Below are 113,189 nucleotides of genomic sequence, written 5' to 3'. Positions count from 1 at the left end.
AGGGGCGTGACTTTGGACTTGCCGATGCTGATCCCGAGCGGCACGCGGGGTTTGCCCTGCGCGGCGAGGCGGCGGGCGAGGGCTTCGGCGCCGTCGTTGTTGAAGCCCATCCGGTTGATCACGGCGTCGCTCTCGGGGAGGCTGAACAGCCGCGGCTTCGGGTTGCCCGGCTGCGCGTGCCGCGTGACGGTGCCGACCTCGACGAACCCGAACCCCAGCGCCGGCCACGCCGTGAGCGCGCGGCCGTTCTTGTCCATGCCCGCGGCCAGCCCGACGCGGTTCGGGAAGCGCAGCCCCAGCACGGTGACGGGGTCGTCGATGCCGTAGATCCGCGCGAGCGGCCCGAGCGCGGGTCCCACGCGGCTCAGCAGCCGCACGGTGCGCTCGTGCACCAGCTCGGGGTCGTGGTAGGCCAGCCGGTACAGCCCGGGGCGGGCGATCTTCTCGAAGAGCACGCGCCCATGCTGCCTCATCGGCTCCGCGGCGGCCTTCGGAACCCGGGCCGCTTGTGGCGCCGGTCGCCGTGCGCGGGCGCCGCTCAGCCGGCGACGGTTTCCTTCCACTCGTCTTCGAGCATCGCGTAGACCAGTTCGTCGGTCCACTCGCCCTTGACGATCTCGTTCTCCTTCAGGTGTGCTTCCTTGCGCATCCCGAGGCGTTCCATCAACGCGCTCGACGCGCTGTTGCGCCCGTCGCAGCGCCCGACGATGCGGTGCAGGCCCAGATCTTCGAACCCGAGACGCAGCAGCTCTTTCGTCGCCTCCAGCGCGAGGCCGCGGCCGTGGTGGTCGGGGTGGAAGACGAACCCGATCTCGCCCTGGCGGTGCTCGGAGCTGAGGTACTCGAGGTTGAGGTCGCCGATCAGCTGCCCGGTTTCGGCGAGCTCCACCGCGACGGCGAGGAACTGGCCCTCCTGCGTCAGCGTGGAGCTGTGCACGCGCTTCGCGAGCGCGGCGGCGGATTCGGCCCGGCTGCGTGGTCCCCAGTAGAGGTAGCGGGCGACGTCGGCCCGGGACTGGAAGGAGTTCAGCGCGTCGAGGTCCGCGAGCGTGAACGGGCGCAGGAGCAACCGTTCCGTCGTGATCGGGTAATCGGGCCTCAGCATGCCGTTCAGGCTAGCCACATACGGCCGTTCGGGGTATCTGCCCGGGCCGATTGATCGGCGAAAAAGGGGGATCGATCGCCGGACGGTCGCCCAGCGGGGCCCGACGGCGAGATCTCGTATATGAAGGGGTGCTCCCGGGGCGCCTCTCGGACGCCGTCAAACGTCCGAGTCCAAGCCGGACCGGTGCTCGAAAGCCCCGGGAGCCCGGTGACTGCCTGGTATTCGCTATCAGGCAAACACGCGAAGCAGGCGATGAGCCGAAGGTGGCTCAGGTTGTATCGCTGCTCAAAGTCCCTACGCGTGCCATCCGCTAGCGGACAGCCACCTCACGAGTCCTGTGAGAATACAACTTAGGACCACCTCCTCTCTCGTGTAAGACCACGCTAACCGCGAATGCCGGTGCGCGGCAACATCATTTGGGCGAACTCACGGTTGCCTGCCTGGGATGTCCGAATCCGTTCGCCCGACGCGAACAGGGGGCGCCGAACCGGGGCCCGCGGGCACGCCGTCGCCCAGCCCTCGGCGGTTCAGTCCACCGGGTGCGGACCGGGCTGGCAGCGCGGGCAGAACCACGTGGGCCGCCGGTAGACGCCTTCGCCCTGGTCGTGGACTTCGACCCGGCCGCCGCAGCGGAAACAGCCCTGGCGCGTGCGCTCGTAGACCCAGTTGCGCCGGCCGCGCGCGAGGTCGCCGGTGGTCACCTGCTCGTGGCGCCACGCGTTGGCCACCAGCAGCTTCCGGGCCAGTGCCACGGCCTTCCGGGTGTCCACTTCGGACACCGGCGTCCACGGCGACACCCTGAGCAGGTGGCAGATCTCGACCTTGTACAGGTTGCCGACACCGGCCAGCACGCGCTGGTCGAGCAGCGCGTCACCCAGTTCCCGATCCGGCTGCGCGGCCAGCGCGGTCGCGGCCCGGTCCGCGTGCTCGTCGCTCCACTGTGGATCGAGCAGGTCGGGACCGAGGTGTGCGACGAGGTCGTGTTCCCCTGCCGTGGGCACGAGTTTCAGGTCGTGGAGACGGAAACCGATCGCCTGCACGTCGGCGGTCGCCAGGATCACCCGCGCGTGGTGGGCGGGGGTGCGCCAGCGGCCGCCGGCGGGGTAGATGTCCCAGCTGCCGTCCATGCGCAGGTGGCTGTGGAGCGTGAGGTCGCCGGAGAAGCGCGTGAACAGGTGCTTGCCGACCGTGCCGACCCCGAGCACGTCACGGCCGGAAAGGTCCACAGTGGCCAGTGCGGGGTGGCGGAACTCCCCGCGTACCAGCGTCTTCCCGGCCAGCGCCTTGTCGAGCAGCTTGCCGGCCAGGAAGACGGTGTCGCCCTCGGGCACGGCTCAGCCCGCGGCGTCGGACACGGTCGCCGGCGATTCGGCGGTGGTCTCGGCGGTCTCAAGGGCCTCGTCCTCGTCGCCGCGCACGCGGTGGCGCCCGGCGCGGTTGGACCGCAGGATCTTCGCCAGCACCATGTTGAACGTCAGCGCGATCTCCTGGGCGCCGGGGGAGTGCCACTCGTGGATCGGGCTGCACGCGCCCTGCGCCTGCTGCACGGCCAGCCGGTCGGGGATCGCCGTGGGCATCACCAGCGAGCCGAAGTTCTCGCGCAGCTCGGCGACGCGGAACTGGTGCTCGTAGGAGCGCACGCGCAGCTTGTTGACCAGCACGCCGATCGGGCGCAGGCCCGGGTTGCTCTCCTCGCGGATGCGCTCGATGGCCTCCAGCGCGCGCTGGGCGCCCGCCACGGCGTACATCGTGGGTTCGGTGACGATCAGTGCGCTGTCGGCCGCCACCAGCGCCGACTTCGTCAGCCGGCCGAGTGACGGCGGGCAGTCGATGACCACGAGCTCGTACGGCTCTTCGCGCAACGGGTTCTGGTGCAGCTCGTCGAGGGCACGCGAGAGGTTCTCCAGGCGCCGGCCGTCGGAGTCGGGCTCGTTGAGCAGCTCCAGCTCCTCGGCGCCGACCAGCACGTCGACCTCGTCGCTCCACACGCTGGGCGCGATCGCGCGTTCGAGGACGGCCCGCGCGGGGGTCTCGAGGACGTCGGCGAGCGTCGCGTCGGTGTACGGCGGGTCGAGCGAGGTCGTGGCGTTGCCCTGCGGGTCGAGGTCGGCCACGAGTGTGCGGGTACCCCTACGCAGAGCGGCCGACGCGATACCGAGCGCGACCGTCGTTTTACCGACGCCACCCTTGAGGCTGAGAACGGCGACCGTGTGCACTCGGCACAGCCTACGGGCCGCGGGTGGGCCGGGTCGCGAGGAAGGTGCCGAACACCTCTTCCGGGCAGGCCCGGGTGACGGCGGGTGACCGGTGGGCGGGCACTACCCTGTCCGACTATGAAGACGGACACCGTGGCCGCCCGAGGTTCGGGCGCCGTTCGCCGGGCGCTCGAAGCGGAGCTGCGGGCTGCCCGCGCCCGTGGCGTGGAGCAGCCCTCCGTCGTCGACGTCGGCGGCGGCAGTGGCGGCTGGGCGGTGCCGTTCGCTTCGGCGGGCTGCCTCGTGACGGTGGTCGAGCCCAATCCCAACGCTCTGGCGACGCTGCGGCGCCGGGCTGAGGAGGAGGGTGTCTCGCACCGGATCACGGTGATCGCGGACGACTCCGACGCCCTCGGCGCCCACGTCGAGGCCGGCTCGGCCGATCTCGTGCTCGCCCACGGCCTGCTGGAGGTCGTCGACGACCCGGCGGTGGCACTCGCCGCGCTGGCCGCGGCCGTCGCCCCCGGCGGGGCGCTGTCCGTGCTCGTGGCCAACCGCAACGCGGCCGTGCTGCACCGCGCGCTGGCCGGCCGGATCGCCGAGGCCCAGCGGCTGCTCGACGGCGCCGACGGCGTGGTGCCCGGCGGGCGCGACACCGTGCTGCGCCGCTTCGACAGCGCCGGCCTGACCGAGCTGCTGGTGGCCGCGGGCCTCGAGGTGACGCTGCTGCAGGGCGACCGCGTGATCGCCGACGTCGTGCCCGGCGAGGTGCGTGAGGACGAGCTGGCGGACTTCGAGCTGGCGGCGGCCACGGTGCCGGCGTTGCGCGACGTGGCCGGGCGGCTGCACGCGATGGCGCGGCCCGCGCAGGTCTGAACCTGCGCTCCTGCGGCGCTGAGCCGGGCTTGCCCGGAATTGTCGGGGGTCCCCGGTAGCGTCGGTCCCCGTGGGGAGCAGAAACGCCGAACTGCCCAGCGGCATGGCCCGCTACCGCGTCACCACGGGTGCCGGGACGCTGCCGGACGACACCGGCTGCGGGATCCTGCACGTGGACATGGACGCGTTCTTCGTGTCGTGCGAGCTGCGGACGCGGCCCGAGCTGGTGGACAAACCCGTCGTCGTGTCCGGCGGCGGGCCGCGGTCGGTGGTGTCCGCGGCGAACTACCCGGCGCGCAAGTACGGCGTGCACTCCGCGATGCCGTTCTCCACGGCGAAACGGCTGTGTCCGCACCTGATCTGCATCACCCCCACCTCGGGGCTCTACGGCGAGGTCTCGCGGCAGGTGATGGACATCTTCCGCGAGCTCACACCGCTCGTGGAGCCGCTGAGCCTCGACGAGGCCTTCCTGGACGTGAGGGGGGCGCTGCGGCGGCTGGGGGCCACGCCCGCGCAGCTGGGCGCGCGGATCCGTTCGCGCGTGGAGGCGGAGCACGGGATCACGTGCTCGGTGGGCGTGGCGAAGGTCAAGTTCGTCGCGAAGCTCGCGTCGGGGATGGCGAAGCCCGACGGGATGGTCGTGGTGCCGGCGGCCGAGACGCTGGCGTTCCTGCACCCGTTGCCGGTCTCGGCGCTGTGGGGCGTGGGGAAGCGCACGGAGGAGCAGCTGCGGGGGCAGGCGCTGCACACGATCGCCGACGTGGCCGCGGCGCCGCCCGCGCGGTTGCGGCGATCGCTGGGCAACGCGATGGGCGACCACCTGTGGGCGCTCGCCAACGGGCACGACGACCGAGCCGTGGTCCCCGAGACGGCGGAGAAGTCGATCGGGGCGGAGCGGACGTTCGAGATCGACCTGCACAGCCGCGCCGAGCTCGGGCTCGAGCTGCTGCGGCTGTCCGAACGGGTCGGCGCGACCCTGCGGGCCCGCGGGCTGCGCGGGCGCACGGTGTCGATCAAGGTCCGCTTCGCCGACTTCACCACGATCACCCGGGCGCGCACGCTGTACACGGCGACGGACGTCGCGCGCGACATCCACCGGACCGCCGTCGAGCTGCTGGCCGAGCACGCGCCCACCGGGGCCGTGCGGCTGATCGGCGTGCGCGTGGAGGGCCTGGACACGGGCGAGGGCGGTGAGCAGCTCCAGTTCGCCTCCGCCGAGCCGCGCTGGCGCGACGCGGAAGTGGCGGCCGACGTGGCGCGGTCGAAATTCGGGTCGGCCGCAGTGCGCCCGGCGTCGTTGCTGACGCCCCGGGAGACGTGAGCTGTGTCGCCCATTGTGTCGTCCGTTGTACCGTCACCGGGCCGTCGTGACCCACTGTCAACCCACGTCAGTCGTGATTTCCCCCAATTCGATCCCTTCTGGATGCGGGATCGGGTAGTCGGACGCGCGCGGGGCTCGTATCCTGGACAGTGCCGCCCCGCCTGGGGCCGGCAGTTGGGTCCAGAACGTTGCGCGGCCCGGCGCCCGCGACAGCTGTGCCGGAGGAGGAAAGATGCCACTCTCCGAGCATGAGCAGCGGCTGCTCGATCAGATCGAGCGCGAGCTCTATGCCGAGGACCCCAAGTTCGCATCCACGGTGCGTGGCACCCGGTTGCGCCGCCCCGCCCGTCGACGGCGCATCCAAGGGATCGCGCTGTTCGTGGTGGGGGTAGCGCTCCTGGTGCTCGGCGTGGTGGTGCCCGTCCTGCGGGTCGCCGACATCCCGTTGATCAGCGTGCTGGGGTTCCTCGTGATGTTCTTCGGGGTCATGATGGCGGTCACGTCGATACGCCACGGCGACAGCGGCGGAGGCGGCAAAGACTCCGGCCGCGGCGGCGGTGGCAAGGGATCGGGCGGCAAGAGCTCGTTCACGCAACGCATGGAAGAGCGCTTCCGCCAGCGCTTCGAGGAGCAGTAGCTCCCTTCGGTCACATCGTGGGATCCGCGCTTCACCCGGTAGGGGTGGAGCGCGGATTCTCGTGTGCTCAGGTCCGGTCGCCCCTTCGCAGCCCGGCGCGGCCGTTGCCCAGGCCCGCCCGATCGTGACTCTTCGGTCCCGGCTGCCTCGATCGTGATTCTCTTCGGGCCCCGCCGCGCGTGCTGCGGCCCGGTTCGTCCGGCCCCGGCCGACCCACCCAGGACAAGCGCCGGCCCCGGTCGCCAGAGCGAGCCGGGGCCGGGGAACCACGTGGGTCAGGAGCGGCGCCGCAGGATCGACTTCGGGAACAGCCGCCCGCGCAAGGACAGCGGGGCCGTGGTGCGCAGGCTGTGGCGGAGGCGGTCGAAGGCCGGGGCCAGCTCCGGATCAGCCGTGGTCGCGCCGCTGTACCAGGTGCGCTCGACGGCGCCGATCACCGTGCGCAGGCTGTCGCGGCCGGAGTCGTCGAGGTGGTGGCGCTCGGCGATCTTCTGGCCGGCCACGCGGACCGTGTCGCTGTCGGCCAGGGGCAGGCCACGGTCGGCGCACTCGGCCTTGAGCTCGCGCCACGCCGCGTCGGCGGAGCCGGGGGCGTGGGTGACGATCGCCTGGAGCCGCCGGCGGCGGGCGAAGTCGCGCAGCGCGGCCGGGCCGCCGAGCCCGACCAGGAGCAGCACGACGATCACGGCGAACCACCAAGCCACGAGGCCGGCCAGGAATCCCAGCGCCGCAACGAGGAGCACGCCGCCCGCCAGCGGCAGCCACAGGGCGGCCTGGCTGGTCCGCGCGGCCGGGGGAGCGGGCGCGTGGACGAGGACGTCGCCGTCGGGTACGGCCCCGGGCGGCAGATCCGGAGTCGCCGCACCCGGGGCTGGCGGCCGCCGCCGCAGGACGTACGCCGTGACCACCGCCGCGGCGCCCAGGACCGCGAGCACGGCGGCGAGGATCGCGAGCCAGCCGTCGTGCGATTCGGGCGTGGCCGTGGTGGCCGGGGTGGCCTCGTTCTGGCCCTTGTCGAGCGGCGAGTCCGCCGTCGGGGCGCTGGAGTGCGGCGCGGTGGGCAGGTCGTCGGTGGCGTCGGGCTGCTGGGCGTTGGAGTTCTTCTGCTGCAGGTACGACGGGACGATGCCGCGGCCGTCGGCGAGCGGCGTCGGGTCGAAGCTGACCCAGCCCTTGTCGCCGAAGTACGCCTCGACCCACGCGTGCGCGTCCTGCGAGCTGATCGACTGGTAGTCGCCCTTCGGCACGCCCGGCGTGAAGCCGATGGCCACCCGCGCGGGGATGTGGGCGACGCGCAGCATCACGGCCATCGCCGACGCGTACTGCTCGCAGTAGCCGCGCTTGCCGTTGAGGATGAAGTCGGCCAGCGCGTCGGCGTCGGTGGCGTCCGCGGTCTTCGTGTCGTACACGAAACCGTTCTGCGCGCTGAAGAACTGCCACAGCGCGGTGGCCTTGTCGAAGTTGTCGGTCTTGCCGGCGATGAGCTGGTTCGTCTTCGCGACCACCCGCGGGTCCACGCGGCCGATCTGCGAGTAGAACGCCGGGACCTCGTCGGACTTCGGGTCGGCCGCCCGCAGCTCGGCGGCCGTCGGTTCCTTCAGCGACGCGACCTCGGTGTACGTCGGCGCGGACTCGCTCTTCGTGGTGAACACGGCGCCACTGACCCGGTCGTAGAGCCACTGCGGCGAAAGCCCGCGCAGCGCGCGCGGCGCACCGTAGACGGGCAGCCAGTTGTCCACCCACTGCGTGGGCTGGATCTGGATCTGCCGCGACACGCCGGTGCCGTCGTCGCCGGGCGCGGCGGGCAGGGTGCTGTTGGCGAGCACGCCCGTCTGCGCCTGGCCGCCGCCGCGCAGGCCCCAGCCCTGGTTCGGTGTGTACGTGTCGAGCGTGAACGCCCGCAGGTACCGGCGGTCGTTGCCGAGGCCGCGGACCTGGAACAGCTCGGTGTTCTGACCCTGGTCGAGCAGGCCGCGCAGCTGCGTGAACGGCGCGACGCCGAACCCGCCGCTGCCGTCGCCGCCCGCTCCGGAGCCGGCGCCGAACGGGATCTTCCCGACGGTGCCCACCCACGTGATCCCGCCGCCGAGCAGACCGAGCACGATCGCCGCGCTGACCACGGCCACGGGCGCCTGCATCACTCGCGCGCGCCCGCCCGACCCCGGCGCCTCACGGTTGCGCCAGCGCCGGTGCCGGTGGTTGCCGTCGAGGGCGAGCAGGCACGCGAACGCGGCCGCACCGAGCAGGAACGTCCACCACGGCAGCATTTCGTCGGACAGCGCCGCCGGCACCGCGTACACGCACAGCAGGACCAGACCAGTCGCCGCCGGCGCCGCGGCGGCCACCGCGAGCGTGTCGACGAGCACCGCGACCAGCCCGATCGCGATCGTCACCAGGCACAGGATCGGCTGCGTGCCCTCGACCGGCGGCAGCCCGGTGCGGATCTGCTCGGCCGACGCCGCGAGCGTCGCCTGCAGCTCGCCGAACGCCGTGGGGCCGGGGATGATCTTGAGGATGCCTTGCGTGGTGAACGCGCCTGTGACCAGGAACAGCAGCACCAGGAGCTGGCCCAGACCGACGAGCACCGTCGGCGCGCGCAGGGAGCGCAGCGCCAGGCCGGTCGACGCGATCAGGATGACCGCCACGAACAGGTAGCCGAACCACGCCCACCCGGAGACCACGCCGGTCAGCGACGTGGCCGCGCACAGCGTCGCGATGCCGGCGGCGACGGGCGGCAGGATTCCGCTCGACCACACCGGCGGCTGGGCGGCCGGCTGCGGGGTCGGCGTGTGGGGGATCGGTGGGGGAGCCTGGGAAACGGGCGGACGGGGTGCCGTCGTGGTCATCGCGCACCGCCGATCAGGGCGCCGCGGTGGGCACCCGTGCGGCACAGCTCGGCCCACGCCTGCGGCATCGGCGTCTGCGGGCCGGCGACCACGACGCCCCAGCCGTTCGCGCGCAGCAGCTCGGCGGCGTCCTTCGTGGCCGCGGCCCGTTGGTCGGACGAACCGGACCCGGCCCAGCTCGGCGTGTCCAGCAGCACCGCGAGGCTGCGGACGCCGCGCGGGCGGTAGCGGGCCAGCTCGTGCACCGACTCCGCGCTGACCGTGCCGAGCACCGCGATGAGCTCCTGTCCTTCGGCCGGGTCGTGCCCGAGCGTCACGTCGCGCTGGTGCGCGGGCTGCAGCCCGGCCAGCGCGTCGAGCACCACGTTGTCGTAGCCTTCGCCGCCTTCACCCGGGGTGTCGGCGAGCGTGATGCCGTGTTCGGTGACCAGTCGGACGCGGTGGCCGGAGCGGCGCAGGTGCAGCGCCACGGAAGCGGCGAACGACACCGCCCACTCGAGGCTCGCCGTGGGACCCGTGCCGTGGTGGGCGGCGGCGCGGTGGTCGACCAGCACGGTCGTGCCGCCCCGCCACGGCCGTTCCTCGACGCGCACCATGACCTCGTCGCGGCGCGCGGTGGAGCGCCAGTGGACCTTCCGCATGTCGTCGCCGGTGCGGTAGTGGCGCACGATCACATCGGGCTCACCCTGCCCGGCGTGCAGGCGCACGGTGCCGTCGTCGCCCGCGCCAACCCCGGCGCCGCCGGGCAGCCCCCACAGGCCGACGACGCGGGGCACCACCACCAGCCGCGAGTGCCCGATCAGCTCGCGTTCGAACTCGCACAGCCCGAACGGGTCGGTGATCGTCGCGCGCAGCGGCCCCACCTGCTGGATCCCGCGCAGCAACGGCTGCAGCGGGTAGCGCAGCAACACCCGGCGGTCGTGCGGCAGCCGCTCGACCACGAACCGCGGCTTCGAGCCCAGCGCGTACGGCACGCCGTCTTCGAGCAGCACCTCGCCGCCCGGGAGCCGGCCGCTGCGCCACAGCTCGAGGTGCACTTCGCCGCTCGCGCCGACGGCCACGCGCTCCGGCCGCAGCGCCCGCGTGGCACCGAGTCGGAGCCGGGTCGCCGAGATGAACGCGGCGACCAGCAGCGGCAGCGCCACCACGAAGATGGCGACGCGCAGCAGGTCACGCTCGTTGAGCACCAGCGAGCACACGGCCGCGGCGATCCCCGCGGCCAGGAGGCAGCGGCCGCGGGTGGTGAGGCCGGAGAGTGCGCGCAGCATGCGGTTCTCGGATTCGCGTAAGGGGATCGCCGGTCAGCGGGTGCCGGTGGAGCCCTGGGGGACGGGGACGCGGTGCAGAACAGCGCGGACCACGTCGGTCGCCGAGCGGCGGGCGGCGTGCGCCTCGGTGGTGAGCACGAGCCGGTGCGCCAGCACGGGCACGGCGACCGTGTGCAGGTCGTCCGGCACCACGTACTCGCGGCCCGACAGCGCCGCCTGCGCCCGCGCGGCACGGACCAGGTGCAGCGTCGCGCGCGGGGAGGCGCCCAGCCGGATCTCCGGCACCTGCCGGGTCGCCGACACCAGGTCCACGGCGTAGCGCCGGACCTCCGGCGCGATGTGCACCGCGCGCACGGTCTCGATGAGGCGCTGCACGGTCGCGCCGTCGGACACCGCCGAAAGCTCGGCCAGCGGGTTGTGGCCTGCGTGCTCGTCGACCATGGCCAGCTCGGCCTGCTGGTCGGGGTAGCCGATCGACACCCGCGCGGTGAAGCGGTCGCGCTGGGCCTCGGGCAGGGCGTAGGTGCCCTCCATCTCGATCGGGTTCTGCGTGGCGATCACCATGAACGGCGCGCCGAGCAGGTAGGTGCTCGTGTCGACCGTGACCTGGTGCTCTTCCATGCACTCGAGCAGCGCCGACTGAGTCTTCGGCGAGGCGCGGTTGATCTCGTCGCCCACCACGATGTTCGCGAACACCGGGCCGGGCCGGAACTCGAACTCGCCGGTCTGGCGGTTGTAGATCGACACGCCGGTGACGTCGCTCGGCAGCAGGTCGGGGGTGAACTGCACGCGGCTCACGGTGCAGTCGATCGACCGCGCGAGCGCCTTGGCCAGCGAGGTCTTGCCGACGCCCGGCACGTCCTCCACGAGCAGGTGACCCTCGGCGAGGAGGGTCACCAGCGCGATCCGGATGACGTCGGGCTTCCCGACCAGCACGCGTTCGACGTTGGCGGCGATCCGGCGGGCCGTGTCGTGCAGCTCGTCGAGGGACACTCTCGGGGCGTACCCGTTGCCTCGCCCGTTCGGGGCATCCGCCGAGGGGTAGGGCGGCTGCCCGGCCCCGCCGCCCTGCGGTCCGGCAGGGGTGGCGGACTGGATTCTCGACGTCACTCGTCCTCCTGGTGGCGCATGCCTGTGCGGCTTTCACCGGCTCCGCCGGGTCGCTCGCTGTCCGCGCAGCGATCAGCGTTCCATCCAGTGTGTCAAACTCGGGCGAACTCGGCGCCGGAACCCCGCGAACGGCCGCCGATGACTCTCCGGTAATGCCCTCGGTCCGCCGTTCGGGTGTACGGAGCCGCGTTTTCGGGTGCTCCCGCTGACGGAGGGCTCTCACGTATGCTCCGAAACCGAGGTCGCTCGACTACGGAGAGGCGTAACCGCTCATGAGCGAGGTGGGGGCCGCACCGCTGCCCGACGTGCCGGGCCTGACGAGCTCGGGATCCGGCTCCGGCCGGTTCGCGGTGGCGCCGGAGCTGGCGACGGCCACCTACACGAAGCTCGGCGAGCTGCAGGACGTGGTGGGCGAGATGGTCCGCGAAGCCAACGTGCTGGGCCGCTCGGTGCCGCTGGGCAGCGGGTACGCCGGCGAGGTCGGCGCGTTCATGGCGCAGTACGGCTTCGGCCGCGACGGGTCGGCGGTCGCGCAGCTGACCGCGTTCGGCAAGCAGATCGAAGATCTCAAGGAACGCATCGAGAGCGCGCTGAAAAAGTACCGGCGTGAAGACGACGCCGCGGCCGACGGCGTGGACTGTGCCGGTGGCTGAGCCCGTGCGCAAGCTCCTGCTGCTGGTCCCTGCCCTCCTCGTGCTCGCCGCGTGCGGGCGCCCCGTGACCCCGAAGGCGGTCGCGGCCGACGGCGGACCGGAACCCGCGCCGTCGAGCTCGGCCCGTCCGGCGCTGGCCGATCTGGATCCGTGCGCGCTGCTCTCGCCGAGCGACCGCTCGAGCGCCGGGCTCACCGAGCTGGGCAAGCCGAAGACGATCGGCGAGGCGCGCGCGTGCGACTGGACGGTGCCCTCGACGTTCGGTGTCACAGTCACGCTCGACGAGACCGCCGGGCTCGCCAACCTCGACGTCTCCCACGGCACGCGCACCAAGAAGAAGGTGGGCGCGCACCAGGCGCTGCAGGTGGCGGACAAGAAGGCCGCGGCCGGCACGTGCGCCATGCTGCTGGGGGTCGGCGACTCCGCGAGCGTGCAGGTGGACGTGAGCAACGCGAGCTTCTCCGACACCACGCTTGCGTGCTCCCGCGCGACGACCGTCGCCGGGCTGGTGGAGCCGAAGCTGCCCTGAGCTTTCCCGATCCCGTTTACCGGAAGGTGTGCCGTGTCCGCAGCCGTGCCCGAGCCGACGGCCCGTTACGAGTCCTTCAGCCACGAAGCGCTGGCCGCGCAGGTCGAACAGGACAACGACCCCGTCGCCGCCGGCCAGGCCGGGGCGCGCTGGACCGAGCTCGCGCGCAAGTTCGAGGATTCGACCGCGTCGCTGGCCGCGCTGTCGGCGGCCAGCCAGGAGACGTGGGAAGGCGAAGCGGGCGACGCGATGCGCGCGGTGCTCGCGCGGGCGGCCGGCTGGCTGGGGGAGTCCGCGGCGGTGTCCACTGTGGTCGGTGACGCCGTGGCGGGGCAGGCCGACGTGGCGGCGCGGGCGCGGGCCGAGATGCCGCCGCCGGTCGAGTTCGACCCGGCGGCGATGATCCGCTCGGCCGCCGCGAGCGGCAACGTCCTGGAGCTCGCCGGGCTGTCGTTCGCGATGGACGCGCGCCGCGCGGAAGCCGAAGCGGCGCGGCAGAAGGCGATCGACGTCGTACGAACCCGCGACACCGCGCTGCACGGGCTGGTGCCGGGCGTCGCGTTCCCGGACACCCCGGCCCTCGGCGCGGGGCCGGCTTGATCCGGCTCTCCGCGTCGGCCTTCGACGTGGTGTGGCACGACCTCGGGCTCGGCCCCGTTCCGGTGCCCCTGGCGGTGCCCAGCGTCGGCGCGACCGAGGCCGAACGCGCGGCCGTGCGCGCCGAGGTCTACCGCGGCCTCACCGGCCGCGGCCTCTTCGACGGACGGCTCGCCCCCGAGCTGGAGAACCGGCTGCGGCTGCTCGACAGCGGCTCGCGCTACGTCGCGTGCGAAGCCCTGGTGGACATGACTGCCGACACGCCGTTCCGCGCCGTGACCGCCGTGCGCGGCCGCAGCGGGGTGCTCGCGGTTCAGCCCGAACGGACGGTGGGACTCAGCGGAATCCGCGAGGGCGAGCTCGTTTCGGCGCTCGTCGAGGTGCTGCCGCGGCTGTCGCCGGGCCCCGGGTTCGGCGTCAGCCTGCCTGCCTCGGGGTGGGACTCGACTTCGGCCGCGGCTTCCGCTTCGACGGCCCGCCAGGCCGAGGAGATCGCCGCGATCCAGGCCCGGCCGGTCTTCGCCGCGGGCCAGTTCGGCGCCTACACCCGCACCAGCAGCGGCCGCATCGACCGCCGCGGTGGCCTGACCTGGTTCGACACCGACGCGGGCGCCTACTCCGCCGGCGTGTCCGCCGGCCGCGGCGGGCAGGACTGGGTGACCGTCGCCCCGGTCGACGGGCCGCGGCTGGTCGAGCGGGTTCTGGCGCTGTTCGGCTGAGCTGCCGGCTTAGGCGGGGTCGAGCAGGGCGGTCGCGCTGACGTCGAGCCGGGCGGCTGTGCATTCGCCGGCCCGAGGTGTTCGATCGGTGCGCGTTCGAGCTGGGGCCACGTGCAATGCACTGCAGTGATGCTGGAGCTGGTCACCGGTCCCGGGCCGCGGTTGGTAGAGCGGGCCCTGGCGTTGTTCGGCTGAGCGCCGACAGCTCACGCGGATTCAGCGGGCCGGTCGCGCTGACATCGAGTCGGGCGGCTGCAGCCGCCGGCCGAGGCGTTGGACCGCTGCGCGGCCATGGTTCGTTCGAGCTGGGTCAGGTGCTGTGGGCCCGGCGGAAGCTGTGCCGGGCGGCTCAGGCGAGGTCGAGCAGGCCGGTCGCGCTGACGTCGAGTTCGTGGAGCACCAGGCGGCTGCGCAGCTCGCGGACGCCGTGTTCGCGTTTGAGGCGGTCGACGACCGTTTCGAACTCCGCGGGGTCCAGGCAGGCGAGGCGGAGCTGGTAGTCGTACTCGCCGGTCATGCGGGCGCCGGACACGACCTGCGGGACTCGGTGCAGTTCGCGTTCGAAGTGGGTGCGGTCGACGTCTTCGCGCAGGCGCACGTCGCTGACCATGGTCAGGCCGCGGCCGAGGGCGGCGGGGTCCAGGTCGGCGCGGAAGCCGCGGATGACGCCGGCGGCGCGGAGGCGGCGCACGCGGTCCGCGACGGTGTTGGCGGAAAGGCGCACCTGGGCGCTGAGCTCGTTGTAGGTGCGGCGGCCGTCCTCTTCGAGGAGCCGGACGAGTGAGCGGTCGATGGCGTCCACAGGCGTGATTGTGCAGAACTCGGCGAGGTCGGGCAAGTGCCAAGGAAAACTCGGTGAATAGCCGACGCAGCCCGTGATTTCCGAGCCACCTTCGGCGGACATCCTGGAACCGTTCCGGGCATGGATGTCCTGCTACCGCCCCTGTTGCCCGTGTTCAGCGTCCTGCTCGTGACCGTCGTCCAGCGCCGCTACGGGCCGCGGCTCGGCGGCCGGCTCGCGGGCTTCCCGACGACGACCTTTCCGTTCCTGCTCGTCCTCCTGGCGCGTGACGGTGCCGCCACCGTGGCCGACGCGGCGCGCGGGATGATCGCCGGCCAGCTGGTGGTGGCGGCTTTCTGCCTCGGCTATGGCCGGGTCGCCCGCCGGGTGCGGCGCCCGGCCGTCGCGGCCACGGTGGCGCTGGCCGTCGCCGCCGGGGCGTTGTCGCTGGTGGCCGAGGTGGGGTCGCCGTGGGTCGCGGCGGCGGTGACCGGCGCCGTCGTGCTCACCGGGCTGGTGACCTGGCCGCCGGCGCCGCCGATCGACGTCGTCGGCCCGGCTCCACGCTGGGAGCTGCCCGTGCGCGTCGCGGCCGCTGCGGCCGTCGTGACGGCGCTGGCCGTCCTGTCGAGGATGCTCGGCCCGCACCTGGCCGGCGTGCTCGCCTGCACTCCGGTCGTCCTGGCGATCCTCACCCCGACCACCCACGGCGGGTCCGGCTTCGCCGCCGCCGAAACCCTGGTGCGTTCCGCTTTGCGCTCGCTGCCCGGGACGCTGGTGTTCGCCGTGGTCACCGCGTGGTGCGTGGTGCCGCTCGGGCCGGTGGCGGCGTTCGCTCTGGCGGGGGCCGGGCTGGTGGCGGCCGACCACCTCGTCGGCCGGTTGCCGGCCGCACGGCAGCCGGTCGGGGCCGGTCAATCCCGCTGACCCCCATTCGTGGCGTGATACTTCACGCCGCGGTGGGCGGAATGCTCGGCCGCACACTGGGGTTGTCGCCATTGAGAAACAGTGTGGGAGGAGGCCGGCGTGACGAGCCTCGAGATGGCGGACACGGAGTCCGGAGCGGTCGAGCACCGCGCGGCGGCGCGCCGTCGGCTGCCCTGGCGGCCGGTGCTCCACTGGGCCGTCGTGGCCGCCGCGCTCGGGTACCTCGTGTGGCGTGTGCCCGAGCTGGCCAGGGAGTTCGCACAGCTCGACCGCATCCAGTGGGGCTGGGTCGTGGCGGCCGGGCTCGCCGGGCTCGCGGCGCTGGCCGTCTACGGCGAAGTGCACCGCCAGCTGCTGCTGGTCGGGGGAGCGCACGTGCCGCCTTCGGCCGTGCAGGGCATCACCTTCGCGCAGAACGCCGTCTCGACCACGGTGCCCGTGGTGGGCGGGGCCGGCTCGCTCGCGTACGCGATCAACCAGCTGCGCCGACGCGGCGTCGACAGTGCCCTGTCGGCCTGGGCGGTCCTGCTCGCCGGCGTGATCACCACTGTGCTGCTCATCGTCCTCGGCTTTCTCGCCCTGGCCTGGGCCGGCCGGGTGCCGTTCCGGCTGGCCGTGCCCGCAGCCATCGTGGTCGCGGCGGGCTCCGCGGGGGTGTGGGCGCTGCTGACGCACCCGACCGTCCTGCAACGCGGGCTCACCTCACTGCTGCGGGTCTTCGGCCGCACCCCGGGCACGTGCACCACCTGCCGCAAGACCTGGCTCGAGAAAGCCGACGCCGCCGCGCTCCAGCTCTCGGAACGCGTCGCACGGCTGCGCCCCGGCGGCACCCGCTGGAGCGTCCTGCTGGTCCTCGCGCTCGCCAGCTGGGGGTTCGACTTCTTCGCCCTCATCGCCAGCGCCGAAGGCACGGGCACCCACATCCGCTGGGACGTCCTCGCCGTGGGCTTCCTGGTCGTCCAGGCCAGCATCGCCCTCCAGATCCTCCCCGGCGGCGCCGGCCTCGCCGAAGCCGGACTGCTCGGCGTGCTCGTCGCCGCGGGCGTCCCCGCCGCCCCGGCCGCTGCCACCGTGCTGATCTACCGCGCGATCAGCTGGGCGGGCCTCTCCCTCGTCGGCTGGGTCGTCTACGCCCTCCAACCTCACGCGACACCGGCCCACGGCCACGAGCGCACCGCCGCTGCGGCACTGCCGCAGGCCTGATCGGCTCGGAGGCCCGGGTGCGGTGGTTGGGCCGCCTCGCGATCGGGCGCCGCGGCGAGGGCCCACGGCCATGACTGGACGGCGGCGGCTGCTCTGTCGCGGACCTGATCGGCTCGATGTCTAGGTCCGGCGGCCGGCTCCGTGATGGGGTGAGCGCCTCGTGGCCGTGGTCCTGCTCCGGCCTGTTCGGCTTGCGCGGCCGTGTCCCGCGGCTGGCGCCTCGTGGCCGGGCGCGCGCGACGCCGCCCACGGGTACGACCCGAGCGCGGCTGCCGCTCTGCGCCAGGCCTGATCCTCGCGCCCGTTCCCTGGTGATCGGGTCGACTCGTGGCCGGGTGCTCAGGCGCCAGACCGCGGCTGCCCCCCGGCCGCAGGCCTGATCGGCTAGCACCCCGCGGTTGGGCGCCTCGTGGCTGAGCACCCACCGCGTCTGCGAATGGGAACAAGTCGACAGCGGCTGCCGCCGCGCCCCAGGTTCTGATCCGCCCCTACCTCAGTGCCCGATGACTGCGGGTGCCCGACGACCAGACGTTCCCCCGATTCCCCACGACGCGCCACCGTCGGCCCCACCGGTCTCCCCACCACACCCCACGCGCGGCACCACCGTTCCCCACCAGCGCCCCCACCTCACCCCACCGCGATCCCCACCGGCCCCCACCTGGGTTCCCCACCGGGCCCCACCCAGGGGGTTCCTGGTCTTCATGCTGCCGTTCAGCGGACGTTCGGCAGCCGGTCCGGGTTGCTCCGGGACCCCGGCGCGGGGGATCTTGACCACGGCCCCCCACGCGGCCCCCACCAGGCCCCACAGCGCTGACCTGCGTAAACGCGTGACACGACGGAGTTAACGGGGAGCAAGTCGCGTTGACTGTGGTGAAAAGTGGGGTACGGTGGTGACCAGTGGGGCGGAAGGGAGCCCCGTGGCCGGAGCCGGGTGGTTCGCCAGCCGGGGCCGGTAGGGAGGTGGGGGCCGGTGTTCCTCGGCACTCACACCCCGAAGTTGGACGACAAAGGGCGGCTCGCGCTGCCCGCGAAGTTCCGCGACGCCTTGGCCGGCGGGCTGATGGTCACCAAGGGGCAGGACCACTGCCTCTTCGTCTTCCCCCGCGCCGAGTTCGAGCAGATGGCACGGAAGGTCGCCGAAGCCCCGTTCACGAACGAGGCGGTTCGGGCCTACCAGCGTTACCTGTTCGCCGGAACGGACGAACAACGCCCGGACGGGCAGGGGCGCATCACCATCGCGTCCGAGCTCCGGCGCTACGCCGGGCTGAACAAGGAGTGCGTGGTGATCGGCGCGATCACCAGGCTGGAGATCTGGGACGCCCAGGCGTGGCAGGGCTACCTGGACGAACACGAGGACAGCTACGCGAAGGCTCGAGAGGAAGTTCTACCGGGCGTCTTCTAGGGGACACGGGCACCGGAGCACCTGCGTCGTCGGGGGACGCGGGTCCGCCGGGATCGTGGAACCGGAAACGTCCCCGCGGATGCCGTGAGGCCTCTGTCCGCTCTTTGGCCCTGGCGCACCTTCCCCGGTGCCAGGTCGGACCGCGGGCGGGCAGGGACCTGACGGCATCCGCCGCATCTTCCCCGGGAGTACGGAGCGCGGAAGGGGGAGGGGCATGGCGACCGAGCACGAGCACGTTCCGGTGCTGCTGGACCGCATCGTCGAACTGTTCACCCCCGCCTTCGCCGACCGCGACGCGGTGCTGGTCGACGCGACCGTCGGCCTCGGCGGCCACTCCGACGCACTGCTCGAAGCCTTCCCGCGCCTGCGGCTCGTCGCGCTGGACCGCGACCCCGCCGCGCTCGAGCGCTCGGCCGAGCGGCTCGCGCGGCACGGTGACCGCGTCGACCTCGTCCACACCGTCTACGACGGACTCCCCGAAGCCATCGAGAGCCTCGGACTGTCCCGTGTGGACGGCATCCTCTTCGACCTCGGCGTGTCCTCGATGCAGCTGGACCGCGCCGAACGCGGCTTCGCGTACTCGAAGGACTCCCCGCTCGACATGCGGATGGACCCGACCACCGGCTTCACCGCCGCCGACGTGCTCAACACCTACGCGCCGGGCGAGCTGATCCGGATCCTGCGCGACTACGGCGAAGAGCGCTTCGCGCAGCGGATCGTCAAAGCCGTTGTCGCCGCGCGCGAGAAGGAACCGTTCACGCGCAGCGCGCGGCTCGTCGAACTGCTCTACGACGCCGTGCCCGCCGCGAGCCGCCGCACCGGCGGGCACCCGGCCAAGCGCACGTTCCAGGCACTGCGGATCGAGGTCAACGGCGAGCTGGAAGTGCTGCGACGGGCGATGCCGGCCGCGCTCTCGGCGCTCGCCATGGACGGCCGCATCGTCGTGGAGTCCTACCAGTCGCTCGAAGACCGCCTGGTGAAGCAGGCGTTCGCGGAGCTCGCGAAGTCGCGGACCCCGGAGGGGCTCCCGGTCGAACTGCCCGGGCACGGCCCCGAGCTGAAACTCCTGACCCGAGGAGCCGAGAAGGCAGGCGAAGGCGAGATCGAGCACAACCCCAGGGCCGCCTCCGTGCGGCTGCGGGCAGCACAGAGGATCGGAGAGCCGCGATGACCGCACCCACGAAGTCCCGCCGCCGCTCCGGCGCGCCGGCGACGCGCCGGAGCGCGCAAGCGGGGACCACGGTCGAGCAGGAACCGCAGACCACCGGCCGCACCACCGCGCAGCCGGAAACCACGCCGCGCCGGTCCTCGCGCGGCCGCACCACGGCCGCCGAGCGGGCGTACGCGCGCCGCGCGCAGCGGGCCGACCTGCTGCAGCAGCGCGAGCCGAAGAAGCCCCAGCTTCAACGCACCGAGACCGAGGCCAAGCCGAAGCAGAAGCGCCTGCTGCTGCGCTGGCCGCGTTCGCGCGCCTCGTTCGTGCTGGTCATGATGGGGCTGCTGGCCGTCGGCGTCGCCTCGACGCTGTGGCTGACCACCCAGGCCATCGCCGACTCCTACCGCCTCGAGCAGCTGCGCACGACCAACGCGAGCCTGGCCGAGGCGAAGGACCGGCTCGAGCGTGACGTCGCGAAGGCGCAGTCGCCCGCGTCGCTGGCGCCGGCCGCGAAGCAGCTGGGCATGGTGCCCGGCGGCGACCCGGCCCGCATCGTCGTGGGGCCGGACGGCAAGACCACCGTCGTCGGCGAGCCGACGAAGGCCCAGCCCGCCGCCGGCTCGACGGCCGAGACGCCGCCGCAGCAGCCGGGCGCGCCCGCCGGGCAGCCCGCCTCCGGTCAGCAGGAGGGCGGCATCGAGGGCGACCTGCCGGCCACCCCGGCGGGGCAGTGATGGTGGCTTCGGGGGCGAGCCGGGCGCGCGCCGCGGGCAGCGCCCGGCGCACGTACGCCGCGGGCACGCGCCGCGCGGTGGCCAAGCGCGGCAACGGCGGGCAGCGCAGCCGCTTCTCGGCCGTGCGCATCCTGCTGGTGGCGCTCATGGTCATCGCGGGCGTGAAGCTCGTGCAGGTGCAGTGGTTCGAAGCGCCCACGCTCTCGGCCGCGGCCGAGCGGCAGCGCAGCCTCACCATCGACATCCCCGCGCAGCGCGGGTCCATTGTGGACCGCAATGGCAACAAGCTCGCCTTCAGCGTGGAAACCCGCACGCTGTCGGTGAACCTGCGCGTGCTGCACAAGACGATGGACGACTACGCGAAGAAGAACCCCGCCAAGGGCGTCACCTTCGAATCCGAGGTCACCCGCGCGGCCAAGTACATCGCCGCGAAGGTGCCCAACCTGACGACCGAGCAGGAACTGCTGACGAAGCTGAACAAGCCGCAGTCGTTCACCTACCTCGTGGACAACGTCGAGCCCTCCGTGGCCGCCGACATCGTCAAGCAGTTCGCGTGGATCGGCGTCGAGAACCGCGCCATGCGCGAGTACCCGGGCGACACGCTCGCGTCGAACATCGTCGGCCTCGCCAACTGGCGCATGGAGGACCCCGACGTGTCCAAGCACAACCTCCACGGCGTGGTCGGGCTGGAGCAGTCGCGCGACAACGACCTGGCGGGCACGCCGGGCCGCGAGATCGTGAACACCCAGAACGGCAACGACAACCTGTACCTGCCGGGCTCCGAGCACGTGCTGCAGGCGGCGATCCCCGGTTCGGACCTCGAACTGACCATCGACTCGGATCTGCAGTACGAGCTGCAGCGGCAGCTGAGTGACTACGTCGCGCAGTCGCACGCCAAGGGCGGCCAGGCCGTGATCATGGACTCGCGGACCGGCGAGATCTACGCGCTGGCCGACGACAAGACGTTCAACCCGAACGACCAGTCGACCTTCCAGGACGAACTGCTCAACGACCGCGCGGTGACCACACCGTACGAACCGGGCTCGGTGAACAAGATCGTCACCGCCACCGCGGCCATCGACGAGGGCATCGCCACGCCGCAGTCGACGATCGCGGTCCCGGGCGAGATCAAGATCGCCGACCGCACGGTGCACGACGCTTGGGTGCACGGCACGCAGAACTTCACCACCACCGGCATCTTCGCCAAGTCCTCCAACGTCGGCACGCTGGAGCTGGCGCAGAAGATCGGCCCGGACCGCTACTCGGACCTGCTGAAGAAGTTCGGCATCGGCCAGCGCACCGGCCTCGGCCTGCCCGGTGAGAGCCCGGGTTACGTGCCGCCGCGCAGCCAGTGGTCGGCCAGTACGTTCGGCAACCTGCCGATCGGCCAGGGCCTGTCGATGACTGTGGTCCAGATGGCCGGGATGTACCAGGCGATCGCCAACAACGGCCTGCGCGTGCCGCCGCGGATCGTGAAGGCGAAGAAGAACCCGGACGGCACGGTCGTGCCCGAGCCGGCGCCGAAGCCGGTGCAGGTGGTCAGCCCGCAGACCGCGACGACGGTGCGCGACATGCTGCGCGCGGTGGTGCAGAACGCCAAGAGCCCCAACGCGGGCACGGCGCCGTCGGCCGCGCTGGAGGGCTACCAGATCTCGGGCAAGACGGGCACCGGCCAGCAGGTCGACCCGCGCACGAAGGCCTACAGCCAGAGCCTGGCCAACATCACCTTCGCCGGGATCCTGCCCGCCGACCACCCGCGGTTCGTCGTCGGCATCCGCCTCGACGCGCCCGACACCACGCTGCCGGCCGGGCATTCGGCGGGCCCGCTGTTCCACTCCATCGCCTCGTACCTGACGCAGCGCTACCAGATTCCGCTGTCCGACGGTCCGTCGCCGGAGGTCCCGCTCATCATCCCGTGACGCGCCCGCGACGTTCCCGGGACACGACCGGAACGTCTTTGCAACACTCGGCCGAGGGCCGCTTCGCGTCTCGCGAGGCGGCCCTTTCCCGTGTGTTTCCGCCTGCGATAGTCCACATCGGCTGGTGGCGGCGGGCGGAAACGCTTGCCCCGCAACGACGTTTCGCGCGCCGCATAGCACACCCGGTGCACGCCGGCGCGTTCGCCGTACCGCCTTGGGTCACCCGATCGCGCTCTCGGTAACCTCTCGGGCGTGTCCGTGTCCTCGTCCAAGCCCCAGAGCGGGCCGGCTGCGTCGTCGCTGCCGGAAAGCCCGGTGAAGGCGGTCGCCGCCCCGCCCCGCCCGGCCCGGATCGACCCGGTCCCGCTGGCCACCCTCCTCGCCCGCGCGGGCGCCCGGCTGATCGCCGAGAGCCCCGAGGCCGCCGACCTCACCGTCACCGGGACCACGTTGCGTGCGCAGCACGTGCTGCCGGGCGACCTGTTCGCCGGCCTGCCCGGTGCGCGCGCCCACGGCGCCGACTTCAGCGACCAGGCCGTGGCCGCCGGCGCGGCGGCGGTGCTCACCGACGCCGAGGGCGCCGAGCGCCCCGCGTTGCGCGACGCCGGCATCCCGATCCTCGTGCACCCCGACCCGCGTGCCGCGCTCGGCGAGATGGCCGCGTGGATTTACGGGGAGCCGTCGCTGCACCTGTCCGTGCTGGGGGTCACCGGCACGTCGGGCAAGACCACCACCTCCTACCTCGTCGACTCCGGGCTGCGCGCCGCCGGCCTCACCACGGGCCTGATCGGCACGGTCGAGACGCGCATCGCGGGCGAACGCCTGGTCAGCGGCTTCACCACGCCGGAGGCGCCGGACCTGCAGGCGCTGCTCGCGGTGATGCTGGAGCGCGGCGTGACCCACGTGCCGATGGAGGTCTCGAGCCACGCGCTGTCGCTCGGCCGCGTCAACGGCACGCGCTTCGCGGTCGGCGCGTTCACGAACCTCTCGCAGGACCACCTCGACTTCCACCACGACATGGAGGAGTACTTCGCCGCCAAGTCGCTGCTGTTCGACGGCCGCTCGACCACCGAGGTCGTGGTCGTGGACACCGCGTGGGGGCGGGCTCTGCTCACGCCGCAGACGGTGACCGTGTCGATCGAGCAGGGCGTCGACGCCGCGTGGCGCGCCTCCGACATCGAGCCCACGGCGGCGGGGGAGCAGACCTTCACCCTGCACGGCCCGGACGGGCTCACGCTCGCCGCGAAGATCCCGCTGCCGGGCACGTTCAACGTGGCCAACGCCGTGCTCGCCGCCGCGATCCTGGGCAGCGCCGGCGTGGACCCGGCGGCCATCGTCGCGGGTCTCGGCGCCGTGGAGGTGCCGGGCCGGATGGAGCGCGTGTACCTGGGCCAGGACTTCACCGCCGTCGTCGACTACGCGCACAAGCCAGCGGCCGTCGCGCAGGGGCTCGACGCGCTGCGCGCCCGCACCGACGGCCGCATCATCACGGTGCTCGGCTGCGGCGGCGACCGCGACACGGCCAAGCGCCCGATGATGGGCGAGGAAGCCGTGCGCCGCAGCGACGTGCTGATCGTGACCGACGACAACCCGCGGTCCGAGGACCCGGCCCTGATCCGCGCCGCGATGCTCGCCGGCGCGCGGGGCGTCGGGCCGTCCCACGGCGGCGAGATCGTGGAGATCGGCGACCGCCGCGAGGCCATCACCCACGCCGTGTCGCTCGCCCGCACGGGCGACATCGTCTTCATCGCCGGCAAGGGCCACGAGACCGGCCAGGAGGTTCAGGGTGTCGTGCACCCGTTCTCCGACCGCGACGAGCTCGAGGCCGCCATTCGCAAGCATCTCGAGGTGAGTGCGTGATCGAGCTCAGCCTGGCCGAGATCGCCGACGTGGTCGGCGGCCGGCTGCACGGAGCCGACGGCTCGTCGGCCGTCACGGGGAGTGTCGAGTTCGACACGCGCAAGATCGGTCCCGGCGGCCTCTTCGTCGCCCTGCCCGGCGAGCGCGTGGACGGGCACGACTTCGCCGCGAAGGCGGTGGCGGCCGGTGCTGTCGCGGTGCTGGCCGGCCGCGAGGTCGACGCGCCCGCGATCGTGGTGCCGCCGCTGCCCGAGGGCCAGGCCCACGAGCGTTCGGTCGCGCTGGCCGGCGACACCGACGGCTCCGGCGCCGCCGTGCTGGCCGCGCTCGCGAAGCTGGCCGGCCACGTCGTCGGCCGGCTCGCCGCCGAAGGCCTCACGGTCGTGGCGCTGACCGGCTCGTCGGGCAAGACCTCGACCAAGGACGTCATCGCGCAGCTGCTGGAGCCGATGGGCCCCACGGTCGCGCCGCCCGGGTCGTTCAACAGCGAGCTCGGCCACCCGTGGACCGCGCTGCGTGCCGACCACGCCACGAAGTACCTGGTGCTGGAGATGTCCGCGCGCGGGACGGGGCACATCGCCGACGCGGCCGCGATCACGCCGCCGCGCATCGGCGCCGTGCTCAACGTCGGCAGCGCGCACGTCGGCGAGTTCGGCTCGCGCGAAGCCATCGCGAAGGCCAAGGGCGAGCTCGTGGAGGCGCTGCCGAGTGCCGAAGCGGGCGGCGTCGCCGTGCTGAACCTCGACGACCCGCTGGTGGCCGCCATGGCGAGCCGCACCAGCGCCCGCGTGGTCGGCGTCGGCGAGACCGCGTCCGCGCAGGTCCGTGCGGCCGACATCACGCTCGACGCCGAGGCCCGTGCGTCGTTCCGGCTGATCACCCCCGACGGCGAGGCGCCGGTGACGCTGCCGCTGCACGGCGAGCACCACGTCGGCAACGCGCTCTCGGCCGCCGCGATCGCGCTGGAGCTCGGCGCGACGCCGGCCGAGGTCGCGCAGCGGCTGTCCGCCCTCGAACGCCGCTCGGCCCACCGCATGGCGGTGACCACGCGCGCCGACGGCGTCACCGTCCTCAACGACGCGTACAACGCCAACCCCGAATCAGTGCGAGCCGCGCTGAAGGCCCTCGCGTCGATGCGCCGGACCGGCCGTCGCGCGTGGGCGGTGCTCGGCGTGATGGGCGAGCTCGGCGCCGACTCCGTGACCGAGCACGACTCCATCGGCCGCCTCGTGGTGCGCCTCAACATCGACAAGCTCGTGGTCGTCGGTGACGAGGCCGCGCCGATGCACCAGGGGGCCTCGCAGGAGGGCTCCTGGAACGAGGAGTCGGTGCTGGTACCCGATGGCGACGCCGCCGTGGCCCTGCTGCATGATCAGCTCCGTCCCGGAGACGTGGTGCTGGTCAAGGCCTCCAACGCCGCCGGCCTGTGGCACGTGGCCGAGGCGTTGCTCGCCCCCTCGGAAGACTCGAAAGACTCCGAGAACTCCGAAGACTCCGAAGACGCTGCACAATCCGTTTCCCCCTCCCCGTCCTCTGAACGCTCGAACGGTGGTCACGCGTGATCAACATCCTGATCGCGGCCGCGGCGGGTCTGCTGGTCTCCATCCTGCTCACGCCCTACCTGATCCGGGTCTTCTCCCGGCAGGGCTTCGGGCAGGAGATCCGCGAAGAAGGGCCCCAGGGCCACAAGTCGAAGCGCGGCACCCCGACGATGGGTGGCGTCGCGATCATCATCGCGATGGTCGTCGGCTACTTCGTCGCACACCTGATCAGCTGGCTCGGCAACTCCCACAGCTCGGCGCCCTCGGCGTCCGGCCTGCTGGTGCTCATGCTGGCCGTGGGGCTCGGCATCGTCGGGTTCCTCGACGACTTCATCAAGATCCGCAAGCAGCGCAACCTCGGCCTGAACAAGACCGCGAAGCTGGTCGGCCAGCTCGTGGTCACGATCCTGTTCGCGGTGCTGTCGCTGCAGTTCGCCGACGAGCACGGCCTCACGCCCGCGTCGCAGAGCCTCTCCTACGTGCGTGACCTGGCGCTGATCACGTTCCCGTGGATCGTGTTCGTGATCTTCTGTTACGTGGTCATCTCCGGCTGGTCGAACGCGGTGAACTTCACCGACGGCCTCGACGGCCTGGCCGGCGGCGCCGCCGCGATGGTGCTGGCCACCTACGTGGTCATCTCCTTCTGGCAGGCCCGCCTCTCGTGCGCCGACGGGCCCACGACCGCCTGCTACGACGTGCGCGACCCGCTGGACCTCGCGGTGGTCGCCGCGGCGGCGACCGGCGCGTGCGTCGGCTTCCTGTGGTGGAACGCCGCGCCCGCCAAGATCTTCATGGGCGACACCGGTTCGCTGGCGCTCGGCGGGCTCGTGGCCGGTTTGTCGATGACCACCCGCACGGAGCTGCTCGCGATCGTGATCGGCGGCCTGTTCATGGTCGAGATGATCTCGGTGGTCACCCAGATCGCGGTCTTCCGCACGACCCGGCGAAGGCTGTTCCGGATGGCGCCCTTCCACCACCACTTCGAGCTCGCCGGGTGGGCGGAAACCACGGTGATCATCCGGTTCTGGCTGCTCTCGGCCATCTGCTGCATGTTCGGACTGGGGCTGTTCTACAGCGAACAGCTGGGCGTCGGGAGCTAGGTCTTGACCGACAGGGAGCTCCTGCTCGAAGGCAAGAACGTGCTCGTGGCGGGCGCCGGCGTCACCGGGAAGTCGGTGGTGCCGGTCCTGCGGGAGCTGGGCGCTCACGTGACGGTCACCGACGGGAACGCCGAGCGGCTCGAAGAGCTGGCCGGCCTCGGCGCCGAGCTGGTGCCGGGTCTGAGCGAACCGCCGCCGGGCACCGTGCTCGTGGTGACGAGCCCGGGCTGGCGGCCCACGTCGCCGCTGCTGGCCGCCGCGGCCGCGGCCGGTGTCGAGGTGATCGGCGACGTCGAGCTGGCCTGGCGCATCGGGCAGCTGCGTGAGCGGCCGCCGTCGTGGCTGGTGATCACCGGCACGAACGGCAAGACCACCACCGTCGGCATGCTCGAGTCGATGCTGCGTGCGGGCGGGGTCGACGCCGTGGCCTGTGGGAACGTCGGTTACGCGGTGCTCGACGCCGTGCGGGCCGGTCACGCCGTGCTCGCCGTGGAGCTCTCCAGCTTCCAGCTGCACTGGTCCTCGACGCTCGCGCCCGACGCGTCGGTGGTGCTCAACCTCGCCGAGGACCACATCGACTGGCACGGCTCGATGGCGGAGTACGGCGCCGCGAAGGGCCGGGCCCACGAACGCTCGCGCGTGGTCGTGCACAACGCCGACGACGAGTGGTCCACCCGTCTCGCCGAGGAGCACGCGCCCGAGAGCGCCCGCCGCGTCGGATTCCGCCTGGACACGCCGCACGCAGGCGAGCTGGGCCTGGTCGAGGACCTGCTGGTGGACCGTGCGTTCGTCGCCGATCCCGCCACGAGCGCGGAAGAGCTGGCGACGATCGCCGACGTCCGCCCGGCGGGACCGCACAACGTCGCCAACGCACTGGCGGCCGCCGCGCTCGCGCGCGCCCACGGCGTGTCGACCGAGGCCGTGCTCAAGGGCCTGCGCGAGTACCAGCCGGCGCCGCACCGCGCGCAGGAGGTCGCCGAGATCGGCGGCGTGCGCTACGTGAACGACTCGAAGGCCACCAACCCGCACGCCGCGAGCGGCTCGCTGCGGGCCCACGAGAGCATCGTGTGGATCGCCGGGGGCCAGCTCAAGGGCGCCGCGGTCGACGAACTCGTGGCCTCGATCGCTGGCCGGCTGCGCGGAGTTGTGCTACTCGGCGTGGATTCACCCGTGATCGCAGCCGCTGTTGCGCGACACGCGCCGGATGTCCCGGTGAACCGCCTCCGTCCGGGTGACCATGAACCCATGACTGCGGCGGTGGATGCGGCCAGCGCGATGGCTCACCCTGGTGACGTGGTGCTGCTCGCGCCCGCCGCCGCCTCGTTGGACATGTTCCGCAACTACGGCGAGCGCGGCGACGCGTTCATCGCGGCGGTGCGTGTCCTCGCGGGCGGTGCGGCGGGGGCGGCGAATGACGGTAGTTGACGAGAAGCGGACCCAGGATCGGCCCGAGCGGCCACGGCGGGAGCGCAAGGTAAGCCCGTTCGTGGCGTTCCGGACGGCGCTCACGGCGTGGCTCTCGCGGCCACTGGCGTCGTTCCACCTGGTGCTGGCCCTGACCGGGGTGCTCACCGTGATCGGTGTCGTCATGGTGCTGTCCGCGTCGTCGGTCGCCTCCTACGACCCGAGCACCGGCAGCAGCGTGTACTCGCTGTTCTACCGGCAGGTCCTGTTCGTGGCGATCGGCTCGGTCGTGTTCTGGGTCGGCCTGCGGATCAAGCTCGAACGCATCCGGCGCATGTCGGCGACCATGGTCGTGATCTGCCTCGGCCTGCTGATGCTGGTACTCACGCCGCTGGGCTCGACGGTGAACGGCTCGCAGGGCTGGTTCAAGCTGGGCGTGTTCACGTTCCAGCCGGTTGAGGCCGCGAAGGTCGCGCTGGCGTTCTGGGGCGCGCACATCCTGGTGATCAAGTACAACGTGATCCACCAGTGGCGCCACCTGCTCGTGCCGGTCGTGCCGGTCGCGCTCGTGATGTTCGCCCTGGTCATGCTGCAGCCCGACCTGGGCGGCACGATCACGCTCGCCGTGGTGCTGCTGGCGCTGCTGTGGTTCGCCGGCGCGCCGAAGCGGCTGTTCGGAGTGATCCTGGCGGGTGGTCTCGCCGGTGTCCTGGTGCTGGCGATCATCGCGCCGTACCGGCTCACCCGGGTGCTGTCGTTCCTTTCACCGGACACCGATCTCAGCTCGGCCGGCTACCAGGCCAACCAGGCCAAGCTCGCGCTCGCCGACGGCGGCCTGTTCGGCAAGGGTCTCGGCCAGGGTGCCTCCAACTGGGGCTACCTGCCGAACGTGCAGAACGACTTCATCTTCGCCCTCGTCGGCGAGGAGCTCGGCTTCGTGGGCTGCGCCGTGGTGCTCGCCCTGTTCGCTCTTGTGGCGGTGGTGGGGCTGCGGATCGCGACGCGCAACATCGACCCGTGGATCCGGATCGTGGCCGGCACGCTCACGATGTTCCTGGTCGCGCAGGCCGCCATCAACATCGGCTACGTCGTGGGCCTGCTGCCCGTAACCGGTGTCACGCTGCCGCTGATCTCGTACGGCGGCACGTCGCTGCTCATCACGATGCTCATCATGGGGGTGCTCGCCAACGCCGCCCGGCACGAACCGGAGGCGGTGGCCGCACTGCGTTCGCAGGGCCCGGGTAAATTCGGACGCCTGCTGAGGCTGCCCGCGCCCGACCCGTACCGCCCGCCCACGACCACCCGCAGGGGACTGGCCGGGCGGGGGACCGGTTCGGGGGCCAAGGCGGCCCGGCCGGCGCCACGCGCGGCCCGGCCCGCACCGGCGCAGGAGCGCCGCAGGTCGGTCCGGCAGCCGACGCGGCGCAGCACTGCCGCACGGACGAACGCGGCGCGGACAACAGCGAACCGCGGTGCCAGGGGTACCGCGAACCGGAGAGGTCATTGGTGAGTAACCCCGTCAAGGGAGCCGAGCGATCCCCCTCGGGCAAGGTGCCCGTGGTGGTCGTCGCCGGAGGTGGCACCGCAGGACACATCGAACCCGCCCTCGCCCTGGCCGACGCCGTCATGCGGCTGCGCCCCGACGCGAAGGTGATCGCGCTGGGCACGGCGCGCGGCCTGGAGAACAAGCTCGTACCGGCTCGCGGTTACCCGCTGGAGCTGATCCCGCCGGTGCCGTTGCCGCGCAAGCCGACCCCGGAGCTGCTGCGGCTCCCGCTGAAGGTCCGCGACTCCGTGCGCCGGACCCGCGACGTGCTGGAGCGCGTCGGCGCCGACGTGGTGGTGGGTTTCGGCGGCTACGTCGCGCTGCCCGCGTACCTCGCCGCGCGGGGCCGCACGCCGATCGTGGTCCACGAGGCCAACAAGTCGCCGGGCCTGGCCAACAAGGTGGGCGCCCGCTTCGCCGCGCGCGTCGCCGTGGCCGTGCCGGGCACGCCGCTGCCGAAGGCCGAGGTCGTCGGGATCCCGCTGCGCCGGTCAATCACGTCGCTCGACCGCGCCGCGCTGCGCGCCGAGGCCCGCAAGTTCTTCGACCTCGACCCGGACGCCCCGACGCTGCTGGTGTTCGGCGGCTCCCAGGGCGCGCAGTCGATCAACAGCGCCGTGTCCGGTGCCGCGAAGGAGCTGGCCGAGGCCGGCGTCGGCGTGCTGCACGCCCACGGCCCGAAGAACACCCTGGTGGTGCAGGAGTTCCCGGGCAAGCCGGCGTACGTGCCGGTGCCCTACCTGGAGCGCATGGACCTCGCCTACGCCGCCGCCGACGTGGTGCTGTGCCGTTCAGGCGCGATGACGGCGGCCGAGGTGTCGGCCGTCGGGCTGCCGGCGGTGTTCGTGCCGCTGCCGCACGGCAACGGCGAGCAGGCCGTGAACGCCCAGCCCGCCGTCGACGCGGGTGCCGCCTTCCTGGTGCCCGACGGGGAGCTCACCCCGGCCAAAGTGGCCGAGCTGGTGGTGCCGCTGGTCACCGACGCCGCGCGCGTCGCGAAGATGAGCGAGGCCGCCGTGGGGATGGGACACCGCGAGGCCGACGAGACGCTCGCCAAGATCGTGCTGGAGGCCGCAGGTGCCTGAGTTGCCCGAAGAACTGCGCCGCGCGCACCTGATCGGCATCGGCGGGGCCGGCATGTCCGGCATCGCCCGGATCCTGCTCGCCCGCGGGGCGGCCGTGTCCGGTTCGGACGCCAAGGAGTCGCGCGCGCTGCTGTCGCTGCGCGCCCAGGGCGCCGAGCTGTTCGTGGGCCAGCGTGCGGAGAACCTCGACGCGCTCGCCGAAGCCCCGTCGGCCGTCGTGGTGTCCACGGCGATCAAGGAGTCCAACCCGGAGCTGGCCGCGGCCCGTGCGCGCAACATCCCCGTGCTGCACCGCGCGCAGGCGCTCGCCGGGCTGATGGAGGGCCACCGCGTGGCCTGCATCGCCGGCACGCACGGCAAGACCTCGACCACGTCGATGCTCACCGTGGCGCTGCAGCACTGCCGGCTCGACCCGTCGTTCGCGATCGGCGGCGACCTCAACGAGTCGGGTGCCAACGCGCACCACGGCGAGGGCGGCGTTTTCATCGCGGAGGCCGACGAGAGCGACGGCTCGTTCCTCACGTACTCGCCGTCGGTCGCCGTGGTCACCAACGTCGAGCCCGACCACCTGGACCACCACGGCACCGCCGAGGCCTACGTGAAGGTGTTCACGGAGTTCGTCGGGCGCCTGCAGCCGGGCGGCCTGCTCGTGGTGTGCGCCGACGACCCGGGTGCCGCGAAGCTGGGCGACGAGGCGGCCGCCGAGGGCGTGCGCGTGCGCCGCTACGGCCGCACCGCCACCGGCGAGGGCGACGTGCGCGTGCTCGACTACAAGCCCGCCCCGGACGGCGGCCAGGTGCGCCTGGCGCTCGACGGCGAGGAGCTCGACCTGCGCGTGGCCGTGCCGGGCGAGCACATGGCGCTCAACGCGGTCGCGGCCCTGCTGGCCGGGCTCGAGCTGGGCGCGCCCGTCGCCGGCCTGGCCGAGGGACTCGCCGCGTTCGGCGGGGTGCGCCGCCGCTTCGAGTTCAAGGGCCGCTCCGGCGACGTCCGCGTCTACGACGACTACGCCCACCACCCGACCGAGGTGGCCGCGCAGCTCAAGGCCGTGCGCACGGCGGCGGGGCTCGGCCGGGTGCTGGTGGTGTTCCAGCCGCACCTGTACTCGCGCACGCAGACGTTCGCGGCGGAGTTCGCCGAAGCGCTCTCGCTGGCCGACGAGGTCGTGGTGCTCGACGTGTACGGCGCTCGCGAGGAGCCGGTGCCGGGTGTGACGGGTGCGCTGATCGCCGACCGCGTGACGAGCCCGGTGCACTACCAGCCCGCGTTCGACGTCGCGGCGAAGCTGGTGGCCGACCTCGTGAAGCCGGGTGACCTCGTGGTGACCATGGGCGCGGGTGACGTGACGCAGCTGGGCCCGGAGATCCTGGCCGAGCTCGACCGGAGGACCGCGGGCGCATGACGTCGACCAGGGAGCGCCGCAATCCGTCCTCGTCCGAAGAGGACGAGCGGGATCGCGCTGCCCTGGCCCGCGCCCGGCGGGGGCGGCGCTCGGAAGAGGAGCGCCGCCGCACCCGCTCGAGCCGCTCGTCGGCGCCACGCTCGGGCCGGGCGGCTCGCGCGGAGAGCCTGCGTGCGCGTCCGACGCGGAAGGAGGAGATCCGGCGCCGCTGGGTCGCGCTGCTCGTGGTCGTCACGCTCGTCGCGCTGGGGTACCTGGTGTTCTTCAGCTCGATGCTCGGGGTGAAGGACGTGACGGTGCAGGGTGCGAAAACGGTGTCGGCGGAGCAGATCCGGGCCATCGCCGCCGTGCCGGTCGACAAACCGATGGTGCTCGTCGACGTCGACGGGATCCGGGACCGCGTGGCGGAGATGCCGGGCGTCGCGACCGTGGACGTGTCGCGTTCGTGGCCCAACACCGTGGAGATCTCGGTGACCGAGCGCACGGCCATCGCGTTCTTCGACAGCGGCCCGGGCGGCGACGGGGTGCACCTCGTCGACGGCGGCGGGGTCGTGTTCAAGACCGTGAAGGCCCGTCCGGCGGGCCTGCCGGAGCTGAAGCTGCCCAAGGTCTCGGCCGACGACCCGGTGACGCGTGCGGTGACCGCGGTGCTCGGCGTGATCCCGCAGGCGCTGCTCAAGCAGGTCACCACCGCCACGGCGCAGACCCCGGCCAGTGTCCAGTTCACCCTCACCGACGGCAAGACGGTCCGCTGGGGCGACGCCGGCAAGACCGACCGCAAGGCGAAGGTCCTCGCCGCCCTGCTCACGCAGAAGGGCAAGGTCTACGACGTCTCGGCGCCCGAGCTGCCGACCATCACGTCCTGACCTCGTCTTTTTCACTGACACCCCCTTCTCCGTATGCTGTACGCTGTTTTATTCCGTACGGCATACGAGGGAAGTGGGGAACCATGCCGATCTTGGTGACGGGTGCCACCGGAAACGTCGGGCGGCTCGTGGTCGACGAACTCCTGGCCCGCGGCGCGGCGGTGCGCGCGTTGACGAAGGACCCCGCGCAGGCGGCGTTGCCGGCCGGCGTCGAGGTGGTCGTGGGGTCGCTCGCGCGGCCGTCGACGCTGCCGCCGGCGCTGGAGGGGGTCGAAGATGTGTACCTCGCGCCGATGGCGCGCACCGTCACGCGGTTCTGCGAGCTCGCCGCCGAGGCCGGCGTGCGGCGGGTGGTCGCGCTGTCGGGCAGCAGCGTCGGGGACGAGCAGGCCGGGTCGAGCGGGCCGGAGTTCGCGGCGGTGGAGGCGGCGGTGACGAAGGCCGGGTTCGCCCGGACGTTCCTGCGGCCGGGGGTGTTCATGGCGAACTCGCTCGGCTGGGCGCATTCCGTGCACACGCACGGGGAAATCCGCACCGCGTATGCGGAAGCGACGCAGACGCCGATCGACCTGGCCGACATCGCGGCCGTCGCCGCGCACGTGCTCACCACCGAGGGCCACGACGGGCGGACGTATGTCCTCAGTGGACCGGAGGCGCTGACGTTGCGGGAAATGGCCGGGAAAATCGCCGTGGCCATGGGGCGTGACGTGCCGTTCGTGGAGCTGACGCGGGAGCAGCAGTACGCCGAGTGGGTCGGGCTGGGGATCCCGGGGGAGATCGCCGACTGGCTGCTCGACGGCTTCGCCGCCGTGGTGGCGCGGCCGCAGGTGCCGACCGGGGTGGTCGAGGAGCTGCTGGACCGCCGAGGGGTGACCTACGCGGAGTGGGCCGCGCGCCACGCCGGCGCGTTCTCCTAGTTGTCCGCAGCGCGTGGTTCGGTCGTCCACCAGGCCAGCGCGATCAGCGGGATGACGGCGCCGAAGATCGACACGGCCGTCCAGCCGCCCAGGTGGTAGAGGACCGAGCCGATCTCCGACCCGATCGCCCCGCCCACGAAGAACGTGGCCAGGTAGATGCTGTTCACGCGGGCGCGGGCGTTCGGGTCGAGCTGGTAGATCACGTGCTGGCCCGAAACCATCGTGGTCTGCACGGCCATGTCGAGGGCGATTGCCGCCACGGCGAGCAGGATCACGCTGTGCGCGCCGAAGCCGCCGACGCCGAACGCCACCGCGCAGAGCAGGAAGGACGCGCCGGTGGCCACGCGGCCGTGGCCGTGGTCCGCCCAGCGCCCGGCCAGCGGCGCGATCGCGGCTCCGGCCGCGCCGACGAGCGCGAACAGCCCGACGCCCAGCTGCGTGTAGTGGAACGGCGCGGAGGTGAGCACGAACGCGATCGTGGTCCAGAAGGCGCTGAACACCGAGTAGAGCGCCGCCTGGTACAGCGCGCGGCGGCGCAGCGCCGGGTGGTCGCGGGCGAGCCGCAGCGTCGAGCGCAGCAGCTCTCCATAGTGGACGGACGTCTTCGGCGCGCGCCGCGGCAGGCTGAAGCGCAGCGCCACGGCGAGGATCGCCATCAGCCCGGCCGAGATGAGGAACACGACCCGCCAGGTCGTGACCTCGGCCAGCAGGCTCGCGGCGACGCGGGAGAGCAGAATGCCGAACAGCAGCCCGCTCATCACGCGCCCGACGATGCGCCCGCGTACGGCGTCGGGCGTGAGGTCGGCCGTGAGCGGGATCAGGATCTGCACCACCACCGACGTCGAGCCGGCGATGAGCGACGCGATCAGCAACACGGAGAACTGCGGCGCGAGGCCGGTCGCCACGAGCGCGGCGCACGCGATGGCCAGCAGCAGTGACACCAGGCTGCGGTTCTCCACGCGGTCGCCGAGCGGGACGATCAGCAGCATGCCCGCCGCGTAGCCGATCTGGGTGGCGGTGACCACACCGCCGGCCGCGGCCTCGCCGACGCCGAACGTGGTCCGCAGCTCGTTGAGCAACGGCTGCGCGTAGTAGAGGTTCGCGACCGTCAGTCCACAAGAGACGGCGAGCAGCAGGACGAGCCACGAGGGTGGCGCCTGCCGGGGCGCCGCGGGGGACGTGGTCTCGGCTTCGGGCTGGGCCACGGGCACCTCGTTCTCGACAACCGGAACAACCGGTTCCCGAGTCTAACAGCCGGTAACCGGCCCCCCAGGGTGATCTTCGCGACCCGGAAGCGCTTGCGGGCCGCCGGTTTCCGCCCGGCGTGTCCGGGTTACCCGGAGCCCGCTCCGGCCACTGTGGACGGTGGCCGGAGGGGGCCGACCACTGTGGCTGCGCGCAGATGCGGGTACCGCGGTGGGGCGAGTCGCCGGTGGCCTGCGGGCTGCCGCGCCGCCTGCGAGCCGGCGCTGGGTTGCCGGGTGAATCGAGCCGGCGTGGGGCGAGTCGTCGTGCCTTCCTGAAGAGAGAGGGCGAAACCCGGCCGACCTGGCGTCAAGCGAACCGGTCCGCGCCTCCTCGACCGGACAGCGCGGTGAAAGCCCCTCCGGCCGGAGGGGCTTTCACCGCGTGGTGAATCAGGCGAGCGCCGCGTCCATCGTGATCGTGGTGCCGGCGAGGGCCTTGGTGACCGGGCAGGTCTTCTCGGCGGTCTCGGCCAGTTCCGCGAACTGTTCCGGCGTCACGCCGTCGAGCTTGGCGCGCAGGGTGATGGCGATGCCGCTGATCTCGAAGCCGCCGCCCTGGGCCGGGCCGAGGGTGACCTCGGCGGAGACGTCGATGGACTCCGCCTCGAGCTTCTGGGACTCCAGCACGCCCGACAGGTTCATCGCGAGGCACGAGGAGTGCGCGGCGGCGATGAGCTCTTCGGGGCTGGTCTGGCCGTCGGGGTTGCCCGCACGGGTGGGGAACGACACCTCGAACGTGCCGGCGTTGGACGAGTCGAGCGTGACCTCGCCCTTGCCCTTCTGCAATCCGCCGGTCCAGTGGGTCGTCGCGTCGCGGCTGGGCACAGCTGCCTCCTCGGTGCCGGATCCCCCGGGGCGGGGGATCGCTGTTGTTCGTCTGTCATGAACATAGTGCGCAATCAGATTGCGCGCAACCTATCTGGCGAAAAAAGATTGCCCGGTGCGGAAGGCTGCACCTCGTGACCACGCCTCCGGAACGCCCCGATCCGCCCCTGGACGCCGACGAACGCACCCAGCTCACCGGTTTCCTCGACTTCCTGCGCGCGAGCGTCGTGTGGAAGACCGGCGGGCTCACCGACGAGCAGGCCCGCCGCCGCCACCTGCCCAGCGAGCTGACCACCATCGCCGGCCTGCTCGGGCACCTCACGCTCGTGGAGAACTACTGGTTCCGGGTGGTGCTCGACGGTCAGCCCGACGAGTGGGAGGCGGCCCTGGAGCTCGACCGCGACGCCGAGTTCCGTGCGGCGCTGACGACCCCGATCGAGCAGCTCGTGGCCGGGTACGAAGCCGAGGTCGCGCGCTGCCGCGCGGTCGTGGCGGCGCGCGAGTTCACCGACACCGCGCCGTACAAGGGAGACCGCCGGGTCAGCGTGCGCTGGGTCGTGACGCACATGATCGAGGAGACCGCTCGCCACCTCGGCCACCTCGACCTGCTGCGCGAACTGACCGACGGCCTCACCGGCGAGTGAGCTTCTTCGGCGGCAACGGGACGAACCCGCTGGTGCGCTCCACGTACGTCGCGTAGCCCGGCCGTGTGCGCGCCAGGCTCTTCTCCAGCATCGGTTTCCCGGTGCCGCGCGCGAGGGTGAACGTCATGGCGATCGGCGAGAGGATCGTCGCCGCGCCGGGCCACGTCGAGCACGCCAGCAGGTACAGGCCCCACCACACGCAGGCGTCGCCGAAGTAGTTCGGGTGCCGCGTGTAGCGCCACAGCCCGGTGTCGAGCACCTTGCCGCGGTTGCCGGGGTCCGCGCGGAACCGGCTCAGCTGGGCGTCGCCGACGGACTCGAAGGCGAAGCCGAGCACCCACACCGCGACCCCGATCCAGCCGAGCACGCCGAGGCCGGTGCCGTACATCGCGAACTGCACCGGCAGGGAGACGAACCACAGGATCACGGCCTGCACGAGGTACACCCGGACGAAGATCCGCGCGCCCGGGTTGTCGCCGGCGCGCTCGACCATCCGCTGGTAGCGCGGGTCCTCGGGCCCGCCGCGGTTGCGCAGGTGCAGGTGGACGGCGAGCCGCACACCCCAGATCACCGTGAGCGCCGCCGTGACCAGCCGCAGCACGAGCGGCCCGCTGCCCAGGGGGAACGCGACCAGCGCGACGAGCGCGAAACCGAGCCCCCAGAACGTGTCGATGGTGTCGTAGCGGCCGCGCAGCCGGGCGATCCCGAACGTGACGGTCACCGCCACCAGCACCACGCCGGCGGTGATCGCGACGAGCGGGGCGGCGCCGATCACGCCCACTCCCGCGTGGCCGGCATCCCGGAGTCGCCGGTGTCCAGGGGCCGCACGGCCAGGACCTGGTCCACGCCCATGCGGTTCTCCTCGAACGCCAGCGCGCCGCCCACGAGGTAGAGCCGCCACACACGGGCCTCGGCCTCGCCGACCAGCGCGACGGCCTCGGCCCAGTGGAACTCCAGCGTCTCGGCCCACTCGCGCACGGTCGTCACGTAGTGCTCGCGCAGTGCGTGCACGTCGCGGATCTCGAACCCGGCCGTCTCGAGGTGCCCGAGCGTGCGGCTCAGCGGCCGCATCGTCATGTCCGGCGCGATGTAGCGCTCGATGAACGCGCCGCCGCCGGGCGCGGTGTCCCCGGCGCGCCCACGCGACATCTGCTGCAGCACGAGCCGCCCGGCCGGGTTGAGCATGCGGAACAGCGTATTCGCGTAAGTCGGATAGTTCTCCTCGCCGACGTGCTCGCCCATCTCGACGGACGCGACGGCGTCGAACGGCGCGTCGGTCAGCTCCCGGTAGTCCTGCTGCCGCACTTCGACGCGGTCTTCGAGGTCGTGCTGCTTCAGGCGCCCCCGCACGTGCTGCACCTGCTGGGCCGAGAGCGTCACGCCCACCGCGTGCACGCCGTGGTGCTTGGCCGCGTGCACCAGCAGCGAACCCCAGCCGCAGCCGACGTCGAGCAGCCGCATGCCGGGGCGCAGGCCGAGCTTGCGGCAGATCAGCTCCAGCTTGTCGTGCTGTGCCTGCGCCAGGCCGTAACCGGGCTCGTCCGAGGTCCAGTAGCCCGACGAGTAGGCCATCGAGTCGTCGAGCAGCAGCTGGTAGAAGGCGTTGGACAGGTCGTAGTGGTGGGCGATGGCCGACCGGTCGCGCCGCAGGCTGTGCAGCACGCCGGTCAGCCTCGCCTCCTCCGCCGGCGGTTTCGGCGGCAGGCCCAGCACGCCCAGGCGCGCGGCGAGCCCGGCCGCGCCGGCCCAGTCCCGCGGGGCGAGCTGCACCCTCCTCAGCTCGCCCGAGCGGGTCAGGGCCCAGATCCGCCGGAACCCCTCGGCGAGGTCTCCCTCCACGTCGAGGTCGCCCGACACGTACGCGCGCGCCAGGCCCAGCTCGCCCGGTGCGTAGAGCAGCCGGCGCAGCGCCCGGCGGTTCTTCAGGACGACGGTCGGGCCCTCGGGGCCCACGCGCTCGCCGTCCCACGCGCGGACGGCGAGCGGCAGCGGAGCGCCGAGGCGACGTTCGACGAAGGTGGCCAAGCGGTTCGCGATGCTGTTCGGCATACCCGGGGTTCGGAGCCCCCGGCGGCGCGGATGGGTCCCGGTTTTCGATCCGCCCGCCACCAATCCAAGACGGCACCGGTCCCGAATCCCTGTCGTGCACCAGACCACGGGACACCCCACAGGACACCGGATCGCCGTCATCGGCAGCGGAGTCGCCGGCCTCACGGCCGCCTACCTGCTGCAGCGCCGTCACGAGGTGCTGCTGTTCGAAGCCGACCCCCGGCTCGGCGGGCACGCCCACACCCACGACGTGCCCAGCGCCCACGGCGGCACGATCGGCGTCGACTCGGGCTTCATCGTCCACAACGAACGCACCTACCCGACGCTGCTGCGCCTGTTCGGCGAGCTCGGCGTGCGCACCCGCGAGACCGAGATGTCGATGAGCATCCGCTGCGACGGCTGCGGCCTCGAGTACGCCGGCGCCAAGGGCGTGCGCGGCCTGTTCGCGCGGCGGCGCAACGCCACCGACCACCGCTACCTGCGCATGCTCACCGAGGTCAAGCGCTTCCACCGGCACGCGGCCCGGCTGCTGCAGCGCGAGGACGCCGGCGACGTGGGCCTCGGCGCGTTCCTCGCGATCGGCGGGTACTCGCGCTACTTCGTGGACCACTTCGTGCTGCCGCTCGTGTCCACCGTCTGGTCGGCCGACCGCGCCGACACGCTGAAGTACCCGGCGCGCTACCTGTTCGAGTTCCTGCGCAACCACGGGATGCTCACGGTGAAGAACTCGCCGACGTGGCGGACGGTCGAGGGCGGCTCGCGCGAGTACGTGGAGCTGGCCGCGAAGCAGCTCACCGCCGTGCACCTGTCCACGCCGGTGCGCTCGGTGCGGCGGACCGCGCGCGGCATCGAGATCCGCGACGACGCCGACACCCGCCACCGCGTCGACCGCGTCGTGGTCGCCACCCACGCCGACCAGGCGCTGCGGCTGCTGGCCGACCCGACGCCCGCCGAGCGCGAGGTGCTCGGCGCGTTCCGCTACTCCCGCAACGACGCCTGGCTGCACACCGACACGAGCGTGCTGCCGAACGCCGCGGCCGCGCGGTCGGGCTGGAACTACCGCACGCCCGGGTGCGGCGCCGGCAGCGACGCCGTGCAGGTGAGCTACGACATGAACCGCCTGATGCGCCTCGACGAACCCACCGGCTACGTCGTCACGCTCAACCCTCGTGACGAGCCCGACGCTTCGTCGGTCGTCGCGAAGATGACCTACGAACATCCCGTCTACACGCCCGAATCGGTTGCCGCGCAACGAAAGCTCGCGACGCTGAACGACGGGGTCGTCGCGTACGCCGGCGCCTACCACGGCTGGGGGTTCCACGAGGACGGCTGCTCGTCGGGTGTCCGCGCGGCCGAGAGCTTCGGGGCGGGCTGGTGACCGCCGCGCTGTACGACGCCACGGTCGGCCACGTGCGCCGCGCCGACCCGCCGCACGCCTTCGTGCACAAGCTGTACCTGTGGCTGACCGACCTCGGCTCGCCGCCGCGGCTGCCGTGGTGGCTGCGGCCGTTCGCGTCCTTCGACGGCCGCGACCACTTCGAGCCCGGCGACGCGGGCGACATCCGGTCCAAACTGGACCGCTGGCTCGCCCACCGCGGCGTGGACCTGCGCGGCGGGCCGGTGACGATGCTCGCGTCGGCGCGCGTGCTGGGGTACGTGTTCAACCCGATCACCGTCTACTGGTGCCACACGCCGGACGGAGCGCTCGAGTGCGTCGTCGCCGAGGTCCACAACACCTACGGCGGGCGGCACGCCTACCTGCTGCGTCCCGACGCGGCGGGCGAGTCCCGCGCGGAGAAGGAGTTCTACGTGTCGCCGTTCCAGGAGATGACGGGGGAGTACCGCATGCGCCTGCCGCGGCCCGACGCGCTGCTCGACCTCACGGTCGCGTTGCACCAGGGCGCGAAGACACCGTTGCTCGCTACGCTGCGAGGAGTCCGGAGACCGGCCGGCGCGCGTTCGCTCGCGCGGCTCGTGCTCGGCCGGCCCCTGCAGCCGCAGCGCGTGGCCGCACTGATCCGCCGCCACGGCGTCGCGCTGTGGCTGCGCAAGGCCCCGGTGGCCACCCGGACCCCGCAGAACTCGTCAGGAGCGCGCCATGGATGAGACCGCCCGCCCGCGCCCGGTCGCGGCCGTGCCGGCGGGCGACGAGCAGGCCGCGCCCACGGCCGAGGACCTCATGGCCCAGGTCGCCAAGGGCGACGAGCGCGCGTTCGAGCTGCTCTACGACCGGCTCGCGGGGCCGGTCTTCGGCCTCGTGCGGCGGATCGTGCGCGACTCCGCGCAGTCGGAGGAGGTGACGCAGGAGGTGCTCGTCGAGCTCTGGAAGACCGCCACGCGCTACTCGCCCGAGAAGGGCAGCGCGCTCAACTGGGCGATGACCCTGGCGCACCGCCGCGCCGTCGACCGGGTGCGCTCCGCGCGGGCCGGCACCGAACGCGAGCAGAAGGCGACGTTCGAGGCCGCGCGCGGGCGGCCGTTCGACGAGGTGGCCGAGTCGGTCACCGCCCGGCTGGAGCGCTCGCAGGTGCGCCGCTGCCTCAAGTCGCTCACGGAGCTGCAGCGCGAGTCGGTGCTGCTGGCCTACTACCAGGGCTACACCTACCGGGAGGTCGCCGACGTGCTGGCGACCCCGCAGGGGACGATCAAGACGAGGGTGCGCGACGGGCTGATCCGGCTGCGCGACTGCCTGGGGGTGACCGCGTGAACTCGCCGGAGATGCACACGTTGACCGGTGCGTACGCGCTCGACGCCCTGTCCGACACCGAGCGCGCCCTGTTCCGCCGGCACCTCGAGCAGTGCGAGGCCTGCGCGCAGGAGGTCCGCGAGCTGCGGGCCACCGCGGGCCGGCTCGGCTCGGCGATGGCCGAGGAGCCGCCCGCGTCGCTGAAGCAGCGAGTGCTCGCCGAGATGCGCTCGACGCCGCAGCTGCCGCCGCTGTCCGGACCCGAGCCGGGGGAGCGCTCGCGCGGGCGGCGCCGCTGGCCGCTGATCCTGGCCACGGCGGCCGCGGTGGTGGGCCTCGCGCTCGCCGGCGTGTTCGGCGGACTCGCCGCGACCACGCAGGGGCGCCTCGACGCCGCGCAGTCGCAGCTGGACCAGGCGCGCGTGCGCTACCAGCCCGTCGCGGAGATCCTGGCCGCCCCGGACGCGCAGGCGATCCACGGCACCGCGCCCGGCGGGGGAGGCGGCACGGTCGTCGTGTCGAAGCAGCTCGACCGCATGATGTTCATGGAGTCCGACCTGCCGCCGTATCCCGCGGGGCACGTCTACCAGGCGTGGCTGATGGGCCCGAACCTCGCGCCGCGCCCGGCCGGGCTGCTGCCCGGCGGGCCCGCGGGTTCGCTGGTGGTGGCCGACGGGCTGGCCGGTGCGGACCAGTTCGCGATCAGCGTGGAGCCGGCCGGCGGCTCGCCGACCGGAAAGCCCTCGTCCGACGTGGTTCTCGTGATGTCGATGCCGGCCTGATCCCGGGCCGAAGCTGCGGTGATTCCGTCGTGAGCGGCGGTACCGGTTTCCCGCCGGTGCCGCCGCTCTGGCGTTTTCCCGGTGCCATAGCAGACGAGTGGATCACGGGGTGATCGGGTTCCCGGCCTTGCGCCGTCGTTCGCGTTGTGGCAAAACACCTTTGCCGCACACGGCGTGGCTACTGGATTAGAGCCTGCCCGGTGCCTACCGTCCTGCTCTAACGCCGGTGGTTGACATAACTCTCATTCTCGGGTTGAGGGTGAGGGTTGCGGCCCCGGTGGGCAGCACGAGCACATCACGATCAGGAAGGCGGCCACGATGACGCCCCCGCACAACTACCTTGCGGTGATCAAGGTCGTCGGCATCGGCGGCGGCGGCGTGAACGCCGTGAACCGGATGATCGAGGTCGGCCTCAAGGGTGTCGAGTTCATCGCGGTGAACACCGACGCGCAAGCACTGCTCATGTCCGACGCCGACGTCAAGCTCGACATCGGCCGGGAACTGACCCGCGGCCTCGGTGCCGGCGCCGCCCCCGAGGTGGGGCAGAAGGCTGCCGAGGACCACCGCGAGGAGATCGAAGAGGTCATCAAGGGCGCCGACATGGTGTTCGTGACCGCCGGCGAAGGTGGTGGCACCGGCACCGGCGGCGCGCCCGTCGTCGCGCAGATCGCCCGCAAGCTGGGCGCGCTGACCATCGGCGTGGTGACCCGCCCGTTCACCTTCGAGGGCAAGCGCCGCGGCAAGCAGGCCGAGGACGGCATCCAGTCGCTGCGCAACGAGTGCGACACGCTGATCGTCATCCCGAACGACCGGCTGCTGCAGCTCGGCGACATCGGCGTGTCCCTCATGGACGCGTTCCGCTCCGCCGACGAGGTGCTGCTGTCCGGTGTCCAGGGCATCACCGATCTGATCACCACGCCCGGTCTGATCAACCTCGACTTCGCCGACGTGAAGAGCGTGATGTCCGGCGCGGGCTCCGCGCTCATGGGCATAGGGTCCGCTCGCGGTGAGGGCCGCGCCATCCAGGCGGCGGAGAAGGCGATCAACTCGCCGCTGCTGGAGGCGTCGATGGACGGCGCCCACGGCGCGCTGCTGTCGATCGCGGGCGGCTCCGACCTGGGCCTGTTCGAGATCAACGAGGCCGCGTCGCTGGTGCAGGAGTCGGCGCACCCCGACGCCAACATCATCTTCGGCACGATCATCGACGACTCCCTCGGCGACGAGGTCCGCGTCACGGTGATCGCGGCCGGTTTCGACGCCGGCGCCCCCACGCACAAGAAGCTCGACCCGCCGGCGTTCGGCTCGCGCTCGGGCGGCACCACGGCGTCGGCCTCGGCCGGGCACGTCGGCGGCTCCCAGGCGCCCGCGCCGTCGGGTGGCGCTACGCCGGTGCCGCCGGCGAGCAGCTCCGGCTACCCGGTGGCGCCGCCGCGCACGCAGCCGCCGCTGCCGCAGCCCGGCACCCCGCCGGGCGGCCTGCCCCAGCCGGGCGGCGGCTCGCGGGGCTACTCGCCGATCGGCTCCGGGCCGACGTCCGGCAGCCTGCCGAGCCGTCCGGCCACGGTGCACGACGACCCGTCGGACGACGAGGTCGACGTGCCGCCGTTCATGCGCCGCTAGGGATCCCGTTCACGCCGAAGGCCACCTCGACCCGACGTCGAGGTGGCCTTCGGCGTGTTCCGGCGCGTTTTGGAAGGATGGACCGGGTGCGAGTACGACGAGTCGTGACGACCAGGGCGGGCGGGGCTTCCCGGCCGCCGTACGACAGCTTCAACCTCGGTGACCACGTCGGGGACGAAGAGGGCAACGTGTTCGCGAACCGCGAGCGGCTGGCTTCCGAGCTGGGCCTGGCGCCGGAGCGGCTGGCGTGGATGGAGCAGGTGCACGGCCGCACGGCGACCGTGGTGGACGGCACCGAGGCCCGCGCCGCGGAGGCCACCGACGCGCTGGTGACGGACAAGCCCGGCGTGGCGCTGGTGGTCCTCGTCGCCGACTGCGTGCCGCTGCTGCTGGCCGACCCCGAGGCGGGCGTCGTCGCGGCGGTGCACGCCGGACGCGTGGGCGCGCGCATCGGCGTGGTCCCGGCGGCGGTGGCGGCCATGCGCGGCCTCGGCGCCGAACCGTCCCGCATCGAGGCGCTGCTCGGCCCCGCGATCTGCGGCGCGTGTTACGAGGTGCCCGCCGACATGGCGGCCGACGTCGAGAAGCACGTGCCCGGCAGCGCCTGCAAGACCCGTCAGGGCACGCCGGGGCTCGACCTGCGGGCCGGGCTGTGGCGCCAGCTGGCCGGGCTGGGCGTCGGGCGCATCGGCGTGGATCCGCGGTGCACGGCGGAGGACAAGACGCTCTTCAGCTACCGCCGCGACGGGACCACCGGCCGGATCGCCGGGATCACATGGCTGGAGGCGGCATGAGCACCTGGCTCGCTCGGGCTGCACGTGGAACCCGGGAGGCGGCGTGACGGAGGCCGGGCGGCGCGCCGAGCTCGCGGCCTCGCTGGCCGCGATCGAGGACCGGATCGCCGCGGCGTGCGCGGCCGCGGGACGCGCGCGTGACGAGGTGCGGTTGCTGGGGGTGACGAAGACCTTCCCGGCGTCCGACGCGGCGCTCCTCGTGGATCTGGGGCTGCGGAACCTGGCCGAGAACCGCGACCAGGAGGCGGGCCCGAAGGCCGCCGAGGTCGGGGAGCTGCGCCCGGAAGCCGCGCCGCGGTGGCACATGGTCGGCAGCCTGCAGCGCAACAAGGCGCGTTCGGTCGTGCGCTGGGCGGCGGAGGTCCAGTCGGTCGACTCGGCGCGGCTGGCCGATGCGCTGGGCCGCGCGGCCGGCAACGCGCGGGAGGCGGGGGAGCGGTCCGATCCGCTCGACGTGCTGATCCAGGTGAGCCTCGACGGCGACCCGGCGCGGGGTGGCACGCTCTTGTCCGACCTCGGCGCGCTGGCCGATCACATCACTCACGTGGGTGAGCTCAGGTTGCGTGGCGTGATGGCTGTCGCACCCCGGGAAGAGGATCCGGGCAGGGCCTTTGCCCTGCTTGCCCAGGTCTCGGAGCGACTTCGCAAAGATCACCCGAATGCCGCAGAAGTCTCCGCCGGGATGAGCCATGATCTCGAACAGGCGATCACGCACGGCTCGACGTGTGTGCGTGTCGGAACCGCGCTGCTCGGTGGGCGCGGTTTAGCCTCGCCGTAGGGAGTCCGCGTGGCCGTCACGTTTCGTGATCGGTCGGGTGGGGTAGCACGGTGCGGGAGCGGTTAGGGCTAGGGAGAGGCATGAGCGCGCTGCAGAAGCTGAAGGCCTACTTCGGGATGGTGCCCGCGGACGAGGACGGCTACGACGTCGAGGACGAGGATTACCGGCGTGACTACGACGACGAGTACGACTCCTACGACGAGCCGCCGGCGCGATCGCGCTCACGGTACCGCGAGGCCGATGACACGTACGACGAGCCCGCTCCGCGGACTCGCTCACGGTCGGTCACCGCTGCGGAACCGACCACGCACGGCGCTCTCGCCGTGGACCGCCAGCCCGAGCCCGTCGCCCGGCTGCGGCCGGTCACCGAGCCCGTGCGCGCACCCGTCCGCGATCCGTTGAGCCGCATCACCACGCTGCACCCGACGAGCTACGTCGAGGCGCGCGCGATCGGCGAGCACTACCGCGAGGGCATCCCCGTGATCATCAACCTCACGGAGATGGAGAACGCGGACGCCAAGCGGCTCGTCGACTTCGCCGCGGGGCTCGCGTTCGCGCTCCGGGGGTCGATGGACAAGGTCACCAACAAGGTGTTCCTTCTCTCACCGCCGGATGTCGACGTGACCGCGGAGGACCGCCGGCGGATCGCCGAGGGCGGGCTTTTCCTGCGCGGGTGAAGTGCGGCTGAAGTCCGGCGGACCGCTGGGCGCAGCCAGACGTGATTTTGTCGACTCGGCGCCACGCCGGGGCCGCTGGCTGCGACTTCCCCCGGCGTCCCCCGCTAGAGTGGTCGAGTGAATGCTGTGTGGCTGGTGGTCTGGTACGTGCTGTTCGCCTTCTGGCTTCTGTTGACGGCGCGTATCGTGATCGAGCTCGTGCGGACCTTCGCACGAGAGTGGCGTCCCGCCGGAGGGGTTGCGGTCACGCTCGAGACCATCTACACAGTGACCGACCCGCCGGTTCGTCTGTTCAGGCGAATGATCCCGATGGTTCGGATCGGCGGGATGGGACTGGACTTATCGATTATGGTGCTGCTGTTGGTTGTGTTCTTCGCGATGCAACTGGCAACTCCCAGGTGATCGGGGAAACTTGGGTGGACCCTGCAGGCCATGGAGTGCGTGAGGTGATCTGATGTCGTTGACCCCCGCTGACGTGCATAACGTCGCGTTCAGCAAGCCGCCCATCGGCAAGAGGGGCTACAACGAGGACGAGGTGGACGCGTTCCTCGACCTGGTGGAGACCGAGCTTGCCCGGTTGATCGAGGACAACAACGAGCTGCGCCAGCAGGTCGAACAGCTCGACAACGAGCTGGAGTCGACCCGCAGCGAGCTCGAGAACGCGAAGGTGAGCGGTCCTCCGCCGGTGCGGGACGAGCCGTCCCGCCGCCTGGCGCCCGTGCCGCCGCCGGCCTCGGCGATGGAGCAGACGCAGGCGCACTCGATGGTCGGTGACAGTGGCGAGCCGAACGTTCAGGCCGCCAAGGTCCTCGGCCTCGCCCAGGAGATGGCCGACCGGCTCACCGCCGAGGCGAAGACCGAGTCCGACGGCATGCTGGCGGAGGCGCGGACCAAGTCCGAGCAGCTGCTTTCCGACGCCAGGGCGAAGTCCGACTCGATGGTCAACGAGGCGCGCACCCGCGCCGAGACCATGCTGAACGACGCGCGCACGCGCGCCGAGACGCTCGAGCGCCAGGCGCGCGACAAGGCGACCACCATGGAACGCGAGTCGCAGCGCAAGTACACCGAGACGATGAACAACCTGAACGCCGAGAAGGGCTCGCTGGGCAAGAAGATCGAAGAGCTGCGCACCATCGAGCGCGAGTACCGCACTCGCCTGCGCGGCTTCCTCGAGTCCCAGCTGCGCGAACTCGACGATCGCGGCTCCGCGGCCCCGGCCTCGGCGTCGTCGAACTCGGGCCAGTCCTCCGGCTCCAGCAGCGGCCAGGGCTACTCGTTCGGCCCCCGCGCCGAAGCCGGCTGAGGTTCCTCGCTCGTCTGACGTTGGCTGACGCCCCGCCTGATCCGGGTTTCCGGGATCAGGCGGGGCTTCGTCATGCGCCTCGAAGGGCCGAGCGTCCTGCGGTTTCCCCATTTTCGGTAGTCGGCCGGTGGCAATTCGTGATCGGCCGTTTTGGTGACCCAGAAATGCCCCTGCGCATTCGGTGATGGAATGCGCACGGAATGTCGCGGTGGTGAATTCCGGGGTGGGCTTTTCGGGCCGGGAAACTGCCCGTTCGGGCTGACCTTGATCACCAGTTTCTCCGGGTGGCCTGGCGATTTTCCGGTGGTATTTAGGGGTCGTGCGCACGGAGCGCGCTGGACCGCTCGCGCTGTGCGAGACCGGGGCGCGAACGGTTGGTTCTGCGGGTCGGCGACGCGCCCGGGGTCCGGATCGACTTTCGGTGACTTGAGCCTCGCCGGCCGGATCACCGCGAGTGGGCCGACTCGGCGAGTAGCGACCCACGGCCGGCAAGTGTTCCCCGAAGGCCCCGAGGCTCGTCGAGCGCAGCCGGGCGGAGTGATGGGGCCGCCGGGTCGCGCGGTGCGGGTTCGGCGAGTCTGGCGGAGACCGCGTCGACGGCCGACGGTCGGCGGAGGCGGGTTTGCCCGGTGAGTGCGGTGGTGGGGTGGATTGACGGTTTGTGCGGTTCGGCGCAGATGATCAACCACTGGGCGACTGGGTGTCCCGGTGAGCGGGTGAGGTGGGCGTCGCCGGGGTGGGGTGGATCTTGGGGGCAGCGGTGGTGGCGGGGTGGCCACGGAATGCAGCCGGTGCGGTACCCGGCGTGGGCGGGTCGTGACCCGGGATCCGGGTTTCGCGTGCTGTAATTCAGCGTGCTCTACATCGTCCTCGTTCTGGTGCTGGCGGCGCTCGCGCTGCTCGTCACGGCGCTCATCACGGCAAGCTCGCTGTGGGCGTGGGTCTCGATCGGCTTGTCGGTGCTCGCGGGGCTGATCCTGCTCGTGGACTGGCTGCGGAGGCGCAATCGCCCCGAGCCGGCTGAGGTCGGGGCGCCCGCCGAGGGTGGCGAGAAGGTCGCCGAGGTCGAGAACTTCGATGCCGAGCAGACCGCGTTGCTGCCGTCGCGGGGCGAGCTGGGCAATCCGGCCGATGTGCCCGAGCCCGAGATCGAGCCGGCGTCCGAGACGGAGTCCGAAACCGTGCCCGCGCCGAAGCCGGCCGAGGCTGTTGCGGACAGTGAAGCCGCGGACGGCGCCGCAGCCGGTGAGGCGGCCACGGCGACCAGTGCGACCGCCGAAACTGCGACTGCCGCGACCGCCGCGACGGCCGGGACCGCAACCGCAGCTGCTGCCGAAAAGGCGCCGCCCGTTCGCGAAACGCCGCCCGCCGAGGAAGACACCAGCGCCGAGGACCTCGCGGTCGTCAAGGAGCTCGAGGACGAGGTCGTGGTGGTCGACGAGTACCCCCGCTACCACCTCGTCGACTGCCCCTGGCTCTCCGGCCGCGACACGATCCCCATCGGCGTCGGCGAGGCGCGCCAGCTCGGCTTCACGCCGTGTGCGCGCTGCGGCCCCGACGCCGTTCTCGCCGCCGCGCACCGCTGACGAGCCGCTAGATACCCAGGATCTCGCCCAGCGCGGCGCTTCCCGCGGGCGTCAGGCGGACCGCGCGGTGGGCCTGGGCGCGGCGGCGCAGCCAGCCGGCGTCCAGCAACCGCTGGGCAACGGCCGCACCGAGCGCGCCGGCCAGGTGGTGCCGTTGTTCGCTCCAATCCAGACAGAAGCGCAGCAGCGGCCGCCGCGCCGCGGAAGCCGCCTCGAGGTCGACGCCCAACGCGGAGAACACCGTCTGAGCGGCAGGCCCCAGAACGTACGGATGATCCGGCAGCTGCGAGGAAATCCGGTCGCCCGGCCGTCTCGCGGTGGTGGGGTCACCGTCCACAGTGGCCAGTGCGCCGCGTGAGACGAGAGCCGCCGTGATGGCGACGCCCAGCTGCCCGGCGACGTGGTCGTAGCAGGTCCGCGCCGAGCGCAACGCGGCCGCGCGCGTGCCTTCGCGCAGCGAACGGACCGGTCGCGCGGGGGAGAACCGCGCCAGGGTCTCCAGCAGCTCCGGGGCCGCGCCGGCGAGGCGGTAGAAGCGGTGCCGTCCGGAGCGTTCGGCGGTGACGAGGCCCGCGTCCAGCAGTTTCGCCAGGTGGGAGCTGGCGCCCTGCGCCGACAGGCCCGCCTCGGCGGCCAGCACCGACGCGGCGAGCGCGCGGCCGTCGCCCAGGGCGAGCAGCACGCGCACCCGCGCCGGGTCGGCGAAGAGGGCCGCGGTCGCGGCGATGTCGGCGTCTCCGTCCACGACGTCCAGGGTGCCCCCGCGACACTTCCACCGCGACGGAAGCGTCCGCGAGGTCCACTGGAGACCATGAGACCGGCGCTCCTGATCACCCTGTGCACCGGGATGTTCCTGGTGCAGCTCGACCTCACCGTCGTCAACGTCGCGCTCCCGACCCTCGGCGAGCAACTCCACGCCGGACTGAGCGCGCTGCAATGGGTCGTCGACGGCTACTCCGTCGTCCTCGCCGCGCTGCTGCTCGCGGGCGGCGCGCTTGGCGACGTCCTCGGCCACCGCGGCGTGGTGCTCACGGGGCTGGTGGTGTTCGGCGCCGCGTCCGCCGCGTGCGGGTTCGCCCAGTCCGCGGCCTGGCTGGTCGCCGCCCGGGCCGTGCAGGGAATCGGCGCCGCGCTGCTGCTGCCGGGGACGCTCGCCGTGATCAACCAGCAGTGTCCCGATCCGGGCACCCGGGCCTGCGCCCTCGGCGTCTGGGCCGGCGTGTCGGCGCTCGCCCTGCCCGCCGGGCGGCTGCTCGGCGGGGCGCTCGTCTCCGTCGCCGGCTGGCGGCCCGTCTTCCTGCTCAACGTGCCGATCGTCGTGGCCGCGACCTTAGCCGTGCGCAAGCTGGTCGGGCCCGGTGCCCGCACCCCCGGCCGCACCCCCGGCCGCACCCCCGGCCGCACCCCCGGCCGCACCCCCGGCCGCACCCCCGGCCGCATCGACGTGCCCGGCGCCGCCACCGCCGCGCTCGCTCTCGGCGCCGGCGTCTACGCCGTCATCGGGCACCAGCCCCTCGCCGCGGGCATCGCCGTGACCGCGGCAGCCGCCTTCCTCGTGATCGAACACCGCTCCGAAGCCCCGATGCTGCCGCTGGGTCTGCTCAAATCCCGCCGCACCGCGGGCGCCACCGTCATCTCCGCCGCCATGAACTTCGTCGGCCTCGGCTCGGTTCTCGTCTTCACCCTCTACCTGCAGAGCGTGCTGCACCTCGAACCGCTCGACGCCGGGCTCGCCCTGCTGCCGCTCTTCCTGCCGCTGGTCCTGCTCGGCCCGCTCAGCGGCCGCCTCACCGCCAAACTCGGCCCCCGCCCGCCGATCATCGCCGGGCTTGTCCTCGGCGCTCTCGGTCTCTTCGGACTCCTCCGCGTCGACACGTATCCGACTCTCCTGCCCACCTCCTCGGCCTCGGCGCCGGCATGGGCCTGCTCACCGCCGCCGTCGTCACGGCGGCCGTCACCGACGCCCCGCCCGAACGCGCGGGCATCGCCGGCGGCGTGAACAACGCCGCGCGCCAAGCCGCGGGCGCCCTCGGCGTCGCCGTTTTCGGCGCCGTGGCAGGAGATCCCACACACCGCACGACCTTCGCCCACGGCCTCCACGCCCTCGGCGTCCTCTCCGCCGCCCTGTGGCTCGCCGCCGCGGCCCTCGCCGCCGTCACGACCGGCCCCCGGGCCACTGGTGCGAATGGAACAGGTTGGCCTCTCCGGGCTCGGGGCACGTTGTGGAGGAGCGCGGCACGCGACGGGAGGGTTCGTTGACGGGACGGGCGGCGAGGTGGTTCGTGCCGTGGCCGATGCCGCGGAAGACCGCGCTGCTCGTGGCCTCGGTGTACACGACGTTGGCGGTCGGCTGGCCGGCCGTGGGGTTGTTCACCGTCCTCGGACCGGTCACGGCGTGGTTCAACGTCTTCTGCCTGGTGCTCTGGACGGCCAACGCGGCGTTCTACTGGATCGCGTACGTGCGCGCCCGCCGCACACAGCGGTGACGCCGGCCGGCGCGGCTTTGCACGCCCGTCACGACCGGACCCCGGGTCACCGCAAACGTGGTTGCGCGCTCGGGCTAACCTGGTATCAGCAAGGCGTCGATCCGGCCATCACCGGGGAGCCTCCGGAAGAACGGGACGCGGGCGTCCCCAGTAGAACCGGACGGGGCGGCCCGTCACAGCCGACGAACGAGTGGCCCGGCAGCGGCACCGCCGGGCAAGCGGGGTGGTACCGCGTGACGCGCGAGCGTCTCGTCCCCGTGTGGGTGACCGGTAGGCGCCGGTCGTCCGTACGCGAGCGACGAACGCAAGGAGCGCACCCCGATGTACCCGAAGGCCCAGCTCGACGGAGAGACCGGAGACACCACGGTCCCGTCGCAGCCGTCGTTCCCCGCGCTGGAGCAGCGCGTGCTCGAGTACTGGGAGACGGATCGGACGTTCCAGGCCTCGATCGCCGCGCGCCCGGCCGGGGAGAACGGCGACAACGAGTACGTGTTCTACGACGGCCCGCCGTTCGCCAACGGGCTGCCGCACTACGGGCACCTGCTCACCGGGTACGTGAAGGACATCGTCCCGCGCTACCAGACGATGAAGGGCAAGCACGTCGACCGCCGGTTCGGCTGGGACACCCACGGCCTGCCCGCCGAGCTCGAGGCGATGCGCCAGCTCGGGATCACGGAGAAGGAAGAGATCGAGGCGATGGGGGTCGCCAAGTTCAACGAGGCTTCCCGCGAGTCCGTGCTGCGCTACACCAAGGAGTGGGAGGAGTACGTCACCCGCCAGGCGCGCTGGGTCGACTTCGACAACGACTACAAGACGCTCGACCTGCCCTACATGGAGTCGGTCATCTGGGCGTTCAAGCAGCTGTGGGACAAGGGGCTGGTGTACGAGGGCTACCGCGTGCTGCCCTACTGCTGGCGCGACGAGACGCCGCTGTCCAACCACGAGCTGCGCATGGACGACGACGTCTACCGCACCCGCCAGGACCCGGCCGTCACGGTCGGGTTCCGCTTGGAGGGCAACGGGAACGAGCTCGACGGCACCTACCTGCTCATCTGGACGACGACGCCGTGGACGCTGCCGTCGAACCTCGCCACCGCCGTGCACCCCGAGGTGCGTTACGTCGTGGTCGAGAGCGAGAACTTCCCCGGCAAGCGGTTCCTGCTCGCCGAAGCCCGCGTCGGCGCGTACGCGCGCGAGCTCGGCGAGGAGCCGACCGTCGTGGCGCACTACACGGGGGCGCAGCTGCTCGGAAACCGTTACGCCCCACCGTTCCCGTACTTCCTCGGCCGCGAGAACGCGCACCGGATCTTGTCGGCGGATTACGTCACCACCGAAGACGGCACCGGTGTCGTGCACATCGCGCCCGCCTACGGTGAAGAGGACAAGGTCGTCACCGACGCCGCGGGCATCACGCCGGCCACCCCGGTCGACGCGCGCGGCCGCTTCGACGCGACCGTGCCCGACTACGAGGGCCAGCAGGTGTTCGAGGCCAACCCGAACATCATCCGCGACCTCAAGAACGGCACGGGTTCCGCCGAGCAGCAGGGCCCGATCCTGCTGCGCCACGAAACCTACGAGCACCCCTACCCGCACTGCTGGCGCTGCCGCAACCCGCTGATCTACCGCGCGGTGTCGTCGTGGTTCGTCGCGGTGACGCAGTTCAAGGACCGCATGGTCGAGCTCAACCAGCAGATCACGTGGTACCCGGACAACGTCAAGGACGGCCAGTTCGGCAAGTGGCTGGAGAACGCCCGCGACTGGTCGATCTCCCGGAACCGTTACTGGGGTTCGCCGATCCCCGTCTGGCAGTCGGACGACCCGACCTACCCGCGCACCGACGTCTACGGCTCGCTCGACGAGCTGGAGCGCGATTTCGGCGTGCGCCTGGACAACCTGCACCGCCCGTACATCGACGAGCTGACCCGGCCCAACCCGGACGACCCGACCGGGCGGTCCACCATGCGCCGCGTGCCCGAGGTCCTCGACGTGTGGTTCGACTCGGGCTCGATGCCGTACGCCCAGGTGCACTACCCGTTCGAGAACGCCGAGTGGTTCGAGCACCACTACCCGAGCGACTTCATCGTGGAGTACATCGGGCAGACGCGCGGCTGGTTCTACCTGCTGCACGTGCTCGCGACGGCGTTGTTCGACCGGCCGGCGTTCCGCACCTGCATCAGCCACGGCATCGTGCTCGGCTCCGACGGGCAGAAGATGTCGAAGTCGCTGCGGAACTACCCGGACGTGACCGAGGTGTTCGACCGCGACGGGTCCGACGCCATGCGCTGGTACCTCATGGCGAGCCCGATCCTGCGCGGCGGCAACCTCGTCGTCACCGACCGGGGCATCCGCGACGCGGTGCGCCAGGCCGTGCTGCCGCTGTGGAACTCGTACTACTTCCTCGCCCTCTACGCCAACGCCGAGGGCGTGGAAGGCCAGTGGCGCACGGATTCCACGCACCTGCTCGACCGGTACGTGCTCGCGAAGACCCACGAGCTCGTGACGGACGTCGAGTACGCGCTGGACAACTACGACATCGCCGGCGCGTGCCAGACCGTGCGCGACTTCCTGGAGGTGCTCACGAACTGGTACGTGCGCCGTTCGCGCGACCGGTTCTGGGCGGGTGACCAGGACGCGATCGACACGCTGCACACGGTGCTGGAGGTGACCTCCCGCGTCGTCGCGCCGCTGCTGCCGCTCACGACCGAGACGGTGTGGCGCGGCCTCACCGGCGGCCGTTCGGTGCACCTGACCGACTGGCCGAGCTCGCTCGACCTGCCGGCCGACGCGGCGCTGGTCACGGCCATGGACCGCGTGCGGCAGGTGGCGTCGACGGCGCTGTCGCTGCGCAAGGCCAACAAGCTGCGCGTGCGGCTGCCGCTGGCGAAGCTGCTGGTCGCGGCCGAGGACGTGGAGGCGCTGCGCGAGTTCACCGACATCCTGCGTGACGAGGTGAACGTGAAGTCGGTGGAGCTGACCACCGACGTCGCGGCGCACGGCTCGTTCGAGGTCGCCGTGAACGCGCGGGCGGCCGGGCCGCGCCTGGGCAAGGACGTGCAGAAGGTCATCAAGGCCGTGAAGGCGGGCGACTGGACCACGAACCCGGGCGGTGTCGTGGTGGCGGCCGGGATCGAGCTGCTCGACGGCGAGTACGAGCGGCGGCTCGTGGCCAAGGACGGCGGCGCGGCGGCCGAGCTGCCGGGCGGGTCCGGGCTGGTGCAGCTCGACACCGAGGTCACGGCGGACCTGGCCGACGAGGGCGTCGCCCGCGACCTGGTGCGCGTGGTGCAGCAGGCGCGCCGCGAGGCCGGCCTCGACGTGTCCGACCGCATCGCGCTCACGGTCGACGCGCCGGACGAGGTCGTGGCCGCGGTGCGCAAGTTCGAGGAGTTCGTGGCCTCGGAAACGCTGGCCACCTCGGTGACCTACGGCGACGCTCCCGAGGGCTTCGAGGGCACGGTCGGCGACGGCGTGAAGGTCCGCGTGGCGGTCGAGAAGGCGTAGCGAACCGGCCGTCCCGGCGTTGATCACGAATCGGCGTCGGGACGGCCGCTTTCTCACCTGTAACGCTCCTTGTCCGTCAGCGATGGGCAAGCTGGGCCGAGTGCGCGCACGACGCACGGGCCTGGGGGAGAGTCACAAGTGAGTCCTGCCGGTAAGAGAGCCGTCCTGATCGGGGGCGCGGTCGCGATGGTCGCGATCGTGGTGGCGGCCGTGGTGTTGTTGACCGGCGGTTCGCCGGCGCCCGAGGCGGCGGCCGAGCCGACCGGGACCTCGGTCGCGGCGGGACCGGTCGCCCCGGATCCGACGTCGGCGGCGCAGCTCTACCTGAAGGACTTCGCGGGCCACGACACCGACGACGCGAGCCTGCTGACCGACGACCCGCACGGCGCGGCCGCCGCACTGCGCGACGCCTGGGACACGCTCAAACCGGACGGGCTGCAGGCCAAGCTCGGCAAGGTGAGCGACGCCGCCGCGAACGCGCCGAAGAGCACCGCCGCGTACACCCTGACCTGGGACCTCGGCCCCGGCCACGTGTGGTCCTACGACGGCAGCCTCGACCTCGTGCACTCCGGCGACAGCTGGCGCGTGCACTGGGCCCCCGCCGCGCTGCACCCGAAGCTGCAGGCCGGGCAGCGGCTCGTGATCGCGACCGCGGCGGCCGACGAGGCCGTGGTGGTGGACCGCGACGGCAAGCCCGTGGTCATCAGCGGACCGGGTGGCACGCACCTGGATCCCGCCGCGAAGTTCCCGCTGCTCACGCAGGCGCTGACCGGACAGGGCACGTCGACGCCGTCCGACACCTTCGCGGTGGAGCGGGTCGACACCTCGGGCAAGGCGCTGGAAACGCTCTTCGGCAAGACCGAAAGCGGGCAGCAGGCAGTGAAGTCCACAGTGAGCGTTTCCGTGCAGAAGGCGGCGCAGGCGGCCGTCGACTCCTACCGCGGCAAGGCCGTGATCGTGGCGATCCAGCCGTCCAACGGCGGGGTGCTCGCGGTGGCGCAGAACGCGGCGGCGGGCACCGGCCCCTCGGCGCTGAACGGCCTGTACGCGCCGGGCTCGACGTTCAAGATCGCGACCGCGACGGCGGCGCTGGAGGCCGGCGTCGTCACGAAGGACTCGCAGGTGGCGTGCCCGCTCACGGCGCGGATCGGCACCCGCACGATCTCCAACGAGGGCTTCGACCTCGGCACGACCACCGTGCACCGCGCGTTCGCGCATTCGTGCAACACCTCCTTCGGCCAGCTCGCCTCGCAGTTGCCGCCGGACGCGCTCGCCAACGCCGCGAGCCAGTACGGCCTCAACGCCGACTTCGACATCCCCGGCCTCACCACCGAGATGGGCAAGGTCGGCGCCGCCGGCAGCGCCGACGAGCAGGTGGAGGACGGCATCGGCCAGGGCACCGTGCAGGTCAGCCCCTTCGGTGAGGCGGTGATGGCCGCGACGGTGGCCGCGGGCAAGGCGGTGACGCCGAAGCTGTGGCTGGACGCCGATTCCGCCACGACCGTCAACGACGGCTACCACGCGCCGCCCGCGAGCGTGCTGGCCTCGGTGCGCTCGATGATGCGCGAGGTCGTCACGGGCGGCACCGCGACCGGCCTGGCGCGCTCGGGCACCGTCTACGGCAAGACCGGCACCGCGCAGTTCGGCGACGGCGCCGAGGCGCACGGCTGGTTCGTGGGCTACCGCGGTGATGTCGCGTTCTGCGTGTTCCTGGAGGGCGGCAACGACTCCGGCCCGGCCGTGACGCTCGGCGCGAAGTTCCTCGCCGGCGTGAAATGACACGCGTGAAACGACACCTGAAATAGCGCTTCGGCGGCGGCCGAAGCGTCGGGCTCCTACGGTGGGGGCATGGAGACCGTCGCGCTGGCCGAGGTGGCCGCGGTGCTCGCCGACCCGAGCCGGGCGACGATGTGCCTCGCCCTGCTCGACGGGCGCGCCTGGACGATCAGCGAGCTGGCCGCGGCGGCGCGGATCGCGGTGTCGACCGCGAGCGAGCACGTGACGCGGCTGCACGACGCCGGGTTCGTCGCCCGGGTGAAGCAGGGCCGGCATGCGTACGTCCGCATCGCCGACCCGCGCGTCGCCGAGCTGATCGAGCACCTGGCGCAGCACGCCGAGCACCGCGAACCGGTCGGGCTGAAGGCGTCGTTGCGCACGCAGCGGCTGAGTTTCGCGCGCAGCTGCTACGACCACCTCGCCGGAACCGTCGGCGTCGCCTTGCGCGAAGGCTTGATCGCCAAGGGGATCGTCGGCACCGGCGACGGGCTGACACTGACGGCGGCCGGGCGCGAGGTGCTCGACGAGATCGGGGTCGCCGTGCCGGAACGCGGCCGGCGCCCGCTGCTGCGCGACTGTCTGGATTGGACGGAGCGGCGCGACCACCTCGCCGGCGCCCTCCCCGCGGCGATCCTGGCGCGGGCCGTCGACGCGGGATGGGTGACCCGGGACCGGCAACGCGCGGTGCGGCTGAAGCCGGCCGCGGAGAAGCCGTTCGCCGCACTCGGTGTCGATCTGGCGACACTGGGTGGCGACCGAGTGTCCTAACACACCACTTTGCCCGAGTTGTCCGGTGGTGCACGAACGGGTGAACGCCCCCGTCTCTCTATCCTGGAAGCCCACGGCGACCGGAGGGGGCGGAGATGGATCAGCTTCCCCTGCTGCTCGGCGTCGGCGGAGTGGTGCTGCTCGCGTCGGTGGTCGCCGTGCGCGTGTCGATCCGGCTGGGCCTGCCGTCGCTGCTGCTGTACCTCGGCATCGGCGTGGCGCTGGGCGAATCGGGCATCGGCATCCAGTTCGACAATCCCGGCCTCACGCAGTCGCTCGGGCTCGCCGCGCTCGTCATGATCCTCACCGAAGGCGGGCTCACCACGCGGTGGCAGGCCGTGAAACCCTCGCTGGGGCCGGGGATCCTGCTGTCCACAGTGGCCGTGGTCGTGAGCATCGCGGTGACCGGCGCGGCGCTGCACTGGCTGCTCGGGCTCGACTGGCGGCTCGCGCTGCTGTGGGGCTCGGTGCTCGCGTCGACCGACGCGGCGGCGGTGTTCTCGGTGCTGCGTTCGGTGGGGCTGCGCCCGAAACTCGTCGGCACGCTGGAGCTGGAGTCCGGCCTCAACGACGCGCCCGCGTACATCGCGGTGATCGTGCTCGCGTCGGGGGACACAGTGGGCTGGACCCTGCCGCTGTTGGTCGTTTACGAGCTCGCCGCCGGGCTCGTGATCGGTTTGCTGTTCGGCTGGCTCGGCGCGATGGCGCTGCGCCGGGCCGCGCTGCCGGCCACCGGCCTGTACCCCCTGGCCACGGTGGCCGTGTGCATCCTCGCGTACTCCTCCGGTCAGCTGGCCCACGCGTCCGGGCTGCTCGCCACCTACGTCGCCGGGCTGGTGCTGGGCAACTCCAAGCTGCCGCACCGCTCCGACACGCTCTCGTTCGCCGAAGGCCTCGGCTGGCTCGCGCAGATCGGGCTGTTCGTGCTGCTCGGGCTGTTCGCGTCGCCGAGCCGGCTGCTGGAGACGCTGGTGCCCGGTCTCGTCGCGGGCGCGGTGGTGCTGCTGCTCGCGCGGCCGCTGTCGGTGGTGATCTCGCTGCTGCCGTTCCGGCTGCCGTGGCGGGAGCGGACGTTCCTCTCGTGGGCGGGCCTGCGCGGCGCCGTGCCGATCGTGCTCGCGATGATCCCGCTCTCGCAGGGCGTGCCCGGTGCGAGCCGGCTCGTCGACGCGGTGTTCGTGCTGGTCATCGTGCTCACGTTGCTGCAGGGGGCCACGCTCGGGCCGTTCGCCCGCTGGCTCGGGCTCACGAAGAGCGCCGAGGCCCAGGAGATCGAGGTCGACGCGGCGCCGCTCGACGAGCTCGGCGCCGAGCTGCTGCAGGTGCGCATCCAGAAGGGCTCGAAGCTGCACGGCGTGTACATCTCCGAGCTCGGCCTGCCTGTCGGCGCCACCGTGAGCCTCGTGGTCCGCCGTGGTTCCGGGTTCACGCCGCAGAAGACCAGCCGCCTGCAGGAGGACGACCAGCTGCTGGTGGTCACCACGGCCGGCGTCCGCGACGCGACCGAGCGCCGGATCCGCGCCGTCGACCGGGCCGGGCGGCTCGCGCGCTGGCGCGGCGAGCTGGGCCGCTGAGTCACCGCAGCGAGGCGAGCACCGGCTCCAGGTCTCGCGGCGCGTGCCACAGCGGCAGGCGCAGGTGGGTCCGGAACCCGTCGTAGACCGAAAACGCGGGCCCCGGCGCCAGTTTCACCCCCGCGGCGAGCGCGCGCTGCGCGAGGCGCACGGCGTCTTCGCCGGTGTCGGCCCACAGCCCGGTGCCGCCGGCCGGTGTCGTCCAGCGCCAGTGCGGGACCACGCGGCCGAGGACGTCCACAGTGGACTCCCAGCGCGCGGCGAGCAGCGCGCGCCGCGCCTCGCGGGCCTCGGCCACGCGGCGCAGCAACCCGGCGGCGAGCAGCTGGTCGACGACCGAGCACCCCAGGTCGATCGCTTTGCGCGCCTCGGTCAGCCGTGCGATCGTCGGCGCGTCCGCGCGGATCCACCCGATCCGCACGCCGCCCCAGAACAGCTTCGACGCGGTGCCGATGCTCACCAGCAGCTCCGGCGGCACGTGCGCGGCCAGCCCCGGCGCAGGCCCGCGGAACGCCAGATCGGCGCTGCTGCGGTCCTCCACCGTGCGCAGGCCCGCGGCGGTGATCAGCTTGCCGAGCTCGCGCCGCGCCGCCGCGGGCATCCGCTCGCCGGTCGGGTTGTGCACGGACGGCTGGCAGTACAGCAGCGCGGGGGAGCGGCGCAGCGCCGCTCGCAGCTGGTCGCGGTCGATTCCGTCGGCCGTCCAGCGGATACCCCGCAGCCGGGTCCCGGCCCCGGCGAACGCCTCGAGCGCGCCGCGGTAGCTCGGTTCCTCCACCACGACCAGGTCGCCCGCCGTGACCAGCGTGTTCGCCACGAGCCACACGGCCTGCTGGGCGCCCGCGGTCACCAGCACCTGCTCGGGGCCGGTGGGCACGCCGTCGTCGGTGAGCAGCCGCGCGATCGTGGCCCGCAGCCGCGGGATGCCGGCGGGGAAGTAGCCGTCGGTGCCGAGATAGGGCTCCAGGTCGGCGGGGCCGAGCGCGGCCAGCGCGTCGGCGGTCAGGGCCGAGCCGGGCAGGGCACCGCTCGACAGGTCCGCCGGGGCGGCCGAGCCGGTGAACGAAACGAGCCGGCCACCGGACACGCCCGGGCCACCGGGCTGGCGCCGGCGCACCCGCGAACCGGAGCCGGCCTCGGCCGTGAGCCGTCCGCCGGCCGCCAGCTGGTCGTACGCCGAGGTCACCGTGCCCCGGGAGACACCCAGTGCGCGCGCGAGCGGCCGTTGCGCGGGCAGGACGGCGGCCTCGGGCAGCACGGCGGAGTCGACCAGCTCGCCCAGCGTGGCGGCGAGCGCGGCGGGAAGCGTGGGGCCACCGCCGCGCCAAGCGCCGAGCAGCCGGACCAGTTCGGCGGCCGTGACCCGGTGCATGGGCACCTCCTTCACCAGCCAGTTTGGACCACTTCCGGCGAAGTGGCCCAGCGGCCGCACCTGCCGCGGGGCGACGATGGCGGACATGGCCACGGTCTGCCTCGTCGGCACCCTCGACACGAAACACGCCGAATACGACTGGCTGCGCACCCGCCTCGAAATCGACGGCGTGCACACGCTGCTGGTCGACGCCGGGTCGTCCCCGTCCGACGGCGCCGACGTGCCCGCCGAGGAGGTGGCCCGCGCCGCCGGCGTCGACCTCGCTTCCCTCGAAGGCGACCGCGGGCACGCCGTGGAGACGATGGCGCGCGGTGCGGCGGTGACCGTCCGGCGGCTGTTCGACGAGGGCCGGGTCGACGCTGTGCTGGCGGTCGGCGGCTCGGGCGGGTCGTCGATCGCGGCGGCGGTGATGCGCGAGCTGCCGGTGGGGCTGCCGAAGCTGCTGGTCTCCAGCATGGCGTCCGGCGACGTCCGCCCGTACGTGGGCGAGACCGACGTGACGCTGATGTACTCCGTGGTCGACATCGCCGGGCTCAACTCGGTGTCGAAGACCGTGCTGGGCAACGCGGCGGCGGCGATCGCCGCCATGGCCCGCCACCACGACACCGGCCGCGAGACCACCGACCGGCCCGTGGTCGCGGTGACGATGTTCGGTGTCACCACCCCCGCCGCGGACGAGGCCCGCGCCGAGCTCGAACGGCTCGGCTACGAGGTGCTCGTGTTCCACGCGACCGGCTCCGGCGGCCGGGCGATGGAGAAGCTCGTGACCGACGGCCTGCTCGCCGGTGTGCTCGACCTGACCACGACGGAGCTGGCCGACGAGCTCGTCGGCGGGGTGCTCTCCGCGGGCCCGCACCGGCTGGAGGCGGCCGGGCGGGCGGGACTGCCGCAGGTGGTCAGCGTCGGCGCACTCGACATGGTCAACTTCGGCCCGGCCGACACCGTGCCCGAGCGGTTCGCGGGCCGAAACCTGTTGGTGCACAACCCGACTGTCACGCTGATGCGGACCACCGCGGAGGAATCCGCGGAGCTGGGCACGCTGCTCGGGCGCAAACTCCGGGCGGCACAAGGGCCCGTGTCGGTGTTCCTGCCGCTCGGCGGAGTGTCCGCTGTGGACGTTCCGGACGGCCCGTTCCACGATCCGGCGGCGGACGCCGAGCTGTTCGCCCACCTCACTGAAGCGCTTTCCGGTGGCACCGCGATCGTGACGCGGCGCGAAGAGGCCATCAACGACGCCGGGTTCGGCGCGGCCGCCGCCCGGGAACTGCACCGGCTCATCGGCGAAGGGAGGTCCTGACGTGGACCGCGAACGAGCGCTGGCCCGGCTCACCGCCGCGGTGGCGCAAGGCCGGCCCGTGATCGGCGGCGGCGCGGGCACCGGCCTGTCCGCCAAGTCCGCCGAGGCCGGCGGCATCGACCTGCTGATCATCTACAACTCCGGCCGCTACCGCATGGCCGGCCGCGGCTCGCTCGCCGGGCTGCTGGCCTACGGCGACGCCAACGGCATCGTCGTGGACATGGCGCGCGAGGTGCTCCCGGTCGTGCGCGACACGCCGGTGCTGGCGGGCGTCAACGGCACCGATCCGTTCCGGCTGATGGGCCCGTTCCTCGACGAGCTCAAGCGGATGGGGTTCGCGGGCGTGCAGAACTTCCCGACGGTCGGGCTGATCGACGGCGTGTTCCGCCAGAACCTCGAGGAGACCGGCATGGGTTACGGCCTGGAGGTCGACCTCGTCGCGCTGGCCCGCGAACGCGATCTGCTGACCGCGCCGTACGTCTTCGACCCCGAGCAGGCCGCCGACATGACCCGCGCGGGAGCCGATGTGCTGGTGCCGCACCTCGGGCTCACCACCAGCGGCACGATCGGCGCGCAGACGGCGGTCACGCTCGACGAGGCCGTCACCCGGGTGCAGGCGATGCACGACGCGGCCAAGCGGGTGAACCCGGACGTGCTCGTGCTGTGCCACGGCGGCCCGATCGCCGAACCCGCAGACGCGCAGTACGTGCTCGACCACACCGAAGGGATCGTCGGTTTCTTCGGTGCTTCCTCGATCGAACGGCTCCCGGCCGAGCGCGCGATCCGCGAGCAGACGGAGGCCTTCCGCGCGCTGCGGCGGTGATCGCCGGTCTGTGAGCGCCGTCTCAGCTCACGGGACACCTCTGGCGTCACGGGGCGTCGTTCGGTTACCTTCATCAACAGGTCATGAGTGCCAGCGTTCAGCCCCGGCTTGCTGGCCGGCAACCCTCCTACCGCGGTGGGGTGCCCCGGGTGAAGACCGGGCCGGTCGCGTTGTGCGGCAGGCAAGCGCGGGCCCCTCGCCGGGGGTCCCCCGGACTGCCGAGGAGGCACCGCCATGACGCTCGCTCTGGACCGTACCGCTGGAAACACCGAAACCGTTGCCGCACAGGGGATTCCCGGCGTCGCGGGGGCGGCGCTGCGGGTGCCGCTGGTGACCGGCGGCGAGATCGGCTACGCGAACCTCGACCACGCGGCGAGCGCGCCGTGTCTCGACGCGGTCCGCTCCGCGGTCGACGAGTTCCTGCCCTGGTACGCGAGCGTGCACCGCGGCGCCGGCTTCGCGTCGCAGGTGTCGACGCGGCTTTACGAGCGCACGCGCGACATCCTGCGCCGGTTCGTCGACGCGCGCGCCACCGACACCGTCGTGTTCACGCGCAACACCACGGATTCCTTCAACCTGCTGGCCCGCTCGCTGCCGCGGCGCACGTCGGTGGTCGTGTTCGACACCGAGCACCACGCGGCCCTGCTGCCTTGGCGTGGCCCGAATGTGCGGCGCGTGCCGCTGCCGCGCACGCGCCTGGCCGCGGTGTCCGTTGTGGACGAAGCACTCGCCGCCTGCCCGGAAGGACCGCGGCTCGTGGTGGTGACCGGCGCGTCGAACGTGACCGGTGAGCTGCTGCCGGTCGCCGAGATCGCCGCCGTGGCAAGGAAACACGGCGCGCGCGTGGCGCTGGACGCCGCGCAGCTCGCGCCGCACCGCCGGATCTCCCTGCGGGAGCTGGACGTCGACTACGTCGCGCTCTCGGGGCACAAGCTCTACGCGCCCTTCGGCGCCGGCGCGCTCATCGGCCGGTCCGACTGGCTGCGCGCCGCCGAGCCGTACCTCGCCGGCGGGGGCGCGACGAAGCTCGTGACCGAGGACGCCGTCGTGTGGAACACCGGCGCCGAACGGCACGAGGCCGGCTCGCCGAACACCGTCGGGGTCTACGCGCTGGGCGTCGCGTGCGAGCAGCTGGCCGCGAACTGGACCGCCGTGGGGGAGCACGAGGCCACGCTGCTGGAACGGCTGCGCAAGGGCCTGGCCGGCGTGCCCGGCTGCGCCGAGCTGCGCCTGTTCGACGCAGCCGTGGACCGCGTGGGCACCGTGAGCTTCGTCGTCGACGGCTTCGAACCCGGCTGGCTCGCCGCGGTCCTCTCGGCCGAGTACGGCATCGGCGTGCGCGACGGCGCGTTCTGCGCCCACGTCGCCACCAAGCGCCTCATCGGCGAATGCGGCCGCGACGGGCAGCAGGCCGTGCGCGTGAGCCTCGGCCTGGGCAGCACCGAGGAGCACGTGGACCGGCTCGTGCTCGCGCTGCGCCAGATCGTCGCCCGCGGCGCCCGCTGGGAGTACACGAAGGTCGACGGCCGCTGGGCGCCGGTGGGGGACCCGCGGGAGCTTCCTCCGTTCTGCGCCTGAGGCGCTCGCTAGGCTCCCCGCATGGGGAGAGCGTGGGGGTTCTGGGTTCCGTTGGCGGCGCTGGGGTTCGCCGAGCTGATCCTGGCGGCGGTGCAGCTCGCGACCGCCGAACACGGGGCGCAGGGTGATCTCTATGCGGACCCGGTCCACCGGGTCCCCGGAGGTCTCCTCGGCCCCGGCCCCGGCCCCGGCCCCGGCCCCGGCCCCGGAGGGCTGCAGTTCCTCACCCAGGACCAGGTGCCGCTGCCGCCGTCGACGTACGCGACGGCGCTCGGCTGGCCGATCGCGCTCGCCGTGGTGGTGGCACTCGTGCTGGCCGGGTACGTGCGGGCCGGGAAGGCCCCGAGCACCGGCCGGTTCGCCGCCCTCGTCGCCGGTGGTGTGCTGGCCGTGCCGGTGCTGGACCTGGCCGCGTTCGGCTGGCTCGGTCTCGGCGCGGACCTGCGCGGACCCGCGCTGGCGACGCTGGGGCTGGTGGTGCTCGCGTGGTACGAGCGCAGCGTCGTCGTGCTGGTGGTCGCGGTGGTCTTCGCCCTGGTCGCGGCCGTGGTGCTGCCCGGGCTCGGCGGGGTCGTGCTGTCGGCCGCGATCCTGCTGGCGACGGCGTTCGCGGTGGTCGCCGGACCGGCGAAGTGGCGGTCACGGCCTGCCGCCGCGACCGGGTGAGCCCGGGGCGTGGACAATGGGGGCGTGAGCACCGAGTCCTCCTCGTCCGAACACGGCCTGTCCGAAGGCGCTGAGCCCGCCGATGCCCCCGAACCGGCGGTGACCGGCGACGCGGCTCCCGAAGAGCCTGCCGCCGAGAAGGCGGCCGTGCTGCTGCCCAAGCGCCGGGTCGGGCTGGTGTTCGCGGTCGCGGCCGTGATCTGGGTGATCGACCTGGTGTCGAAGAACCTCGTGGCGGCCAACCTCGAGGGCAAGGAGCCGGTGCGCGTTCTCGGCGGGCTGATCTACCTGCAGGTGATCCGCAACTCCGGCGCCGCGTTCTCGATGGCCTCCGGGATGACGTGGGTGTTCGCGCTGGTCGCGGCCGCGGTGGCGATCGCCATCATCTGGCTGTCGCGGCGGCTGCGCAGCGTCGGCTGGGCCATCGGCCTCGGCCTGGTGCTCGCGGGCGCGCTCGGCAACCTCACCGACCGCATCTTCCGGGCCCCCGGCCCGCTGCGCGGTCACGTCATCGATTTCATCTCGGCCTTCGCCCCCAACGGCGAGGGTTTCGCGATCTTCAACATCGCCGACTCCGCGATCTGCGTCGGCGGCGTGCTCATCGTCCTGCTGTCGCTGCTGGGCAAGGACTACGACGGCACCTCGACCCGCGACAAGAACAGCAAGAAGGAGACCGCGTGACCGCGCGCCTGCTGCCCGTCCCCGACGGGCTCGACGGCATGCGTGTCGACGCCGGCCTCGCCAAGCTGCTGGGCCTGTCCCGCACGGTGGTGGCGGAGCTCGCCGAGGCCGGCGACGTGCTGGTGGACGGCCGGCCCGCCGGCAAGTCCGACCGCCTGACCGCCGGTGGCCTGCTGGAAGTGACGCTGCCGGAGCCGGAGTCCCCGATCCAGGTCATCGCCGAGCCCGTGGAGGGCATGAAGATCCTCCACGACGACGACGACATCGTGGTGATCTCCAAACCCGTGGGCGTCGCGGTGCACCCGAGCCCCGGCTGGACCGGGCCCACGGTCGTCGGCGGGCTCGCCGCCGCGGGCCTGCGCATCTCGACGTCGGGCGCCGCCGAGCGCCAGGGCGTGGTGCACCGGCTCGACGCGGGCACCACCGGCGTGATGGTGGTGGCCAAGAGCGAGCACGCGTACACGGTGCTCAAGCGCGCCTTCAAGGAGCGCACCGTCGACAAGGGCTACCACGCCGTGGTGCAGGGCCACCCGGACCCGACGCGCGGCACCATCGACGCGCCGATCGACCGGCACCCGCGCCACGACTACAAGTTCGCCGTCGTCGCCGGCGGGCGCCCGAGCGTGACGCACTACGAGGTGGTGGAGGCGTTCCGCGCCGCGTCGCTGGCCCACGTGAAGCTCGAGACGGGCCGCACGCACCAGATCCGCGTGCACTTCTCCGCGCTGCGCCACCCCTGCGTGGGCGACCTGACCTACGGCGCCGACCCGGTGCTCGCGCGCCACCTCGGGCTCACGCGGCAGTGGCTGCACGCCCGTACCCTCGGCTTCGCGCACCCGGCCGACGGCCGCTGGGTCGAGTTCGAGGCCGAGTACCCCGACGACCTCGCCGGCGCGCTGGAGATCCTGCGCGAGGAGAGCTACTAGCCCTCGACGGCCCAGGTCAGCGTGCGGTCGTCCGGCTCCGGCCGGGGACTCCAGCGCACCGAGACCACGCGCGTCGCGTCCGGGATGACGTAGACGGTGTGGCCGCCGAGCGTCTCGCCCGGCCGCACGCCGATCTTGTGCGGCGGCCGGGAGGTCAGTGACACGGGCGCCTTGGCGACCGTCGTGCCGTCGGCTGTGACGAGCTCCAGGTAATTGTCGGGCAGCGACGCGAAGGGCACGTTGCCGCGGTTGGTGATCTCGGTGTGCACGACCACCGCCCGCTCGCCCGCGTCGAGCCGGTAGCCGGCGGCGCCGAAGAGGTAGTCGGCCGGGTCCTGCACCTCCAGCAGCTGCACGGTGAGCTGCTCGCCTTCGAGGCCCTGCGTCGCGAGCGTCTCGCCGATCCGGCCGCGCTTGCCCTCGGCCGGGCCCGCGCGGCGCGGTTCGTCGCCGCGCGCCCAGGACGCCGTCTGCGGTACGCCCCACGTGCTCAGCGCGGGGTCGAGCGGCGGCGGTGCGTACGGGCCCGACGGCACGCCATAGGGTCCCGAAGACACGCCGTACGGGCCGGACGGCACGCCCGGCCCGGGTCCCGACGGTCCACCGTGGACGGACGGCGCACCCGGCGTTCCGGGTCCGTTCCCGGGACGCGGAACGGGGGCGCTCGGCGGGGCCGCGGCCGGGAACCCTTGTCCCGGCGGCATCCCCGGGCCCGGGCCGGGCGGCAGGCCGGGGCCGGGCCGTCCGCCGGGTGCGGCGACGGGCATCGGGCCCGAGGGCGGCGGGGCCTGCTGCCACGACGGCGGCGCGGCCGCGATCGCCGCGCGCAGCCCGGCGGGATCGCTCTCGACGCCGACGAGCAGCGGCAACCCGCTGCCGGACAAGGCAACCAGGCGGTAGGCGACCTCACGCGGGTCCATGCTCACCTTCGCGGCGAGGTCGTGCACGGCCGTTTTGCCCAGCTCGGCGAGGGCGGCGAGCAGGCGGACATCGGCGGGATCGGTCACGGCCACCCGGGGAACGCTACCTTCCGGGCCGGCCCGCGCGCGGCAAGGCCGGGCCGCATCGCCCGGTCCGGTGGCGGCGCCCCGGATTCGGTGGCTCTGGGTGTCGGCAACGGCGCGGATCCGCCGTTCACAATGGGTGAACGGGACGCTCGTGCCGGAACGCCACCCCGGCGCCCCGGTCTCCATTAGGGTCGGAATCGCACGGCACCACCGAACCCCGGGAGTCCGCACCCATGACCGTCGTCACAGATCTCGCCGACGAGCTCGTCGGCGAGATGTTCGGCTTCGAACCGCTCTCCGCCGCGATCCTGGGCATCAAGCCCGACGCGCCGGGGCTCGGCGACCCGAGCGCCGCCGCCGAAGCCGCGTACCGCGAGCGGCTCGCCGGTCTGCTGGAACGGACGCGGGCGATCGAGGCCGGCGCGCTCGACGCGACGGACCGCGTCACGCGCGAGGTGGTGATCAACTCGATCGAGGGCAAGCTCGACCTGATCGACAGCCGCTTCGGCGAGTTCACCGTGACCGACCTGTTCGTCGGGCCCGCGGCGGGGCTGCTCTCGGCGCTGCCGATGGTGCCCGTGCTGCCGGGGGAGAAGTCCTCGGTGCACCTCGACCGGCTGGCGGAGATCCCGGCTTTCCTGCGCGCGGTCGCGCTGCGGCACCGCGAAGGCATCGAGGCCGGGCTGGTGCCCGTCGAGCGGCTCGTGAAGGGCGCGATCGCCCACGTCGACCGGTACCTCGCCGAACCGGCGGGTGACCCGCTGCTGCGCCAGCCGGCGCCGGACGAGGCGTTCGCGAGCCGGCGCGAGGAGCTGCTGCGCGACGTCGTGCGCCCGGCGTTCAAGGAGTACCGCGACTTCCTCGAAGCCGAGGTGCTCGCCCACGGCCGGCCCGACGACCGCGCGGGCGTGTCGTGGCTGCCCGGCGGGGACGAGATCTACACACGCCTCGCGCGCATGCACACCACCACCGACCGCTCGCCGCAGGAGCTGCACGACACCGGCCTCGCGGTGATCGCGGGCCAGGTGGAGCAATACCAGGCGCTGGGCGAGCGCGTGTTCGGCACGCGCGACCTGCAGGAGATCTTCGAGCGGCTGCGCACCGACCCGAAGCTGCGCTGGACGAGCGCCGAGGAGCTGCTCGACACCGCGCGCTCGGCCATCACGCGTGCGGCGGCCGAGTCGCCGAAGTGGTTCGGCACGATTCCGCCGCAGCCGTGGACGGTCGAGGCCGTGCCGGAGGACTCCGCGCCCGGCGCGCCGCCCGCGTACTTCATGCCGCCGGCCGTCGACGGCTCGCGCCCGGGTACCTACTTCGCGAACACCTACGAGGCCACCGAACGGTTCCGGCACACCGCCGAGGCCACGGCGTTCCACGAGGCGATCCCGGGCCACCACTTCCAGCTGAGCACCGCGCTCGGGCTCACCGACCTGCCGCTGCTGCGCCGCCTCGGCGACTTCAACGCCTACGTCGAGGGCTGGGGCCTCTACACCGAGCGCCTCGCCGACGAAATGGGCCTGTACTCCGACGACGTCTCGCTGCTCGGCATGCTCACGCTCGAGTCGATGCGCGCCGGGCGGCTCGTGGTCGACACCGGGCTGCACGCGCTGGGCTGGAGCCGGCAGCAGGCCATCGACTACCTCGTCGGGAACACGCCGATGGGCCGGCTGGAGATCGAGGCGGAGATCGACCGCTACATCGGCTACCCGGGCCAGGCGCTCGCGTACCTGGTGGGGCGCCTGGAGATCCAGCGGATCCGCGCCGCGGCCGAGACCCGGCTGGGCAGTGAGTTCGACGTCCGCGCGTTCCACGACGTGGTGCTCTCCGGCGGCGCGCTGCCGCTGTCGGTGCTCGACACGGTGGTCACCGACTGGGTCGCCGGCCACGGGGACACCGTCGCGGGCCTGGCCGAGGACCTGCTGGAGCTCGAGTTCGAACGCGCGCCGCTGGAGCGCACGATGTACGGCCTGCCCGGCGACCACGGTGTGCTGCCCGACCCGAGCCTCGCCGCGACCGACAGCTTCCGCACCCGCTTCGCCGACCTCGCCGATCGCGCGGAGGCGATCGACCAGGCCCGCCTTTCGGCCACGGACGCCGTGACCCGCGACGTGGTGATCGCCCGCGCCCGCGGCGTCGTCGACACGCTCGACTCACGGCTGGCCGGGTTCGCCGTGAGCGACGGGTTCAGTTCGCCGGCGCTGTACCTGATCACCAACCTCTCCGCGCTGGTGCCGGAGGACGAGGAGAAGGCCCGGGGCTACCTGCGCCGGCTCGCGGGCATCGGCGGCTACCTCGACGCCGTGATCGAAGCCCAGCGCGCCACCGTGGCCGACGGGTTCGCGCCGCCGGACTTCCTGGTGCGCGTGGGCATCGGGTACGTCGAGCGCTACCTCGCGGCCGGGGACGCCGATCCGCTGCGGGTCACGCCGGCGGTCGAGGTCGCCGGGTTCGCCGAGGAGCGCGACCGGCTGCTGGCCGAGGTCGTGCGTCCGGCGTTCGCGCGCTACCGCGCGTTCCTGGCCGACGAGGTGGCGCCGGTCGCCAAGCCCGAGACCGAGCCGGGCATCGGGCACCTGCCGGGCGGGCAGGAGAAGTACCAGGGCCTGATCCGCGCCGAGACCACCACCGACCGCACGGCGCAGGACCTGCACGACACGGGCCTGCGGATCGCCGAGAAGCTGGCGGGGGAGTACCGCGAGCTGGGCGGGCGGGTGTTCGGCACCGAGGACCTCGCCGAGATCTTCGAGCACCTGCGCAGCGATCCCGCGCTGCGCTGGCGCGACGGCGAGGAGCTGCTGGCCGGTGCCCGCGCCGCCATCACGCGGGCGGAAGCCGTTGCGCCGCAGTGGTTCTCGCGCGTGCCCGCGGCGAAGTGCGTGGTGGCGCCGGTGCCCGAGGCCGACGCGGCCAGCGGCACCATCGCCTACTACCTGCCCGCGTCGCTCGACGGCTCGCGCCCGGGCACGTACTACGCCAACACCCACGAGGCGAGCTCGCGGCCGCGGTTCACCAGCGAGGGGATCGCGTTCCACGAAGCCGTGCCGGGGCACCACTTCCAGCTCTCGTTCGCGCAGGAGCTCACGGATCTGCCGCTGCTGCGGCGGCTGGTGCCGTTCAACGCCTACATCGAGGGCTGGGGCCTCTACTCCGAGCGCCTCGCCGAGGAGATGGGCCTGTACTCCGACGACGTCACGCGCCTGGGCATGCTCACGCAGGACTCGATGCGCGCCGCGCGGCTCGTGGTCGACACCGGCTTGCACGCGCTGGGCTGGACGCGGCAGCAGGCCGTGGACTACGCCGTGGCCAACACGCCGATGGCGCGGATCGAGATCGAGGCGGAGATCGACCGGTACGTCGCGAACCCGGGCCAGGCGCTCGGCTACATGGTGGGGCGCCTGGAGATCGAGCGCGTCCGCGCCGCGGCCGAGGAGGCCCTGGGCGCGGACTTCGACATCCGCGAGTTCCACGACGTGGTGCTGGGCAACGGAAACCTGCCACTGTCCACACTGGACACACTCGTGGCGGAGTGGATCGCCGCCCGGCAGGCGGGGGTCGCGCGGTGACCTGGCTCGACCTGCCCGAGGACACGGACTTCGGGCTCGACAACCTGCCCTACGGCGTGTTCTCCCGCGGTGGCGAGCCCGAACGCCGCGTCGGCGTGGCGGTGGGCGAGCACGTGCTCGACTTGTCGGCCGCGGCCGAGGAAGCGGCGGCGCCGTTCGCGCAGCTGCTCACGAGCGGCGTGCTCAACCCGCTGCTGGCGGCCGGACCCGCGACGTGGCACGACGCGCGCGAGCAGGTGCGCGAGTGGCTCACGGCCGGGCGCTACGCCGACCAGGTGCGCCCGCACCTCGTGCCGCGCGCGGAGATCACGAACCACCTGCCCTTCGAGGTCGCGGACTACGTGGACTTCTACTCGAGCGAGCAGCACGCGATCAACGCCGGGCAGATCTTCCGCGGCGCCGACGACGAGCTGATGCCGAACTGGAAGCACCTCCCGATCGGCTACCACGGCCGGGCCGGCACGGTCGTGGTGTCGGGGACGCCGGTCGTGCGGCCGTCGGGGCAGCGCAAGCCGCGCACGGCCACGGAGCCGTCGTTCGGGCCGTCGAAGCTGCTCGACATCGAGGCCGAGGTCGGCTTCGTGGTGGGCACCCCGTCGACGCTGGGCACGCCCGTTCCGGTCGAGGACTTCGCGACGCACGTGTTCGGCGTGTGCCTGGTCAACGACTGGTCCGCGCGCGACATCCAGGGCTGGGAGTCGCAGCCGCTGGGACCGTTTCTCGGGAAGTCGTTCGCCACGTCGGTTGCCCCGTGGATCGTGCCGCTGGCCGCGCTGGAGCACGCGCGCGTGCCGCAGCCGGCGCAGGACCCGCAGCCGCTGGAGTACCTGCGGGTGACCGAGCCGTGGGGGCTGGACCTGGCGCTGGAGATCCGGATCAACGGCCACCTGGTGTCGAGCCCGCCCTTCGCCACGCAGTACTGGACCGCACCACAGCAGCTCGCGCACCTCACCGTCAACGGCGCCAGCCTGCGGACCGGCGACCTGTACGCGTCGGGCACCGTCACCGGCCCGGCCAAGGAACAGCGCGGTTCGCTCCTGGAACTGAGCTGGGGCGGCCGCGAACCCTTCCCCCTGGGCGACGGCGAAACGCGCACCTTCCTGCAAGACGGCGACGAGGTCTCGATCAGCGCCACCGCACCCGGGCCGTCCGGCACCCGGATCGGCTTCGGGGAGGTGACCGGCCGGGTCGTGCCGCGCTAGGCAGAGCGCGCCGGACCTGACCGGTCGCGGTCATGCCCGGAACCGAAGACACAGGCGACGCAGGTCGACGGCGCCGGGTGGCACGCGAGCGCGGACTTCCGGCTCACGCGCGCACGACGGCGATTGGGCCGCCTCGGTGTACGTCCACGCGAAGCTCGGCATCGTCGACGACGAGTGGCTGACCGTCGGATCCGCGAACCTCGACGAGCACGAGCTCTTCAACGTCACGGAAGTCGACATCACGACCGACGACCGCGCGCTGGTTCGCGCCACCAGGCTGCGCCTGTGGTCCGAGCACCGGGGCCGCCTCGCCGCAGAGCTGGGCACCGACCCGGCCGAGGTGGTCGACGACCCGTGGCGGCCCCTCGCGGAGAAGCAAGCTAGCCGGGAACGCCGCGGCGAGCGCCGCACCCACCGGCTCGTGCTGCTCCCCGGCGTCTCCCGTCGCGCCGGCCGGCCGCAGGGTCCGTTGTGGGGTCCCCGTCGTGGACGGCCGAGGAGCAAGCCGGGGAAACTCCGAGGGGCCGCACCCGCGTGGGCACGGCCCCCGGAGCGCGCGGGTGGATCCGCGCAGCCGAGAACTCCGAGGTGATCGGGGATGGAAGTGATCACACGGAGTCGAGGTCGGCACTCCCTCGGGCCAGGGCCGCCCGGCTGACGCCCAGCACGCAGCCGAGCGACAGCAGCGACACCAGGCAGACGTAGACGGCCACCGAGACGACCGAGCCGGTGGCCCGGACCAGGGCGGCCGCGATGATCGGGGCGAGCGCGCCACCCAGCAGGACGCCCATCTGGAAGCTGGTCGACGCGGCGCTGAACCGCACGCGGGCGTCGAACATCTCCACGATGAACGTGGCCTGCGGTCCGTAGCTGATGCTGAAGAAGATCGCGCCCACGAGGTAAGCCCCCAGCACAGCGGCGAAGTTGCCGCTCGCGACCGCGAGGATCGTCGGGTAGATCCACGCCGCCATCGCGGCGAGGCCGATCAGGATCATGCGGCGCCGGCCGAACCGTTCGCTCATCGAGCCGAAGTACGGCAGTGCCACGCACGCGACCACGCCGGAAACCATGATGGCGGTGAGCAAGGAGCCCCGGTCCATCGTTTTCGCCGAGGTGGCGTAGCTCAGGGCGTAGGTGTTGACGATGTAGTAGTAGGCGCCGGTGCTGATCATCGATCCGATGGCGAGCAGGATCTGCGCGGGGTACGCGCGGATCGCGGTGATCAGCGGCGCGCGCTGCGCCTCCTTGCGTTCCCGGACCTTCTCGAACACCGGTGTCTCGCGCAGCTGCAGCCGCACGACGAGGCCCACGGCCACCAGCACGATGCTGATGAGGAACGGAATCCGCCAGCCCCACGCCATGAACTGCTGCTCGGGCAGCTGCGAAACCAGCAGGAACACCAGGGTGGACAGCACCAGCCCGGCCGGGACGCCGATCTGGGGGAGGCTGCCGTAGAGGCCGCGCTTGCGGGGCGAGGCGTACTCCACGGCGGTGAGCACGGCGCCGCCCCATTCGCCACCGACTCCGAAACCCTGCACCAGGCGCAAGAGCACCATGAGGATCGGCGCCCACACGCCCACTTGCGCGTAGGTGGGCAGCACGCCCATGAGGAACGTCGCGAAACCCATCATGGTCAGGGACAGGACCAGCATCTTCTTGCGGCCGATCCGGTCGCCGAAGTGGCCGAGGATGATGCCGCCGATCGGCCGCGCCCCGAACCCGATCGCGAAGGTGGAGAACGCCAGCAACGAGCCCGCGAGCGGGTCCGCGGACGGAAAGTACAGCGGGGCGATGACCAGGGCGGCGGCGATCCCGTAGAGCTGGAAGTCGTACCACTCGATGGTCGTGCCGATCAGCACCGACAGGGCGACCCGCCGCATCGGTGGACGTGCTCGGTTCGACGGCTCCCCGGGCGCACCCTGTGCGGTCGCGGATCTCGACGTTCCTCGTGCTCGGTCCGGCGTCAGCTCACTCGCCATGTACCTCTCCTCGTTGCTTTGGGGACGGCGGGAGCGCCGTCCGAACCTGATGACTGCGTCGGCATTCAGGAGCGAGGGCGGCCGCGTGGCTGTGGCTGGAGTCGGCCGTTCGCGAGATCGATCGGCAGGCGTCGCCGATCGATGGTTAATTAACGTTCATTAATGGGTGAAAAGGGACGATAGTCTGGAGCTGTGACCAAGTCAACGGCCGTCTCGCCGCACGCCGTGCACGAAGCCGCTCGTGATCTCTTCGCGAGCCGGGGCTACCGCGGCACCTCGATGAAGGACATCGCGCAGGTCCTGGCGGTCTCCGCGCCGAACCTCTACAACCACGTCACGTCCAAGCAGGATCTCCTCTACCGGATCATGGACGTGGCGATGGACCGCGCCCTGGCCGCGCTCGCCACCGCCCTCGACGGCGTGACCGACCTGGCGGACCAGCTGCGGCGCGCCACCGAGGTGACGGTGCTGGACTTCCTCGAGAACCCCGCCGAGGTCACGGTCTGCAACAGCGAGATCCGCAACCTCGAACCGCCGCTGCGCCAGGCGATCATCGACAAACGCGATGCCTACGGCGCGCAGATCCTCGCCATCGTCGACCGCGGCTGCGCGCAGGGCCTGTTCGACGTGCCCGAACCGCGGGTGGCCTCGTTCGCGATCCTGGAGATGGGCAACAACGCGAAGGCCTGGTTCCACCCGGACGGCCACTACACCGCGGCCGAGGTGGCCGCGCTCTACGGCACGTTCGCCCTGCGGATCGTCGGCTGCCGGTCCGAGCCGGGGTGATCGTGCCGGTGGTGGCCCATCGGGGCGCGCGTCGCTAGGCTAAGCGCACGCTTAGCCAGGCCGGTGCGCTGAGCCGTGGGAACGAAGGAGCGCGATGAGGATCGGGACGGGCATCAACTACTCCGGCGGGTTCGCCGACAGCGTGGCGGACATCGTCGAGCTGGAGAAGGTCGGGCTCGACATCGCCTTCGTCCCCGAGGCCTACAGCTTCGACGCGGTGAGCCAGCTGGGCTACCTCGCGGCGAAGACCGAGCGGGTGCAGCTGGCGTCCGGGATCTTCCAGATCTACACGCGCACGCCGAGCCTCACCGCGATGACGGCGGCGGGCCTGGACTTCGTGTCCGGCGGCCGGTTCACGCTGGGGCTGGGCGCGTCGGGCCCGCAGGTGATCGAGGGCTTCCACGGTGTGAAGTACGACGCGCCGCTGGCCCGCACGCGCGAGATCGTGGAGATCTGCCGGCAGGTGTGGCGGCGCGAGCGCGTCGTGCACGAGGGCAAGCACTACACCATCCCGCTGCCCCCGGAGCAGGGCACGGGACTGGGCAAGCCGCTGAAGCTGATCAACCACCCGGTGCGCGAGCGGATCCCGATCCTGCTGGCGGCGCTGGGGCCGAAGAACGTCGCGCTGACCGCGGAGCTGGCCGAGGGCTGGGAGCCGATCTTCTTCCACCCCGAGAAGGCCAACGACGTGTGGGGCGAGGCGCTGGCCGAGGGCAAGGCCAAGCGCGACCCGGCGCTGGGCGAGCTGGACGTGTTCGCGGGCCCGGCGCTGGCGATCGGCGACGACGTGGAGCACCTGCTCGACCAGGTCCGGCCGCACCTGGCGCTCTACATCGGCGGGATGGGCGCGCGCGGCAAGAACTTCTACAACACCCTCGCCCAGCGCTACGGCTTCGAGGCCGAGGCGAACCGGATCCAGGACCTCTACCTCGACGGCAAGAAGGACGAGGCGGCGGCCGCTGTGCCGCTGGAATTGCTGCGCGCGATCTCGCTCGTGGGCCCCGCGTCGTACGTCAAGGAACGGGTGGCGGCGTTCGCGGAAGCGGGGGTGACCACGCTCGTGGTCAGTCCACTCCAGCCCGGCCGCGAGGCTCGGGTCGAGGCGGTGGCGAAGCTGAAGGAGATCATCGGCTGACCTGGGTCGACGCGCCGGTGAGCGGGACGAATCCGTCTCGCTCAGGCGTTCGGTTTACCATGTCGTAATACGAAGGTGTGAAGAAGTCGCACCTCGGACTCGGCGGCTGTGGTGGGAAAACCGTAAATCCGCCTCTGATGGGTCACATCAGGTGTAGGAAAGGTCTTCCGGGGGAACACGACGGCGAAGGCGAAAGCGAGGTAGGCCTGACTGTGCGCAAAATAGCGGGGCCGGCTGCAGGGGTTCTGGACGTGGGTTCGTTCAGCGCCCGCCTTGTCGTACTCGAGCCCGGGGGCACACCTCTGGAGCCCGCCCTGAGCCACCAGACCCGGCTGCGCCTCGACCGCGAACTCGACGACGACTGCCGCCTGAGCCCGCGCGGCATCACGGCCATCTCCGCGGCGGTCGCCGGCGGCATGGCCGTGGCGAAGGAGCACGGCGTGCGCGACGTGTTCCCGCTGGCGACGTCTTCCATCCGCGACGCGGCCAACGCTCGTGAAGTGGTGCGCCGCGTCCGCCGCGACACCGGCGTGGAGCTGCAGTTCCTGTCCGGGCGCCGCGAGGCCGAGCTGACCTACGTGGGCGCCCGGCGCTGGTACGGCGCGTCCGCGGGCCCGCTGCTGGTGCTCGACATCGGCGGCGGCACGGTGGAGCTGTCGGCCGGGCGCGGTTCGCAGGCCGACTTCGCCCGTTCGCTGCCGCTGGGGGCTCGCTCGGTCACGCGCGACTGGCTGCCGGCCGAGCCGCCGGTGCGGTCCAAGAAGGTCCGGGCGCTGCGCGAGCACGTGCTGGAGGAGGTGTCGGGCGCGTTGGGGGATGCGGCCGAGCACATCACCGGCCACCGGGTGGTCGGGTGCTCGAAGGTGCTGCGTCAGCTGGCCCGGCTTGCGGGGGATCGCCCCGGTAAGGACCGGGAGCTGTATCTCGACGATTTGCGGGTGTGGATCCCGCGGCTGGCTGCGATGCCGTCGGCGAAGCGGGCCGAGTTGCCCGGCATCTCACGCCAGCGGGCGCAGCAGGCGCTTGGTGGCGCTGTTGTGGCGGAAGCGCTGCTGACCATCGCGGGCGGACGCATGGCGATCTGTCCGTGGTCGACGCGCGACGGCCTGCTGCTCACCCTGCTCGACGCGCTCGTCACGACCCCGGACAGCACGGGTTCGCGTCCGGCTGCGTGACACCTCTGGTGCGGCCAGGGTGTCACGGAGTATCCCGGACGTATGACACGTGAGCTTTTTCCGCGGGATCGCGCTGAGGACGACGAAGACGACTTGACGCTGCCCGATCCCAGCCGGGTGCGTTCCGAGGTGCCCTCGGCGCCGGGGCCGGATCTGACGCCGAGCGAGACGAAGGAAGTGGAGTCGCCGCCGGGTACTGAAGACGCTGAGGACGCCTGAGCCCGGCGGACGCCCTGAGCGCCCGCCGGGGACGGAAACTCAGGCTTCCGGCGAAACGAACTGGCGCAGTTTCGACGCGTCGCGGCGTTGGGGCGCGCGGCCGTAGGGCTGGACCGGCGGGGCGCCCGCGTCGACGTCGACGATGGGGAGCGTCACGGGGTCCGTGGTGACGGTGAAGCGCTCGCCGTGGTGGACGAGCTCCAAGGCGGCGCCTTCGAGGACGTGGTAGGTGGCTTCGCCGGGGCGGATGGCGACCTGGAAGCGGGTGCCGCGGAAGGCCAGGCGGAAGGTGATGCCGCCGAGCTGGCGGGGCAGGCGCGGGGCGAACGAGAGCTGGCCGCCGTGGTCGCGCAGGCCGCCGAAGCCCGCGACCGTGCCTTGCCACGCGCCGGCGAGGGAGGCCATGTGAAGGCCGTTGCGGACGTTGTTGTGCACGTCGTGCAGGTCGGTCATCGCGGCCTCGGCCAGGTAGTCGTACGCGAGGTCCAGGTGGCCCACCTCGGCCGCGATCACGGCCTGCGTGCCGGCCGAGAGCGACGAGTCGCGCACCGTGCGGGCCTCGTAGTAGGCGAAGTCGCGGGCCTTCTCCTCGGGGCTGAACGAGTCGCCGCACAGGTGCAGCGCCAGCACGAGGTCGGCCTGCTTCACGACCTGCTTGCGGTACAGGTCGAAGTACGGGTAGTTCAGCAGCAGCGGGTAGAACGCCGGGTCGGTGCCCTTGTAGTCCCACTCGTCGTGCTCCAGGAAGCCCTCCGACTGCGGGTGCACGCCGAGTTCCTGGTTGTACGGCAGGAACATCGCGTCGGCCGCGGAGCGCCAGCTGTCGAGCTCCGCGATGTCCACTTCGAACTGCTCCACGACGTCGGGGAACTTTTCGCACACCTGCGCGGCGGCGATCAGGTTCCGGCGCGCCATCAGGTTGGTGTAGACGTTGTTGTCCGCCACCGCCGAGTACTCGTCCGGACCCGTCACGCCGTCGATGCGGAAGTGGCCGTGCCGGTCGTAGTGGCCCAGCGAAGCCCACAGCCGCGCCGTTTCCACGAGCAGCTCGGCGCCGCAGGTGCGCTCGAAGTCCTCGTCCTTCGTGGCGTTGACGTAACGCTGCACGGCGTCGGCGATGTCGGCGCTCACGTGGAACGCCGCCGTGCCCGCGGGCCAGTACGCGGAGCATTCGGCGCCGGTGATGGAGCGCCACGGGAAAGCCGCGCCGCGCAGGCCGAGCTGCTTCGCGCGTTCCTTGGCTTTGTCCATTGTGGAGTGCCGCCAGCCGAGGGCGTCGCGCGCCGCGTCGGGGATGGTGTAGGTGAGCACGGGCAGCACGAACGTCTCGGTGTCCCAGAACGCGTGCCCGTCGTAGCCGGGGCCGGTGAGGCCCTTGCCGGCGATCGCGCGCGTCTCGCCGCGGGCCCCGGCCTGCAGCAGGTGGAACAGCGCGAACCGCACGGCCTGCTGCAGCTCGGGGTCGCCGTCGATCTCGATGTCCGAAGTGGCCCAGAAGTCGTCGAGGTACTGGCGCTGCTCGCTGATCAGCCCCTTCCACCCCGTCTGGCGCGCGCCGGCGAGCGCGGCCTCGACCTGCGCGCGCAGGGCGGGCACGGACCGCTGCGCGGACCAGCCGTAGGCCAGGAACTTCGTGATCCGCAGGCGCCCGCCCTTCGGCACGTCGACGGCGACCGTGAGCCGCGCGAGGTCGTCCTCGCTGTGGATGCGGGTGCGGATGCCGTCGTCGACCTCGATCTTGTGGTCCATCGCGGCGGCCATGCGCAGGCCGGAGTTGCGCGTCTGGTGCACGAGCACGGCCTGGTAGTTGGCCGCGCGGTTGAACTGCGACACCAGCGGCGTGTCGAGAGCGGCGGCGACGCGCGGGTCGCGGGTGTCGGACTCGATGGGTTCGTTGGCCAGCAGGTCGGACTGGACCACGAGCTGCAGGTCCTCGTCGACCGGCTCCACCTCGTAGCGGATCGCCGCGATCGCGCGCTGAGTGAACGACACCAGCCGCTCGGTCTTCACGCGCACGCGCCGGCCGGTGGGGGAGGACCACTCGGTGGAGCGGGTCAGGGTGCCGCTGCGGAAGTCGAGCATGCGGTCGTGCTTCACCGCGGTGCCGTAGCGCATGTCGAGCGGCTCGTCCTCGACCAGGAGCCGGAGGATCTTGCCGTCGGTCACGTTGACCACGGTCTGCCCCTCCTCGGGGTAGCCGTAGCCGCCTTCGGCGTAGGGCAGTTCGTGCTGCTCGTAGAAGCCGTTGAGGTACGTGCCGGGCAGCCCGCGCGGCTCGGCCTCCTCGAGCGTGCCGCGCAGGCCGATGTGGCCGTTGGACAGCGCGAACGCCGACTCCGTGCGCTGCAACGCGTCGACGTCGAGGCCGCGCCAGCGCAGCTCCCACGGCGAGCACTCGTAGCCGAACAGCGTTTCGGTCATGCCTTCTCCAGGAGTTCGGCGAGGTCGTCGACGACGACGTCGGCGCCGTGGGATCGCAGTTCGTCGGCCTGGTCGGCGCGGTTCACGCCCACCACGTAACCGAAGTGCCCGGCGTGCCCGGCCTGCACACCCGAAAGCGCGTCCTCGAACACGGCCGCGTGCGCGGGCTCGACACCGAGCGCTTTCGCGCCGGCGAGGAAGGAATCGGGCGCGGGCTTGCCCTTGAGGTTGTCGCGCCGGATGACCAGGCCGTCGATCCGGGCTTCGACGAACTTCGTCAGGTCCGCGGCGTCGAGCACCTTCGCGCCGTTGGCCGACGACGTCACCACGGCGATGCGCAGGCCGGCCGTCTTCGCCGCTTCGAGGTAGCGCACGGAGCCGGGGTAGGGGTTCACGCCGCGCTCTTCGATGATCTTGAGGACCAGCTCGTTCTTGCGGTTGCCGACGCCGTTCACGGTCGGCTCGTCCACGCCGTCGTCGGGCGAGCCCTCGGGCAGCTGGATGTCGCGCGAGCGCAGGAACTCGCGCACGCCGTCGGCGCGCGGGCGGCCGTCGACGAAGGCAGCGTAGTCGTGGTCGGTGAACTCCCGGAACGCGTCGCCGTCCCGGCTGCGGAGAAACTCGTCGAACGTCCGTTTCCACGCTTCACGGTGGAGCACGGCCGTTCCGGTCAGCACGCCGTCGAGGTCGAACAGACAGGCGGTGATGGTGTCCGGCAGTCCGATCATGCGTGCAAACCTACCGGTCCGGATCCGCTTCCGCGGCACCCGTGTCGTGCGGCCGCACGCGGTGGATCAGCTCGTGCACCGTCGCGTCCGCCAGCCGGTACCGCACCACGCGCCCGTCGCGGTGCGCGGTCACCAATCCGTGGGCCCGCAACAGCCGCAGCGCCTGCGAAACGGCGGTGTCCGTCATGCCCGTCGCCGCCGCGAGATCGGTGACGCTGATCTCGCGCGCGTAGTGGATCGACACGAGCAACGCCAGCCGCGACGGATCGGCCACCACGGCGAACCGCCCCGCCCACTCCTCGATGACCGCCCTGTCCCCGAGCCCGGCGACAGCGGCGGCCACGCGCTCCGGGTCGATCAGACGCCGGTCGGGCTCGATGCTCACAGTGGCCGATGATTCCACCCGGCCCGCACGAGGACCACCGCGGCTACCGGGATCGGGTGTTTCGGACGCGGCGGGGCGTTCCGGCTCAGGCCGGCCCGACCCGGCGTTCGAACACCAGCCCCTCCGCAGCGCGCAACCCCACGCTCATCGCCCCCGTCAGGACGCCGTCGTCGCCCAGTTCGCCTTGGACGACGGTGGGGAGGAGGGGGGTGAAGGAGCGCAGGGCGCGGTCGATGGGGTCCAGGAGGAGGTCGGCGGCGGTGCCGATGCCGCCGCCCAGGACGATGAGTTCGGGGTCCACCACGGCGGCCACGGAGGCGACCGTGTAGGCGAGGCGGTCGGCTTCGGTCTGCACGGCGCGCTGGGCCAGCTCGTCGCCTTCGCGGGCGAGGCGGAAGACCTCGCGGGCGGATTTCGCCGTGCCCAGGCCGAGTTCGCGCGCGCCGCGGACCACGGACTGGGCGGCGGTGGCCTCTTCGAGGTGGCCGCGGGCCGGGACCTCGCCGCCGGACTGCGTGCGGCCGTAGGGGAGGTAGCCGATCTCGCCGGCGGCGCCCGTCGCGCCGCGGAAGACGCGGCCGTCGACCATGAGGCCCATGCCGACGCCGGTGCCGATCATGAGGCAGCCCACCACGGAAGCGCCGCGGGCGGCGCCGCTTTCCCATTCGCCGACGGCGGTGAGGTTGGCGTCGTTCTCCACGACCAGGTCGGGGCCCAGCGCGGCCTCCAGATCGTCGAGCAGGCCCGGTTTGCCCCAGCCCGGCAGGTTCGGCGCGTGCCGGAAGCAGCGCTTCGCCGGGTCCGCGACGCCGGGGGAGCCCAGCACCCGCACCACGATGTCGGCGTCGGTCAGCCCGGCCTCGGCCACGATCTCGCCCGCCAGCCGGCCCACGGAAGCGACGAGCGCGCTGCCGGAACGGGCCGTGTTGCGGGCGTCGCGCCGCGCGACCACGGTGCGGCCCAGGTCCGACACGGCGACGCGGATGTGCTCGCGCCCGATGTCCACACCCAGCACGTACCCCGCGGTGGGGTCGGCTTCGTAGAGCACGGCGGACCGGCCGGTGCCGGTGGACGTGTGCCCGGTCGCCCGCGCGAGGCCCGCGGCCTCCAGCGCCAGCAGCGCCTGGCTCACCGTCGGCTTCGACAGCCCGGTGTCCTTCGCGACCTGCGGCCGCGTGGCCGGCCCGCCGCGGCGCAGCAGGTCGAGCACCGCCCGCTGGTTGATCCTGCGCATCCCGGCCGGCGTGCCGACCGGCGGAGTCCCCGCGCCCACCACGTGCCGCCCGCTTCCTACTCGTGCCGATGTCACCCCTGCCAAGGTAACCGGCTTCGGCAGGAAACCTTCTTTTCACCCGTTCGGTGACCAGCGGCAGAGCGTCCAGACGACGATACGGGTGGTCGGCGCCATCCCGCGGGAGGGCGCGCGGGGCCGGCGTCCGAAGGGCCATCCGGCCCAGCCCGCGCTCACCCGTCGGCACGCCCGTGAACGCCCGATCCGACCAGTGGTGAATGTGTCACGACGCACATTCGGAGGCGGTCGGCTGTTACCTCGTCACAGACATCAGTCGACACGACTACCGCGCGTTGCGTCGTTTCTGTCACGTCCATAGCGTGGCGCGCCAGACCTCCCGTTCCACCATCCGGGCTGCACCGTCGCAGCGACGCTCGCCCGGCCGCGCCATCCTCACCGGCGCGAGTGCCCCGAAGGGATTCCCGATGGCCAGTCCCACCACCAGCCCCGGACCACAGGGCGACGCCGCGCCGGACGACGACAGCGGCCGCGTCGGCCGCCGCCGCTTCCTCACCTACCTCGTCGCCGCGCCGACCCTGACGGTCGCGACGAAGCTGTCGTTCGACACTCTCGCGCCGGGCACGGCCGAAGCCGTGGTGCCGACGCTGCCGCAGCCCGCCGAGATCCTCGACCTCGGCGACGTGCTCACGCTCTCCTGCGCGCCGACGTCCGGCATGCTCCTGCTCGAGGTGACCACCGACGGCCGCGTGCGCCTGCAGCTGCCGCGCGCCGAAGTCGGCCAGGGCATCAACACGGCCAGCGCGATGCTCGTCGCCGAAGAGATGGACCTGCCGCTGGACATGGTCGACGTGGTGCTCGCCGACGCGCGCCCGGAGCTGCTGTTCAACCAGCTCACCGGCGGCTCCAACACCATGCGGTCGCTGTACGACCCGATCCGCACCGCCGCCGCGACGGCCCGCGCCCGGATGGTGTCCGCCGCGAGCTCGCAGTGGAACGTCCCGGCGGCGCGCCTGACCACCCGCGACGGTCTCGTGCGCTCCCCGGACGGGCGCAAGGCCTCCTACGGCGTGCTCGCCGGCCCGGCCGCCCGCGCCGACCTGCCCACCGCGGCCGTGAAGCCGAAGGCCGAGTCGGACCACACGCTGGTCGGCACGCCGACCTCGCGCAAGGACGCGCTCGCCATGGTCACCGGCAAGCAGGTCTACACGCTGGACCTCGACATCCCCGGCGCGATGCCGGTGATGGTCCGGCGCCCGCCGACGATCAACGGCACGGTCAAGAAGGTCAACAACGAGGCCGCCGTGCGTGCGATGCCCGGCATCATCGACATCGCCGTCGTGCAGACCGGCGTCGCCGTGATGGCCGAGACGTTCGGTCAGGCGCTCGACGGCAAGAACGCCCTCGACGTCACCTGGAACGCAGGCACGGTCGACGGCGAGAACAACGCGTCCATCACGAAGAAGCTGCAGGCCGCGGCGCTGCCGTTCGTGGTGCCGCCGCTGCTGACGCAGTACGTGGACGGCGAGTTCGACTTCGCGTTCGTCAGCCACGCGCCGATGGAGTCGAACTCCGCGGTCGCCGATGTCCGCGAGGACAGCGCCACCATCTGGGCCGGCCTGAAGTCGCCGATCGTCGCGAAGCAGACCATCGCGCAGGAGCTGGGGCTGCCGGAGAACAAGGTCACCGTGCACGTCCAGCAGGGCGGTGGTTCCTTCGGCCGCCGGCTGTTCTTCGACGCCGCGCTGGAAGCCGCGCACATCTCCAAGGCGATGAAGAAGCCCGTCCGCCTCATGTGGAGCCGGATCGACGACATGCGCCACGGCCGCGCCCGCGCCGCGAGCCACCACAAGATCCGCGCGACCTTCGCGCTCGGCCAGGTGCTCACGTTCGAGCACCGCGTGGCCAGCGTCGAGACCGACTGGGGCCACGGCCTCGGCGAGATCCTCACCGCGTTCGCCGCGAAGCTGCCTGTGGGCGGCAACCTGAGCTTCGCGCAGACGGTGTTCCTGCTGACGGTGAAGTCGCCCTACAACTACGGCGTCACCACGCAGCTGCTCAACGAGGTGCCGCTCAAGTTCCACACCTCGGCGTGGCGCTCGGTCTACTCCGCGAACACCCGCGGCGCCGAGGAGATCATGGCCGACGAGATCGCGGCCAAGCTCGGCAAAGACCCGCTGGAGTTCCGCCGCGAGTTCATCAAGGAGCCGCGCCAGAAGGCGGTGCTGGACAAGGTCGCCGAGCTCGGCGAGTGGGGCAAGAAGATGCCGAAGGGCTTCGCGCAGGGCATCGCGGTGCACGGCGAGTACAAGTCCTACACCGCCTGCCTGGTGGAGATGGACGCGCGCGACCCGAAGAACCCGCGCGTCACCAAGGCGACCATCGCCGTGGATGTCGGCAAGCCGGTGAACCCGCGCGGCATCCAGTCGCAGATGCTCGGCGGGCTCACCGACGCCATCTCGACCACGCTCACCGCGGGCCTGCACATCGACAACGGGCTCCCGCTGGAAGGCAGCTACTCGCAGTTCCACTACGCGCGCCAGAAGAACGCGCCGATGGACGTGAACGTGTTCGTGATGCCGGCCAACGGCAGCGAGATCGGCGGCGCGGGCGAGCTCGGCCTGCCGGCGCCGGTGGGCGCCATCGCCAACGCCTACGCCCGCGCCACCGGCATCAAGCCGCGCAGCTTCCCGATCAACTTCCCGGTCGACTTCGAGCCGTTCCCCCGCTGATCTCCCCACCACCGCAAGGAGTTCCCATGCCCAACTACACCTTCGTGGTGAACGGGAAGACCGTCACCGTCGACGCGCCCGCCGACCTGCCGCTGCTGTGGGCGCTGCGCGACAAGCTGAAGGTGCGCGGCCTCAAGTACGGCTGCGGCATCAACGTCTGCAAGGCCTGCACCAGCCACCTCGACGGCGAGGCGGTGAACCCGTGCGTGGTCCCGGTCTCCGAGTGCGAGGGCCGCGAGGTCACCACGATCGAGGGCCTGGCGGACGGCGACACCCTGCACCCGGTGCAGGAGGCGTGGCTGGAGCAGGACGTCGCGCAGTGCGGCTACTGCCAGCCGGGCCAGATCATGGCCGCCGTCGCGCTGCTGAAGAAGACCAAGAACCCCACCGACGCCGACATCGACGCGATCGAGAACGTGTGCCGCTGCGGTTCGTACTTCCGCATCCGCGAGGCGATCAAGGCGGCCGCGGCGAAGATGTGATCCGCGAATGCGGAAGTTCTACACCAGTTCCTCCGCATTCGCGGCAAGTGTCACAAGTTCACCCGGCCGAGTGACCGGCCGTCGTGTTAGATGACCTTCCCGAGGGCTCAACGACGAGTCCCCGTACGGTCACGGGCGAAGGGCGCGCGAGCGCCCTTCGCTTCGGCCTGGAGGGCGTTGATGCACTACCAGACAGTTCTGCGCGACGGGCTCGCGCCCGTGGTCTCGGCGCTGGCCGCCGAGGTCGACACCGCCATGCCCGAGCTGATCGAAGCGACCACGCACCAGATCCTCGAGCAGATGCCCGTCTACCGCGACCAGCGGTTCGTGACGCACGCCGAGCTGCGCAAGTCCGTGCGCGCCAACCTCGACTACGTGATGCGCACGCTGCGCGGCGAGGACGTGCCCGACCTGTCGCAGGCGCGCGCCACCGGCCGCGCGCGGGCGCTGCAGGGCGCGCCGCTGCCGGAAGTCCTGCGGGCGTACCGGATCGGGCTCACCGAGGTGTGGCACCGGTTCGTGCTGCTGACCGCGCGCGGCGAGCACCAGGACCTCGCCGGGCTCGTCGCCGCGACCTCCGCCGTGTGGGCCCTGGTCGACGACTACGCCGAGGCGCTCACTTCGTCCTATCGGGACACCGCTGCCGAAGTCGTGGTGGCGCACCAGAACCGGCGCTCGGCTCTGGTCGAGGCGCTGTTCGCCGGCGGCGCGGCGACCGAGGGCACGCTCTGGGACATCGCCCGCGTGCTGGAGCTGACCGTGGACGGCAGCTTCGTGGTCGTCGCGGCCGAAACGCCGCGGCTGGGTCACGAACCGCTGCCGAAGATCGAACAGCGCCTGCGCGAGGCCCAGCACGCCTCGGCTTGGCGGCTCACGCCGGACCTGCAGGTCGGGGTGGTGTCGCTGCGCGACCCGTCGGCGTGCAAGGTGACCATCGACCTGCTGCGCGAAGCGCCGGTGGGCCGCGTCGGCATGAGCCCGGTGTTCTCGGGGCTGGGCAACACTTCCCGGGCGCTGCACTTCGCGCGCGTCGCGCTGTCCAGCATGGCGCCCGGCTCCACGGGCCTGGTGCAGTTCACGGAATCGCCGCTCGCGGGCCTGGTCGCCAGCGCGCCCGAAGCGTCGGTGCAGCTCGCGCACCACGTGCTGCGCCCGATCCTCGACCTGCCCGGCGACGACCGCAACGTGCTCCTGCTGACGCTGCGCGCGTGGTTCGACTGCCAGGGCTCCACGAAGCTCACGTCGGAACGGATGTTCTGCCACCCCAACACGATCCGCCACCGCCTGCGCCGCATCACCGACGAGCTCGGCCGCTCGCTCACGGACCCGGCGGACATCGCCGAGCTGGGCGCGGCCCTGCGTGCGCTGCACCTGTTCCCGGAGACCTCACACCTGCCGGCCCCGCGGCCGACGCGCGCCGGCTGAGGCCACCGACCGTCCACAGTAGCCGGTGCCCCGGTGGCCGGCGACGCGAACGCCACCGGCCACCTGCGACGTCAGGCGTCGCTGGACTGCTTCCAGAGGTTGATGTCCGACTCGGTCGCGTACCGGTCGATCTCGGCCAGCTCCTCGGCGGTGAAGTCGAGGTTGCCGAGCGCGGCGACGTTGTCTTCCAGCTGCTTGACGCTGCTCGCGCCGATCACCAGCGACGTCATGCGCGGGTCGCGCAGGGCCCAGGCCAGGGCGAGCTGCGCGAGCGACTGGCCGCGGCGCGCGGCGATTTCACCGAGGCCGCGGATCTTCGCGAGCCGGTCCTCGGTGATCGTGTTCGGGTCGAGCGACTTGCCCTGCGCCGCGCGCGAGTCGGCGGGCACGCCGCCGAGGTAGCGGTCGGTGAGCAGGCCCTGCGCGAGCGGCGAGAACGCGATGCAGCCGGCGCCGGCCTCCTCGAGCGTGTCGAGCAGGTGGTCGTCCTCGGTCCAGCGGTTGAACATGGAGTACGAGGGCTGGTGGATCAGCAGCGGCGTGCCCAGCTCGCGCAGCAGGCGCGCGGCCTCGGCGGTGCGCTCGGAGTTGTAGGAGGAGATGCCGACGTAGAGCGCCTTGCCCGAGCGCACGGCGCGGTCGAGCGCCCCGACGGTCTCCTCCAGCGGCGTCTCCGGGTCGAAGCGGTGGGAGTAGAAGATGTCGACGTAGTCCAGGCCCATGCGGCCCAGCGACTGGTCGAGCGAGGCCAGCAGGTACTTGCGCGAGGCCCAGTCGCCGTACGGGCCCGGCCACATGTCGTAGCCGGCCTTGGTCGAGATCACGAGCTCGTCGCGGTAGGGCTTGAAGTCCGTGGCGAGGATCCGGCCGAAGTTCGACTCGGCCGAGCCGTAGGGCGGGCCGTAGTTGTTGGCCAGGTCGAAGTGCGTGATGCCGAGGTCGAAGGCGCGGCGCAGGATGTCGCGCTGGACCTGCAGCGGCCGGTCGTGGCCGAAGTTGTGCCACAGGCCCAGGGAGATGGCGGGCAGCTTCAGTCCGCTGCGCCCGCAGCGCCGGTAGGGGATCGAGTCGTATCGGCTGGTCGCCGCAACGTAGGTCACGTGGCCAGATGCTAGCTCGCGACGAGCCGGGCGGCTCCTTCGCCGCACAGCCTCAGGCGGCGGGCGTGGAACGGACAGCCGCGCCCCCCGCTCGGTCCAGCGCGCGCACGGCCGCGGACGAGCTCTGAAAACACCGTGCCGAGGCGCCCGGCCGAACAGCCGGGGGAGGAGACCGTGGCGGAACTCAACCGCACACTCGCGCGGATCGTGGAGACGGACCGAGCCCCGGCCAGTACAGTGCCAGGTGAGCATCCGCTTAGGAGGTCACGTGGGCACCGGGTTCTTCTCGTCCGTCGACGACGTGTCGGCGCAGCTGGCCGAGGTCGGTTACCTCGCCTCGACGGCGGTGGCGACCACCGTGTTCCTCGCCGACCGGCTGGGCAAGCCCCTGCTCGTGGAGGGCCCGGCCGGCGTGGGGAAGACGGAGCTGGCCAAGGCCGTCGCCACAGTCAGCGGTTCGCGGCTCGTGCGGCTGCAGTGCTACGAGGGCATCGACGAGGCCCGTGCGCTCTACGAGTGGAACCACGCCAAGCAGCTGCTGCGCATCACCGCCGGGCGCGACGAGACGTGGGAGGACGCGCGCACCGACATCTTCGGTGAAGAGTTCCTGCTGCGCCGCCCGCTGCTGCAGGCCATCTCCGGCACCGAGTCCACCGTGCTGCTGGTCGACGAGACCGACAAGGCCGACGTCGAGGTGGAGGGCCTGCTGCTGGAGGTGCTCGGCGACTTCCAGGTCACCGTGCCCGAGCTGGGCACGATCACCGCCACCCGCGACCCGTTCGTGGTGCTCACGTCCAACGCGACGCGCGAGCTGTCCGAGGCGCTGCGGCGGCGCTGCCTGTTCCTGCACATCGACTTCCCCGACCCGGAGCTCGAGCTGCGGATCGTGAAGCTGCGCGTGCCCGGGATCGACGCGGCGCTGGCCGACTCCGTGGTTCGCGTGATCGCTGCGCTGCGCGCCATGGACCTGCGCAAGCTGCCGTCGGTCGCCGAGACCATCGACTGGGCGCGGACGCTGCTGGAGCTCGGCGCCGGCACGCTCGACGAGCAGATCGTGCGCGAGAGCCTCGGCGTGGTGCTCAAGCACCAGGACGACATCACCAAGGCCGGCGCGGGCCTCAAGCTCGACCAGGTGCTGGACGCGTCTTGAGCGCGCCCGGCGTCACCGAGCGGCTCACGGCGTTCGTGCAGGCGCTGCGGGCGCAGGGCATCCCGGCGGGCCCGGCCGAGACCGTCGACGCGGGGGCCGCGCTGGAGGTGCTCGGTTTCGACGACCGCGAGCTCGTGCGCGAGGGGCTCGCCGCCGCGCTCGTGCGCCGCGGCGGCCAGCGGGCGGTGTTCGACGCCGCGTTCGACCTGTACTTCCCGGCCGGTGTCGGCGTGCCCGAGCTGGCGCGCGAAGACCGGCCGCGGGACCTCGAACAGCTGAGGGAGGCCGTGGCGGCCGCGCTGGCCGAGGGCGACCAGCAGGCGCTGGCGCAGCTCGCGGGCGTCGCCGTGGAGATGCTCGGCGGGTACGGCGCGGGTTCCGGCGCCGGCGGCGGGTTCTCCGCGCACCAGACGCTCGACCGGCTGCAGCCGCAGACGCTGATCGTGCGCGTGCTCGCCGCGATCCGGGCCGCGGGCGGCGGCTCCGACGAAGGCGGTGAGTTCACCGACCGGCTCACCCGGGACGAGGTCCGCCGCCGGGTCGAGGACTTCCGCGGGAACGTCCGCACGGAGGCCCGCCGGCGCGCGGCCGAGGTGCGGGGGCGCGACCGCGTGGCCAAGCACGCGATCGCGCCGGCCGCGGACCGCGTGGACTTCCTGATCGCCAGCCGCGCGCAGCTGGCCGAGCTGCGCCGGGCCGTGCAGCCGTTGTCGCGCAAGCTCGCGACCCGGCTCGCCGCGCGCCGCAAGCGCACCACGCGCGGGCAGATCGACCTGCGGCGCACGCTGCGGCGGTCGTTGTCGACGGGTGGCGTGCCGGTGCGTCCGGCATTCCGGCACCGGCGGCCCGGCCGGCCCGAGATCGTGCTCCTGTGCGACCTGTCGGGTTCGGTCGCGGGGTTCGCGAACTTCACGATGCTGCTGGTCCAGGCGCTGCGCGACCAGTTCAGCAAGGTGCGCGTGTTCGCGTTCGTGGACAGCACCGACGAGGTCACGCACCTGGTCACCGCGGGCGTCGCCGACCCCGAGCACCTCGGTGCGCGCATCCTCGAAGAGGCCGCCGTGGTGCGCTGGGACGGCCACAGCGACTACGGCGGCGCCCTGCGCGGGTTCACCGGCAAGTGGCTCGACGCCGTCGGCCCGCGCACGTCGGTGCTCATCCTCGGCGACGCGCGCACCAACGGCGGCGACCCCAACCTCGACGCCGTCCGCGCCATCCGCGACCGCGCGCGGCACGTCTACTGGCTCAACCCCGAGCGTCGCGCCCTGTGGTCCACCGGCGACTCGGCGGCGCTGGCGTATGCGGAGCTCGTGGAAATGCACGAGTGCCGCAACGTGCAGCAGCTGAGCACGCTGGTCACGCGCCTGCTGCCGGTGTGAGCCACGCGGCGATCTCCTTGCGCAGCGCGGTTTTCGTCTCCTCCGGGGCGAACGACGCCGTGACGGCGGCTTCGGCCAGCGCGGCCAGTGCGGTGTCGTCGTAGCCGAACGTGTCGCGCGCGGCGGTGAACTCGTCGGTCAGCGTGGTGTGGGTGATCGAGGGGACGTCGGTGTTCAGCGTGACGGCGAGGCCGGCGTCGACCAGGTGGGGAAGCGGGTGCTTCGCGAGGCTCGGCACCAGGCCGAGGACGACGTTGGACGTCGGGCACACCTCGAGCGCGATCCCGCGGTCGCGGACCTCGGCCACCAGCTCGGGGTCGTCGAGGACGCGGATGCCGTGGCCCAGGCGCTCGGTGCGGCCGACATCGAGGGCTTCGCGGATGCTCTCGGGCCCCGCGTCCTCGCCCGCGTGGTGCACGAGGTGGAGCCCGGCCTCGCGCGCCTTCGCGAAGACACCGGCGAACGGGACGAGCGAGTGGCGCTCCTCGCCGGCCATGCCGAGGCCGACGACCCGGTCGTGGGCGAGGGCGAGCCGCAGGGTGTGCTCGGCGCGTTCGACGGACCGGCGGCGCGAGTGGTCGAGAATCACCCGGGTCTCGAGCTCTCCTCCGGACAGTCCTTTGAGGACGGACGCGAGCGGCATCTCCGCGTCCCCCAGCCGTTCCCCGTGCGACGCGGCCGTGAACGTCACCTCGGCGTAGCGCGTCCCCTGCACGGCTTCGTCCACGCAGAACTCCCGGGCGACGCGCTCGAAGTCCTCCGGCCTGCGCAGGCAGGCGCGGATGAGGGAGTTGTAGTCGGCGAAGTCGCGGAACCCGGTGAACTTCCGCGTCTCACCGGGCAGCGGCACCTCGTTCGCGTCGGCCAGCTCACGCAGCGTTGCCGGCCGCACGGTGCTCTCGAGGTGGACGTGCAGGTGCGCCTTCGGCAGCGCCGCGAGATCTCGCATGGGGCCGATCATGCCTGGTCAGCCGCCGCGGGTCGCGGGGATTTCCGCGGGCCCCGGTCCGGAATGTTCGAATCGGGGGAACTCCGGGTACTCATCGCAGCGTTGAGGGGATGACGAGAAACCCGCGGGAGGACTCCATGGCAATGCTCAAACGACTCGCCGTCCTGGCCGGTGCGGCCGGTGCCGTCACGTCGTACGCGAAGAAGAACCCGGAGAAGGTCAACCAGGCCGTGGGCAAGGCCGCGCAGTTCGTCGACCAGAAGACCAAGGGCAAGTACCACGCGAAGATCAACGGCGTGACCCAGAAGGTCTCCGACGCGACGAAACCGAAGCCGAGCCACTGACCTCGAGGGCACCTCGATCCCGCCCGTCGCGGCGAACGGAGATCGGGGTGCCTGCGCCGGGTGCCGCCCCTACTCCTCAGCCAGCGCGGCCAGCACGCCCTCGCCGTACTTCGCCAGTTTGGCCTCGCCGACGCCGCTGACGGTGCCCAGGGCGGAGAGGGAGCCGGGGCGTTCGGCGGCGATCTGGCGGAGCGTGGCGTCGTGGAAGATGACGTAGGCGGGGACGCCCTGGTCCTTCGCCGTGGCGGCGCGCCAGGCACGGAGGCGTTCGAACAGGGGCGCGGCCTCCGCGGGCATTTCCACGGCCGCGGCGGTGCTGCGGCGGGAGGTGCGGGCGGCGCGGGCCGGGCGTTCGGGTTCGCGGCGCAGGGACACCGTGCGTGAGCCGTTGAGCACGGACGTGCTGCCGTCGGTCAGGACGAGGGAGCCGTAGTCCCCTTCCACGGCGAGGAGGTTCTGCGCCAGGAGCTGCCGGACGACGGCGCGCCACTCCTGTTCGCGCAGTTCGGTGCCGATGCCGAAGACCTTGAGCGTGTCGTGCTGGAACTGGGTGACCTTCGGGGTCGTCTTGCCGAGCAGGATGTCGATGATCTGGCCGGCGCCGAACTTCTGGCGGCGTTCGTTGCGCAGGCGCACGACGGTGGAGAGCAGCTTCTGGGCGGGGATGGTGCCGTCGAAGCGTTCGGGCGGGGCGAGGCAGGTGTCGCAGTTGCCGCAGGGCTCGCCGGTCTGGCCGAAGTAGGCGAGGATCTGCGTGCGGCGGCATTCGACGGTCTCGCACAGCGCCAGCATCGCGTTGAGGTGCGCGGCCTGCCGGCGGCGGTGGGCCTCGTCGCCCTCGCCGTTCTCGATCATCTTGCGCTGCTGCATCACGTCCTGCAGCCCGTAGGCGAGCCACGCCGTGGACGGCAGCCCGTCGCGGCCCGCGCGGCCCGTCTCCTGGTAGTAGCCCTCCACGGACTTCGGCAGGTCCAGGTGCGCGACGAACCGCACGTCCGGCTTGTCGATACCCATCCCGAACGCGATCGTGGCCACGACCACGAGCCCGTCCTCGCGGAGGAATCGCGACTGGTTGTCCGCGCGGGTGCGCTTGTCGAGCCCCGCGTGGTAGGGCACCGCGCGGATTCCGTTCTGCACCAGGAACTCCGCCGTCTTCTCCACCGACGCGCGCGAAAGGCAGTAGACGATCCCCGCGTCGCCCTTGTGCTCGGTGCGCAGCAGCTCCAGCAGCTGCTTCTGCGGCGAGTTCTTGCCGACGATGCGGTACTGGATGTTCGGCCGGTCGAAGCTCGCGACGAAGTGGCGCGCGCCGTCGAGGTTGAGCCGCGCGGAGATCTCCTTGTGCGTGGCCTCGGTCGCCGTGGCGGTGAGCGCGATGCGCGGCACGTCCGGCCAGCGCTCGTGCAGCGACGACAGCATCAGGTAGTCGGGCCGGAAGTCGTGGCCCCACTGCGACACGCAGTGCGCCTCGTCGATCGCGAACAGTGCGATCTTCCCCCGGTCGAGCAGCCGCACGGTCGACTCGACCGAAAGGCGTTCCGGCGCCAGGTAGAGCAGGTCGAGCTCACCCGCGACGAACGCCTCCTCCACGCGCTGGCGCTCGCCGAAATCCTGTGTGGAGTTGAGGAATCCCGCGCGCACGCCGAGGTTGCGCAACGCGTCGACCTGGTCCTGCATCAACGCGATCAGCGGCGAGATCACCACGCCGACGCCGGGCCGCACGAGCGAAGGGATCTGGTAGCACAGCGATTTCCCGCCGCCGGTGGGCATCAGCACCAGCGCGTCTCCGCCGGAGATCACGGTTTCGACGATGTCCGCCTGATCGCCGCGGAACGCGTCGTAACCGAACACACGCTGCAGGGTTTCGAGGGCGGGGGAGCGCTGGGCCTGGTCGGGGTGAGCCACCCGGCCGATTCTAGGCGCCGGGACCGACACCGCGGTGCCACCCCGGGCGCCTCGGCGCGTTTCCGGCACGAGTGTCCCGCTCGCGCCACGGAAGTCACGCTGTGTGTGATCCCCACCCCGTCGCCGCGTCACGTCGTACGGGCGGGCGCAGAATGGCGGGGTGGACTTCGCGATCACCGACCTCGCCGCGCACTTCACCGGCACCTGGCGGCTCTCGCGCGACATCGTGGCCGCTGACGGCGAGCCGATGGGCGAGGTCACCGGCACCGCGACGTTCACCCGGGACAGCACCCGGGAAGGCGTCCTCGTCTACCACGAGACCGGCGAGCTGCGGCTGCCCGGCTACACCGGACCGGTGAGCCGCACCCTGCTCTACCACCCCGACGGCGCCCGCGCCGCCGTGCACTTCGACCACGGCGGCTTCTTCCACGACCTCGACCTGGCCACCGGCCGGTGGCGCACCGACCACCCGTGCCGCGACGACCTCTACCGCGGTGAGTACCGCGTGCTCGACGCCGACCACTGGAGCCAGGAGTGGGTGGTCGCCGGCCCGGCCAAGGACCACGTGATCACCACCCGCTTCACCCGCGCGTCCCCTTCCGCGACCCGGACGGAAACCTGATCGAGGTCGGCAACCACCTCGGCTGAACCGCCGGGAACGGCTCAGCGGCGCCGGTTGCGCACGATCAGCAGCAGGACGGCGAGCGCGGCGACGATGCACACCACGGCCAGCAGCGTGCCGGCCCAGCCGGGCACGGGGACGCCGGCGATGGTGCCGAAGGCCGGCACGACCCGGAGCGCGCCGGAGGCGAGCCGCACGGTGGTGTCCACGTGCCGTCCTCCCGTCTGCCGGGTTTCGCCCTGATGTCCGAACCGTACCGCATCCGGGGGTACGGGCAGGGCCACTCGGCCGAAAACGCCGTTCATCGGCGGTATTCGCGTTTCGCCTGGGCAGCGGCGGGCATCCGACCGGGACGGGGGGCTCGACAAAATCCGTGAAGGAGTTCGTGCGATGCCCACTTGGCTCATCGTCGTGATCGTGGTGGCCGCCGTCGTGGTGATCGGTGCCGTGGCCTGGCTCGTCGTCCGGGAACGGCAGCGGAAACGACTGCAGCAGCAGTTCGGTCCGGAATACTCGCGCGCGGTGGAGGAGAGCGACAATCCGCGTGCGGCACAACGGGAGCTGGCCGAACGCGAACGCCGCCACCGGGACCTCGACATCCGGCCGCTCTCGGCGTCGGCACGCGAGCGCTACGCCCAGCACTGGTCGCTGATCCAGGAGAAGTTCGTGGACCAGCCCGCGGGTGCGCTCGACGAGGCCGACGACCTGCTCGTGGCCGTGATGTCCGAGCGCGGCTACCCGACCGAGGGCTACGACCAGCAGCTTTCCGATCTGTCCGTGCGCCACTCGCGCACGCTGGAGCACTACCGCGCGGCGCACGAGACGCATCGCCGCCACGCGGAGACGGCACTGTCCACAGAGGAACTGCGCTCGGCGATGGTGCACTACCGCACCGTGTTCGAGGACCTGCTGACCGACGACACCGGTGCCGAAAGCCGTGGCGACACGCGCACCGACGACGACACCGTCGAGCGCCGCCGCGAGCACACCGCCGCGCGCGGCGGCAACCACCGCGGCGCCCACGAGCGGAACGGAGAACGCTGACATGACCGGCCAGGAGACCCGGGGACTGAGCACCGCCGACCTGGCGGGTGCGGCCGAACAGCCCCGAACCGAGGAACGCCGGGACACCCGCTCCCGTGAAGTGTCCGATGTGGACACCGAGGTGAGAGAAGCGGAAGATCGTGGCGCGGACCGGAACACCGCGGACCGAGGCGCCCGCACCGATGGCGCCCCGCCGCTGTTCGAAGGCGGCGACGTCGACCGCTTCCGCCACCGCTGGCAGGAAGTGCAGACCGGCTTCGTCGACGACCCGCGCCGCGCGGTGCGCGACGCCGACGAGCTCGTCGCCTCCGTGATCAGCTCGCTGGCCGAGACCTTCGCCGAGCACAAGGGTGAGCTGGAAGCGCAGTGGCGCGACGGCGAGCCCGCCACGGAGGACCTGCGGATCGCGCTGCGCCGCTACCGCTCGTTCTTCGACCAGCTGCTCGGCACGTAACAGGGCCGCCGGCTCGGCCCGCCGCCGCGCCCGACCGCCGGAATTCGGTGGTGGCGCGGCGGTTTGCGTGCGGCATGATCGGGGTAGCAGGCAGGAACGAACCGAGGAGGACTACGGATGAACGTGGCCGATCTGCTCGTGGACGGCTTCGGCCGGATCCAGGAGGTCGTGCACCAGTCGGTCGACGGCCTGACCGGCGACCAGCTCGTCGCGCGGCCCGGGCCGGGCGCCAACTCGATCGCCTGGCTGGTCTGGCACCTCACGCGGGTGCAGGACGACCACGTGGCCGACGTCGCGGGCACCGAGCAGATCTGGACGGCGCAGGACTGGCACCGCCGCTTCGGCCTGCCCTTCCCGCCTGCCGACACGGGGTACGCGCACAGCAGCGACGACGTCGCGGCCGTGCAGGTGGACGACCCCAAGCTGCTGACCGGCTACTACGACGCCGTGCACGAGCAGACCGTGGCGTGGGTCGGCGGCCTCGACGGCAAGGCGCTCGACGCCGTCGTCGACGAGGGCTGGGACCCGCCGGTGACGCTGGGCGTGCGGCTGGTCAGCGTGCTCTCCGACGACCTGCAGCACGCCGGGCAGGCCGCCTACGTGCGCGGTCTCGTGCTGGGCTGAGGGTCCGCGTAGCCGTCCCCGCGGTGGTCCGGAAGCCTTCGCGGCCCGGGACCCTCGCGGCCGAGGCGGTCGCCGGGGTTCGCGAGCCGGCACTTGGTGAGCGACATGCAGCCGCAGCCGATGCAGTCGGTGAGCTGGTCGCGCAGCTGCTCCAGCTGCCGGATGCGCTCGTCGAGGTCCTCGCGCCAGCAGTGGGAGATGCGCGCCCAGTCGGTGCGGGTCGGGGTGCGGTCGTCCGGCAGCAGCGCGAGAACCTCGCGGATCTGCGACAACGGCATGCCCACCCGCTGCGACATCCGGATGAACGTGACGCGCCGCAACGTGTCGCGGCGGTAGCGGCGCTGGTTGCCCGCCGTGCGCCGGCTGCGGATCAGCTTCTCGTCCTCGTAGAAGCGCAGGGCCGACGCGGGCACCCCCGTGCGGTGCGCCAGCTCGCCCACGGTCAGCTCGGGCAGCTCGGTCTTGGTCATGGCAGCGAGGATAGAGGCGCGCGGACGGGTTGACTTCAAGGGAGCTTGAAGTTCCAGACTCGGTTCCCGTGCGGGACACCCGGTCCCGCACGGGGATTCGAGGAGGACCATCGTGTCGGAAGTTCCCGTCCGGGTTGCCGTGATCGTCGGCAGTGTCCGGGAAGGACGGTTCGCGCCGACGGTCGCGAACTGGTTCACCGGCGAGGCCGCCGCGCACGGCGGGTTCGAGGTGGACGTGGTCGACTGCGCCGATCCGGCCCTGCCACTGGCGTTTCCGGCGTTCGGGTCCGAGCCCGCGCCGGAGGTGGGGCGCCTGGCGGCCCGGCTCGCCGCGGCCGACGCGTTCGTGGTCATCACGCCGGAGTACAACCACAGCTACCCGGCCTCGCTCAAGAACGCCGTCGACTGGTTCCGCTCCGAGTGGCAGGCCAAACCCGTCGCTTTCGTGGCGTACGGCGGGCTTTCCGGCGGCCTGCGCGCGGTGGAGCACCTGCGGCCGGTCTTCGCCGAGCTGCACGCCGTGACCATCCGCGACACGGTGAGCTTCCACGGCGCCCACGGGCGGTTCGACGAGTCCGGCAGCCCCACCGACGCCGAAACCACCGCCGCGGCGGTGAAGCAGCTGCTCGACCAGCTGGAGTGGTGGGCGCGTTCGCTGGCCGACGCGCGGGCCTCGCGGGCATACCCCGTCTGAAGACAGGGGCTCGGGAAGACAGGGCTCAGAAGGTGCAGAGCGCCGGGCCGATCCGCGAATCGGGCGTGACCACCGAAACGCCGCGCAGGTCCACGGGCAGCCCCGCCGCCGACATCGCGGCGACCGTGGTGCAGACCACCTGGTCCACGCCGAGGTAGAGCGGCTTGATCGCGAACGGGATGGTCACCGTCGGCGGCACGCTGGTGGTGTCGATGGAGACCTGGCCGTCGCCGGGGAACAGCAGCGAGTAGTAGCCGCTCTTCTGCTCGGCCGGGGTGGGGCCCTGGAACAGCTCGTTCACCGCCAGCTCCGGCGTGACCGGGCTGCCCCAGCTGCGCACGACGGGCGTCAGCTGGCCGTCGACCAGGAAGTACAGCGTGAGCTGGTTCGCGCGGGCGCTGGGGCCCAGCGCGGTCGGGGCGGGGCCGGCGGGCACGACGACGGTGGGCTGGATGCCGCACGCGCTCACGAGCAGGAGCACGGCGAGTGCGGCCACGAGCTTCTTCATCGCGCCTCTCCGGGCCGGGGGTGGCGGGGCAGCCACAGGGTGAACCGCGCGCCGGAACCGGTGTCGGCGGCCTCGACGTCGCCGCCGTGCAGCCGGGCGTTCTCGCGCGCGATGGACAGGCCGAGCCCGCTGCCCTCCGAGCGCGCCCGCGCGGAGTCGGCCTTGGTGAAGCGGTCGAACACGTGCGGCAGCACGGCCTCGGGGATGCCGGGACCGTGGTCGGTGACCTCCAGTGTCACGGTGTGGGCGTCGGCGGCCAGGTGCACCTCGACCGGCGGCTCGCCGTGGCGAAGGGCGTTGCCGACGAGGTTCGCGACGACGATGTCGAGCCGGCGCGGGTCGACCGTCGCGACGACGCCGGCCGGCAGGTCGGTGACGATCCCGTCGGCGGCCGTCCAGCCGCGGGCGGCGAGGCTGTCGGTCACGCCCTGCGCGACGTCCCACTCCTCCAGCCGCAGCTCGGCGCGCCCGGCGTCGAAGCGGGAGATCTCCACCAGGTCCTGCACGAGCCGGGTCAGCCGGCGGGTCTCGGCCGAGACCAGGCGCGCGGCGACGGCGGTGTCGGCGGGCAGCTGCTCGGCGTCCTCGTCGAGCACGTCGGTGACCGCGTTCATCGCGGCGAGCGGGGTGCGCAGCTCGTGGGAGACGTCGGCGACGAAGCGGCGTGCGTCGGCCTCCATCTCCCGCAGCGTGCCGACGGTGCGCTCCAGCTCGGCCGCGGTGCTGTTGAAGGTGGTCACGAGCTGGGCCAGCTCGTCGGAGCCCTTGGCGCGCAGGCGGACGTCGAGCTGCCCGTGGCCGAGCTTGCGGGCGGCGGTGTTCAGCGCGCGCACCGGGCGCAGCACCTGCCGGGCGGCCAGCAGCGCCAGCGCGACGGCGATCGGCAGCGCGAGGGCGGCCGTCTGCCACGCGCGGGTGGCCAGCCGGTCGATCGCGGTCTGCTGGGCGGCCAGCGACACCATGGAGTAGACCTCGACGCCGGTGTGCGCCACCCCGTTGTCGCCGCGCTGCAGCACGGGCATCCCGACCAGCAGCAGCGGGGTGCCGCCCGTGATCACCCGCTTGAACTGGATCGTGCCGCCGGTCGCGACCTCCTGGCGCAGATCGGCGGGCAGCGTGGCCGGATCGAGCCCCGACCGGGAACGCAGGTCGCCGTAGATCGCGACGGTGGTGCCCTTGAGATTGTCGGCGAGGTTGTCGAGCTGGCGCTGGTCCGGCGGCAGCGTCATCTGCGGCAGGTACGCGGTGACCTGGTCGCGCAGCTGGACCATGGCGGGGTCCTGCACACCCTGCAGGATGGTCGTGCGCGCCGTCACGTAGCTCGCGCCGGCCGCCGCGGCCGCGCCGACCAGGGTCATCGCCGCGAAGGACAGCACCAGGCGCGGCCGCAGTCCCGAGAGCCACGGCCGCAGCCGGGGAACCCTCACGAGCGGCCGAACCGGTAGCCGAAGCCCCGCACGGTCTGGACGTGGTCGGGCCGCGCCGGCACGTCCTCGATCTTGGACCGCAGCCGCTGCACGCAGGCGTCGACCAGGCGCGAGTCGCCGAGGTAGTCGTGGTCCCACACCGCGGTGAGCAGCTGCTGGCGGCTGTAGACCTGGCCCGGCGTGCGGGAGATCTCGAGCAGCAGCTTGAGCTCGGTCGGCGTGAGCGCCACCTGCTCGCCCCGTTTCGTCACGAGCATGCCGGCGCGGTCGATCACCAGCTCGCCGTGGCGCTCGACCTCGCCCGCGCGCGCGTCGTGATCGCTGACCGCGCGGCGCAGCACCGCGCGGATCCGCGCGTCGAGCACCCGCGGCTCCACCGGTTTCACCACGTAGTCGTCGGCGCCGGCCTCCAGGCCCGCGACCACGTCGAAGTCGTCGCTGCGCGCGGTCAGCATGATGATGGGCACCTCGCCCAGGGCGCGCATCCGGCGGCAGGTCTCGAACCCGTCCATCCCGGGCAGCATCAGGTCGAGCACCACGATGTCGGGCAGGTGCTGGCGCACCTGGTCCAGCCCCGCCTCGCCCGAGCCCGCGGTGTGCACCGCGTGGCCCTGCCTGCGCAGGGCCAGCTGCAGCCCTTCCCGTACGGCCGCGTCGTCCTCGACCACCAACACCTCTGCCACCCCGGCCATTATTCGGAAAACCGCAGCGTGGGGCGAACCGGGGCGATCTTGTAGCAAAACCATGACACGGCACTGACGCGACCACTAAATCCCGCGCCGAGACTCGGGTCCATGGCAGTGACGTTCCCCGAGGCACCCCCGATCACCCCGTCCGGCTCCCCGCGCCACGCGCTCGAGGTGCGGACCCCGTCGCGCACCGTGCTGCTCGTCGCGAGCGCGGTGGGCTGCGCGGTCGCGTTCGTCGTGGCGTACCTGCTCTTCGTGCGCACGGCGGCGGGCCAGGAGGCGGAGAACGGCGTGGTGCACAGCGCGCAGGCCACCGGATCGTCCCCTGTGGACTGGGCCGCGCCGCTGCGCGACGTGGATCTCGTGGTGCTGCTCGGCGCAGTCGCGGTGCTGGTGCTCGTGCTGGCACTGGTGCGGCGCCGGTTCGCCCTGGGCGTGACGGCGCTGGTGCTGCTGGCGACCCCGCTGGTCGCCGCGCAGCTGCTCAAGATCTACGTGCTCGACCGGCCCGCCGGCCTCGACGGTTACGCGGTCGCGAGCCACAACAGCTTCCCGAGCGGGCACGTCAGCGCGGCGACGGCGGTGCTGTTCGCGCTGGCGGTGGTGCTGCCCGCCCGGATGCGCACCTGGGTGCTCGCCGTGGGTTCACCCGGCGTCGCCTGGGTCGCCGCGGCGACCGTCGCGCTCGGCTGGCACCGGCTTTCCGACACCGTGGGCGGCTGCCTTCTCGTGGCCGCAGTGGTGTGCGCCGGCGCGGCGGTCGTCTCGGCCCGGCGGCCCGACGGGCGGCGGGTCCCGGTGCTCGCCACGGTGGTGGCTTCGGCGGGCCCGACGGTCGTGGTGCTCGCCGGGTTCGCGGTCCTGGCCTCGGCCACGTCGGAGGCCGCGCAGTTCGTGGCCGCGCTGGTGCTGGCGGGCGTGTCGGCCGTGGCGCTGGTGCTGCTGGTCGCCGGTCCGGTGCGCAAGGTGAACTTCGACCCGGGCCGGGCGCGGACGCGGCTGAGCCGCTGAGCGGGCCAGTTCCCGGGGATTGGCCTGCGACGGCCGCCGCCGCGCGCGGCTAGGGTCGCCGCAGGAGGTGGCTGTGTACTCGAAGCTGGCCGAAGACCTCGCCGGCCTGCCCGCGCTGCTCGACGCCGCGCGTGCGCAGGCCGGCGAGCTGCTCGCGGGGGTGGCGGACCGTCCGGTGGCGGTGCCGCCGAGGACGGTCGAACCCGCGGAGCTGCCGGAGAACGGCGTGGGGGCGCGGGCCGCGCTCGCGGAGTTCGGGCGCCGCTGGGCGCCGGGGTTCGCCGCGAGTGCCGGGCCGCGGTACCTGGGGTTCGTCACGGGCGGCGCGACGCCCGCGGCGGTGGCCGGCGACTGGCTCACGGCCGCGGCGGACCAGAACCCCGTGTCGTCGCTGGATTCCTCGGCTTCGGACCTCGAACGCGAGACGGTGGGCTGGCTCGCGAAGCTGTTCGGGCTGGGGCCCGAGTTCAGCGGTGCGTTCGTCTCCGGCGCGACGATGTCCAATGTGGTCGGTCTGGCGATCGGGCGCGAGTGGCTGGGGGAGCGGCTGGGCGTCACGGTCGCCGACGCCGGGGTCGCGGCGCTCGGCGCGGTCGAGGTGCTGAGCGGGTCGCCGCACTCCAGCGCGCTCAAGGCGATGTCCGTGCTGGGCCTCGGCCGCTCGGCCCTGCGGCCGGTGACCGTGCGGCCCGGGCGCGAGGCCGTGGACGTCGAGGCACTCGAGCGGGAGCTCGCCGCGCTGGGCGGGCGGCCCGCGATCGTGATCGCCAACGCCGGCACGGTCAACACCGTCGACTTCGACGACCTGCGGGCGATCGCCGCGCTCAAGGCGAAGTACCCGTTCTGGCTGCACGTCGACGCGGCGTTCGGCGGGTTCGCGGCGCTCTCGCCCGAGCACGCGGGACTCGTCGACGGGCTGGAGCTGGCCGACTCGGTGTGCGTCGACCTGCACAAGTGGCTCAACGTGCCCTACGACTCGGCGATCCAGTTCAGCCGCCGCCTCGACCTGCAGGTGCGCGTGTTCCAGAACTCCGCCGCCTACCTCGGCCACCCGGGCGACAACCCGGACTTCGTGCACCGCACGCCCGAATCGTCTCGGCGGCTGCGTGCGCTGGCCGCGTGGTGCACGCTCGCCGCGTACGGCCGGGCGGGGCACCGCGAGATCGTCGAACGCTGCGTCGCCCACGCCCGGGACCTCGGCGACCGCCTGGCCGAGACACCGCAGTGGCGGCTGCTCGCGCCGGTGCGGCTCAACGTCGTGTGCTTCACGCTGGCCGAGGACCCGACGCAGGAGCGCATCGACGCCGTGGTGCGCGCCGTCGCCGCCGGGGGCGAGACGTTCGTGACGCCGACGGTCTACGCGGGCGTGCCCGCGCTGCGGGCCGCGTTCAGCAACTGGCGGACCGAGCGCGAGGACGTGGACCGGATCTTCGCCGCGCTGGTCAGGGGTTCCGGCGCGGCTTGATCCGCACTCCCGGCAACACGGGCGCGGGCAGCCGCGCGGGGTCGCCGGGCACCTCGGGGATCGCGCCGAACTGCGGCGATTCCGCCTGCCACGCCTCGCGGTACTCCACGATCTCCTCGTGCGTGCGGGCCACGAAGTTCCACCACATCACGATCTCCTCGCCGAACGGCGGCCCGCCGAGCAGCATCACGCGAGCGCGGCCTTCGCCGGTGTTCGCGAGCTCGAGCGTGGCGCGGCCGGTGCCGAGGTACCCGAGGTCGGTGCTGTGCAGCGCCGAGCCGGCGAAGGCGACCTCGCCGGTGTCGACGAGCACGCCGTGCTCGTACTCGGGGTCGACGTCCAGCGTGACGTGGGCGCCGGGCTCCAGGACCAGCTCGGCGCCGAGCAGCGGCGTGAACGTCTTGACCGGCGACGTCTCGCCCGCGAGCGTGCCGAGGAAAACGCGCGCGGTGGCGCCGCCGAGGTCGGTGGCGGGCGGGGCGTAGTGCTGGAAGTCGCGCTCGGCGTGGCGGTGGGCGTCGGGCAGCGCGACCCACAGCTGCACGCCGTGCAGCGTGGTGGTCTCCGGTGTCGAGACCTCGGAGTGGCAGATGCCGTGGCCGCCGGTCATGAGGTTCAGCTCGCCCGGGCGGATCATCGCGTGGGAGCCGAGGCTGTCGCGGTGCTCGATCTCGCCGGCGAACAGCCAGCTCACCGTCTGCAGCCCGGTGTGCGGGTGCGAGCCGACGGACATGCCGCCCGTGGTCCTCGGGTCGTCGGGCCCGTAGTGGTCGGCGAAGCACCAGGCGCCCACCAGCGAACGCTTGCGCTGCGGCAGCGTGCGGCGCACCTTCATCGCGCGCGGCCCGCCCAGCGGCACGTCCCGCGCGCCGAGGACCTCGACGCCGCCGTGGCCGGCCGCGTCGTCCCCGCAGTCCAGCACGGGTGGCTCGGTCTCGACGTTGCTCATCCTGGTGCCTCCACTCGCGCGGCCGGTTCACCGAAACCTTAGCGGGAAGGCTTGTGCCGCGTCGTCTTCGAGGCGGCGTGGGTTCGAGGGGCAGTGGGGTCGAGACCGTGCTCAGTCGGGGGAGTGGGGCGTGGCCTCGTGCCCGGGCAGCCCGGGCGTGCGGTTCTCGCGCTTCACCCGGGCCTCGGCGAGGTGGCGGACGCCGCGGGTGAGCTCGCGCACGCGCGTCTCGTGGTCGCGGAACACGCGGTAGTAGGTGGTGTCGTACTCCTCCACGATCTGGAACGTCCAGCGCCCGTGCAGCACGTTGCGGCCCAGCAGGTGCTCGGCGAGGCGGTCGGCGTGGCCGGGGTGGCCGGCCGCGCGCAGCATGGCGATGCCGTCGGAGAGCTTCTCGTCAGCGGAGCCGCTGAGCTGGTGGAACTCGTAGAGCCGGCCGCGGGCGATCTCGACGGTCTCCATCGCCTCGGTGATCTTGCCGACGGCTTCGAGCGTCGCGCGGTCGGGTTCCAGCTGCTCGGCCGCGGTGTCGTCGAGCCGGAGGTCGGGGTGCGCGTCTGGGTCCATACCTCGCGAGGTACCCCGTGAACGCCGTTCCCTCACGCACCCGAGCCGCTAGAGTCGCGCCGCATGGGGACCTCACATGATCTGACTCTCGCCGGCGACCGTGTGCTGCGCGTGCACGACAGCGGCCGCGGCGACACCCTCACCGTGGTCTGGTTCCACGGCACGCCGCAGACCGGAGCGCTGCTGGCACCTGTCCTGCAGGCCGCGGACGCGCGCGGGATCCGTGTCGTCTCCTACGGCCGCCCCGGCTACGGCGGGTCGACGGTGGTGCCGGGCCGCACCATCGGGTCCGCGGCCGAGGACGTGCGCGTGCTCGCCGACGCACTGGGGCTCGGCCGCTTCGCGGTGGTCGGGGCTTCGGGCGGCGGGTCGCACGCGCTGGGGGCTGCGGCGCAACTGCCGGATCGCGTCACCGCGGCCGTGACGCTGGCCGGGGTCGCGCCGTACACCGAGGAGTTCGACTGGTTCGCCGGGATGGCCGACCCGACCTCGCTGCGCGCCGCGCGTGAAGGCCGCGAAGCGCGGATGGCCCACGCGCTGGCGCACGAGTTCGACCCGGAGAGCTTCGTCGCGACCGACTGGGCCGCGCTGGACGGCGCGTGGGGACCGCTCGGCGCGGACGCCGGGGAAGCCGGCGGCGCGGGCCACGACGGTGAGGTCGACGACGACGTCGCCTACGCGTCGGGCTGGGGCTTCGAACTCGCCGAGGTGCGTGTGCCGGTCCTGCTGGCGCAGGGCGGCGCCGACCGCGTGATTCCCGCGTCGCACGCGCAGCACCTGCTGGCCCACCTGCCCGACGCCGAGCTGTGGCTGCGGCCCCGCGACGGGCACATCTCGATCCTCAACGCGTTGCCCACCGCGCTGGACTGGCTGCTCGCGTTACCCCGGTGAACGCCGAGGCGACGGTCAGGACGCCTCTTCCAGCGCCCGTTCCAGATCCGCGCGCTTCATCTTCGAGCGGCCCTTGATCTCGCGTTCCTTGGCCAGCTCGTCGAGCTGCGCCTTGGTGAGGTCCGCGAGCTGCGGGCCCTTCTCCTTCTTGCCGCGCCGCTTCCCGTTCTTCACACTGCGCTGCAGGGCCTCGAACAGGTCGACCACCTTCGTCGGCTCCGCGGCCTCGGCGGCCGGCGTGACCTTGTCGCCCTTGCGCTTGGCCTCGATGAGCTCGTGGACGCGGTCGGTGTAGGTGTCGCGGTAGTCCTCGGGCCGCCAGTCCTCGGTGAGCGCGTCGATGAGGTTCACGGCCATGTCGAACTCCTTGCCGCGCGCCGGCGCCTTCTCCGGCAGGTCCGGCAGCGACTTCTCCCGGTCCCGCAGGTCCGCGGCGAAGTGCAACGTGTCGAGCAGCATCACGCCGTCGCCGGCCCGCACCAGCGCCAGGTACTCGCGCCCGCGCAGCACGAACTTGGCCACGCCCGCCTTGTCCGTCTTCGCCATCGCCGCCAGCAGCAGCGAGTACGGCTTGTCGTAGTCGGAGCCCGCGGGGGCGAGCCAGTAGGTGCGGTCGAAGAACATCGGGTCGATGTCGGCGAGGTCGGCGAACGCCTCCACATCGAGCGACTTGCTGCGCCCGGGCGCGATCTCGTCGAGTTCCTCGGGCTCCACCAGCACGTAGTCGCCGTCGTCGAGCTCGTAGCCCTTCACGATCTCGGCCAGCTCCACCTCGTCGCCGGTGCGCTCGTTCACGCGCCGGTAGCGGATGCGGTCGCTCGTGCCGCGCTCGAACTGGCGGAAGTGCACGGTGTGGTCCTCGATCGCGCTGTAGAGCCGCACCGGCACCGTCACCAGGCCGAGGGTCAGCGAGCCGCTCCAGACGGGCCGTTTCGGTGCCATGACGCACTCCTTTCCCGACCGGGGACTACCCGCTTTCGCCCGCGCCGACGCATCACCCCGCGTCAGGCCAGGCGGTCCAGCAGTTCGTCGTGCCCGCCCGCGCGGCGCAGCTTGCGCGGGTCGGGGCGGCCGAGGGAGTGGTCGGCCGCGCGCAACGCCCCCAGGAAGCGCTCGACGGCGGCGGGTTCGGCGAGCACGTCGTCACCGTCGAGGTAGGCCAGCACGATCAGGTCCTCCCCGCACGAGGCCTCGATCGCCGCCGACCAGCCGTGCACCTCGTCCCACAGCAGCGCCAGGTCCCGGTCGGGGAAGCGGCCGAGCCGCCGGTCGAGGGCGATGTAGGCCGAGACGGGCAGGTCGAGGTCGACCGTGCAGGACTCCAGTCCCACGCCCACCGCGGCGGCCACCCGCGCGAGGTAGCCGCGCAACGCGCGGTCGAAGCGGTGGTCCACGCCGAGGTCCGCATCCACGAAGCTGCTCACGACGCAACCCTCTCTGTCGCCGGGGAAGGGGATCGCCCTGTGGGGCGAGCATCGGCTACCCCGTTCCGGGTCGCCTCACACCCCATTTTCGGGTGAATTTCCTGCCACACGGGCGATCCCGCGCAAGTGGCTCCGATCGGACGCACGCGGTCCCGGCGACCGGGACCCTTCGTGAGCGCGTGGCTACCGTCCGGCCAGCCGCCGCACCGCCGCGACGATCTCGCGGTTCGGCACACCCTTCGTGAGGTACTCGACGGCACCCGCGGTCTCCATGGAGGCCATGGACGCGTGGTCGGAGTAGGCGGAGAACGCGAGCACCGCCGTTCCCGGGCAGCGGGTCACGATCTCGCGCGCGGCGCGGGCCCCGCCGCCGCCGGGCATGCGCACGTCGAGCACCGCGACGGCGGGCCGGTGGCGCTCGGCGAGCGTGATCGCGTCTTCCGCGTCGCGCCCGACGCCGACGACCTCGATGTCGGGCTGCTCCTCGAGCACTTCGCGCAGGGCGTCGCGGATCATGTCGTCGTCGTCGCTGATCACGACGCGCAGGGGGCCGGTCACCGCTGCTCGTCCGGGGCGCTCGGCAGCCAGAACTCCACACTCGTCCCTTCGCCGGGCTTGCTGGACATGGACCACCAGCCGTGGGCCGACTCGGCGCGTTCGCGCATCTCGATCAGCCCGAAGTGGTCGCGGCCCGGGTCGGTGCCGGTCACGGCGGTGCCGATCCCGTCGTCGGTCACGCGGAAGAGCGTGCCCCTGTCCACTGTGGACAACGAAACCTCCACTCGTGACGCGCGGGCGTGCTTGTGCACGTTGGTGAGCGCTTCCTGGCAGATCCGGTATCCCGTCACGGCGGCTTCCGAGGTGGGTTCGGCCGTGAGGTCGTGGCGCAGCGTGTACTGGAGCCCCCAGCCGGGCAGGACCTCTTCGAGGTGACCGGTGAGCGCGACCACGAGCCCGTGGCGGTCCAGGTCGGGCGGCCGCAGCCGGGAGACGAGCGCGCGCAGCCGGCCCACCGCCGCGCGCACCGACTCGTCGAGCGCGTGCACCCCTTCGCGGTGTTCCTCGGGCAGCCGGTCGGCCAGCAGCTGCAACCGCATGCCGACGGCGACCATCGACTGAATCGAGTCGTCGTGCACGTCCCACGCGATGCGCCGGCGCTCGACCTCCTGGGCGTCGACGAGGTGCCCGACCAGCCGGCGCCGCTGCACCAGGGCCTGTTCGGCGGCGCGGCGTTCGCTCATGTCGCGGGTGACCTTGCCGAAGCCGCGGTGGTTGCCGGCGTCGTCGAACAGGGCGGTGATGACGACGTTGGCCCAGAAGCGGGTGCCGTCCTTGCGGATGCGCCAGCCCTCGTCTTCCAGGCGCCCTTCGGCGAGGGCGGTTTCGAGCTCGCGCGCGGGTTTGCGGGCGGCGATGTCCTCGGCGGGGTAGAAGACCGAGAAGTGCCGGCCGATGATCTCGTCGGCGTGATAACCGTTGATGCGCTGGGCGCCGGCGTTCCAGCTGACGATGCGGCCGCCGGTGTCGAGCATGAAGATGCCGTAGTCGGAGACGTCCTGCACCAGCAAGCGGAAGCGTTCCTCGCTCTCGCGCAGCGCTTGCTCGGCGGTGCGGCGCTCGGTCATGTCGCGGGTGACCTTGCCGAAGCCGCGGTGATTTCCCTCGTCGTCGAACAGGGCGGTGATGACGACGTTGGCCCAGAAGCGGGTGCCGTCCTTGCGGATGCGCCAGCCCTCGTCTTCCAGGCGCCCTTCGGCGAGCGCGGTTTCCAGCTCCCGCTCGGGCTTGCGCGCGGCGATCTCCTCCGGCGGGTAGAACACGGAGAAGTGCCGGCCGATGATGTCCTCGGGCCGGTAGCCCTTGATGCGCTCGGCGCCCGCGTTCCAGCTCAGGACGCGGCCGGCCGGGTCGAGCATGAAGATCGCGTAGTCGAGGACTCCCCGCACCAGCAGGCCGAGGTCGTCCACCGCGGGGTCGTCCATGCCCCAACTCTGCCCCATCCGGCTCACGCGGGCAGCTTCCGGTTCACCCGCGCGGAGCCCGGCCGAGCTCACACCACACGACCTTTCCCGACTCGCCGGGTGTGACACCCCACGCCAGCGCCAGCTCCTGCACGAGCCGCAGGCCCCAGCCGCCGTCCGGACCGGACTCGCGGGTCGCGGGCAGCTCGGCGCTGTCGTCGGCGACCTCGAGCCGGACCACCGCTTCGCCGTACTTGAGCCGCAGCACGGGTTTGCCCTCGCCGTGCTGCACGGCGTTGGTGGCCAGCTCGGTCACGATCAGGAGGGCGTCGTCGGCCACGGCACCGAAGCCCCAGCCGGTCAGGGTCGCCCGCGTGAAGTCGCGCGCCGACGCGAGACCGGCCACCGATTCGGGCAGCACGCATTCGACGTCGACGGGCGCAGGGACCTCCACGTCCCCACTCTGCGCGAAACGCCCGCCGTGCGGCAGACGCAGATCACCACCGCGTCACTGACGCAGGTGCATCAATCCAGCAGGCCCTCGCGCCGCGCGAAGGCGACCGCTTCGAGCTTCGAGCGCGCGCCGAGCTTCTCCAGCACGCGCTGCACGTGGTTGCGGGTCGTGTTGCGGGTGACGCCGAGGCGGTCGCCGATCTCCTCCGTGCTCGCGCCTTCCGCGAGCAGCTGCAGCGTCTCGCGTTCCCGCGCGGTCAGCGCCGAGCCGTTGCCGCCGGCGCGGCCGGTGAGCCGGTCGAGCACCCCGGGCAGCAGGGCGGCGTCGAACACGACCTCGCCTTCGGCCACGCGCTGCACGGCCGACTCCAGCTGGTCGAGCGGCGCGGACTTGAGCAGCAGCCCCCGGCCGCCGGCCTCGGCCACGCGCGCGGCGACGGCCGGAGTGGCGTCGCCGGTGAGGACGAGAACCTGCGAGCCGAGTGCGGCGAGGTCCCCGATCGCGGCCACGGCGTCGCCGTCGGGCAGGCGCCGGTCGAGGACCACGACGTCGGGCCTCAGCCGGGCCGTGTCGGTCGTCGCGGCTTCGCGCGAGCGGACGCGCCCGACCACGGAAATCGCGGGCGAGCGCTGCAGGGCGAGCTCGAGAGCCTGGGCCACCATGTCGTGGTCTTCCACGAGCAGCACCCGCACCGGGCCGGCGAACCGAGGCTCGACAGGCATGTCGCTGCCTTTCCATTGGCGCCGGGGACTGGGGCGGGTTTCCGAACTGACCACTCATCGTAACCGGGTGCCGGCCTGGCCACCGTCCGGGCGGGTCAGGCCGTCGCCGGTCTCGCCGCGCCGGCCGGGACGGCGAAGCGGTCGACGACGTCGAGGGCGTTTTCCCGGTTCGCGAAGAGCTGCCGCTGGCGGTCGGCTCCGCCGCCGTCGCGGGCGAGCCGAGCGAGGCCTTCGCGGGCGAACACGGTGTCCCCGGCGGCACGGAGGGCGGGTGCGCAGAACTCGGTCAGCCGCCTGAGCACCTCGACGGCAGGGAGCAGGTCGCCGGTGCCCGGGTCGGAGCAGTGGCCCGTGACGCCTTCGCGGGAGGCGCGCCAGAGCCGGCCGCGCAGCACCTCGTTGGACAGGTGCGGGGGATCGCCGGCGTCGAGCACCGTGGCCACGAGCGCCCGGCACAGCACGCCGAGCAGCGTGGCCTCTTCGACGGTGGCGGCGACGTCGGCGACCCGGAACTCGATCGTCGGCTGCTGTTCCGACAGGCGCACGTCCCAGTAGACCATCCCGCGGTCGAGGATCGCGCCCGAGCGCAGCCACGCGTCCACGACGCCCTCGTAGTCCGCGTGCGAGGCGAACCGCGGCGGCGGCCCGGCCGAGGGCCAGCGCGCCCACTCCTGGTGCCGCCAGCTGCAGTACTCGGTGTCGCGGCCGTCCGCGATCGCCGAGTTGGCCGTGAGGGCCAGCAGCGCCGGCAGCCACGGCCGCACGTGCCCGAGCACGCGCGTGCCGGTCTCCGGGTCCGGCACGGCGACGTGGACGTGGCAGCCGCAGGTGAGCGTGGTCTGCGCAGTGGCGCCGAAGTGCGCGGCCATCCGGCGGTAGCGCGGGGTCGCGGTGATGGCGGGGAGCTCGCCGGAGGAGACGGGCGAGCTGCCGCAGGGCAGGATCCGCAGCCCGCGCCGGTCGGCCGCGCGGGCGAGCGAGGTGCGCATCGCCTGCAGCTGCTCGACGGCTTCGTCGTGGGTGACGCAGATGCCGGTCGCGGTCTCGGCCTGGGCCTTGGTGAGCTCCTGCTGGAACTCGCCCGCGCCGCTGTCGTCCGCCGACTCCAGGACGGCGGCGGCCGCGTGCGCCGGACGGCCCCGGTCGTCGACGACGAGGAACTCTTCTTCGATCCCGAAGGTGAGCACGTCGGCCATGGTGGGTCCTTTCGGGGTCAGCCCGTGCGCTCGGCACGGGCCTGGTCGGCGAAGCAGTCCCACGCCTGGCTCACCAGAGCCGGGTGCGCCAGCAGGTCCACAGTGGTCCGGCCGAGTGCCGCGGCCGAGGCGAGCAGCACCGAACGGGCCCGTGGTGACGCGGCCGCCGCGGCGAACTCGGGCGTGCCCTCGGCGTGACCCGGGTCGAGGATCGCGACGAACGGGTGGATCGTGGGCACCTTCAGGCTGACGTCACCGACGTCGGAGGAACCGGGGAACACACCCGGGTCCGGCGGCGTCGCGTGGATGCCGCGCGCGGCGAGGTGGCGGGCGAAATGGCTCGACAGCACGGGGTTGTCGCGGAAGTGCGCGCAGCCGGGGCCGAGCCGGTCGGTCCGGGCTTTCGCACCCGTGGCCAGGGCCGAGCCCTCGGCGCACGCCGTCACGTCGGACACCAGCCGCTCCAGCGCCGCGGTGGTCGGCGCGGACAGCCCGAACCGCGCCTCGGCCAGGCCGGGCACGACGGCGGTGGACTCGCCGCCGCGCGTGATGATGCCCTGCACGTGGAAGCCGGCGGGCAGGCGTGCCTGCAGCGCGGCGACGGCGGTGAAGGTCTGCACGAGCGTGGCCACCGCGTCGACGCCGCGGCGGGGCTCGGCGGTCGGGTGCGCGGCGCGGCCGTGGACGGTCACGCGCACGTCGGTGCGGGCGGTCAGCGGTGCCCACGTCCAGGTGTGCGTGCCGGGGTGAAAAACCAGTGCCGCGTCGACGTCGTCGAACACCCCGGCGGCGGCGAGAGCGGCCTTGCCCGTGGCCGGTTCCGCGGCGGGGCAGCCCACGACGAGGATCGAGCCGCGGTCGTCGCCGGTGACGGCTCGGGCGGCGAGCGCGGCCCCGAGACCGGCCGCCGCGACGAGGTTGCGCCCGCTCGCGTGGCCGAGGCCGGGTACCGCGTCGTACTCCAGCAGCAGAGCCACGCACGGCCGGGTTTCGCCGCGACGCGCGGTGAACGCCGTGGCCAGGCCGGCGACACCGTGCTCGACGGCGAAACCCGCCTCGGCCAGCTCACCGGTCAGCGCGCGGACGGCCTCGTGCTCGGCGTCCGCCGGCTCGGGCCCGGCGTGCAGCGCACGGGCGATCGACCACAGCCGCTCGTCGAGCCGCTCGATCTCCTCGTCGACCCGCTCGTGCCGGGTTTCGTCCGCTTCCATGCGCCACACATACCCACCCTCCTCCGATTCGATACCGGCGGGGTCGGCGAGTGGGTAATTCGGCCGTGTGCCGGGCGCGGTCGGTGGGGAATTCTCGACGGGAAAGCAGCCGAGTCGGACGGAGCAGGCATGACAGCGGGAAGCTACCGGGTACTGCCGGCCGAGGTGTCGTCGATCGTCAAGAACGTGGAGAGCCTGGGCTCCTCGGCGTTGTCCTCGACGCGCGACCTCGAGTCGCTCGTGATCGACGCGCTCTCGTTCGCCGGGATCGGCAGCGGGGTGGCCGCGGCGAACTCGACGCTGCAGTCGCAGCTGGTCTCTTCGCTCGGCAAGTTCGTGAGCCTCATCGGTGAGGTGAGTGGCAAGGTCCAGTCGGCGGTGCAGGGGTACACCGATGCGGACACGGCCGTGGCACAGGGTCTCGGCGGGGGTACGCAGGCTGCTCCGGCTGCCGGGGGTGGCGCCGCCGCGCCGGCCGCCGCTGCGACGCAGCTGGACGATCGGGTCGTCGACTCGATCATGCGCTCGGAAGGCGCGACCGGCGAGCAGGGCGGGGTGCCCGAGGTCTACGGCTTCCGCCAGAGCATGCACAACGGCTACGACGAGATCATGGCCGCGCGCAACCAGTACGGCATCGGCAGCCCCGAGGAGCACGCCGTCGTCGCGCGCCTGATGTCCGCCAACGCCCGCACGGCCGGCGCCCTCAACTTCACCGACGCCGGCACCCAGGCCGCCGTGATGTCCGGCGCCCACATGCGCGGCGCCGGCGGCGTGCGCGCCATCCTCAACCACATGGGCGGCGCCGACATCGTCCGCAGCGCGCCCACCCTCGACCCGGCCGCCGTGCAGCACATCCAGGGCCTCACCCCCCAACAGTTCCAACAGGACTTCCACGACGCCCGCATCGAGTACGACCGCCAGGTCTACGGCGCCACGACCACCACGCAGGGCGGGCACACCCAGAACTGGTGGGACCGCTACGGCAACGGCCTCACCCAACGCTACGACCGCGAACAGAACGAATTCCTCGGCCTTTCCCGGCCCGCGGCCCAGTAGCCGTTCGGCATCCAGCCGGCCATCTCGCGAGATTGCGCCGGTTTCCGGATTGGGGCCGGTGCGATCGGCCCTGGGTCTTTCCCGGCCCGCGGCCCGGTAGCCGTTCGCCACCCAGCCGGCCGCCCCGCGTAATCGCGCCGGTTTCGGGATTGGGGCCGGTGCGATCAGTCCTGGGCCTTTCCCAGCGCGCGGCCCAGTAGCCGTTCGCCACCCAGCCGGCCACCCCGCGAGATCGCGCCGGTTTCCGGATTCGGGCGGTGCGATCGGCCCCCGGCCGATCCGACCGCCCGAATCCGG

At 72.5% G+C, this 113,189-nt stretch carries 105 protein-coding genes and 1 riboswitch (1 of these 106 running past the window's edge); of the genes, 67 read left to right on the top strand and 38 right to left on the bottom strand.

Annotated elements, in window-relative coordinates:
• From AB0878_RS22460 to AB0878_RS22445, 4 genes are all read right to left on the bottom strand, one after another.
• Nucleotides 1-455: the 5' end (the start) of a quinone-dependent dihydroorotate dehydrogenase gene (locus tag AB0878_RS22460; RefSeq protein WP_366582193.1), read on the bottom strand. 577 nt of this gene lie to the left of the window's left edge; only the first 455 of its 1,032 coding nucleotides appear in the window; its start codon is at nucleotides 453-455; its stop codon lies off the left edge, out of view.
• An 83-nt stretch (nucleotides 456-538) separates the two neighbouring features.
• Nucleotides 539-1,105 (bottom strand): GNAT family protein, encoded by a 567-nt coding sequence (locus AB0878_RS22455; protein ID WP_366582192.1) that lies wholly within the window; start codon nucleotides 1,103-1,105, stop codon nucleotides 539-541.
• 527 nt (nucleotides 1,106-1,632) lie between these two features.
• Nucleotides 1,633-2,436: a DNA-formamidopyrimidine glycosylase family protein gene (locus AB0878_RS22450; protein ID WP_366582191.1), complete on the bottom strand. Its 804-nt coding sequence runs from the start codon at nucleotides 2,434-2,436 to the stop codon at nucleotides 1,633-1,635.
• A gap of 3 nt (nucleotides 2,437-2,439) precedes the next feature.
• Complete coding sequence (locus AB0878_RS22445) at nucleotides 2,440-3,321, bottom strand: ParA family protein (protein WP_366582190.1); 882 nt, start codon at nucleotides 3,319-3,321, stop codon at nucleotides 2,440-2,442.
• Nucleotides 3,322-3,438: 117 nt separating this feature from the next.
• Between AB0878_RS22445 and AB0878_RS22440 the strand changes: the two genes are divergently transcribed.
• The 3 genes from AB0878_RS22440 (at nucleotide 3,439) to AB0878_RS22430 (ending at nucleotide 6,134) form a co-directional block, all read left to right on the top strand.
• Complete coding sequence (locus tag AB0878_RS22440; protein ID WP_366582189.1) at nucleotides 3,439-4,176, top strand: methyltransferase domain-containing protein; 738 nt, start codon at nucleotides 3,439-3,441, stop codon at nucleotides 4,174-4,176.
• A gap of 103 nt (nucleotides 4,177-4,279) precedes the next feature.
• Nucleotides 4,280-5,497: a DNA polymerase IV gene (locus AB0878_RS22435; RefSeq protein WP_366582326.1), complete on the top strand. Its 1,218-nt coding sequence runs from the start codon at nucleotides 4,280-4,282 to the stop codon at nucleotides 5,495-5,497.
• 232 nt (nucleotides 5,498-5,729) lie between these two features.
• Nucleotides 5,730-6,134, top strand: coding sequence for a DUF3040 domain-containing protein (locus AB0878_RS22430; protein ID WP_366582188.1), 405 nt, complete (start codon nucleotides 5,730-5,732; stop codon nucleotides 6,132-6,134).
• Nucleotides 6,135-6,409: 275 nt separating this feature from the next.
• On the opposite strand, the gene AB0878_RS22425 is transcribed toward AB0878_RS22430, so the two are convergent.
• Genes AB0878_RS22425 through AB0878_RS22415 form a run of 3 tightly spaced genes read right to left on the bottom strand, consistent with a single transcriptional unit; the run spans nucleotide 6,410 to nucleotide 11,241 of the window.
• On the bottom strand, nucleotides 6,410-8,980 hold the full coding sequence (locus tag AB0878_RS22425; RefSeq protein ID WP_366582187.1) for a DUF3488 and transglutaminase-like domain-containing protein: 2,571 nt from the start codon (nucleotides 8,978-8,980) through the stop codon (nucleotides 6,410-6,412).
• Nucleotides 8,977-10,248 (bottom strand): DUF58 domain-containing protein, encoded by a 1,272-nt coding sequence (locus AB0878_RS22420; protein WP_366582186.1) that lies wholly within the window; start codon nucleotides 10,246-10,248, stop codon nucleotides 8,977-8,979. Before AB0878_RS22420 ends, AB0878_RS22425 begins: the two co-directional genes overlap by 4 nt.
• A gap of 33 nt (nucleotides 10,249-10,281) precedes the next feature.
• Nucleotides 10,282-11,241 carry a MoxR family ATPase gene (locus AB0878_RS22415; protein ID WP_366582185.1) on the bottom strand — a complete coding sequence of 320 codons (960 nt, stop codon included), beginning with the start codon at nucleotides 11,239-11,241 and terminating at the stop codon, nucleotides 10,282-10,284.
• 389 nt (nucleotides 11,242-11,630) lie between these two features.
• On the opposite strand from AB0878_RS22415, the gene AB0878_RS22410 reads away from it, so the two are divergent.
• Genes AB0878_RS22410 through AB0878_RS22395 form a run of 4 tightly spaced genes read left to right on the top strand, consistent with a single transcriptional unit; the run spans nucleotide 11,631 to nucleotide 13,856 of the window.
• Complete coding sequence (locus AB0878_RS22410; protein WP_366582184.1) at nucleotides 11,631-12,011, top strand: hypothetical protein; 381 nt, start codon at nucleotides 11,631-11,633, stop codon at nucleotides 12,009-12,011.
• Nucleotides 11,998-12,540 (top strand): DUF3558 family protein, encoded by a 543-nt coding sequence (locus AB0878_RS22405; protein WP_366582325.1) that lies wholly within the window; start codon nucleotides 11,998-12,000, stop codon nucleotides 12,538-12,540. The genes AB0878_RS22410 and AB0878_RS22405 overlap by 14 nt, the downstream gene beginning before the upstream one ends.
• Before the next feature lie 33 nt (nucleotides 12,541-12,573).
• Nucleotides 12,574-13,140: a PPE domain-containing protein gene (locus AB0878_RS22400; protein WP_366582183.1), complete on the top strand. Its 567-nt coding sequence runs from the start codon at nucleotides 12,574-12,576 to the stop codon at nucleotides 13,138-13,140.
• A complete protein-coding gene (locus tag AB0878_RS22395) occupies nucleotides 13,137-13,856 on the top strand; it encodes an ESX secretion-associated protein EspG (protein ID WP_366582182.1) in 720 nt (239 codons plus the stop codon). Before AB0878_RS22400 ends, AB0878_RS22395 begins: the two co-directional genes overlap by 4 nt.
• A gap of 349 nt (nucleotides 13,857-14,205) precedes the next feature.
• On the opposite strand, the gene AB0878_RS22390 is transcribed toward AB0878_RS22395, so the two are convergent.
• Nucleotides 14,206-14,760, bottom strand: a complete 555-nt coding sequence (locus AB0878_RS22390) for an Lrp/AsnC family transcriptional regulator (protein ID WP_366582181.1) — start codon at nucleotides 14,758-14,760, stop codon at nucleotides 14,206-14,208.
• 18 nt (nucleotides 14,761-14,778) lie between these two features.
• Between AB0878_RS22390 and AB0878_RS22385 the strand changes: the two genes are divergently transcribed.
• From AB0878_RS22385 to AB0878_RS22315, 15 genes are all read left to right on the top strand, one after another.
• On the top strand, nucleotides 14,779-15,564 hold the full coding sequence (locus AB0878_RS22385) for a hypothetical protein (RefSeq protein ID WP_366582180.1): 786 nt from the start codon (nucleotides 14,779-14,781) through the stop codon (nucleotides 15,562-15,564).
• Between the two features lie 99 nt (nucleotides 15,565-15,663).
• Nucleotides 15,664-16,767, top strand: a complete 1,104-nt coding sequence (locus AB0878_RS22380) for a lysylphosphatidylglycerol synthase transmembrane domain-containing protein (RefSeq protein ID WP_366582179.1) — start codon at nucleotides 15,664-15,666, stop codon at nucleotides 16,765-16,767.
• A gap of 970 nt (nucleotides 16,768-17,737) precedes the next feature.
• Nucleotides 17,738-18,169 carry a division/cell wall cluster transcriptional repressor MraZ gene (gene mraZ / locus AB0878_RS22375; RefSeq protein ID WP_285965701.1) on the top strand — a complete coding sequence of 144 codons (432 nt, stop codon included), beginning with the start codon at nucleotides 17,738-17,740 and terminating at the stop codon, nucleotides 18,167-18,169.
• Between the two features lie 214 nt (nucleotides 18,170-18,383).
• Nucleotides 18,384-19,340, top strand: coding sequence for a 16S rRNA (cytosine(1402)-N(4))-methyltransferase RsmH (gene rsmH, locus AB0878_RS22370; protein WP_366582178.1), 957 nt, complete (start codon nucleotides 18,384-18,386; stop codon nucleotides 19,338-19,340).
• Nucleotides 19,337-20,059, top strand: a complete 723-nt coding sequence (locus AB0878_RS22365) for a hypothetical protein (protein WP_366582177.1) — start codon at nucleotides 19,337-19,339, stop codon at nucleotides 20,057-20,059. The genes rsmH and AB0878_RS22365 overlap by 4 nt, the downstream gene beginning before the upstream one ends.
• Complete coding sequence (locus AB0878_RS22360; RefSeq protein ID WP_366582176.1) at nucleotides 20,059-21,978, top strand: penicillin-binding protein 2; 1,920 nt, start codon at nucleotides 20,059-20,061, stop codon at nucleotides 21,976-21,978. Before AB0878_RS22365 ends, AB0878_RS22360 begins: the two co-directional genes overlap by 1 nt.
• A gap of 315 nt (nucleotides 21,979-22,293) precedes the next feature.
• Complete coding sequence (locus AB0878_RS22355) at nucleotides 22,294-23,838, top strand: UDP-N-acetylmuramoyl-L-alanyl-D-glutamate--2,6-diaminopimelate ligase (RefSeq protein ID WP_366582324.1); 1,545 nt, start codon at nucleotides 22,294-22,296, stop codon at nucleotides 23,836-23,838.
• The gene (murF, locus tag AB0878_RS22350; RefSeq protein WP_366582175.1) at nucleotides 23,835-25,400 is read left to right on the top strand and encodes a UDP-N-acetylmuramoyl-tripeptide--D-alanyl-D-alanine ligase; all 1,566 of its coding nucleotides are present in this window, start codon (nucleotides 23,835-23,837) and stop codon (nucleotides 25,398-25,400) included. The genes AB0878_RS22355 and murF overlap by 4 nt, the downstream gene beginning before the upstream one ends.
• A complete protein-coding gene (mraY, locus tag AB0878_RS22345) occupies nucleotides 25,397-26,479 on the top strand; it encodes a phospho-N-acetylmuramoyl-pentapeptide-transferase (RefSeq protein ID WP_364052315.1) in 1,083 nt (360 codons plus the stop codon). Before murF ends, mraY begins: the two co-directional genes overlap by 4 nt.
• Nucleotides 26,480-26,482: 3 nt before the next feature.
• The gene (gene murD, locus AB0878_RS22340; protein ID WP_366582174.1) at nucleotides 26,483-27,904 is read left to right on the top strand and encodes a UDP-N-acetylmuramoyl-L-alanine--D-glutamate ligase; all 1,422 of its coding nucleotides are present in this window, start codon (nucleotides 26,483-26,485) and stop codon (nucleotides 27,902-27,904) included.
• On the top strand, nucleotides 27,891-29,393 hold the full coding sequence (gene ftsW / locus AB0878_RS22335) for a putative lipid II flippase FtsW (RefSeq protein WP_366582173.1): 1,503 nt from the start codon (nucleotides 27,891-27,893) through the stop codon (nucleotides 29,391-29,393). Before murD ends, ftsW begins: the two co-directional genes overlap by 14 nt.
• Nucleotides 29,390-30,514 carry an undecaprenyldiphospho-muramoylpentapeptide beta-N-acetylglucosaminyltransferase gene (gene murG, locus AB0878_RS22330; protein WP_366582172.1) on the top strand — a complete coding sequence of 375 codons (1,125 nt, stop codon included), beginning with the start codon at nucleotides 29,390-29,392 and terminating at the stop codon, nucleotides 30,512-30,514. The genes ftsW and murG overlap by 4 nt, the downstream gene beginning before the upstream one ends.
• On the top strand, nucleotides 30,507-31,916 hold the full coding sequence (gene murC, locus AB0878_RS22325; RefSeq protein WP_366582171.1) for a UDP-N-acetylmuramate--L-alanine ligase: 1,410 nt from the start codon (nucleotides 30,507-30,509) through the stop codon (nucleotides 31,914-31,916). Before murG ends, murC begins: the two co-directional genes overlap by 8 nt.
• Nucleotides 31,913-32,782, top strand: coding sequence for an FtsQ-type POTRA domain-containing protein (locus AB0878_RS22320; protein WP_366582170.1), 870 nt, complete (start codon nucleotides 31,913-31,915; stop codon nucleotides 32,780-32,782). Before murC ends, AB0878_RS22320 begins: the two co-directional genes overlap by 4 nt.
• A gap of 83 nt (nucleotides 32,783-32,865) precedes the next feature.
• Complete coding sequence (locus tag AB0878_RS22315; RefSeq protein ID WP_366582169.1) at nucleotides 32,866-33,699, top strand: NAD(P)H-binding protein; 834 nt, start codon at nucleotides 32,866-32,868, stop codon at nucleotides 33,697-33,699.
• Here AB0878_RS22315 and AB0878_RS22310 read toward each other — a convergent pair.
• Entirely contained in the window at nucleotides 33,696-34,904 is a 1,209-nt protein-coding gene (locus AB0878_RS22310) for an MFS transporter (protein WP_366582168.1), read from the bottom strand. The genes AB0878_RS22315 and AB0878_RS22310 overlap by 4 nt on opposite strands.
• A gap of 432 nt (nucleotides 34,905-35,336) precedes the next feature.
• A complete protein-coding gene (locus AB0878_RS22305) occupies nucleotides 35,337-35,771 on the bottom strand; it encodes an OsmC family peroxiredoxin (protein WP_366582167.1) in 435 nt (144 codons plus the stop codon).
• Nucleotides 35,772-35,905: 134 nt separating this feature from the next.
• On the opposite strand from AB0878_RS22305, the gene AB0878_RS22300 reads away from it, so the two are divergent.
• Nucleotides 35,906-36,415, top strand: a complete 510-nt coding sequence (locus AB0878_RS22300) for a DinB family protein (RefSeq protein ID WP_366582166.1) — start codon at nucleotides 35,906-35,908, stop codon at nucleotides 36,413-36,415.
• Here the strand turns inward: AB0878_RS22300 and AB0878_RS22295 are convergent.
• A complete protein-coding gene (locus AB0878_RS22295) occupies nucleotides 36,402-37,187 on the bottom strand; it encodes a DUF1295 domain-containing protein (RefSeq protein WP_366582323.1) in 786 nt (261 codons plus the stop codon). The genes AB0878_RS22300 and AB0878_RS22295 overlap by 14 nt on opposite strands.
• Nucleotides 37,187-38,464 (bottom strand): cyclopropane-fatty-acyl-phospholipid synthase family protein, encoded by a 1,278-nt coding sequence (locus AB0878_RS22290; RefSeq protein WP_366582165.1) that lies wholly within the window; start codon nucleotides 38,462-38,464, stop codon nucleotides 37,187-37,189. The genes AB0878_RS22295 and AB0878_RS22290 overlap by 1 nt, the downstream gene beginning before the upstream one ends.
• Nucleotides 38,465-38,558: 94 nt before the next feature.
• Between AB0878_RS22290 and AB0878_RS22285 the strand changes: the two genes are divergently transcribed.
• The 11 genes from AB0878_RS22285 (at nucleotide 38,559) to AB0878_RS22235 (ending at nucleotide 48,690) form a co-directional block, all read left to right on the top strand.
• The gene (locus tag AB0878_RS22285) at nucleotides 38,559-39,842 is read left to right on the top strand and encodes an FAD-dependent oxidoreductase (protein WP_366582164.1); all 1,284 of its coding nucleotides are present in this window, start codon (nucleotides 38,559-38,561) and stop codon (nucleotides 39,840-39,842) included.
• On the top strand, nucleotides 39,836-40,570 hold the full coding sequence (locus AB0878_RS22280) for a DUF1365 domain-containing protein (protein ID WP_366582322.1): 735 nt from the start codon (nucleotides 39,836-39,838) through the stop codon (nucleotides 40,568-40,570). Before AB0878_RS22285 ends, AB0878_RS22280 begins: the two co-directional genes overlap by 7 nt.
• Complete coding sequence (sigK, locus tag AB0878_RS22275) at nucleotides 40,563-41,171, top strand: ECF RNA polymerase sigma factor SigK (RefSeq protein ID WP_366582163.1); 609 nt, start codon at nucleotides 40,563-40,565, stop codon at nucleotides 41,169-41,171. The genes AB0878_RS22280 and sigK overlap by 8 nt, the downstream gene beginning before the upstream one ends.
• Nucleotides 41,168-41,932: an anti-sigma factor gene (locus AB0878_RS22270; protein WP_366582162.1), complete on the top strand. Its 765-nt coding sequence runs from the start codon at nucleotides 41,168-41,170 to the stop codon at nucleotides 41,930-41,932. Before sigK ends, AB0878_RS22270 begins: the two co-directional genes overlap by 4 nt.
• A gap of 318 nt (nucleotides 41,933-42,250) precedes the next feature.
• Nucleotides 42,251-43,552, top strand: coding sequence for a cell division protein FtsZ (ftsZ, locus tag AB0878_RS22265; protein WP_366582161.1), 1,302 nt, complete (start codon nucleotides 42,251-42,253; stop codon nucleotides 43,550-43,552).
• 86 nt (nucleotides 43,553-43,638) lie between these two features.
• Nucleotides 43,639-44,346, top strand: coding sequence for a peptidoglycan editing factor PgeF (pgeF, locus tag AB0878_RS22260; RefSeq protein WP_366582160.1), 708 nt, complete (start codon nucleotides 43,639-43,641; stop codon nucleotides 44,344-44,346).
• Nucleotides 44,347-44,389: 43 nt separating this feature from the next.
• The gene (locus AB0878_RS22255; RefSeq protein ID WP_366582159.1) at nucleotides 44,390-45,124 is read left to right on the top strand and encodes a YggS family pyridoxal phosphate-dependent enzyme; all 735 of its coding nucleotides are present in this window, start codon (nucleotides 44,390-44,392) and stop codon (nucleotides 45,122-45,124) included.
• Between the two features lie 80 nt (nucleotides 45,125-45,204).
• Nucleotides 45,205-45,801 carry a cell division protein SepF gene (sepF, locus tag AB0878_RS22250; RefSeq protein WP_366582158.1) on the top strand — a complete coding sequence of 199 codons (597 nt, stop codon included), beginning with the start codon at nucleotides 45,205-45,207 and terminating at the stop codon, nucleotides 45,799-45,801.
• Between the two features lie 126 nt (nucleotides 45,802-45,927).
• Nucleotides 45,928-46,203, top strand: coding sequence for a YggT family protein (locus AB0878_RS22245; protein ID WP_091616814.1), 276 nt, complete (start codon nucleotides 45,928-45,930; stop codon nucleotides 46,201-46,203).
• A 52-nt stretch (nucleotides 46,204-46,255) separates the two neighbouring features.
• On the top strand, nucleotides 46,256-47,104 hold the full coding sequence (locus tag AB0878_RS22240) for a DivIVA domain-containing protein (protein WP_364052366.1): 849 nt from the start codon (nucleotides 46,256-46,258) through the stop codon (nucleotides 47,102-47,104).
• A gap of 854 nt (nucleotides 47,105-47,958) precedes the next feature.
• A complete protein-coding gene (locus AB0878_RS22235; RefSeq protein ID WP_366582157.1) occupies nucleotides 47,959-48,690 on the top strand; it encodes a hypothetical protein in 732 nt (243 codons plus the stop codon).
• 7 nt (nucleotides 48,691-48,697) lie between these two features.
• Here the strand turns inward: AB0878_RS22235 and AB0878_RS22230 are convergent, their stop codons facing one another.
• Nucleotides 48,698-49,435 (bottom strand): helix-turn-helix transcriptional regulator, encoded by a 738-nt coding sequence (locus AB0878_RS22230; protein ID WP_366582156.1) that lies wholly within the window; start codon nucleotides 49,433-49,435, stop codon nucleotides 48,698-48,700.
• Nucleotides 49,436-49,501: 66 nt separating this feature from the next.
• Here AB0878_RS22230 and AB0878_RS22225 point away from each other — a divergent pair, with 66 nt between their 5' ends.
• The 6 genes from AB0878_RS22225 (at nucleotide 49,502) to AB0878_RS22200 (ending at nucleotide 58,795) form a co-directional block, all read left to right on the top strand.
• Complete coding sequence (locus AB0878_RS22225; protein WP_366582155.1) at nucleotides 49,502-50,689, top strand: MFS transporter; 1,188 nt, start codon at nucleotides 49,502-49,504, stop codon at nucleotides 50,687-50,689.
• Between the two features lie 283 nt (nucleotides 50,690-50,972).
• A complete protein-coding gene (locus tag AB0878_RS22220; protein WP_366582154.1) occupies nucleotides 50,973-51,176 on the top strand; it encodes a hypothetical protein in 204 nt (67 codons plus the stop codon).
• A 321-nt stretch (nucleotides 51,177-51,497) separates the two neighbouring features.
• Nucleotides 51,498-54,677 carry an isoleucine--tRNA ligase gene (gene ileS, locus AB0878_RS22215; RefSeq protein ID WP_366582153.1) on the top strand — a complete coding sequence of 1,060 codons (3,180 nt, stop codon included), beginning with the start codon at nucleotides 51,498-51,500 and terminating at the stop codon, nucleotides 54,675-54,677.
• Between the two features lie 138 nt (nucleotides 54,678-54,815).
• Nucleotides 54,816-56,456, top strand: a complete 1,641-nt coding sequence (locus AB0878_RS22210) for a penicillin-binding transpeptidase domain-containing protein (RefSeq protein ID WP_366582152.1) — start codon at nucleotides 54,816-54,818, stop codon at nucleotides 56,454-56,456.
• 69 nt (nucleotides 56,457-56,525) lie between these two features.
• Nucleotides 56,526-57,221, top strand: coding sequence for a helix-turn-helix domain-containing protein (locus AB0878_RS22205; RefSeq protein WP_366582151.1), 696 nt, complete (start codon nucleotides 56,526-56,528; stop codon nucleotides 57,219-57,221).
• Nucleotides 57,222-57,316: 95 nt separating this feature from the next.
• Nucleotides 57,317-58,795 (top strand): potassium/proton antiporter, encoded by a 1,479-nt coding sequence (locus AB0878_RS22200; protein ID WP_366582150.1) that lies wholly within the window; start codon nucleotides 57,317-57,319, stop codon nucleotides 58,793-58,795.
• Between the two features lies 1 nt (nucleotide 58,796).
• Here AB0878_RS22200 and AB0878_RS22195 read toward each other — a convergent pair whose 3' ends face one another.
• A complete protein-coding gene (locus AB0878_RS22195) occupies nucleotides 58,797-60,167 on the bottom strand; it encodes a PLP-dependent aminotransferase family protein (RefSeq protein WP_366582149.1) in 1,371 nt (456 codons plus the stop codon).
• Between the two features lie 85 nt (nucleotides 60,168-60,252).
• On the opposite strand from AB0878_RS22195, the gene AB0878_RS22190 reads away from it, so the two are divergent.
• From AB0878_RS22190 to AB0878_RS22165, 6 genes are all read left to right on the top strand, one after another.
• A complete protein-coding gene (locus tag AB0878_RS22190; protein ID WP_366582148.1) occupies nucleotides 60,253-61,464 on the top strand; it encodes a Tm-1-like ATP-binding domain-containing protein in 1,212 nt (403 codons plus the stop codon).
• A 1-nt stretch (nucleotide 61,465) separates the two neighbouring features.
• The gene (locus tag AB0878_RS22185; RefSeq protein WP_366582147.1) at nucleotides 61,466-62,287 is read left to right on the top strand and encodes a phosphoenolpyruvate hydrolase family protein; all 822 of its coding nucleotides are present in this window, start codon (nucleotides 61,466-61,468) and stop codon (nucleotides 62,285-62,287) included.
• Nucleotides 62,288-62,366: 79 nt separating this feature from the next.
• Nucleotides 62,367-62,481: riboswitch (SAM riboswitch) on the top strand.
• Between the two features lie 40 nt (nucleotides 62,482-62,521).
• Nucleotides 62,522-63,865 (top strand): aminotransferase class V-fold PLP-dependent enzyme, encoded by a 1,344-nt coding sequence (locus AB0878_RS22180; RefSeq protein WP_366582146.1) that lies wholly within the window; start codon nucleotides 62,522-62,524, stop codon nucleotides 63,863-63,865.
• Nucleotides 63,866-63,886: 21 nt separating this feature from the next.
• The gene (locus AB0878_RS22175) at nucleotides 63,887-64,531 is read left to right on the top strand and encodes a hypothetical protein (protein WP_366582145.1); all 645 of its coding nucleotides are present in this window, start codon (nucleotides 63,887-63,889) and stop codon (nucleotides 64,529-64,531) included.
• 99 nt (nucleotides 64,532-64,630) lie between these two features.
• Nucleotides 64,631-65,212 (top strand): signal peptidase II, encoded by a 582-nt coding sequence (gene lspA / locus AB0878_RS22170; protein ID WP_366582321.1) that lies wholly within the window; start codon nucleotides 64,631-64,633, stop codon nucleotides 65,210-65,212.
• Nucleotides 65,209-66,138, top strand: coding sequence for an RluA family pseudouridine synthase (locus AB0878_RS22165; RefSeq protein WP_366582144.1), 930 nt, complete (start codon nucleotides 65,209-65,211; stop codon nucleotides 66,136-66,138). The genes lspA and AB0878_RS22165 overlap by 4 nt, the downstream gene beginning before the upstream one ends.
• Here AB0878_RS22165 and AB0878_RS22160 read toward each other — a convergent pair.
• Complete coding sequence (locus AB0878_RS22160) at nucleotides 66,135-67,151, bottom strand: AsnC family protein (RefSeq protein ID WP_366582143.1); 1,017 nt, start codon at nucleotides 67,149-67,151, stop codon at nucleotides 66,135-66,137. The genes AB0878_RS22165 and AB0878_RS22160 overlap by 4 nt on opposite strands.
• Before the next feature lie 227 nt (nucleotides 67,152-67,378).
• Between AB0878_RS22160 and AB0878_RS22155 the strand changes: the two genes are divergently transcribed.
• The 3 genes from AB0878_RS22155 (at nucleotide 67,379) to AB0878_RS22145 (ending at nucleotide 72,502) form a co-directional block, all read left to right on the top strand.
• Entirely contained in the window at nucleotides 67,379-70,708 is a 3,330-nt protein-coding gene (locus AB0878_RS22155) for a DUF885 domain-containing protein (protein ID WP_366582142.1), read from the top strand.
• A complete protein-coding gene (fahA, locus tag AB0878_RS22150) occupies nucleotides 70,705-71,910 on the top strand; it encodes a fumarylacetoacetase (protein ID WP_366582141.1) in 1,206 nt (401 codons plus the stop codon). Before AB0878_RS22155 ends, fahA begins: the two co-directional genes overlap by 4 nt.
• 136 nt (nucleotides 71,911-72,046) lie before the next feature.
• Nucleotides 72,047-72,502 carry a phospholipase D-like domain-containing protein gene (locus AB0878_RS22145; RefSeq protein ID WP_366582140.1) on the top strand — a complete coding sequence of 152 codons (456 nt, stop codon included), beginning with the start codon at nucleotides 72,047-72,049 and terminating at the stop codon, nucleotides 72,500-72,502.
• 16 nt (nucleotides 72,503-72,518) lie between these two features.
• Here the strand turns inward: AB0878_RS22145 and AB0878_RS22140 are convergent, their stop codons facing one another.
• Nucleotides 72,519-73,790 carry an MFS transporter gene (locus tag AB0878_RS22140; RefSeq protein ID WP_366582139.1) on the bottom strand — a complete coding sequence of 424 codons (1,272 nt, stop codon included), beginning with the start codon at nucleotides 73,788-73,790 and terminating at the stop codon, nucleotides 72,519-72,521.
• 291 nt (nucleotides 73,791-74,081) lie between these two features.
• Between AB0878_RS22140 and AB0878_RS22135 the strand changes: the two genes are divergently transcribed.
• The 3 genes from AB0878_RS22135 (at nucleotide 74,082) to AB0878_RS22125 (ending at nucleotide 76,985) form a co-directional block, all read left to right on the top strand.
• Nucleotides 74,082-74,675, top strand: a complete 594-nt coding sequence (locus AB0878_RS22135; protein ID WP_366582138.1) for a TetR/AcrR family transcriptional regulator — start codon at nucleotides 74,082-74,084, stop codon at nucleotides 74,673-74,675.
• A gap of 94 nt (nucleotides 74,676-74,769) precedes the next feature.
• Nucleotides 74,770-75,810, top strand: coding sequence for an LLM class F420-dependent oxidoreductase (locus tag AB0878_RS22130; protein ID WP_366582137.1), 1,041 nt, complete (start codon nucleotides 74,770-74,772; stop codon nucleotides 75,808-75,810).
• 212 nt (nucleotides 75,811-76,022) lie between these two features.
• Complete coding sequence (locus AB0878_RS22125) at nucleotides 76,023-76,985, top strand: exopolyphosphatase (protein WP_366582136.1); 963 nt, start codon at nucleotides 76,023-76,025, stop codon at nucleotides 76,983-76,985.
• Nucleotides 76,986-77,243: 258 nt separating this feature from the next.
• On the opposite strand, the gene AB0878_RS22120 is transcribed toward AB0878_RS22125, so the two are convergent.
• The 4 genes from AB0878_RS22120 to AB0878_RS22105 form a co-directional block, all read right to left on the bottom strand.
• Nucleotides 77,244-79,625, bottom strand: coding sequence for a glycosyl hydrolase family 65 protein (locus AB0878_RS22120; RefSeq protein WP_366582135.1), 2,382 nt, complete (start codon nucleotides 79,623-79,625; stop codon nucleotides 77,244-77,246).
• Nucleotides 79,622-80,353 carry a beta-phosphoglucomutase family hydrolase gene (locus AB0878_RS22115; protein WP_366582134.1) on the bottom strand — a complete coding sequence of 244 codons (732 nt, stop codon included), beginning with the start codon at nucleotides 80,351-80,353 and terminating at the stop codon, nucleotides 79,622-79,624. Before AB0878_RS22115 ends, AB0878_RS22120 begins: the two co-directional genes overlap by 4 nt.
• Nucleotides 80,354-80,363: 10 nt before the next feature.
• Complete coding sequence (locus tag AB0878_RS22110; protein ID WP_285974562.1) at nucleotides 80,364-80,732, bottom strand: metalloregulator ArsR/SmtB family transcription factor; 369 nt, start codon at nucleotides 80,730-80,732, stop codon at nucleotides 80,364-80,366.
• Nucleotides 80,733-80,823: 91 nt separating this feature from the next.
• Nucleotides 80,824-81,972, bottom strand: a complete 1,149-nt coding sequence (locus AB0878_RS22105; protein WP_366582133.1) for an ROK family protein — start codon at nucleotides 81,970-81,972, stop codon at nucleotides 80,824-80,826.
• Nucleotides 81,973-82,454: 482 nt separating this feature from the next.
• Here AB0878_RS22105 and AB0878_RS22100 point away from each other — a divergent pair, with 482 nt between their 5' ends.
• The 3 genes from AB0878_RS22100 to AB0878_RS22090 all read left to right on the top strand — a co-directional run bounded on the left by AB0878_RS22100 (nucleotide 82,455) and on the right by AB0878_RS22090 (nucleotide 86,626).
• Nucleotides 82,455-84,719, top strand: coding sequence for a molybdopterin cofactor-binding domain-containing protein (locus AB0878_RS22100; protein ID WP_366582132.1), 2,265 nt, complete (start codon nucleotides 82,455-82,457; stop codon nucleotides 84,717-84,719).
• Nucleotides 84,720-84,745: 26 nt separating this feature from the next.
• On the top strand, nucleotides 84,746-85,201 hold the full coding sequence (locus AB0878_RS22095; protein ID WP_360603922.1) for a (2Fe-2S)-binding protein: 456 nt from the start codon (nucleotides 84,746-84,748) through the stop codon (nucleotides 85,199-85,201).
• 180 nt (nucleotides 85,202-85,381) lie between these two features.
• Nucleotides 85,382-86,626: a helix-turn-helix domain-containing protein gene (locus AB0878_RS22090; protein ID WP_366582131.1), complete on the top strand. Its 1,245-nt coding sequence runs from the start codon at nucleotides 85,382-85,384 to the stop codon at nucleotides 86,624-86,626.
• Between the two features lie 71 nt (nucleotides 86,627-86,697).
• Here AB0878_RS22090 and mgrA read toward each other — a convergent pair whose 3' ends face one another.
• Entirely contained in the window at nucleotides 86,698-87,726 is a 1,029-nt protein-coding gene (mgrA, locus tag AB0878_RS22085; RefSeq protein ID WP_366582130.1) for an L-glyceraldehyde 3-phosphate reductase, read from the bottom strand.
• Nucleotides 87,727-87,994: 268 nt separating this feature from the next.
• Here mgrA and AB0878_RS22080 point away from each other — a divergent pair, with 268 nt between their 5' ends.
• Both AB0878_RS22080 and AB0878_RS22075 read left to right on the top strand, forming a co-directional pair.
• Nucleotides 87,995-88,876, top strand: a complete 882-nt coding sequence (locus AB0878_RS22080) for a MoxR family ATPase (RefSeq protein WP_366582129.1) — start codon at nucleotides 87,995-87,997, stop codon at nucleotides 88,874-88,876.
• Complete coding sequence (locus tag AB0878_RS22075; protein ID WP_366582128.1) at nucleotides 88,873-90,255, top strand: VWA domain-containing protein; 1,383 nt, start codon at nucleotides 88,873-88,875, stop codon at nucleotides 90,253-90,255. Before AB0878_RS22080 ends, AB0878_RS22075 begins: the two co-directional genes overlap by 4 nt.
• Here the strand turns inward: AB0878_RS22075 and add are convergent.
• Nucleotides 90,233-91,204 carry an adenosine deaminase gene (gene add, locus AB0878_RS22070; protein ID WP_366582127.1) on the bottom strand — a complete coding sequence of 324 codons (972 nt, stop codon included), beginning with the start codon at nucleotides 91,202-91,204 and terminating at the stop codon, nucleotides 90,233-90,235. The two genes, AB0878_RS22075 and add, sit on opposite strands and share 23 nt — an antisense overlap.
• A gap of 137 nt (nucleotides 91,205-91,341) precedes the next feature.
• On the opposite strand from add, the gene AB0878_RS22065 reads away from it, so the two are divergent.
• Nucleotides 91,342-91,548, top strand: a complete 207-nt coding sequence (locus AB0878_RS22065; RefSeq protein WP_366582320.1) for an antitoxin — start codon at nucleotides 91,342-91,344, stop codon at nucleotides 91,546-91,548.
• A 69-nt stretch (nucleotides 91,549-91,617) separates the two neighbouring features.
• Here AB0878_RS22065 and recQ read toward each other — a convergent pair whose 3' ends face one another.
• Complete coding sequence (gene recQ / locus AB0878_RS22060; protein ID WP_366582126.1) at nucleotides 91,618-93,453, bottom strand: DNA helicase RecQ; 1,836 nt, start codon at nucleotides 93,451-93,453, stop codon at nucleotides 91,618-91,620.
• Nucleotides 93,454-93,613: 160 nt separating this feature from the next.
• Between recQ and AB0878_RS22055 the strand changes: the two genes are divergently transcribed.
• Nucleotides 93,614-94,075, top strand: a complete 462-nt coding sequence (locus AB0878_RS22055) for a DUF6314 family protein (protein WP_366582125.1) — start codon at nucleotides 93,614-93,616, stop codon at nucleotides 94,073-94,075.
• A gap of 41 nt (nucleotides 94,076-94,116) precedes the next feature.
• Here the strand turns inward: AB0878_RS22055 and AB0878_RS22050 are convergent, their stop codons facing one another.
• On the bottom strand, nucleotides 94,117-94,284 hold the full coding sequence (locus tag AB0878_RS22050) for a hypothetical protein (protein ID WP_366582124.1): 168 nt from the start codon (nucleotides 94,282-94,284) through the stop codon (nucleotides 94,117-94,119).
• A gap of 181 nt (nucleotides 94,285-94,465) precedes the next feature.
• Here AB0878_RS22050 and AB0878_RS22045 point away from each other — a divergent pair, with 181 nt between their 5' ends.
• The 3 genes from AB0878_RS22045 (at nucleotide 94,466) to AB0878_RS22035 (ending at nucleotide 96,197) form a co-directional block, all read left to right on the top strand.
• Nucleotides 94,466-95,119, top strand: coding sequence for a hypothetical protein (locus AB0878_RS22045; RefSeq protein WP_366582123.1), 654 nt, complete (start codon nucleotides 94,466-94,468; stop codon nucleotides 95,117-95,119).
• A gap of 1 nt (nucleotide 95,120) precedes the next feature.
• Nucleotides 95,121-95,573 (top strand): hypothetical protein, encoded by a 453-nt coding sequence (locus tag AB0878_RS22040; protein ID WP_366582122.1) that lies wholly within the window; start codon nucleotides 95,121-95,123, stop codon nucleotides 95,571-95,573.
• 117 nt (nucleotides 95,574-95,690) lie between these two features.
• Nucleotides 95,691-96,197 carry a DUF664 domain-containing protein gene (locus AB0878_RS22035; protein WP_366582121.1) on the top strand — a complete coding sequence of 169 codons (507 nt, stop codon included), beginning with the start codon at nucleotides 95,691-95,693 and terminating at the stop codon, nucleotides 96,195-96,197.
• Here the strand turns inward: AB0878_RS22035 and soxR are convergent.
• Nucleotides 96,170-96,667, bottom strand: coding sequence for a redox-sensitive transcriptional activator SoxR (gene soxR / locus AB0878_RS22030; protein WP_366582120.1), 498 nt, complete (start codon nucleotides 96,665-96,667; stop codon nucleotides 96,170-96,172). The two genes, AB0878_RS22035 and soxR, sit on opposite strands and share 28 nt — an antisense overlap.
• Before the next feature lie 112 nt (nucleotides 96,668-96,779).
• On the opposite strand from soxR, the gene AB0878_RS22025 reads away from it, so the two are divergent.
• On the top strand, nucleotides 96,780-97,361 hold the full coding sequence (locus AB0878_RS22025) for an NAD(P)H-dependent oxidoreductase (RefSeq protein ID WP_366582119.1): 582 nt from the start codon (nucleotides 96,780-96,782) through the stop codon (nucleotides 97,359-97,361).
• A 25-nt stretch (nucleotides 97,362-97,386) separates the two neighbouring features.
• Here the strand turns inward: AB0878_RS22025 and AB0878_RS22020 are convergent, their stop codons facing one another.
• The 3 genes from AB0878_RS22020 to AB0878_RS22010 are packed head-to-tail and all read right to left on the bottom strand — an operon-like array spanning nucleotide 97,387 to nucleotide 99,979.
• Nucleotides 97,387-97,869, bottom strand: a complete 483-nt coding sequence (locus tag AB0878_RS22020) for a hypothetical protein (protein ID WP_366582118.1) — start codon at nucleotides 97,867-97,869, stop codon at nucleotides 97,387-97,389.
• Nucleotides 97,866-99,296, bottom strand: a complete 1,431-nt coding sequence (locus tag AB0878_RS22015) for a HAMP domain-containing sensor histidine kinase (protein WP_366582117.1) — start codon at nucleotides 99,294-99,296, stop codon at nucleotides 97,866-97,868. The genes AB0878_RS22020 and AB0878_RS22015 overlap by 4 nt, the downstream gene beginning before the upstream one ends.
• Nucleotides 99,293-99,979 (bottom strand): response regulator transcription factor, encoded by a 687-nt coding sequence (locus AB0878_RS22010; protein WP_366582116.1) that lies wholly within the window; start codon nucleotides 99,977-99,979, stop codon nucleotides 99,293-99,295. Before AB0878_RS22010 ends, AB0878_RS22015 begins: the two co-directional genes overlap by 4 nt.
• Nucleotides 99,980-100,090: 111 nt before the next feature.
• On the opposite strand from AB0878_RS22010, the gene AB0878_RS22005 reads away from it, so the two are divergent.
• Both AB0878_RS22005 and AB0878_RS22000 read left to right on the top strand, forming a co-directional pair.
• On the top strand, nucleotides 100,091-100,996 hold the full coding sequence (locus AB0878_RS22005) for a phosphatase PAP2 family protein (RefSeq protein WP_366582115.1): 906 nt from the start codon (nucleotides 100,091-100,093) through the stop codon (nucleotides 100,994-100,996).
• 73 nt (nucleotides 100,997-101,069) lie between these two features.
• The gene (locus AB0878_RS22000; protein ID WP_366582114.1) at nucleotides 101,070-102,461 is read left to right on the top strand and encodes a pyridoxal-dependent decarboxylase; all 1,392 of its coding nucleotides are present in this window, start codon (nucleotides 101,070-101,072) and stop codon (nucleotides 102,459-102,461) included.
• Here the strand turns inward: AB0878_RS22000 and AB0878_RS21995 are convergent.
• Together AB0878_RS21995 and AB0878_RS21990 are read right to left on the bottom strand one after the other, a co-directional pair.
• Nucleotides 102,439-103,410: a pirin family protein gene (locus tag AB0878_RS21995; protein ID WP_366582113.1), complete on the bottom strand. Its 972-nt coding sequence runs from the start codon at nucleotides 103,408-103,410 to the stop codon at nucleotides 102,439-102,441. The two genes, AB0878_RS22000 and AB0878_RS21995, sit on opposite strands and share 23 nt — an antisense overlap.
• A 111-nt stretch (nucleotides 103,411-103,521) precedes the next feature.
• Nucleotides 103,522-103,977: a hypothetical protein gene (locus AB0878_RS21990; protein ID WP_366582112.1), complete on the bottom strand. Its 456-nt coding sequence runs from the start codon at nucleotides 103,975-103,977 to the stop codon at nucleotides 103,522-103,524.
• Between the two features lie 63 nt (nucleotides 103,978-104,040).
• Here AB0878_RS21990 and AB0878_RS21985 point away from each other — a divergent pair, with 63 nt between their 5' ends.
• The gene (locus AB0878_RS21985) at nucleotides 104,041-104,868 is read left to right on the top strand and encodes an alpha/beta hydrolase (RefSeq protein WP_366582111.1); all 828 of its coding nucleotides are present in this window, start codon (nucleotides 104,041-104,043) and stop codon (nucleotides 104,866-104,868) included.
• A 15-nt stretch (nucleotides 104,869-104,883) separates the two neighbouring features.
• Here AB0878_RS21985 and AB0878_RS21980 read toward each other — a convergent pair whose 3' ends face one another.
• The 8 genes from AB0878_RS21980 to AB0878_RS21945 all read right to left on the bottom strand — a co-directional run bounded on the left by AB0878_RS21980 (nucleotide 104,884) and on the right by AB0878_RS21945 (nucleotide 111,836).
• The gene (locus AB0878_RS21980) at nucleotides 104,884-105,810 is read right to left on the bottom strand and encodes a Ku protein (protein WP_366582110.1); all 927 of its coding nucleotides are present in this window, start codon (nucleotides 105,808-105,810) and stop codon (nucleotides 104,884-104,886) included.
• 62 nt (nucleotides 105,811-105,872) lie between these two features.
• Nucleotides 105,873-106,292 (bottom strand): DUF6292 family protein, encoded by a 420-nt coding sequence (locus AB0878_RS21975; RefSeq protein WP_366582109.1) that lies wholly within the window; start codon nucleotides 106,290-106,292, stop codon nucleotides 105,873-105,875.
• 183 nt (nucleotides 106,293-106,475) lie between these two features.
• Nucleotides 106,476-106,850: a response regulator transcription factor gene (locus AB0878_RS21970; RefSeq protein ID WP_366582108.1), complete on the bottom strand. Its 375-nt coding sequence runs from the start codon at nucleotides 106,848-106,850 to the stop codon at nucleotides 106,476-106,478.
• On the bottom strand, nucleotides 106,847-108,274 hold the full coding sequence (locus tag AB0878_RS21965; RefSeq protein ID WP_366582107.1) for a PAS domain S-box protein: 1,428 nt from the start codon (nucleotides 108,272-108,274) through the stop codon (nucleotides 106,847-106,849). Before AB0878_RS21965 ends, AB0878_RS21970 begins: the two co-directional genes overlap by 4 nt.
• Nucleotides 108,275-108,317: 43 nt before the next feature.
• A complete protein-coding gene (locus AB0878_RS21960) occupies nucleotides 108,318-108,707 on the bottom strand; it encodes an ATP-binding protein (RefSeq protein WP_366582106.1) in 390 nt (129 codons plus the stop codon).
• 71 nt (nucleotides 108,708-108,778) lie between these two features.
• Nucleotides 108,779-109,429 (bottom strand): response regulator transcription factor, encoded by a 651-nt coding sequence (locus tag AB0878_RS21955; RefSeq protein WP_366582105.1) that lies wholly within the window; start codon nucleotides 109,427-109,429, stop codon nucleotides 108,779-108,781.
• 95 nt (nucleotides 109,430-109,524) lie between these two features.
• The gene (locus AB0878_RS21950) at nucleotides 109,525-110,625 is read right to left on the bottom strand and encodes a glutamate--cysteine ligase (protein WP_366582104.1); all 1,101 of its coding nucleotides are present in this window, start codon (nucleotides 110,623-110,625) and stop codon (nucleotides 109,525-109,527) included.
• A 17-nt stretch (nucleotides 110,626-110,642) separates the two neighbouring features.
• A complete protein-coding gene (locus AB0878_RS21945) occupies nucleotides 110,643-111,836 on the bottom strand; it encodes a peptidase dimerization domain-containing protein (RefSeq protein ID WP_366582103.1) in 1,194 nt (397 codons plus the stop codon).
• Between the two features lie 129 nt (nucleotides 111,837-111,965).
• Between AB0878_RS21945 and AB0878_RS21940 the strand changes: the two genes are divergently transcribed.
• Nucleotides 111,966-112,892 (top strand): hypothetical protein, encoded by a 927-nt coding sequence (locus tag AB0878_RS21940; RefSeq protein WP_366582102.1) that lies wholly within the window; start codon nucleotides 111,966-111,968, stop codon nucleotides 112,890-112,892.
• The last annotated feature ends 297 nt before the right edge of the window (nucleotides 112,893-113,189 follow it).

The sequence above is a fragment of the Amycolatopsis sp. NPDC047767 genome, assembly GCF_040704195.1.
Taxonomy (GTDB): Bacteria; Actinomycetota; Actinomycetes; order Mycobacteriales; family Pseudonocardiaceae; genus Amycolatopsis.
Note: the sequence above shows the minus strand (reverse complement) of the source record. Positions and strands in the feature narration are given on the sequence as shown.

What these genes read in the sequence shown, in the direction of transcription:
- AB0878_RS21955 (WP_366582105.1), bottom strand. Translation starts at nt 109,429, where the DNA reads ATGCCTGTCGAGCCTCGGTTCGCCGGCCCGGTGCGGGTGCTGCTCGTG.
- soxR (WP_366582120.1), bottom strand. Translation starts at nt 96,667, where the DNA reads ATGACCAAGACCGAGCTGCCCGAGCTGACCGTGGGCGAGCTGGCGCAC.
- AB0878_RS22040 (WP_366582122.1), top strand. Translation starts at nt 95,121, where the DNA reads ATGACCGGCCAGGAGACCCGGGGACTGAGCACCGCCGACCTGGCGGGT.
- AB0878_RS22095 (WP_360603922.1), top strand. Translation starts at nt 84,746, where the DNA reads ATGCCCAACTACACCTTCGTGGTGAACGGGAAGACCGTCACCGTCGAC.
- AB0878_RS22360 (WP_366582176.1), top strand. Translation starts at nt 20,059, where the DNA reads ATGGTGGCTTCGGGGGCGAGCCGGGCGCGCGCCGCGGGCAGCGCCCGG.
- AB0878_RS21985 (WP_366582111.1), top strand. Translation starts at nt 104,041, where the DNA reads ATGGGGACCTCACATGATCTGACTCTCGCCGGCGACCGTGTGCTGCGC.
- ftsZ (WP_366582161.1), top strand. Translation starts at nt 42,251, where the DNA reads ATGACGCCCCCGCACAACTACCTTGCGGTGATCAAGGTCGTCGGCATC.
- AB0878_RS22020 (WP_366582118.1), bottom strand. Translation starts at nt 97,869, where the DNA reads ATGAAGAAGCTCGTGGCCGCACTCGCCGTGCTCCTGCTCGTGAGCGCG.
- AB0878_RS22180 (WP_366582146.1), top strand. Translation starts at nt 62,522, where the DNA reads ATGACGCTCGCTCTGGACCGTACCGCTGGAAACACCGAAACCGTTGCC.
- AB0878_RS22035 (WP_366582121.1), top strand. Translation starts at nt 95,691, where the DNA reads ATGAACGTGGCCGATCTGCTCGTGGACGGCTTCGGCCGGATCCAGGAG.
- AB0878_RS22365 (WP_366582177.1), top strand. Translation starts at nt 19,337, where the DNA reads ATGACCGCACCCACGAAGTCCCGCCGCCGCTCCGGCGCGCCGGCGACG.
- AB0878_RS21940 (WP_366582102.1), top strand. Translation starts at nt 111,966, where the DNA reads ATGACAGCGGGAAGCTACCGGGTACTGCCGGCCGAGGTGTCGTCGATC.
- AB0878_RS21945 (WP_366582103.1), bottom strand. Translation starts at nt 111,836, where the DNA reads ATGGAAGCGGACGAAACCCGGCACGAGCGGGTCGACGAGGAGATCGAG.
- AB0878_RS22045 (WP_366582123.1), top strand. Translation starts at nt 94,466, where the DNA reads ATGCCCACTTGGCTCATCGTCGTGATCGTGGTGGCCGCCGTCGTGGTG.
- AB0878_RS22435 (WP_366582326.1), top strand. Translation starts at nt 4,280, where the DNA reads ATGGCCCGCTACCGCGTCACCACGGGTGCCGGGACGCTGCCGGACGAC.
- AB0878_RS22315 (WP_366582169.1), top strand. Translation starts at nt 32,866, where the DNA reads ATGCCGATCTTGGTGACGGGTGCCACCGGAAACGTCGGGCGGCTCGTG.
- AB0878_RS22105 (WP_366582133.1), bottom strand. Translation starts at nt 81,972, where the DNA reads ATGCGCAGGATCAACCAGCGGGCGGTGCTCGACCTGCTGCGCCGCGGC.
- AB0878_RS21980 (WP_366582110.1), bottom strand. Translation starts at nt 105,810, where the DNA reads ATGGCACCGAAACGGCCCGTCTGGAGCGGCTCGCTGACCCTCGGCCTG.
- AB0878_RS22100 (WP_366582132.1), top strand. Translation starts at nt 82,455, where the DNA reads ATGGCCAGTCCCACCACCAGCCCCGGACCACAGGGCGACGCCGCGCCG.
- AB0878_RS22390 (WP_366582181.1), bottom strand. Translation starts at nt 14,760, where the DNA reads ATGTCCGCCGAAGGTGGCTCGGAAATCACGGGCTGCGTCGGCTATTCA.
- sepF (WP_366582158.1), top strand. Translation starts at nt 45,205, where the DNA reads ATGAGCGCGCTGCAGAAGCTGAAGGCCTACTTCGGGATGGTGCCCGCG.
- AB0878_RS22425 (WP_366582187.1), bottom strand. Translation starts at nt 8,980, where the DNA reads ATGACCACGACGGCACCCCGTCCGCCCGTTTCCCAGGCTCCCCCACCG.
- AB0878_RS22190 (WP_366582148.1), top strand. Translation starts at nt 60,253, where the DNA reads ATGGCCACGGTCTGCCTCGTCGGCACCCTCGACACGAAACACGCCGAA.
- AB0878_RS22420 (WP_366582186.1), bottom strand. Translation starts at nt 10,248, where the DNA reads ATGCTGCGCGCACTCTCCGGCCTCACCACCCGCGGCCGCTGCCTCCTG.
- AB0878_RS22195 (WP_366582149.1), bottom strand. Translation starts at nt 60,167, where the DNA reads ATGCACCGGGTCACGGCCGCCGAACTGGTCCGGCTGCTCGGCGCTTGG.
- AB0878_RS22440 (WP_366582189.1), top strand. Translation starts at nt 3,439, where the DNA reads ATGAAGACGGACACCGTGGCCGCCCGAGGTTCGGGCGCCGTTCGCCGG.
- AB0878_RS22320 (WP_366582170.1), top strand. Translation starts at nt 31,913, where the DNA reads ATGACGTCGACCAGGGAGCGCCGCAATCCGTCCTCGTCCGAAGAGGAC.
- AB0878_RS21995 (WP_366582113.1), bottom strand. Translation starts at nt 103,410, where the DNA reads ATGAGCAACGTCGAGACCGAGCCACCCGTGCTGGACTGCGGGGACGAC.
- AB0878_RS21990 (WP_366582112.1), bottom strand. Translation starts at nt 103,977, where the DNA reads ATGGACCCAGACGCGCACCCCGACCTCCGGCTCGACGACACCGCGGCC.
- AB0878_RS22240 (WP_364052366.1), top strand. Translation starts at nt 46,256, where the DNA reads ATGTCGTTGACCCCCGCTGACGTGCATAACGTCGCGTTCAGCAAGCCG.
- AB0878_RS22410 (WP_366582184.1), top strand. Translation starts at nt 11,631, where the DNA reads ATGAGCGAGGTGGGGGCCGCACCGCTGCCCGACGTGCCGGGCCTGACG.
- AB0878_RS22455 (WP_366582192.1), bottom strand. Translation starts at nt 1,105, where the DNA reads ATGCTGAGGCCCGATTACCCGATCACGACGGAACGGTTGCTCCTGCGC.
- rsmH (WP_366582178.1), top strand. Translation starts at nt 18,384, where the DNA reads ATGGCGACCGAGCACGAGCACGTTCCGGTGCTGCTGGACCGCATCGTC.
- sigK (WP_366582163.1), top strand. Translation starts at nt 40,563, where the DNA reads ATGGATGAGACCGCCCGCCCGCGCCCGGTCGCGGCCGTGCCGGCGGGC.
- AB0878_RS22225 (WP_366582155.1), top strand. Translation starts at nt 49,502, where the DNA reads ATGAGACCGGCGCTCCTGATCACCCTGTGCACCGGGATGTTCCTGGTG.
- AB0878_RS22385 (WP_366582180.1), top strand. Translation starts at nt 14,779, where the DNA reads ATGGATGTCCTGCTACCGCCCCTGTTGCCCGTGTTCAGCGTCCTGCTC.
- AB0878_RS22065 (WP_366582320.1), top strand. Translation starts at nt 91,342, where the DNA reads ATGGCAATGCTCAAACGACTCGCCGTCCTGGCCGGTGCGGCCGGTGCC.
- add (WP_366582127.1), bottom strand. Translation starts at nt 91,204, where the DNA reads ATGCGAGATCTCGCGGCGCTGCCGAAGGCGCACCTGCACGTCCACCTC.
- AB0878_RS22115 (WP_366582134.1), bottom strand. Translation starts at nt 80,353, where the DNA reads ATGATCGGACTGCCGGACACCATCACCGCCTGTCTGTTCGACCTCGAC.
- AB0878_RS21965 (WP_366582107.1), bottom strand. Translation starts at nt 108,274, where the DNA reads ATGGACGACCCCGCGGTGGACGACCTCGGCCTGCTGGTGCGGGGAGTC.
- AB0878_RS22155 (WP_366582142.1), top strand. Translation starts at nt 67,379, where the DNA reads ATGACCGTCGTCACAGATCTCGCCGACGAGCTCGTCGGCGAGATGTTC.
- ftsW (WP_366582173.1), top strand. Translation starts at nt 27,891, where the DNA reads ATGACGGTAGTTGACGAGAAGCGGACCCAGGATCGGCCCGAGCGGCCA.
- AB0878_RS22205 (WP_366582151.1), top strand. Translation starts at nt 56,526, where the DNA reads ATGGAGACCGTCGCGCTGGCCGAGGTGGCCGCGGTGCTCGCCGACCCG.
- AB0878_RS22090 (WP_366582131.1), top strand. Translation starts at nt 85,382, where the DNA reads ATGCACTACCAGACAGTTCTGCGCGACGGGCTCGCGCCCGTGGTCTCG.
- AB0878_RS22290 (WP_366582165.1), bottom strand. Translation starts at nt 38,464, where the DNA reads ATGCCGAACAGCATCGCGAACCGCTTGGCCACCTTCGTCGAACGTCGC.
- AB0878_RS22120 (WP_366582135.1), bottom strand. Translation starts at nt 79,625, where the DNA reads ATGACCGAAACGCTGTTCGGCTACGAGTGCTCGCCGTGGGAGCTGCGC.
- ileS (WP_366582153.1), top strand. Translation starts at nt 51,498, where the DNA reads ATGTACCCGAAGGCCCAGCTCGACGGAGAGACCGGAGACACCACGGTC.
- AB0878_RS22175 (WP_366582145.1), top strand. Translation starts at nt 63,887, where the DNA reads ATGGGGAGAGCGTGGGGGTTCTGGGTTCCGTTGGCGGCGCTGGGGTTC.
- AB0878_RS22130 (WP_366582137.1), top strand. Translation starts at nt 74,770, where the DNA reads ATGAGGATCGGGACGGGCATCAACTACTCCGGCGGGTTCGCCGACAGC.
- AB0878_RS22140 (WP_366582139.1), bottom strand. Translation starts at nt 73,790, where the DNA reads ATGCGGCGGGTCGCCCTGTCGGTGCTGATCGGCACGACCATCGAGTGG.
- AB0878_RS22200 (WP_366582150.1), top strand. Translation starts at nt 57,317, where the DNA reads ATGGATCAGCTTCCCCTGCTGCTCGGCGTCGGCGGAGTGGTGCTGCTC.
- AB0878_RS21950 (WP_366582104.1), bottom strand. Translation starts at nt 110,625, where the DNA reads ATGGCCGACGTGCTCACCTTCGGGATCGAAGAAGAGTTCCTCGTCGTC.
- AB0878_RS22005 (WP_366582115.1), top strand. Translation starts at nt 100,091, where the DNA reads ATGGCAGTGACGTTCCCCGAGGCACCCCCGATCACCCCGTCCGGCTCC.
- AB0878_RS22430 (WP_366582188.1), top strand. Translation starts at nt 5,730, where the DNA reads ATGCCACTCTCCGAGCATGAGCAGCGGCTGCTCGATCAGATCGAGCGC.